General features: G+C 65.4%; 95 protein-coding genes and 6 tRNA genes (1 of these 101 cut by a window edge). 62 read left to right on the top strand and 39 right to left on the bottom strand.

Annotated elements, in window-relative coordinates; translation table 11 throughout:
• The 4 genes from ISP20_RS08330 to ISP20_RS08345 form a co-directional block, all read left to right on the top strand.
• On the top strand, window positions 1-349 hold the 3' end of the coding sequence (locus tag ISP20_RS08330; protein WP_204635579.1) for an SPOR domain-containing protein. Its footprint begins 707 nt before the window's first position; the window shows 349 of its 1,056 coding nt (coding positions 708-1,056); its start codon lies off the left edge, out of view; it ends in the stop codon at window positions 347-349.
• A 41-nt stretch (window positions 350-390) separates the two neighbouring features.
• Window positions 391-996, top strand: coding sequence for a CvpA family protein (locus ISP20_RS08335; protein ID WP_204635580.1), 606 nt, complete (start codon window positions 391-393; stop codon window positions 994-996).
• Window positions 997-1,012: 16 nt separating this feature from the next.
• Window positions 1,013-2,488, top strand: a complete 1,476-nt coding sequence (gene purF / locus ISP20_RS08340) for an amidophosphoribosyltransferase (RefSeq protein ID WP_204635581.1) — start codon at window positions 1,013-1,015, stop codon at window positions 2,486-2,488.
• 94 nt (window positions 2,489-2,582) lie between these two features.
• Complete coding sequence (locus tag ISP20_RS08345) at window positions 2,583-3,395, top strand: ferritin-like domain-containing protein (RefSeq protein ID WP_204635582.1); 813 nt, start codon at window positions 2,583-2,585, stop codon at window positions 3,393-3,395.
• 84 nt (window positions 3,396-3,479) lie between these two features.
• Here ISP20_RS08345 and ISP20_RS08350 read toward each other — a convergent pair.
• A tRNA-Pro gene (locus ISP20_RS08350) sits at window positions 3,480-3,556 on the bottom strand.
• A gap of 199 nt (window positions 3,557-3,755) precedes the next feature.
• Between ISP20_RS08350 and hisS the strand changes: the two genes are divergently transcribed.
• Both hisS and ISP20_RS08360 read left to right on the top strand, forming a co-directional pair.
• Window positions 3,756-5,141, top strand: coding sequence for a histidine--tRNA ligase (hisS, locus tag ISP20_RS08355; protein WP_204635583.1), 1,386 nt, complete (start codon window positions 3,756-3,758; stop codon window positions 5,139-5,141).
• Between the two features lie 87 nt (window positions 5,142-5,228).
• Window positions 5,229-7,121, top strand: coding sequence for an HAL/PAL/TAL family ammonia-lyase (locus tag ISP20_RS08360; RefSeq protein ID WP_204635584.1), 1,893 nt, complete (start codon window positions 5,229-5,231; stop codon window positions 7,119-7,121).
• A gap of 96 nt (window positions 7,122-7,217) precedes the next feature.
• On the opposite strand, the gene ISP20_RS08365 is transcribed toward ISP20_RS08360, so the two are convergent.
• From ISP20_RS08365 to ISP20_RS08380, 4 genes are all read right to left on the bottom strand, one after another.
• Entirely contained in the window at window positions 7,218-7,835 is a 618-nt protein-coding gene (locus ISP20_RS08365; RefSeq protein ID WP_204635585.1) for a DUF998 domain-containing protein, read from the bottom strand.
• Between the two features lie 9 nt (window positions 7,836-7,844).
• Complete coding sequence (locus ISP20_RS08370; RefSeq protein WP_204635586.1) at window positions 7,845-9,392, bottom strand: MDR family MFS transporter; 1,548 nt, start codon at window positions 9,390-9,392, stop codon at window positions 7,845-7,847.
• Window positions 9,389-9,841, bottom strand: a complete 453-nt coding sequence (locus tag ISP20_RS08375; protein WP_204635587.1) for a MarR family winged helix-turn-helix transcriptional regulator — start codon at window positions 9,839-9,841, stop codon at window positions 9,389-9,391. Before ISP20_RS08375 ends, ISP20_RS08370 begins: the two co-directional genes overlap by 4 nt.
• A 77-nt stretch (window positions 9,842-9,918) precedes the next feature.
• The gene (locus tag ISP20_RS08380) at window positions 9,919-10,353 is read right to left on the bottom strand and encodes a hypothetical protein (RefSeq protein ID WP_204635588.1); all 435 of its coding nucleotides are present in this window, start codon (window positions 10,351-10,353) and stop codon (window positions 9,919-9,921) included.
• 173 nt (window positions 10,354-10,526) lie between these two features.
• On the opposite strand from ISP20_RS08380, the gene ISP20_RS08385 reads away from it, so the two are divergent.
• From ISP20_RS08385 to ISP20_RS08450, 14 genes are all read left to right on the top strand, one after another.
• Window positions 10,527-10,865: a YerC/YecD family TrpR-related protein gene (locus ISP20_RS08385; RefSeq protein WP_204635589.1), complete on the top strand. Its 339-nt coding sequence runs from the start codon at window positions 10,527-10,529 to the stop codon at window positions 10,863-10,865.
• Window positions 10,862-11,755, top strand: coding sequence for an ATP phosphoribosyltransferase (hisG, locus tag ISP20_RS08390; RefSeq protein WP_204635590.1), 894 nt, complete (start codon window positions 10,862-10,864; stop codon window positions 11,753-11,755). The genes ISP20_RS08385 and hisG overlap by 4 nt, the downstream gene beginning before the upstream one ends.
• Before the next feature lie 27 nt (window positions 11,756-11,782).
• Window positions 11,783-13,090 (top strand): histidinol dehydrogenase, encoded by a 1,308-nt coding sequence (gene hisD / locus ISP20_RS08395; protein WP_204635591.1) that lies wholly within the window; start codon window positions 11,783-11,785, stop codon window positions 13,088-13,090.
• Window positions 13,087-14,181: a histidinol-phosphate transaminase gene (hisC, locus tag ISP20_RS08400; protein ID WP_204635592.1), complete on the top strand. Its 1,095-nt coding sequence runs from the start codon at window positions 13,087-13,089 to the stop codon at window positions 14,179-14,181. Before hisD ends, hisC begins: the two co-directional genes overlap by 4 nt.
• A complete protein-coding gene (hisB, locus tag ISP20_RS08405; RefSeq protein ID WP_204635593.1) occupies window positions 14,178-15,242 on the top strand; it encodes a bifunctional histidinol-phosphatase/imidazoleglycerol-phosphate dehydratase HisB in 1,065 nt (354 codons plus the stop codon). Before hisC ends, hisB begins: the two co-directional genes overlap by 4 nt.
• Window positions 15,242-15,832, top strand: a complete 591-nt coding sequence (gene hisH / locus ISP20_RS08410; RefSeq protein ID WP_204635594.1) for an imidazole glycerol phosphate synthase subunit HisH — start codon at window positions 15,242-15,244, stop codon at window positions 15,830-15,832. The genes hisB and hisH overlap by 1 nt, the downstream gene beginning before the upstream one ends.
• A complete protein-coding gene (hisA, locus tag ISP20_RS08415; RefSeq protein WP_204635595.1) occupies window positions 15,829-16,557 on the top strand; it encodes a 1-(5-phosphoribosyl)-5-[(5-phosphoribosylamino)methylideneamino]imidazole-4-carboxamide isomerase in 729 nt (242 codons plus the stop codon). Before hisH ends, hisA begins: the two co-directional genes overlap by 4 nt.
• The gene (gene hisF / locus ISP20_RS08420; protein ID WP_204635596.1) at window positions 16,551-17,321 is read left to right on the top strand and encodes an imidazole glycerol phosphate synthase subunit HisF; all 771 of its coding nucleotides are present in this window, start codon (window positions 16,551-16,553) and stop codon (window positions 17,319-17,321) included. The genes hisA and hisF overlap by 7 nt, the downstream gene beginning before the upstream one ends.
• Window positions 17,322-17,347: 26 nt before the next feature.
• A complete protein-coding gene (gene hisIE / locus ISP20_RS08425) occupies window positions 17,348-17,977 on the top strand; it encodes a bifunctional phosphoribosyl-AMP cyclohydrolase/phosphoribosyl-ATP diphosphatase HisIE (RefSeq protein ID WP_204635597.1) in 630 nt (209 codons plus the stop codon).
• A 209-nt stretch (window positions 17,978-18,186) separates the two neighbouring features.
• Window positions 18,187-19,581: an FAD/NAD(P)-binding protein gene (locus ISP20_RS08430; protein ID WP_204635598.1), complete on the top strand. Its 1,395-nt coding sequence runs from the start codon at window positions 18,187-18,189 to the stop codon at window positions 19,579-19,581.
• A 126-nt stretch (window positions 19,582-19,707) separates the two neighbouring features.
• Window positions 19,708-20,709: a sulfate ABC transporter substrate-binding protein gene (locus ISP20_RS08435; protein WP_204635599.1), complete on the top strand. Its 1,002-nt coding sequence runs from the start codon at window positions 19,708-19,710 to the stop codon at window positions 20,707-20,709.
• Between the two features lie 4 nt (window positions 20,710-20,713).
• Entirely contained in the window at window positions 20,714-21,538 is an 825-nt protein-coding gene (gene cysT / locus ISP20_RS08440) for a sulfate ABC transporter permease subunit CysT (RefSeq protein WP_204635600.1), read from the top strand.
• Window positions 21,535-22,398 carry a sulfate ABC transporter permease subunit CysW gene (gene cysW, locus ISP20_RS08445; RefSeq protein WP_204635601.1) on the top strand — a complete coding sequence of 288 codons (864 nt, stop codon included), beginning with the start codon at window positions 21,535-21,537 and terminating at the stop codon, window positions 22,396-22,398. Before cysT ends, cysW begins: the two co-directional genes overlap by 4 nt.
• Window positions 22,399-22,407: 9 nt before the next feature.
• Complete coding sequence (locus ISP20_RS08450; RefSeq protein ID WP_204635602.1) at window positions 22,408-23,526, top strand: sulfate/molybdate ABC transporter ATP-binding protein; 1,119 nt, start codon at window positions 22,408-22,410, stop codon at window positions 23,524-23,526.
• A gap of 8 nt (window positions 23,527-23,534) precedes the next feature.
• On the opposite strand, the gene ISP20_RS08455 is transcribed toward ISP20_RS08450, so the two are convergent.
• The 4 genes from ISP20_RS08455 to ISP20_RS08470 form a co-directional block, all read right to left on the bottom strand.
• Window positions 23,535-24,572: a C13 family peptidase gene (locus tag ISP20_RS08455; RefSeq protein ID WP_204635603.1), complete on the bottom strand. Its 1,038-nt coding sequence runs from the start codon at window positions 24,570-24,572 to the stop codon at window positions 23,535-23,537.
• A 16-nt stretch (window positions 24,573-24,588) separates the two neighbouring features.
• Window positions 24,589-25,275 (bottom strand): acireductone synthase, encoded by a 687-nt coding sequence (gene mtnC / locus ISP20_RS08460; RefSeq protein WP_204635604.1) that lies wholly within the window; start codon window positions 25,273-25,275, stop codon window positions 24,589-24,591.
• Between the two features lie 121 nt (window positions 25,276-25,396).
• Window positions 25,397-25,963 carry a 1,2-dihydroxy-3-keto-5-methylthiopentene dioxygenase gene (locus tag ISP20_RS08465; RefSeq protein ID WP_204635605.1) on the bottom strand — a complete coding sequence of 189 codons (567 nt, stop codon included), beginning with the start codon at window positions 25,961-25,963 and terminating at the stop codon, window positions 25,397-25,399.
• Window positions 25,960-26,607, bottom strand: coding sequence for a methylthioribulose 1-phosphate dehydratase (locus tag ISP20_RS08470; protein WP_204635606.1), 648 nt, complete (start codon window positions 26,605-26,607; stop codon window positions 25,960-25,962). Before ISP20_RS08470 ends, ISP20_RS08465 begins: the two co-directional genes overlap by 4 nt.
• A gap of 162 nt (window positions 26,608-26,769) precedes the next feature.
• On the opposite strand from ISP20_RS08470, the gene ISP20_RS08475 reads away from it, so the two are divergent.
• The gene (locus tag ISP20_RS08475) at window positions 26,770-27,102 is read left to right on the top strand and encodes a high-potential iron-sulfur protein (RefSeq protein ID WP_204635607.1); all 333 of its coding nucleotides are present in this window, start codon (window positions 26,770-26,772) and stop codon (window positions 27,100-27,102) included.
• Window positions 27,103-27,570: 468 nt separating this feature from the next.
• On the opposite strand, the gene ISP20_RS08480 is transcribed toward ISP20_RS08475, so the two are convergent.
• Together ISP20_RS08480 and ISP20_RS08485 are read right to left on the bottom strand one after the other, a co-directional pair.
• Window positions 27,571-29,013: an amino acid permease gene (locus ISP20_RS08480; protein ID WP_204635608.1), complete on the bottom strand. Its 1,443-nt coding sequence runs from the start codon at window positions 29,011-29,013 to the stop codon at window positions 27,571-27,573.
• A gap of 74 nt (window positions 29,014-29,087) precedes the next feature.
• Entirely contained in the window at window positions 29,088-30,581 is a 1,494-nt protein-coding gene (locus ISP20_RS08485) for an APC family permease (RefSeq protein ID WP_204635609.1), read from the bottom strand.
• 250 nt (window positions 30,582-30,831) lie between these two features.
• On the opposite strand from ISP20_RS08485, the gene ISP20_RS08490 reads away from it, so the two are divergent.
• Window positions 30,832-31,371, top strand: a complete 540-nt coding sequence (locus ISP20_RS08490; RefSeq protein WP_204635610.1) for an NUDIX hydrolase — start codon at window positions 30,832-30,834, stop codon at window positions 31,369-31,371.
• A 6-nt stretch (window positions 31,372-31,377) separates the two neighbouring features.
• Here the strand turns inward: ISP20_RS08490 and ISP20_RS08495 are convergent, their stop codons facing one another.
• The 3 genes from ISP20_RS08495 to ISP20_RS08505 form a co-directional block, all read right to left on the bottom strand.
• The gene (locus ISP20_RS08495) at window positions 31,378-31,899 is read right to left on the bottom strand and encodes a 3-hydroxyanthranilate 3,4-dioxygenase (protein WP_204635611.1); all 522 of its coding nucleotides are present in this window, start codon (window positions 31,897-31,899) and stop codon (window positions 31,378-31,380) included.
• 253 nt (window positions 31,900-32,152) lie between these two features.
• Entirely contained in the window at window positions 32,153-34,042 is a 1,890-nt protein-coding gene (gene parE / locus ISP20_RS08500; RefSeq protein ID WP_204635612.1) for a DNA topoisomerase IV subunit B, read from the bottom strand.
• Between the two features lie 229 nt (window positions 34,043-34,271).
• A complete protein-coding gene (locus ISP20_RS08505; RefSeq protein ID WP_204635613.1) occupies window positions 34,272-36,071 on the bottom strand; it encodes an aminopeptidase P family protein in 1,800 nt (599 codons plus the stop codon).
• A 226-nt stretch (window positions 36,072-36,297) separates the two neighbouring features.
• Here ISP20_RS08505 and cyoA point away from each other — a divergent pair, with 226 nt between their 5' ends.
• The 12 genes from cyoA (at window position 36,298) to truD (ending at window position 48,531) form a co-directional block, all read left to right on the top strand.
• Complete coding sequence (gene cyoA, locus ISP20_RS08510; RefSeq protein ID WP_204635614.1) at window positions 36,298-37,281, top strand: ubiquinol oxidase subunit II; 984 nt, start codon at window positions 36,298-36,300, stop codon at window positions 37,279-37,281.
• Between the two features lie 3 nt (window positions 37,282-37,284).
• Window positions 37,285-39,309 carry a cytochrome o ubiquinol oxidase subunit I gene (gene cyoB, locus ISP20_RS08515; protein WP_204635615.1) on the top strand — a complete coding sequence of 675 codons (2,025 nt, stop codon included), beginning with the start codon at window positions 37,285-37,287 and terminating at the stop codon, window positions 39,307-39,309.
• A 3-nt stretch (window positions 39,310-39,312) separates the two neighbouring features.
• On the top strand, window positions 39,313-39,945 hold the full coding sequence (gene cyoC, locus ISP20_RS08520; RefSeq protein ID WP_204635616.1) for a cytochrome o ubiquinol oxidase subunit III: 633 nt from the start codon (window positions 39,313-39,315) through the stop codon (window positions 39,943-39,945).
• Window positions 39,945-40,313, top strand: a complete 369-nt coding sequence (cyoD, locus tag ISP20_RS08525; RefSeq protein WP_204635617.1) for a cytochrome o ubiquinol oxidase subunit IV — start codon at window positions 39,945-39,947, stop codon at window positions 40,311-40,313. Before cyoC ends, cyoD begins: the two co-directional genes overlap by 1 nt.
• 287 nt (window positions 40,314-40,600) lie before the next feature.
• Entirely contained in the window at window positions 40,601-42,271 is a 1,671-nt protein-coding gene (gene pyrG / locus ISP20_RS08530; protein ID WP_204635618.1) for a CTP synthase, read from the top strand.
• Window positions 42,268-43,101 (top strand): 3-deoxy-8-phosphooctulonate synthase, encoded by an 834-nt coding sequence (kdsA, locus tag ISP20_RS08535; RefSeq protein WP_204635619.1) that lies wholly within the window; start codon window positions 42,268-42,270, stop codon window positions 43,099-43,101. The genes pyrG and kdsA overlap by 4 nt, the downstream gene beginning before the upstream one ends.
• Before the next feature lie 94 nt (window positions 43,102-43,195).
• Entirely contained in the window at window positions 43,196-44,509 is a 1,314-nt protein-coding gene (gene eno, locus ISP20_RS08540) for a phosphopyruvate hydratase (RefSeq protein WP_204635620.1), read from the top strand.
• Between the two features lie 18 nt (window positions 44,510-44,527).
• Window positions 44,528-44,854: a cell division protein FtsB gene (ftsB, locus tag ISP20_RS08545; protein ID WP_204635621.1), complete on the top strand. Its 327-nt coding sequence runs from the start codon at window positions 44,528-44,530 to the stop codon at window positions 44,852-44,854.
• Window positions 44,851-45,543 (top strand): 2-C-methyl-D-erythritol 4-phosphate cytidylyltransferase, encoded by a 693-nt coding sequence (gene ispD / locus ISP20_RS08550; RefSeq protein ID WP_204635622.1) that lies wholly within the window; start codon window positions 44,851-44,853, stop codon window positions 45,541-45,543. The genes ftsB and ispD overlap by 4 nt, the downstream gene beginning before the upstream one ends.
• A 30-nt stretch (window positions 45,544-45,573) precedes the next feature.
• A complete protein-coding gene (gene ispF / locus ISP20_RS08555) occupies window positions 45,574-46,047 on the top strand; it encodes a 2-C-methyl-D-erythritol 2,4-cyclodiphosphate synthase (protein ID WP_275586789.1) in 474 nt (157 codons plus the stop codon).
• Window positions 46,044-47,462: a magnesium transporter gene (mgtE, locus tag ISP20_RS08560; RefSeq protein ID WP_204635624.1), complete on the top strand. Its 1,419-nt coding sequence runs from the start codon at window positions 46,044-46,046 to the stop codon at window positions 47,460-47,462. The genes ispF and mgtE overlap by 4 nt, the downstream gene beginning before the upstream one ends.
• A 52-nt stretch (window positions 47,463-47,514) precedes the next feature.
• On the top strand, window positions 47,515-48,531 hold the full coding sequence (truD, locus tag ISP20_RS08565) for a tRNA pseudouridine(13) synthase TruD (RefSeq protein WP_204635625.1): 1,017 nt from the start codon (window positions 47,515-47,517) through the stop codon (window positions 48,529-48,531).
• 288 nt (window positions 48,532-48,819) lie between these two features.
• Here truD and ISP20_RS08570 read toward each other — a convergent pair whose 3' ends face one another.
• The gene (locus ISP20_RS08570) at window positions 48,820-49,371 is read right to left on the bottom strand and encodes a Smr/MutS family protein (protein WP_204635626.1); all 552 of its coding nucleotides are present in this window, start codon (window positions 49,369-49,371) and stop codon (window positions 48,820-48,822) included.
• Window positions 49,372-49,570: 199 nt separating this feature from the next.
• Here ISP20_RS08570 and surE point away from each other — a divergent pair, with 199 nt between their 5' ends.
• From surE to ISP20_RS08590, 4 genes are all read left to right on the top strand, one after another.
• On the top strand, window positions 49,571-50,365 hold the full coding sequence (gene surE / locus ISP20_RS08575; protein ID WP_204635627.1) for a 5'/3'-nucleotidase SurE: 795 nt from the start codon (window positions 49,571-49,573) through the stop codon (window positions 50,363-50,365).
• Between the two features lie 4 nt (window positions 50,366-50,369).
• The gene (locus ISP20_RS08580; protein ID WP_082121017.1) at window positions 50,370-51,065 is read left to right on the top strand and encodes a protein-L-isoaspartate(D-aspartate) O-methyltransferase; all 696 of its coding nucleotides are present in this window, start codon (window positions 50,370-50,372) and stop codon (window positions 51,063-51,065) included.
• Between the two features lie 25 nt (window positions 51,066-51,090).
• Complete coding sequence (locus tag ISP20_RS08585; RefSeq protein ID WP_046971491.1) at window positions 51,091-51,699, top strand: YqaA family protein; 609 nt, start codon at window positions 51,091-51,093, stop codon at window positions 51,697-51,699.
• A 76-nt stretch (window positions 51,700-51,775) separates the two neighbouring features.
• Window positions 51,776-52,756, top strand: coding sequence for a peptidoglycan DD-metalloendopeptidase family protein (locus ISP20_RS08590; protein ID WP_204635628.1), 981 nt, complete (start codon window positions 51,776-51,778; stop codon window positions 52,754-52,756).
• Window positions 52,757-52,842: 86 nt separating this feature from the next.
• Here the strand turns inward: ISP20_RS08590 and ISP20_RS08595 are convergent, their stop codons facing one another.
• Both ISP20_RS08595 and yhbY read right to left on the bottom strand, forming a co-directional pair.
• On the bottom strand, window positions 52,843-53,217 hold the full coding sequence (locus tag ISP20_RS08595; protein WP_204635629.1) for an Mth938-like domain-containing protein: 375 nt from the start codon (window positions 53,215-53,217) through the stop codon (window positions 52,843-52,845).
• Between the two features lie 11 nt (window positions 53,218-53,228).
• Window positions 53,229-53,525 carry a ribosome assembly RNA-binding protein YhbY gene (yhbY, locus tag ISP20_RS08600; protein ID WP_204635630.1) on the bottom strand — a complete coding sequence of 99 codons (297 nt, stop codon included), beginning with the start codon at window positions 53,523-53,525 and terminating at the stop codon, window positions 53,229-53,231.
• Window positions 53,526-53,604: 79 nt separating this feature from the next.
• Here yhbY and rlmE point away from each other — a divergent pair, with 79 nt between their 5' ends.
• The 7 genes from rlmE (at window position 53,605) to ISP20_RS08635 (ending at window position 57,274) form a co-directional block, all read left to right on the top strand.
• Window positions 53,605-54,255 (top strand): 23S rRNA (uridine(2552)-2'-O)-methyltransferase RlmE, encoded by a 651-nt coding sequence (rlmE, locus tag ISP20_RS08605; protein WP_204635631.1) that lies wholly within the window; start codon window positions 53,605-53,607, stop codon window positions 54,253-54,255.
• A complete protein-coding gene (gene ftsH, locus ISP20_RS08610) occupies window positions 54,252-56,201 on the top strand; it encodes an ATP-dependent zinc metalloprotease FtsH (protein ID WP_204635632.1) in 1,950 nt (649 codons plus the stop codon). Before rlmE ends, ftsH begins: the two co-directional genes overlap by 4 nt.
• A gap of 448 nt (window positions 56,202-56,649) precedes the next feature.
• A tRNA-Arg gene (locus ISP20_RS08615) sits at window positions 56,650-56,726 on the top strand.
• Between the two features lie 172 nt (window positions 56,727-56,898).
• Window positions 56,899-56,975 (top strand) — tRNA-Pro (locus ISP20_RS08620).
• 28 nt (window positions 56,976-57,003) lie between these two features.
• Window positions 57,004-57,080 (top strand) — tRNA-Arg (locus tag ISP20_RS08625).
• 14 nt (window positions 57,081-57,094) lie between these two features.
• A tRNA-His gene (locus ISP20_RS08630) sits at window positions 57,095-57,171 on the top strand.
• A gap of 27 nt (window positions 57,172-57,198) precedes the next feature.
• Window positions 57,199-57,274 (top strand) — tRNA-Lys (locus ISP20_RS08635).
• 69 nt (window positions 57,275-57,343) lie between these two features.
• Here ISP20_RS08635 and ISP20_RS08640 read toward each other — a convergent pair.
• Complete coding sequence (locus ISP20_RS08640) at window positions 57,344-58,144, bottom strand: glucose 1-dehydrogenase (RefSeq protein WP_204635633.1); 801 nt, start codon at window positions 58,142-58,144, stop codon at window positions 57,344-57,346.
• A 356-nt stretch (window positions 58,145-58,500) separates the two neighbouring features.
• Here ISP20_RS08640 and ISP20_RS08645 point away from each other — a divergent pair, with 356 nt between their 5' ends.
• From ISP20_RS08645 to ISP20_RS08685, 9 genes are all read left to right on the top strand, one after another.
• A complete protein-coding gene (locus ISP20_RS08645) occupies window positions 58,501-59,124 on the top strand; it encodes an XrtA/PEP-CTERM system exopolysaccharide export protein (protein ID WP_239535439.1) in 624 nt (207 codons plus the stop codon).
• A 31-nt stretch (window positions 59,125-59,155) separates the two neighbouring features.
• A complete protein-coding gene (locus tag ISP20_RS08650) occupies window positions 59,156-60,688 on the top strand; it encodes an XrtA system polysaccharide chain length determinant (protein ID WP_239535441.1) in 1,533 nt (510 codons plus the stop codon).
• A 2-nt stretch (window positions 60,689-60,690) separates the two neighbouring features.
• On the top strand, window positions 60,691-61,470 hold the full coding sequence (locus tag ISP20_RS08655) for a P-loop NTPase family protein (protein ID WP_239535443.1): 780 nt from the start codon (window positions 60,691-60,693) through the stop codon (window positions 61,468-61,470).
• Window positions 61,471-61,539: 69 nt separating this feature from the next.
• Complete coding sequence (locus ISP20_RS08660) at window positions 61,540-62,886, top strand: outer membrane beta-barrel protein (RefSeq protein WP_204635635.1); 1,347 nt, start codon at window positions 61,540-61,542, stop codon at window positions 62,884-62,886.
• Window positions 62,883-63,659, top strand: a complete 777-nt coding sequence (locus ISP20_RS08665; protein WP_204635636.1) for a serine aminopeptidase domain-containing protein — start codon at window positions 62,883-62,885, stop codon at window positions 63,657-63,659. Before ISP20_RS08660 ends, ISP20_RS08665 begins: the two co-directional genes overlap by 4 nt.
• Window positions 63,659-64,486 (top strand): alpha/beta hydrolase family protein, encoded by an 828-nt coding sequence (locus tag ISP20_RS08670; RefSeq protein WP_204635637.1) that lies wholly within the window; start codon window positions 63,659-63,661, stop codon window positions 64,484-64,486. The genes ISP20_RS08665 and ISP20_RS08670 overlap by 1 nt, the downstream gene beginning before the upstream one ends.
• Window positions 64,483-65,487, top strand: coding sequence for a UDP-glucose 4-epimerase GalE (galE, locus tag ISP20_RS08675; RefSeq protein ID WP_204635638.1), 1,005 nt, complete (start codon window positions 64,483-64,485; stop codon window positions 65,485-65,487). Before ISP20_RS08670 ends, galE begins: the two co-directional genes overlap by 4 nt.
• Window positions 65,487-67,232: an AGE family epimerase/isomerase gene (locus ISP20_RS08680; protein ID WP_239535445.1), complete on the top strand. Its 1,746-nt coding sequence runs from the start codon at window positions 65,487-65,489 to the stop codon at window positions 67,230-67,232. Before galE ends, ISP20_RS08680 begins: the two co-directional genes overlap by 1 nt.
• Window positions 67,233-67,286: 54 nt before the next feature.
• Window positions 67,287-68,819 (top strand): oligosaccharide flippase family protein, encoded by a 1,533-nt coding sequence (locus ISP20_RS08685; protein ID WP_204635639.1) that lies wholly within the window; start codon window positions 67,287-67,289, stop codon window positions 68,817-68,819.
• 937 nt (window positions 68,820-69,756) lie between these two features.
• Here ISP20_RS08685 and ISP20_RS08690 read toward each other — a convergent pair.
• The 4 genes from ISP20_RS08690 to ISP20_RS08705 form a co-directional block, all read right to left on the bottom strand.
• Complete coding sequence (locus tag ISP20_RS08690) at window positions 69,757-70,509, bottom strand: glycosyltransferase family 2 protein (protein WP_204635640.1); 753 nt, start codon at window positions 70,507-70,509, stop codon at window positions 69,757-69,759.
• Window positions 70,506-71,450, bottom strand: coding sequence for a class I SAM-dependent methyltransferase (locus ISP20_RS08695; RefSeq protein WP_204635641.1), 945 nt, complete (start codon window positions 71,448-71,450; stop codon window positions 70,506-70,508). Before ISP20_RS08695 ends, ISP20_RS08690 begins: the two co-directional genes overlap by 4 nt.
• A gap of 5 nt (window positions 71,451-71,455) precedes the next feature.
• Complete coding sequence (locus ISP20_RS08700) at window positions 71,456-72,697, bottom strand: hypothetical protein (RefSeq protein ID WP_204635642.1); 1,242 nt, start codon at window positions 72,695-72,697, stop codon at window positions 71,456-71,458.
• Between the two features lie 63 nt (window positions 72,698-72,760).
• The gene (locus tag ISP20_RS08705) at window positions 72,761-73,372 is read right to left on the bottom strand and encodes a polysaccharide deacetylase family protein (RefSeq protein ID WP_239535447.1); all 612 of its coding nucleotides are present in this window, start codon (window positions 73,370-73,372) and stop codon (window positions 72,761-72,763) included.
• A 455-nt stretch (window positions 73,373-73,827) separates the two neighbouring features.
• On the opposite strand from ISP20_RS08705, the gene ISP20_RS08710 reads away from it, so the two are divergent.
• On the top strand, window positions 73,828-75,018 hold the full coding sequence (locus ISP20_RS08710) for a glycosyltransferase (RefSeq protein ID WP_204635643.1): 1,191 nt from the start codon (window positions 73,828-73,830) through the stop codon (window positions 75,016-75,018).
• On the top strand, window positions 75,015-77,123 hold the full coding sequence (locus ISP20_RS08715; RefSeq protein ID WP_204635644.1) for an NAD-dependent epimerase/dehydratase family protein: 2,109 nt from the start codon (window positions 75,015-75,017) through the stop codon (window positions 77,121-77,123). The genes ISP20_RS08710 and ISP20_RS08715 overlap by 4 nt, the downstream gene beginning before the upstream one ends.
• A gap of 1,364 nt (window positions 77,124-78,487) precedes the next feature.
• On the opposite strand, the gene ISP20_RS08720 is transcribed toward ISP20_RS08715, so the two are convergent.
• From ISP20_RS08720 to ISP20_RS08765, 10 genes are all read right to left on the bottom strand, one after another.
• Complete coding sequence (locus ISP20_RS08720) at window positions 78,488-79,669, bottom strand: glycosyltransferase (RefSeq protein ID WP_204635645.1); 1,182 nt, start codon at window positions 79,667-79,669, stop codon at window positions 78,488-78,490.
• Window positions 79,660-80,781, bottom strand: a complete 1,122-nt coding sequence (locus ISP20_RS08725; protein WP_204635646.1) for a glycosyltransferase — start codon at window positions 80,779-80,781, stop codon at window positions 79,660-79,662. The genes ISP20_RS08720 and ISP20_RS08725 overlap by 10 nt, the downstream gene beginning before the upstream one ends.
• Entirely contained in the window at window positions 80,778-82,136 is a 1,359-nt protein-coding gene (locus tag ISP20_RS08730; protein ID WP_204635647.1) for a phenylacetate--CoA ligase family protein, read from the bottom strand. Before ISP20_RS08730 ends, ISP20_RS08725 begins: the two co-directional genes overlap by 4 nt.
• A 46-nt stretch (window positions 82,137-82,182) precedes the next feature.
• Window positions 82,183-83,448 carry an O-antigen ligase family protein gene (locus tag ISP20_RS08735; RefSeq protein ID WP_204635648.1) on the bottom strand — a complete coding sequence of 422 codons (1,266 nt, stop codon included), beginning with the start codon at window positions 83,446-83,448 and terminating at the stop codon, window positions 82,183-82,185.
• On the bottom strand, window positions 83,436-84,542 hold the full coding sequence (locus tag ISP20_RS08740) for a polysaccharide deacetylase family protein (RefSeq protein ID WP_204635649.1): 1,107 nt from the start codon (window positions 84,540-84,542) through the stop codon (window positions 83,436-83,438). Before ISP20_RS08740 ends, ISP20_RS08735 begins: the two co-directional genes overlap by 13 nt.
• Entirely contained in the window at window positions 84,536-85,666 is a 1,131-nt protein-coding gene (locus ISP20_RS08745) for a glycosyltransferase family 2 protein (RefSeq protein ID WP_204635650.1), read from the bottom strand. The genes ISP20_RS08740 and ISP20_RS08745 overlap by 7 nt, the downstream gene beginning before the upstream one ends.
• Before the next feature lie 30 nt (window positions 85,667-85,696).
• A complete protein-coding gene (locus ISP20_RS08750) occupies window positions 85,697-92,143 on the bottom strand; it encodes a non-ribosomal peptide synthetase (RefSeq protein ID WP_204635651.1) in 6,447 nt (2,148 codons plus the stop codon).
• Window positions 92,140-99,396, bottom strand: coding sequence for a hybrid non-ribosomal peptide synthetase/type I polyketide synthase (locus ISP20_RS08755; protein ID WP_204635652.1), 7,257 nt, complete (start codon window positions 99,394-99,396; stop codon window positions 92,140-92,142). Before ISP20_RS08755 ends, ISP20_RS08750 begins: the two co-directional genes overlap by 4 nt.
• A 39-nt stretch (window positions 99,397-99,435) precedes the next feature.
• Window positions 99,436-100,353 (bottom strand): cupin-like domain-containing protein, encoded by a 918-nt coding sequence (locus ISP20_RS08760; protein WP_204635653.1) that lies wholly within the window; start codon window positions 100,351-100,353, stop codon window positions 99,436-99,438.
• Window positions 100,354-100,732: 379 nt separating this feature from the next.
• On the bottom strand, window positions 100,733-101,590 hold the full coding sequence (locus ISP20_RS08765; protein WP_204635654.1) for a hypothetical protein: 858 nt from the start codon (window positions 101,588-101,590) through the stop codon (window positions 100,733-100,735).
• A gap of 167 nt (window positions 101,591-101,757) precedes the next feature.
• On the opposite strand from ISP20_RS08765, the gene ISP20_RS08770 reads away from it, so the two are divergent.
• On the top strand, window positions 101,758-102,492 hold the full coding sequence (locus ISP20_RS08770; RefSeq protein WP_204635655.1) for a DnaJ domain-containing protein: 735 nt from the start codon (window positions 101,758-101,760) through the stop codon (window positions 102,490-102,492).
• Between the two features lie 104 nt (window positions 102,493-102,596).
• On the opposite strand, the gene ISP20_RS08775 is transcribed toward ISP20_RS08770, so the two are convergent.
• From ISP20_RS08775 to tviB, 5 genes are all read right to left on the bottom strand, one after another.
• Window positions 102,597-103,997 (bottom strand): TIGR03013 family XrtA/PEP-CTERM system glycosyltransferase, encoded by a 1,401-nt coding sequence (locus ISP20_RS08775; RefSeq protein WP_239535449.1) that lies wholly within the window; start codon window positions 103,995-103,997, stop codon window positions 102,597-102,599.
• A gap of 186 nt (window positions 103,998-104,183) precedes the next feature.
• Complete coding sequence (locus ISP20_RS08780; RefSeq protein ID WP_204635656.1) at window positions 104,184-104,927, bottom strand: 4'-phosphopantetheinyl transferase family protein; 744 nt, start codon at window positions 104,925-104,927, stop codon at window positions 104,184-104,186.
• 32 nt (window positions 104,928-104,959) lie between these two features.
• On the bottom strand, window positions 104,960-106,621 hold the full coding sequence (locus ISP20_RS08785; RefSeq protein WP_204635657.1) for a GMC oxidoreductase: 1,662 nt from the start codon (window positions 106,619-106,621) through the stop codon (window positions 104,960-104,962).
• Between the two features lie 101 nt (window positions 106,622-106,722).
• Window positions 106,723-107,733, bottom strand: coding sequence for an NAD-dependent epimerase (locus tag ISP20_RS08790; RefSeq protein ID WP_204635658.1), 1,011 nt, complete (start codon window positions 107,731-107,733; stop codon window positions 106,723-106,725).
• Window positions 107,734-107,745: 12 nt separating this feature from the next.
• Window positions 107,746-109,023: a Vi polysaccharide biosynthesis UDP-N-acetylglucosamine C-6 dehydrogenase TviB gene (gene tviB, locus ISP20_RS08795; RefSeq protein ID WP_204635659.1), complete on the bottom strand. Its 1,278-nt coding sequence runs from the start codon at window positions 109,021-109,023 to the stop codon at window positions 107,746-107,748.
• An 816-nt stretch (window positions 109,024-109,839) separates the two neighbouring features.
• Between tviB and ISP20_RS08800 the strand changes: the two genes are divergently transcribed.
• Window positions 109,840-110,553 carry a tetratricopeptide repeat protein gene (locus ISP20_RS08800; protein WP_204635660.1) on the top strand — a complete coding sequence of 238 codons (714 nt, stop codon included), beginning with the start codon at window positions 109,840-109,842 and terminating at the stop codon, window positions 110,551-110,553.
• Between the two features lie 64 nt (window positions 110,554-110,617).
• On the opposite strand, the gene ISP20_RS08805 is transcribed toward ISP20_RS08800, so the two are convergent.
• Window positions 110,618-111,301: a DUF2076 family protein gene (locus ISP20_RS08805; RefSeq protein ID WP_204635661.1), complete on the bottom strand. Its 684-nt coding sequence runs from the start codon at window positions 111,299-111,301 to the stop codon at window positions 110,618-110,620.
• Between the two features lie 286 nt (window positions 111,302-111,587).
• Here ISP20_RS08805 and ISP20_RS08810 point away from each other — a divergent pair, with 286 nt between their 5' ends.
• The 4 genes from ISP20_RS08810 to ISP20_RS21720 all read left to right on the top strand — a co-directional run bounded on the left by ISP20_RS08810 (window position 111,588) and on the right by ISP20_RS21720 (window position 113,917).
• The gene (locus tag ISP20_RS08810; protein ID WP_204635662.1) at window positions 111,588-112,475 is read left to right on the top strand and encodes an EamA family transporter; all 888 of its coding nucleotides are present in this window, start codon (window positions 111,588-111,590) and stop codon (window positions 112,473-112,475) included.
• A gap of 226 nt (window positions 112,476-112,701) precedes the next feature.
• Window positions 112,702-113,373 carry a class I SAM-dependent methyltransferase gene (locus ISP20_RS08815; protein ID WP_204635926.1) on the top strand — a complete coding sequence of 224 codons (672 nt, stop codon included), beginning with the start codon at window positions 112,702-112,704 and terminating at the stop codon, window positions 113,371-113,373.
• Window positions 113,370-113,684, top strand: a complete 315-nt coding sequence (locus ISP20_RS08820; RefSeq protein ID WP_204635663.1) for a YkgJ family cysteine cluster protein — start codon at window positions 113,370-113,372, stop codon at window positions 113,682-113,684. Before ISP20_RS08815 ends, ISP20_RS08820 begins: the two co-directional genes overlap by 4 nt.
• Before the next feature lie 101 nt (window positions 113,685-113,785).
• Complete coding sequence (locus ISP20_RS21720) at window positions 113,786-113,917, top strand: hypothetical protein (protein ID WP_275586778.1); 132 nt, start codon at window positions 113,786-113,788, stop codon at window positions 113,915-113,917.
• Between the two features lie 114 nt (window positions 113,918-114,031).
• On the opposite strand, the gene ISP20_RS08825 is transcribed toward ISP20_RS21720, so the two are convergent.
• Window positions 114,032-114,241 (bottom strand): cold-shock protein, encoded by a 210-nt coding sequence (locus ISP20_RS08825; RefSeq protein WP_204635664.1) that lies wholly within the window; start codon window positions 114,239-114,241, stop codon window positions 114,032-114,034.
• Window positions 114,242-114,388: the final 147 nt, after the last annotated feature.

The raw sequence follows: 114,388 nt of genomic DNA on the forward strand, positions 1-114,388 counted from the left end.
GGGTGCGCCGGCACGCCTGGAAGGCAGTGCTTCCACGCCCGCGCAGGACGATGTACCGGCGGCCAAGCCGGCCACGCCCGCGGCCAATACCGCCGCGGCGCCCGCATCGCGTCCCGGTGGCTGGGCCGTGCAGGTGGCCGCCATGGGCAGCCAGAACGATGCCAACGCGCTGCGCGACAAACTGCGCGCGAACGGCTTCGATGGCTACGTGGATACGGTCAATGCGAACGGCAAGCAGCTGTGGCGCGTGCGTGCGGGTCCGCAGACCCAGCGTGCCGACGCCGTGCGCGTCCGCGACCAGATCAAGAGCAAGCTGGGCGTGGACGGCAACGTCGTCACCGCTCCGTGAACTTCGACTTCAACCTGAACCAGCGACGGTAAGGTGACCCGGTGAATTGGGCCGACTACATCATTCTTGCCGTACTGGGCGTCTCGGTCTTGATTGGCCTGTGGCGCGGCCTCATTTCCGAGGTGTTGGCACTGGCCATCTGGGTGGTGGCGTTCTGGGTGGCCTGGACCTATGGGCCCAGCGTGGCGGCGTATTTCGAACACAGTATCCAGCTGCCCTCGGCGCGGATCCTGGTGGGTTACGGCCTTTGCTTCATCGTCGTGTTGATTCTGGGAGCGCTGCTGCGCTTCGTGGTGAGCAAGCTGGTGGAGAGTACCGGGCTGTCCGGCACCGACCGCCTGCTTGGCATGGTGTTCGGTTTCGTGCGCGGCGTGCTGCTGGTGACGCTGGCGGTGTTCCTGCTCGGGTTTACCGCGTTCACGCGCGATCCCTGGTGGCACGATTCGGTGTTATTGCCGCAGTTCAAGGGAATGGCTGCGTGGCTGGGTGAGCGCGTGCCGGACAACGTCCGGCACTACCTCAATCCGCAGCCCCTGCTGGACCATTTACCCGCCTTGCCAGCGGGCATGCCAGGCGCTTCGCCAGCGACTGGACATGAAACCCATCCCGCGACCGCAACCACGGCCGCTCCGGCAGCGACTTTCTAATACAGGCTTTCAAACCATGTGCGGAATCATCGGCATCGTCGGCACCAGTGAGGTCGCCGCGTCACTCTATGACGGTTTGACCGTGTTGCAGCACCGTGGCCAGGACGCCGCCGGCATCGCCACGGTGGACGGCGCGCGCCTGCGCCTGCACAAGGGCAACGGCCTGGTGCGCGACGTGTTCAACCAGACCTCGATGAGCGGCCTGCGCGGCCGCATTGGCATCGGCCATTGCCGCTATCCCACGGCCGGTTCCGAAGGCTCGGCCGAGGCGCAGCCGTTCTATGTGAACTCGCCTTACGGCATCGCGTTCGCGCACAACGGCAACCTGGTCAACACCGAACAGCTGCGTCGCGAGATGTTCGAAGACGACCGCCGCCACATCAACACCGATTCCGATTCCGAAGTGCTGCTCAACGTGCTCGCGCACGAGCTGCAGATCCAGGATCGCATGGCGCTCACGCCCGACCACATCTTCAAGGCCGTGGCCGGCGTGCATCAGCGCGCGGCCGGCGGTTATGCGTGCATCGCGCTGGTGCTGGGCTACGGCTTGCTGGCCTTCCGCGACCCCAACGGCATCCGTCCGCTGGTGCTGGGCGAGCGCGTGACGGCCGAGGGCCGCGAATACGCCGTGGCGTCCGAGTCGGTGGCGCTGGATATCCTGGGCTTCAAGCGTCTGCGCGACCTGGATCCGGGTGAAGCCGTGATCATCACCGACGATGGCCAGCTGCATGCGCGTCATTGCTCCGAGGGCGCCACGCATGCGCCGTGCATCTTCGAATACGTCTATCTCGCCCGTCCGGACTCGATGATCGAGAACGTGTCGGTGTACAAGGCTCGCCTGCGCATGGGCCAGAAGCTCGCCGAGAAGATCCTGCGTGAGCGTCCGGACCACGGCATCGAAGCAGTGATCCCGATCCCCGACACCGCGCGCACCGCAGCTTCCGCGCTGGCCGAGGCGCTGGGCGTGCCGTTCCGCGAGGGCTTCGTCAAGAATCGCTACATCGGCCGCACCTTCATCATGCCGGGGCAGGGCGAGCGGGTGAAATCCGTGCGCCGCAAGCTCAATCCGGTCGAGCTGGAATTCCGCAAGAAGAACGTGCTGCTGGTGGACGACTCCATCGTGCGCGGCACCACCTCGCGCCAGATCATCCAGATGGCCCGCGAGGCCGGCGCGCGCAACGTGTACTTCGCTTCCGCCGCGCCGCCGGTGCGCTACCCGAACGTGTACGGCATCGACATGCCGGCCGCATCCGAGCTGGTGGCGTCCGGTCATTCGGAGAAGGAAGTGGAGAAGGTGCTCGGTGCCGACTGGCTGATCTACCAGGACCTGAAGGACCTGGTGTGGGCGGTGCAGGACGGCAACGAAGCGCTGAAGCACTTCGACACCTCGTGCTTCTCCGGCGAGTACGTGACCGGCCTGGACAAGCAGTACCTGCAGCAGATCGAGATGCTGCGTTCGGATGATGCCAAGGCGGCGCGCCGCAGCGCCTAACTTGTAGGAGCGCACCCTGTGCGCGACGCGGGGCATGGATGCTCCGCTCCGTCAGGTTGTCGCGCACAGGGTGCGCTCCTACAGTGTTTCCTCTATGACCGACGACCTCCACGCTGCGGCCAAACGCTGCCTCGACGCCACCGATCCCGCGGAGAAGCTGCGTCTCACGCATGCGACCTGGGCAGCGTTTCTCGCTGGCGAACTGCTTCCGCACGACCCGTCGCCCACACCCGAACCCATCGCCGCGCCAGGCCGCCCCGCGCTGCCGCGCCTGGTGCCGCAACGCCAGGTCCCACACCGTGGCCTGGGCTCCGCCGAAGGCCGGGCCGCACTCGTGCACGCCGTGGCGCACATCGAGTTCAACGCGATCAACCTCGCCTGGGATGCGGTCTACCGTTTTCGCGGGAAGCCGCTCGATTACTACCGCGACTGGGCCAGCTGCGCGCACGACGAGGCTCGCCACTTCGCCATGCTGTCGGAACGGCTTGCCGAGCTGGGGCACGTCTATGGCGATTTCGACGCGCACAATGGGCTGTGGGAAATGGCCGAGAAGACGGCGCACCACGACACCGCGCGGATGGCGCTGGTGCCGCGCGTGCTGGAGGCACGCGGCCTGGACGTGACGCCGGGGATGATCGAACGCCTGTTGTCGGTCGGCGACGAGCGCACCGTGGCCATTCTCGAAGTGATCCTGCGCGAGGAAGTGGCGCACGTGGCAGCGGGCACGCGCTGGTTCCATCACTGCTGCGAGCGCGATGGCCTCGATCCCCGCGAAACCTTCCTCGATCTGCTGCGCGAATACATGGGGCGCCAGCTGCGCGGCCCGTTCAACCGGCCGGCGCGACTGCAGGCGGGTTTCGACAGCGAGGAACTGGATCGCGTGGCCGAGCTTGCCTTGCTGTCCTGATCGCTGCGCGCACGCTGTCTGCGCGCAACCTGGCCATCGGGCAATAAAAAAGCCGGCACTGGGCCGGCTTTTTCATCGAATTTTTGGTCGGGGAGACAGGATTCGAACCTGCGACTTCTACGTCCCGAACGTAGCGCTCTACCAGGCTGAGCTACACCCCGTGGGAGCCGCGTATCTTAATGACACCTCCAAAGCTTGGCAACACTTGCGTGAAAAATTTTCGTCACACGCGTGCCAGGCGCTGTCGCAGCGCGTGTGAGGAGGGTCGGGGGCGGCCTTCTGCTAACCTATAGGGCTATGTCGGACCGGCCGCCAAGCCGTGCTGGCCGACGCTTTTCACCCCGCTAAGCAGAGGACTTCATGGCGCTTACCCAGGCCCGCACCATGCCCGGCGTGCTCGAGCTGTTGCCGCTCGACCAGATCGCGTTCCAGCGCATGCTCGACGTGATCCGCCGCAACTATGAGCGCTTCGGCTTTCTGCCGGTGGAAACGCCGGTGATGGAATTCTCCGACGTGCTGCTCACCAAGACGGGCGGTGAAACCGAGCGCCAGGTGTATTTCGTGCAGTCCACCGGCGCACTGGCGAATGCCGAGAAGAACGACGGCGTGCCCGAACTGGCGCTGCGCTTCGACCTCACCGTACCGCTGGCCCGCTACGTGGCCGAACACGAGCACGATCTCTCGTTTCCGTTCCGTCGCTACCAGATGCAGCGCGTGTATCGCGGTGAGCGCGCCCAGCGCGGCCGCTTCCGCGAGTTCTACCAGTGCGACATCGACGTGATCGGCAAAGACAGCCTGTCGGTGCGCTACGACGCCGAGCTGCCCGCAGTGATCTACAGCGTGTTCCGCGAACTGAACATCGGCGCGTTCACCATCCAGCTCAACAACCGCAAGCTGATGCGCGGCTTCTTCGAAAGCCTGGGCGTCACCGACGGCGAGCAGCAGACGCTGGTGCTGCGCGAAGTGGACAAGCTGGACAAGCGCGGCGCCGACTATGTGCGCGACACGCTGACCGGCGAATCGTTTGGCCTGAGTGCGGACACGGCGCAGAAGATCCTCGACTTCGTGCAAGTGCGTTCCAGCTCGCTGCAGGATGCGCTGGACAAGCTCGACGCGCTCGGCCCCGGCCCGGAAACAATGGAGCAGGGCCGCGCGGAGCTGAAGGAAGTGCTGCAGCTGATCCACGCGTTCGGCGTGCCCGAAACGCATTACGCGCTAAACCTGTCGATCGCGCGCGGGTTGGATTACTACACCGGCACCGTCTACGAGACCACGCTCAACGACCATCTGCAGATCGGCTCGATCTGCTCCGGTGGCCGCTACGAGAATCTTGCCGGCCAGTACACCAAGTCGCACCTGCCGGGCGTGGGCATTTCCATCGGTCTGACCCGCCTTTACTGGCAACTCCGCGATGCCGGCCTGATCGGTACCGCACGCAGCACGGTCGATGTGCTGGTGACGCAGATGGATGCGGCGCAGTTGCCGGCGTATCTCGCCGTGGCCAGCGAATTGCGTGGCGCGGGCATCGCTACGGAAGTGGTGCTCGATGGAGGCAAGCTCGGCAAGCAGTTCAAGTACGCCGATCGCGCGGGCATCCGCTTCGTGATCGTGCTGGGCGAGGACGAGCTGGCCAAGGGTGTGGTGACGGTGAAGGATCTGCGCCGCGAGGATCAGTTCGAAGTGTCGCGCGCCGACCTCATCAAGACCTTGCGCGTGGAACTGGCGCAGGCCGAAATCAGCGCCTGAGCGCGGTTCGCTTACATCACCTGCCGCCGCAGCCGTGAGGCGCGGCGGCTGACATCGACAGACGGCCCGTCCGGGCTGGAGCCAAGCATGACCGCAAAGACCATACTCCTGGACGGCAACAGTCTCACGCGCGATCAACTGGTGGCTGTGGCTCGCCAGGGTCTGCATGTGGAGCTCGACGACACGCAGCTGAAGCGCGTGCAGCGCGCGGCCGATTTCCTCGCCGACAAGGTGAGTTGCGGCGAACCTACCTATGGCGTCACCACCGGCTTCGGCAGCAATGCCGACAAGCTGCTGGGCGCGCACCGTCTGCGCGATGAACTGCCGGGCGGCAATCCCGACAAGCCCGAAGGCACGCTGCTGGAAGAACTTCAGCACAACCTGATCACCACGCACGCCGTGTGCGTGGGCAAGCCGTTTGCGCCGGAAGTGGTGCGCGCGATGCTGGTGATCCGCATCAACACGTTGATGCGCGGCCACTCGGGCATTCGTGTGGAAACCTTGAAGGCGCTGACCGCGATGCTCAACGCCGGCATCGTGCCGGTGGTGCCGGAGAAGGGCTCGGTGGGCGCCAGTGGCGACCTTGCGCCGCTCTCGCATCTGGCCATCGTGCTGCTGGGTGGCGGCGAAGCGTTCTACCAGGGCGAGCGTTTGCCGGGTGCGGAAGCGCTCAAGCGGGCCGGTCTCACGCCGATCCGCCTGTCCTTCAAGGAAGGTCTTGCGCTCAACAATGGCACGGCGCAGATGCTCGCCACGGCTGCGCTGGCGCTGGACGAACTCGAACATCTGCTGGAGCTGGCCGATCTCGCCGCAGCGATGACGCTCGACGCCTTCGCCGGACGTAGCGGCGCGTTGCGCCCCGAAGTGCACGCGCTGCGTCCGCATCCGGGGCAGGTCGAGGCGGCCGCGCACGTGCGCGAACTGCTGGCGGGCAGCACGCTGGTCGATATTCCGTATCACCTGGTGCCGCGCTTCAAGTCGTGGTCGGCCGAAGCGTGGACCGATCCGTCCGATCAGGCCCTGACCTTCGACATCGGCTGGGATTGGGTGCCGGCCAACCAGCGTCACGGTCGCGAAGCGTTCTACGCACGCTTCCTGCCGTTCAAGGGCGGCAAGAAGCACCAGCCGCAGGATGCCTATTGCCTGCGCTGCATGCCGCAGGTGCATGGCGCCGTGCGCGATGCCTGGGCCCAGGCCTGCCGCGTGATCGACGTGGAACTCAATGCGGTCACCGACAATCCGCTGATCTTCCCGGATGCGGAAGATGCGCAGTTCATCGAGGAGCAGGTGATCTCGGCGGGCCACTTCCACGGCATGCCGCTGGCGCTGGCCATGAGCTACGTCAAGGCAGCGATTCCCGTGCTGGCTTCGATCTCCGAGCGCCGCCTCAACAAGCTGGTGGACCCGGCCACCAACGACGGCCTGCCGGCGTTCCTCACCGGCAACGAGGACGGCACCGACTCCGGTTTCATGATCGTGCAGTACACCGCCGCCGCGCTGGTGAACGATCTGGCCACGCGCGCGCATCCGGCCAGCGTCTACTCCGTGCCCACCAGCGCGAACGCCGAAGACCACGTGTCGATGGGCGCCAACGAGGCGCGTCACGTGCTGGAGATGATGGAAGACCTCAGCTACGTGCTGGCGCTGGAGCTGTACACCGCGGCGCAGGCGCTGGATTTCCGCCAGGCCATGCTCAACGCCGCCTGCCGCCTGGCCGCCAAGGGCGACTGGCAGGCCTTGGCCGGCAAGGTGTCCAACGCGCCGCGCGAAGGACACGCGCAGCACGCGCAGTTCGTCGAGGAAGTGCAGCAGCTGACCGCGGCGCTGGCCAACGTGGGCGATTTCCATGCGGGCGCGGCGGTGCGCAAGGCGCACGATGCGTTGCGCAAGCGGATCGGTTTCATGGCGCGCGATCGCGCCATGGATGGCGATGTGCGCACGGTGTGCGAGCTGGTGCGGCAGCGGGTCTTTGCTCCGTAAAACCAGAGGCTCTCGCGAGCCGAGTTGCGCACAGGGTGCGCTCCCACAGGGGTCTCGAGATTCCCTTGTGGGAGCGCACCCTGTGCGCGACTCAATCTAGCGACTCGCTCGCCACAGCTGCCGCGCGATCCACCCAAGCCACAGCAGAATCAACACGATCAACGCCTTCTGCGTCAGTCCAGGCGGCAGGCCCTTCCACAACACCAGCACCCACATCTGCACGAAGGCCAGTGACGCCAGCACGACTCCGGCATTGCGGCCAACCCGCATCCGCGCATCGCGCAGCCATCGCGACGAGAGCAGCAGCATGCCCATCACGAGGCACAGGAAGGTCGTCTGCGCGGCCAGGCCGTGGATCAGGCGGGCGAGTTCTTCCTGCGGCGTGCGCTCGTACAACACGGTGACGGCCACCACCGGCAGCGCGAGCGCGGCGACGAGAAACAAGGCGCTCGCCAGTCCGCTGCGACCGGCGGGTTGCATGCCTCGGAAACCTGCCCATGCAAGACACGCCAGCGCGCTGGCCATCAGGTAGTACGCAGCGCGCAACCAGCCTCCGCCGGGACCGCGCAGATACGCGCTGAGCGGCATGGCGATCGGGTCCAGGTCCGGGCGTGTCCACTGCAGCACGCCGGCCGTGAGCGCGAACACCAGGGCGACGAAAGCGATCCAGCATGCAGCGAATGCAAGTGGCCTGCTTCGATGGGGCGCGCTCATCCGATGCCCTTAGTCGGCAGCGGGTGCCGGGGCGGCGTGGTGATGATCGCTCAGCGGCACTTCGGGCAGCAGCAGGATCAGCACGAATGCGCAGGCCACGATGCAGGCGCCGACGGTGAACGTCGAGGCGATGGCGTGGCGATAGACCATCACCGCCGCATTCGTCACCTGGTGCAGCAGCGGATGGTTGGCCATGCCGCCACCCTCGGGCGTCATGGCGGCGGTAGGCATCGTGGCGGCGACATGGCCGCGCAGCTGCCACGCGAGGATGGCGCCGGAACCCGCCACGCCGACCAGTCCGCCCAGCGAACGGAAGAACGTCAACGTAGCCGTGCCGACGCCGCGATGAATCGGCGCAAGCGCACTCTGCACGGCAATCGTCACGTTTGGCATCACCAGACCGAGGCCAAGGCCGAGCACGAAGATCGAGGGTTCGATGATATAGAGGCTTTGCGCAGTCGCCGCACTCCACGCCAGCACGCCGAAGGACATCGTGGCCACGGCCAGCCCCGCCACCACGGTGGGCTTGTAGCGTCCGGCGCGCATCAGCACGCGTCCGTTGAACAGCGCGGACAGCGCGATGCCCATCATCATCGGGCCGGTGAGTACGCCGGAGCGGGCAGGGCTCACGCCCATCACCAGCTGGAAGAACAGCGGGAAGAACAGGCTTGCGCCCATCAGGCCCATGAAGGTCAGCGCCATCACGATGCTGGCGATCACGAACAGGCGATTGTGGAACAGGTCCAATGGCAGCACGGGTTCGGGTTCGTGCTTGACGTGCCGCACGAACATCACGCCGGTGACCAATGCGAATGCGCTGAGTGCGATGATCGGCATCGACAGCCACGGCCATTCGCCGCCGCCGAGCGTCAGCACCAGCAGCAACGCAATCGTGCAGGTGGTCATCAGCAGCGAGCCGAGATAGTCGATGCGCCGCGCGTGCAGCGGCGTGTATTGCCGGAGCGTGCGGCTGATGATCACGAAGGCCACCGCGCCCACCGGCAGGTTGACGAAGAAGATCCAATGCCACGACAGCACGTCGGTGATGACGCCGCCGATCACCGGACCCACCACGCTGCACAGCGCGAAGATGCCGGCCACCACGCCTTGCCGCTTCCCGCGCTGGGTCGGCGGCACCATGTCGCCGATGATGATCTGCGCCAGCGGCAGCAGGCCGCCCGCACCGATGCCCTGGATCGCGCGGAACACGATCAGCTCGACCAGGTTGCGCGCCGCGCCGCACAGCACGGAGCCGAGCAGGAACATGAAGATGGCGAAGTACAGCACCGGCTTGCGGCCGTACTGATCGCTCAGCTTGCCGTACAGCGGCATGGTGGCCGTGGACGCCAGCACGTACGAGGTCACCACCCACGACAAATGGCTGATGCCGCCCAGGTCGCTGACGATGCGGGGAAGCGCGGTGGCGACGATGCTCTGGTCGATGGCGCCGAGCGCAAGCACGATCACCAGCCCGGCAAAGACCCGGCGGATTTCCAGCTCAGTGGGTGGATGGGTCGCCTGCGTGGTGGCAGTGACGGTGGCGCTGGGAGTGCTCATGCGTCGATGTCGTTGAGTTCGAGGTCGTTCAAGGCAGGGACCGCGGCCCACAGGGCGGCGCGCGAAGAAGGCGGGAGTTGCATCAGCGCTTTCACCAACTGGTCGGTGCGCCGCTTGCGTTTGGAGTCGATGAGCGCGAGCCCGTGCGTCGTGGCCATCAGGCCGACACGACGCCGGTCGCCCGCGGCGGGCTCCGTGCGCTTCACCAGGCCGGCGGCCACCATGCTGTTGATGTGACCGGTCACGGTGGGGCTGCGCAGGTTCTCCAGCCGGGCCAGTTCGCCCACGCCGATGCCCGGGTTCTCCACGATCTGCACCAGCAGCGGCAGGTGCAGCGGCGACATGTCCTGGTCGACCGCGTGCCGGCGCAGCTGGCGATACAGCCGCCGCAACGCCGACCGTAGCTGTTCGGCCAGTGCTCGCGCGTCGCTGTCGGCGGATGGGCTCATGCGGGGCTTGGGTCGTTAAATAGGTAGGCTACCTATCTAATTTAACCCGGATGGCCCGGCTTGGCGAGTGCCGACGGTCAGGTGGGCTGGCGCAGCGGATCGAGTCGGTCGCCGTGCAGGCGGCCCAGCCGGACCGCTTGCGCGGCATCGATCAGCCGTTCGTCGATCTCGTGCAGCGGGAGCGTCTCGCGTTCGAGGGCGATGTCGTCCAGCAGCGCGGACAGGGCCAGCGTGTAGATGCCCTGGAGCGGGGCATCGCCGCGCAGCGATTCCAGCCGCACCGCCTCGGCCAGCGCGATGGCCGCCACGGCGAGAGGATGGGGTTTGCGCCCTTCGCGACCATCGAACAGCGCGGGCCGAATCGCCCACGCATGGTTCACCAGCTCGGCGGCGAGTGTGCCTGGCGCCCCTTCCAGGAAGCCCTGGTCGATCAGCCGCTGCAGCTTGCGCGTGACCAGCGAAAGCGCGGGCAGGCGGTCTGCGTTGTCGAACGTGGCTTCGGATTCGTCCATCGGGATTCCTGGGCTTTCGCTGGCGGCACGCGGCCATGGTCGCAAGAAATTGCTGCGCGACGAATCCCCCATTGGGCAGGGGGTGGGCGATGAATCGTGGGCTAGCAGCCCGGTTGCCGCCGGCGCCTCCGCCACGTATGATGCGATCCACTGTATTAACGCATTAGTACATTATGAAGCGCCGATCGATCGATCCCGAGACGCCCGCCGAGTCCGCCGAGCTGAGCCTGTGCGAGGCGTTGCTGTCCTTGAAGAACGCCGAGGAGATGTCGGCGTTCCTGCACGACCTGTGCACGCCCGCGGAACTGGAAGTGATGGTGGACCGCTGGCGCGTGGTGCCGTACTTGCTCGACGGGGTGTCCTACCGCGAGATCCACGAACGCACCGCCGTGAGCATCACCACCATCGGGCGTGTGGCGCGCTATCTCAACCAGGGCAGCGGCGGCTATCTCGCTGCGGCAGCCCGCGCGGCGCGTCGTCGGGCGGCAAGCAAGAAGGCAAAGGCATCATGAAACCGCGCGACCGACTGCGTATCGCGATGCAAAAATCCGGCCGGCTTACCGAGCCCGCGCTGGAGTTGCTCAACCGTTGTGGCCTCACGTTCCGGCAGAGCCGCGACAAGCTGTTCTGTTTCGGCGAAGGCGAGCCGGTCGACCTGCTGCTGGTGCGCGACGACGACATCCCCGGCCTGATCGCGCAGGGCGTATGCGACCTGGGCATCGTGGGTCGCAACGTACTCAACGAATATCGCCTTACCGGCGGCCTGGCTGGCCCCGCGCTGGCCGAGTGGCGGCCGCTGGGTTTTGGGCGTTGCCGGCTGTCGGTGGCGGTGCCGCAGGAACTCGATTATCGCGACGCCTCGCAGCTGCAGGGCCAGCGCATCGCCACCTCGTATCCGGGCCTGCTCGGCGAATGGCTGCGCGAACGCGGCGTCGATGCCAGCGTGGTCACGCTGGCCGGTTCGGTCGAGATCGCGCCGCGACTGGGCACGGCCGATGCCATCTGCGATCTGGTGCAGAGCGGCGGCACGCTGGTCGCCAACCAGTTGCGCGAAGCGGATGTGTTGCTGGAAAGCGAAGCGGTGCTGGCCGGTCCGCAGGCGCTGCCTTCGGACGAGCGCGGCGACATGATCGAGCTGCTGCTCAAGCGCCTGGACGGCGTCATCCAGGTGCGCGAGTCGCGACTGCTGTTGCTGCAGACCTCGCGCGGCGCGCTGGACGCGGTCATCCGACTGCTGCCGGGCGGTCCGCAACCCACGCTGCTGCCGGTGGCCGGGCAGCCCGACCAGTTGATGCTGCAGGCGTTGTGTGCCGGCGAAGTCAGCTGGCGGCAGCTGGAAGAGATCAAGAAGGCCGGGGCGCGCGAGATGTTCGTGTTGCCGGTCGAGAAGATGCTTGCGTGATGCAGGCTGCATGAACGAGCTCACCGTATGAACCGCCTAGACTGGAATGCATTGGATAAGCAGGGGCAGCGCGCCGCGCTGTCGCGTCCCGCGCAGTCGCGCGCCGAGAGCCTGCGCAGCGGCGTCGAGCAGATCGTGGCCCGCGTGCGTGCCGATGGCGACGTGGCCCTGCGCGAACTCACCGCCACGCTGGACCGCTGCGTGCTGCACGCGATCGAAGTCACCGAGAAGGAGTGGCGAGAGGCCGAGCAGCGTCTGGCGCCGGAACTGAAGGCCGCCATCGAGGAGGCCGCCTCGCGCATCGACGCGTTCCATCGCGCCGCGGCGCCGCAGCCGGTGTCGCTGGATACCGCCCCGGGCGTGCGGGTGCAGCGCATGCTGCGCCCTGTCCATCGCGTGGGCCTGTATGTGCCCGCCGGTAGCGCACCGTTGCCGTCCACCGCCCTGATGCTCGGCGTGCCCGCGCGCATTGCCGGTTGCGCGGAAGTGGTGCTGTGTTCGCCGGCCCGCGCCGATGGCCGTTGCGACGATGCCGTGCTGTATGCCGCGCGCGTCACCGGCGTGCATCGTGTATTCAAGCTTGGTGGCGCGCAGGCGATTGCCGCCATGGCCTATGGCACCGATTCGGTACCCAAGTGCGACAAGTTGTTCGGTCCCGGCAACGCGTGGGTGACCGAGGCGAAGCTGCAGGTGTCGTCCGATCCGGAAGGTGCCGCGATCGACATGCCGGCGGGTCCGTCCGAGGTGCTGGTGATCGCCGATGCCAACGCGAACGCCGCCTTCGTGGCAGCCGATCTGCTGTCGCAGGCGGAGCACGGCCCGGATTCGCAGGTGATCCTGCTCAGCCCCTCGTCGTCCATGCTCGACGCCGTCGAGGCCGAAGTGAACGCACAGTGCGCCGCGTTGCCGCGCGCTGGAATCGCGGAACAGGCGTTGTCGCAGAGCCGCCTCATCGCCGTCTCGTCGCTGGCGCAGGCAGTGGAGGTCAGCAACCGCTATGCGCCGGAACACCTGATCCTGCAGGTCGACGAGCCGCGTGCGCTGCTCGATGCGATCCAGAGTGCCGGTTCCGTGTTCCTGGGCGCATGGACGCCCGAATCCGTGGGCGACTACTGCAGCGGCAGCAACCATGTCTTGCCGACGTACGGTTATGCGCGCAGCTACAGCGGCGTCTCTGTGGCTAGTTTCCAGAAGCAGATCACCGTGCAGGAGCTGTCGCCGGAAGGACTGCGCGCGATTGGTCCTTGCACGGCGACACTCGCGGCGGCCGAGCAGTTGGAAGCGCACCGCCGGGCCGTGACGCTGCGTCTGGCGGCTTTGGAGGATGCAGCATGAGCGTGCTCGATCTTGCACGCCCCGAGATTCGCGCGCTGCAGCCGTACTCGTCGGCGCGGATGGAGGCCAGCGGTGGCCAGGTACTGCTCAACGCCAACGAATCGGCCTGGGCGCCGCCGGGCGATCACGAGTTGGGCTGCCATCGCTATCCCGATCCGCAGCCGGCGCCACTCATCGATGCCCTGGCGCGCCTGTATGGCGTGCGTACGTCGCAGGTGTTGGTGGGGCGCGGCAGCGACGAGGCGATCGACCTGCTGGTGCGCGCGTTCTGCCGCGCCGGCCAGGATGCCATTGCGATCCAGCCGCCCACGTTCGGCATGTATGCCGTGAGTGCGCATATCCAGGGCGCGGGCGTCATCACGGTACCGCTGGCAGCGGATTTCAGCCTGGATGTGGACGCCGTACTCGCGGCCCTCACGCCCGCGGTGAAGCTGGTGTTCGTGTGCACGCCGAACAATCCCACCGGGCAGCTGGTGCGGTTGCAAGACGTGGCGCGTCTCGCGCAGGCGCTGGTGGGCCGGGCGTTGCTGGTTGTCGACGAGGCCTATATCGAGTTTTCCGATGCGCCCAGCGCGGCGCCGCTGATCGACCAGTTCGACCATCTCGCCGTGCTTCGCACGTTGTCCAAGGCTTGGGCCCTGGCCGGTGCGCGCATCGGAACCCTGCTGGCGAACGAACAAGTCGTCGCCTTGCTACGCCGCGTGATGGCGCCGTATCCATTGCCGCGTCCTTGCGTGGCCTTGGCGCTGGAAGCATTGACGGAAGGCGGGCAAGACGCAGCTCGCGCGCATATCGCCCTGGTGCGAGAGCAACGTGCGCGGATGGCTCGTGCCCTCGCGGAGGTACCTGGTGTGCGCCAAGTGCTGCCATCGCAGGCCAACTTCCTTGCCGTGCGTTTCGACGATGCGAGCGCCGTCTATCAGCGCTTGTTGGCTGCCGGCATCGTGGTCCGCGATATCCAGCGCTATCCGCAGCTCGGCGACGCGCTGCGCATCACCGTAGGCCTGCCCGAGGAGAACGACCGCGTGCTCGACGTATTGCAGAACCGGCTCCAGGACGCGCGAGCGCTGGCCGCGGGACAACGCCCATGAGCCGCAAGATCCTCTTCATCGACCGCGACGGCTGCTTGATCGAGGAGCCGGAAGACTTCCAGATCGACAGCTACGAGAAGTTCGCGCTGCTGCCGGGCGTCATCGCGGCGTTGCAGCGTTGTGTGGCCGCAGGCTACGAACTGGTGATGGTGACCAACCAGGATGGCCTGGGCACCGACAGTTTTCCGGAGACGGATTTCGCCGGCCCGCACGACCTGCTGCTGCGCATTCTCTCTTCGCAGGGCATCCCGGTCAGCGAGGTGCTGATCGACCGCAGCTTCCTGCATGAGCGCAAGGACACCCGCAAGCCGGGCATCGGCTTGATGCGCCACTACCTGGCGGACGACGGCTGGAGTCGCGCGGCATCGGCCATGGTGGGCGACCGCGAGACGGACCTGCAGTTCGCCGCCAACATGGGCGTGCGCGGCTTCCAGGTGGGCCCGCAGGGGCTGGGCTGGGCCGAAATTGCCCATCAGTTGCTCGATGCGCCGCGCATGGCCACGGTGGAACGCAACACGCGCGAAACACGCATCACGGTGAGCGTGAACCTCGATAAGACGGCCGAGCCGCAGGTGCACACCGGCCTGGGTTTCTTCGATCACATGCTGGAGCAGATCGGCAAGCACGGCGGTTTTGCACTGGCTTTGCGTTGCGACGGCGATACGCAGATCGACGAGCACCACACCATCGAGGATTGCGCGCTGGCGTTGGGTCAGGCCTTGCGCCAGGCGCTGGGCGACAAGCGCGGCATCGGCCGTTACGGCTTCGTGCTGCCGATGGACGAAGCGCAGGCGAGCGCGGCGCTGGATCTTTCCGGTCGCCCGTACTTCGTCTTCGAAGGCCAGTTTCCCCGCGAACGGGTGGGCGATGTGCCCACCGAACTGGTTCCGCATTTCTTCCGCTCGCTGTGCGAAACGCTGGGCGCCAACCTGCACCTGAGCGTGCAGGGCGAGAACGCGCACCACATGGTGGAAGCGTGCTTCAAGGTGGTGGCGCGCACGCTGCGCCAGGCGATCCGGCGCGAGGGCAGCGAGCTGCCGAGCACCAAGGGAGCGCTCTGATGAGCGTGGTGCTGGTGGACGCCGGTGGCACCAATATCGGTTCGGTGCGCTACGCCTTGCAGCGCCTCGGCGTCGATGCGTCGCTCACTTCGGACGCCGAGGCGATCCGTACGGCGGACAAGGTGATCCTGCCCGGCGTGGGCGCGGCCGGTCCGGGCATGGCGCGCCTGCACGAACTTGGCCTGGTTGACCTGATGCGTTCGCTGACCCAGCCGGTGCTTGGCGTATGCCTGGGCATGCAGCTGTTGTGCGAGCGCTCGGAAGAGGGCGATACGGCGTGTCTCGGCGTGATTCCCGCCACGGTGCATCGCTTTGCCGAGCAGCCGGGTCTGCGCGTGCCGCATATGGGCTGGAACCGGCTGCAACGCCAGCGCGAGCACCGTTTGCTGGAGGGTCTGGCGGACGGCGACTGGGCCTACTTCGTGCACAGCTACGCGGTGCCGGCGGGCGATCACGCGCTGGCCACCACGGAGTTTGGCGGCCCGTTCGCCGCCGTCATCGCGCGCGGCAACTTTCATGGCATGCAGTTTCACCCCGAACGCTCGGCCAAGGTCGGCGCTCGCCTGCTGAAGAATTTCCTCGAACTATGAGCTTCACCGTCATTCCCGCCATCGACTTGCGCGCTGGCCGCGTCGTCCGCCTCAAGCAGGGCGACTACGCGCAACAGACCACCTACGATTTCGATCCCCGTTCGCTCGCCCGCGACTACGCACAGGCTGGCGCCCAGTGGCTGCACCTGGTCGATCTCGACGGCGCCCGCGGCGGCAGCCTGGAGAATCTCGTGGTGATCGAGGCAATCGCCCGCGATGGCATGCACATCCAGGCTGGCGGTGGCGTGCGTTCCGAGGCGGATGTGCAGCGCCTGCTCGATGCCGGCGTGTCGCGCGTGGTGCTGGGCAGCCTGGCGATACGCGAGCCGGCGATGGTGGAAGGCTGGCTGGCCTCGCGCGGCGCGCAGCGCTTCACCCTGGCCCTGGACACCTTGTATCGCGATGGAACGTGGACGCTGCCGAGCGCCGGCTGGACGGAGATGGAGTCCAATACGTTGGACGAGCTGGCGCCCTGGTATGCCGAGCGGGGCGCCAGGCATCTGCTGTGCACCGACATCGATCGCGACGGCATGTTGGCGGGCTTCAATCTCGACCTCTACCGCTATCTCGCCACGCTGGTGCCGTCGATGGCCGTGCAGGCGTCGGGCGGCGTGCGTTCGCTCGAAGACATCCGCGCGGCACGCGAGGCGGGTGCGCAAGGCGTGATCCTCGGTCGCGCCTTGCTCGAAGGCCGTTTCACGCTGAAGGAAGCGCTCGCATGCTGAGCCGTCGACTGATTCCCTGTCTGGACGTGCGCGACGGCAAGGTGGTGAAGGGCGTGCGTTTCCGCGATCACGTGGTGATGGGCGAGATCGTCGATCTCGCGCTTCGCTATCGCGACGAAGGCGCGGACGAACTGGTGTTCTACGACATCACGGCCAGTCCGGAAGGGCGCAGCGTGGACCGTGGATGGGTGGAGCGCGTGGCGAGCGTGATCGACATTCCTTTTTGCGTCGCGGGCGGCATCCGCAGCGTGGACGACGCACGCGCCGTGCTGCACGCCGGTGCGGACAAGATCTCGGTGAACTCGCCCGCGCTCGAACGTCCCCCGCTGATCGACGAACTGGCCGCGGCCTTCGGCGTGCAGTGCGTGGTGGTGGGCGTGGACAGCTTGCGCGATGCCGATGGCGAATGGCGCGTGCGCCAATACACCGGCGATCCTTCGCGCACGCAGGCGCTGCCCCGGCGCACGCTGGACTGGATCGTGGAAGCGCAACAGCGCGGTGCCGGCGAGATCGTGCTCAATTGCATGGGCAGCGACGGCGTGCGGCAGGGCTACGATCTGGAACAACTGGGGGCAGCGCGCAGCCTTTGCCAAGTGCCGCTGATTGCTTCCGGCGGTGCCGGTACAGCGGAGCATTTCCGCGATGCGTTCGTGCAGGCCGATGTCGATGGCGCGCTCGCGGCCAGCGTCTTCCACTCCGGCGCCATCGCCATTCCCGCGCTCAAGCAATCGTTGCGTGCGTGGGGTGTGGCGGTGCGAATCTGACTACTCATAACCGATCGGTAGCCACCATGAATTCCACGCTCGATCCCGCACGACTCGACTGGCCCAAGGGCGATGGCCTGCTGCCGGTGATCGTGCAGCACTGGCTCACCGGCGAGGTATTGATGCTGGGCTACATGAATGCCGAGGCGCTGGCCGCCACCCAAAGCAGCGGCCACGTGACCTTCTTCAGCCGCAGCAAGCAGCGCTTGTGGATGAAGGGCGAGACGTCCGGACATGTGCTGGTGCTGAAGTCCGCGCGCATGGATTGCGACGCGGACACCTTGCTGGTGCAGGCCGAACCGCACGGGCCGACCTGCCACACCGGCACGCGCAGCTGCTTCGGCGATGCGGTGCAACCGCCGCTCGGTTTCCTTGCGGAACTGGACGCGCTGATTGCACAGCGACACGAACAGCGCCCGGCCGGCAGCTATACCACCCAGCTGTTCGAAGGCGGCATCCGGCGCATGGCGCAGAAGGTGGGCGAAGAAGGTGTCGAGACGGCGCTGGCGGCCGTGGCGCAAGACGACGAAGCGTTGCTGGGCGAAGCCGCCGATCTGGTCTACCACCTCACGGTGGCATTGCGCGCTCGCGGTCTGGGGCTCGCCGACGTTGCGGCGGTTCTTGCGAAACGCCATGGCGCGAGCCGCTCGTCATAACCCTTCGGGAATGAGCCGCGCCACAACGGCACGGACGGCTAGCGCGCCCTTAACGGCGCCTGTGATTTCTTGTTTCCAGCGCAGGCCGACTGCACGCCTTGGGATGTGAAGGCGATTTTCACCCGGGGTTTCTTTCCAAGGGACGCAACGCGTAGTGACCTGTCATCGGCAGATCGCAAGGGTTCCGTGTCCCGTTCGAGGATCGCGTTATGGCTGATGTGGCAGTGATCGGTGGTGGCGCAGCGGGTGCGGCGGCGTTCGGCGAACTGCTGGCGCGGTTCGACGGCGGCACGGTGCATTGGATCGTGGGCCAGCATGCGCCGGGGCGCGGCGTGGCCTATGCCACCAGCGACAACCAGCACTTGTTGAACGTGCGTGCGGCGGCGATGGGCGTGTTCCAGGAACATGCCGAGGATTTCCTGCAGCACGCGTCGCGCCAACTGGGCCAGGTGAAGGGCACGGATTTCCTGCCGCGCCGCCTGTTCGGCGATTTCATCCAGGCCCAGGTGGGCGCGCGCATCGATGCGGCGCGCCGCGCCGGGCGCAGCTTCCGCATTCATCCGGAAAGCGCGCGCGAAATCGTTTCGCGCGGCGAGGGCGGCCATGCGATTCGCGTGGGCGCGGACCGCTGGCTGGAAGTCGGGCACGTGGTATTGGCGGTGGGCGCGTTGGCGCAACGGCCGCTGCGCACGGTATCCACCACCGCGCTGGCGAGCGGCGCGTACGAACTCGATCCGTGGCGGCTGGATCGGCACCCGCAGGCGCCGCGCCGTGTGATGGTGATCGGTACCGGCCTGACCGCCGTGGACACGCTGCTGTCGGCGGCGGTGAAATGGCCGCATGCGGAACTGGTGGCGGTGTCGCGCCACGGACTGCTGCCGTTCCATCATTCGGCCTTGCCGTTGGCGCCGTATGCGCGGCAGGACGCGCTCAATCGGGCGTTGCTGGCCAGCAATGGCCCGGCGGCGATGTTCCGCCTGGTCCGCCGTGCCCTGGATGACGCCGGCGACACCGATTGGCGCAGCGTCATCGACGGCATGCGACCGATCAATGCGACGCTCTGGCAACAACTCAGCCATGCGCGTCGCCGGCAGTTCCTGCGGCATGCGCGATGGGTGTGGGAGGCGGCGCGTCATCGGATGGCGCCGGCCACCGGCGAGGCGATCTACCAGCTGCACGAGGAAGGGCGCCTGCAAATACTTGCGGCGCGCGTGCTCGATGTCGACGGCTCGGCACCGCTGCAGGTGACGCTGCGCGAGCGCGCCACCCAGCTGGTCAGCGCACTGGAAGCCGATCTGGTGATCCAGGCGACGGGACTGGATACGGCCGTGGCCTACGGCGCACACGACCTGCTATCCCAGTTGCTGCGCGATGGCCTGGCCACCGCCGACCCGCTGCAACTGGGCGTGCTGGCGCGGGCCGATGGACAGCTCACGCAGGCCGATGGCCGGCCGCAGCAGGGGCTCTATGCGATCGGTTCGCTGTTGCGCGGCAACCTGTGGGAGTGCACCGCGATGCCGGAAATCCGCGCCGCGGCCCATCGTCTGGCCATTCATTTGTCAGAGCAATCCGTGGCCCGCGAAAGCGCAAGCGAGTTGCCCTAGAGCGCAAAGTGGCATGCCCTGCGCTGATATTGCGCAAGGCCGCGCCATGAAGATATGCCATATTGCGATTTCGCCTGTCCGCGGGTCACCGCTAGTCTGCCGTCTCAACGTTCCGCAGGAGGCCTCATGAAGAAGTTCATCCTCGTACTGCTCGCCGCCGCCGGCGTCGTGCTGACGGCCGCCGTCGCCGCCAAGGATGTCTCGCTGCTCAACGTCTCCTACGACCCCACGCGCGAGCTGTACCGGCAGATCAACACGGCGTTCGCGGCGCAATGGAAGGCCCAGCACAGCGACACCGTCACCATCCAGATGTCGCATGGCGGTTCGGGCAAGCAGGCGCGTTCGGTGGTGGACGGACTGTCCGCCGACGTGGTGACCCTGGCACTGGCCTACGATATCGACGCGATCGCCGATCATGGCCTGCTGGCCAAGGACTGGCAGACGAAGTTGCCGAACAACGCCACGCCGTACACCTCGACCATCGTGTTCCTGGTGCGCAAGGGCAATCCCAAGGGCATCAAGGACTGGGCCGATCTGGTGCGTCCGGGCGTGCAGGTGGTGACACCCAATCCCAAGTCCTCGGGCGGCGCGCGCTGGAATTTTCTGGCGGCCTGGGGCTATGCGCTGAAGCAGCCCGGCGGCAGTGACGCCACCGCCAAGGCGTACGTGAGCGAGCTGTTCAAGCACGTGCCCGTGCTCGATACCGGCGCGCGCGGCGCCACCAACACCTTCGTGCAGCGCGGCATCGGCGACGTGCTGATCGCCTGGGAGAACGAAGCCTTGTTGGCGCAGCGCCAACTGGGCAACAACGCGTTCGAGATCGTGGTGCCGTCCGTCACCATCGTGGCCGAGCCGCCGGTGGCGGTGGTGGACAGCAATGTCGACAAGCACGGCACCCGTGCCGTGGCGCAGGCGTATGTGGAATTCCTCTACTCGCCGCAGGGGCAGGACATCGCCGCGAAGAATTTCTACCGTCCGCGCGCATCGGATGTAGCGGCGCGTTATGCCAGCCAGTTCCCGGTCGTGCATACGTTCACGCTCGCTGAATTGTTCGGCGACTGGCGCAAGGCCCAGGCGAAATTCTTCAACGACGGCGCCGTGTTCGACCAGCTAGGCGTAGGCAGCTGACGCGATGAGCAAGCGCGTACTACCGGGATTCGGCATCAGCCTTGGTGTCGCGCTGGCGTATCTCGGCCTGATCGTGTTGCTGCCTCTGGCAGCGCTCGCCTGGAAGGCCACCGGGATCGGTTTCGAAGGCTTGATCCGGCTGCTGTCGGCGCCGCGCACCCTGGCCGCGTTGCGCCTGAGTGTGGGCGGTGCGGTAGTGGCGGCGCTGATCAACGTGGTGATCGGCCTGTTGGTGGGTTGGGTGTTGGTGCGCTACCGCTTTCCGGGGCGTCGCCTGTTCGATGCGCTGGTGGATCTTCCGTTCGCCTTGCCCACCGCGGTGGCCGGCATTGCGCTTACCACGTTGTACGCACCCAACGGCTGGCTCGGGCAGTGGCTGGAACCCCTGGGCATCAAGGTCGCCTATACGCCGCTGGGCGTGTTCGTGGCGATGGTGTTCGTGGGTTTCCCCTTCGTGGTGCGCACCCTGCAGCCGGTGCTTTCCTCGCTGGAACTGGATGTGGAAGAGGCCGCCGAAAGCCTGGGCGCACAGCGCTGGCAGACGTTCTTCCGGGTGATCCTGCCGATGCTGGCGCCGACCCTCCTGACCGGTTTCGCGCTGGCGCTGGCGCGTGCGGTGGGCGAGTACGGCTCGGTGATCTTCATTGCCGGCAACATTCCCATGCACTCGGAAATTGCGCCTCTGCTGATCGTGCAGAAGCTGGAACAATTCGACTACGCCGGTGCGGCAGCGTTGGGCGTGGCGATGTTGTCGATATCGTTCGTGTTGCTGGTGCTGGTGGCGTTCCTGCAACGCTGGAGCCATCGCTGGCAGGAGCGTGCGACATGACCGTGCCGCTGCGTTCCCGCCCTGTGGCCTGGCCGCGCCGCGTGCTGCATGCCGTGCTGATCGCACTGGCGCTGGTTTTCCTGTTGCTGTTCCTGGTCATGCCGCTGGCCACGGTATTCGTCGAAGCGTTTCGCCAGGGCGTGGCGCCTTATCTCGATTCCATCAGGCAGCCCGAAGCGCTGTCCGCGATCAAGCTCACGCTGCTGGTCGCGGTGCTGGCGGTGCCGTTGAATGTGCTGTTCGGCATCGCCGCCGCGTGGGCGATGACGCGGTTCCAGTTTCGCGGCAAGGCGCTGCTCGGCGCCCTCATCGACCTGCCGTTCTCGGTCTCGCCGGTGGTTTCTGGCCTGGTCTATGTGTTGCTGTTCGGCGCACAGGGCTGGTTTGGTCCCTGGCTGGACAGCCATGGCATCAAGATCATCTTCGCGGTGCCCGCGCTGGTGCTGGCCACCATCTTCGTCACGCTGCCGTTCGTCGCCCGCGAACTGATTCCGCTGATGCAGGCGCAGGGCAGCGAGGAAGAAGAAGCCGCGCGCGTGCTTGGTGCCAGTGCCTGGCAGATGTTTTTCCGCGTCACCCTGCCCAATATCCGCTGGGCGCTGCTGTATGGCGTGCTGTTGTGCAATGCGCGCGCGATGGGCGAGTTTGGCGCGGTCTCGGTGGTGTCCGGCCATATCCGTGGATTGACCACCACCATGCCGCTGGAAGTGGAAATGCGTTACAACGAATACGAATACGTGGGCGCCTTCGCGGTCGCGTCGCTGCTGGCGCTGTTGGCGCTGGTGACGCTGGCGGTGAAATCCCTGCTGGAATGGCGCTACGGCGACGAGATCGCCGCGCATGCGCCCGGTGGCCATTGAGGGTGCGGCATGACGCTTGAACTATCCCGCCTCCATCGTCGTTTCGCCGGCTTCCAGGCCTTGGACGATGTGAGCCTGAGCATCGCGCCGGGCGAATTTCTCGCCTTGCTCGGGCCGTCCGGCTCGGGCAAGACCACGCTGCTGCGCATCCTCGCGGGACTGGACTATCCCGACAGCGGCAGCGTGCTCAACGACGGCGAGAACTTTCTGGCCCAGCCAGCCCGCGAGCGGCGGATCGGCATGGTGTTCCAGCACTACGCGCTGTTCCGTCACCTCACGGTGATCGAGAACATCGCCTTTGGCCTGCGGGTGCGGCCGTGGCGGTCGCGTCCGTCGCGTGGCGAGATTCGCGCGCGGGTGGATCGCCTGCTGCGGCGCGTGCAACTGGAAGGGTTGGGCAAGCGGTTTCCGGCCCAGCTCTCGGGCGGCCAGCGGCAACGCGTGGCGCTGGCCCGCGCGCTGGCGGTGGAGCCGGACATGCTGCTGCTGGACGAACCGTTCGGTGCGCTCGACGCACAAGTGCGGGTGACCTTGCGCCGCTGGTTGCGCCAGCTGCACGAGGAACTCGAACTCACCACCGTGTTCGTCACGCATGACCAGGAAGAAGCGCTGGAACTGGCCGACCGCGTGGCCGTGATGAACCAGGGGCGCATCGAACAGGTCGGCACGCCCGAGGTCATCTATCAGCAGCCGGCGACGCCGTTCGTCTGCGAGTTCATCGGCAAGGTGAACCGGTTCAACGTGAAGCGCGGCAGCCAGGGTTTTGCGGCGGGTGCATGGACGCCGGAGTTCGATCCCTGGCAGGGACGTTTCAGCGAAGCGATCGTGTATGTGCGGCCGGAGCAGTTGCGCCTGGCGGCGCCGGCTTCGCAGCCCGCCTGGGAGGCACGCCTGCGCCATATCTACCTGGCCGGCAGCGTGGCGCATCTGGACCTTCACGTCGCCTCGCTCGATCTCTCGCTGGAAGCGGATATCGCCAGCGAAGACCTTTCGCGGCTCGGCCTGCAGGCGGGCATGGAATTACGCGTGGCACCGCGTGGCGCGATCCTGTTCCCGCTGGATCGCGACGGCCGGCCGCTCAGCGCGGAACGCTGGATCTGGCAGGCACGCAGTCCGGTTCCCGCGTGACGCCTTGCTCAGTGTGAGCCGGACGGACGATCCAGCACGGCGGTCGGCGACGCGGGTTTGAACGCTACCGCAGGGCCCGGCGTGACGTGCTTGCGCCACTGGGCGAGCTGCGCGGCGATGCCTGCACCCACGTTCATCTGCGGCTCCGATGGGGTCAGCTTGTCCTTTGCTTCCCACTGGGCGATTTCAGCGGAAGCCTGGCGGAAGGCTTCCATGAAGTCCGGCGTGTGGTTGAGTCCATCGACCAGCCAGGCGCGTCCGAAGTAGGTGATATCGGAATCCGAGCCACAGCCGAACGAGCTGCGATCCGCCCGTGCCGCCGTGATGACCAGCGTGCCCGCGCCTTGCAGCGGCGGTACGAAGCCGCCGGAATAGCAGGCATTGACCACCACCACCTTCCACTTGAACGGGCGCTTGTTGAGGATGTCGGACAGATCCGTGGCGCCGATCTGGTCCAGCGGCAACGGGTCCATGTCCACCAGCAGGTTGTGGTCCTCGTCGCCGTGCGTGGTGAGGTAGAGCAGCAGGATGTCTTCGTCCGGCTTCATCAGGTTGGCGAGGCCGTCGAGGGTGGCTTCCAGGTTGCTCCACGAGGCCAGCGGATGTTTGTCCAGCGAGCCGGGATTGTTCTCCAGCACCATCACGTGCGTGTCGGCACCGAAGCGCTGCGGGAACATTTTCGCGGCGTACTCGGCTTCGTTGCGGAACACGTCTTCGCCGCCGTCGCCACCAAACGCCACGACATAGAGGTTGGGGCGCCCGGACGTGCGCGGGCCGAGTTCGGCCAGCGCCTTCTGCACCATCGTGCGCTGCGAATACATCACCTGCTCGGGCGAGGGCGCCTGCTGCGGCCAGTTGTCGCTCGCCGAGTTGTCGTCGTCAGTGCCGGCGACGCTTGCGCTGCTGGCCGGTGCCGGCGCGATAGCCGTTGCCGCGACCTGGTGGCCCGTCTCCGCAGCTGGCGGGCTGGTCGCATGGCGCGATAGCCCGAGCATGAGCAGTACGCCGGCTGCGAAGGCGAGCAGGGCGATCAAGGCAGTACGCATGGCGGGAGCCCGGGGGTCAGAGAACGATGTCGTCGAACGAGCGATACGCGGGATGGCGCGGAGCGTCGGGCATCTCCAGCGGCTCGCGCAACAGCCAGCCCGTGCGCAAGCCGGCGTCGCGGGCGGCGTCGAGTTCTTCCACGATGTCGGAGAGGAACAGGATGTGCGCCGGCTGCTCGCCGATGGCTTCGGCAATCAGCTCGTAGGAGCGGCGCTCGCGCTTGGGACCGGTCTCGGTGTCGAAGTAGCCCGAGAACATCGGGGTCAGGTCGCCCGCGTCGCTGTAACGGAAGAACAGCTTCTGCGCCGGCACCGAGCCGGAGGAATACACGTACAGGTGCAGGCCATCGGCGCGCCAGGCGTGCAGCGCGGCCGACACTTCCGGATAAACGTGCGCCTGGTAGTCGCCGCCCTCGTAGCCTTCCTGCCAGATCATGCCCTGCAGCGCCTTGAGCGCGGTGGACTTGCGGTCTTCGCGGATCCAGTGCAGCAGCAGCTCGATCACTTCCTGGCGCGGGGCCTCGACGATGCCTTCCTCTTTGGCCGCCTCGTGCAGCCAGTGCTGCACCTCGGGCTTGTCGCCATGCGTCTCGATGAAGGCGGGCAGCCGCTTATAGGCGTACGGAAAAAGTACGTCCTTGACGAAGCTGATCGAGCTGGTGGTGCCTTCGATATCGGTGACGATGGTGCGGATGACGGTCATGCGGGAAAGCCGGAATACAGGGGCTACCAGCTTACCGGGCGCCGGCTCCCCCGGCGAGCGCCGGCCTTTCGCGGCATGACGCCGTTCACCCGTGCGGCCGGGACCGGCCGCTACGGCGCCGTCAGGCGACGGTCGCCGATTCGTGCGGCGTCATGCGGGGGAACTGCTGGGCGATATCCTCGCCGGTGAACTGTGCCACCCAGCCTTCCTTGTTGGTGAACAGGCGAATGGCCACGAAGTAGGGCGATTCGCTCATGTCGAACCAGTGGCGGGTGCCGTCCGGCACGCCGATCAGGTCGCCTTGCTCGCACAATATGTCGTACACCTTGCCGTTCACGTGCAGGGTGAACTGGCCGGCACCGGCGACGAAGAAACGCACCTCGTCCTCGCTGTGGGTGTGCTCGCTGAGGAACTTCTGCCGCAGCGTGGCGCGGTCCGGATGGTCCGGCTTGAGGCTGATCACGTCGACCGCCTGGTAGCCCTGTTCGGCCATCAGGCGATCGATGTCGCTGCGATAGGCGGCGATCACTTCGTCCTGGCTGGCGCCGGGCGCGATCGGCTGGTTCGCTTCCCACTGCTCGAAGCGCACGCCGATCTTCGACAGCTCGTGCGAGATGTCCGCGTGCTCGTTGTGCACCGAGAGCGGCGTCTGGGGTTGGGTATCGCTGAAAATGCGCAGGCGGCTCATGCGGATAGGCTCCTCAGGTCGAGTTCGCAGGCGAGCAGGAATTCCAGCGCCTCCAGGTGGCGGCGCGTCTCGGCCATGTCGCGGCCCCAGGTGTAGATGCCGTGGCCGTTGATCAGATAGGCGTGCAGCGGGCGCCCGCTGTCCAGCCATGCCTCGACCTGGGCGACCAGTTCCGGCATGTGCTGGGTATTGGGAAACACCGGGATCGACAGTTCGGCGTCGTGCGTGGTCTGGCCGGCGATGGCCTTCTGCAGCTCCCAGCCTTCCAGCTTCACCACGCCTTCGCGGGCGAACAGGCGCGAGGCCACGCTCTGCGTGCGCGAATGCGTGTGCAGCACCACGTTGATCTCGGGGAAGCGGCGGTAGACCTGCGTGTGCAGGTCGGTTTCGGCGCTGGGGCGCGCGCTGGTGCCCACCGCCTTGCCCTGCATGTCGATCAGCATGATGTCGTCGCGACCGAGCTTGCCCTTGTCGCGCCCCGAGATGGTGATCGCGGCGTGCTCGCCATCGACGCGCATCGAGAAATTGCTGCTGGTGGCGGGCGTCCAGCCGGCGGCCGCAAGTTCGCGCGCGGCATCGGCGATGGCGTCGGAACGCTCGGCGAACAGCGCGGGCGAAATGCTTTCGGGAAGAACCTGGCTCATGATGTATGGACGTCCAAATGAGTTGACACTATACCACGCGGATTTCTCTCACATGCCGAAAATGCGATCCATTCTCACGACTTATCGCGGGCGCTAGTAGCATGGCCGGAGGTTCGTCGCGGGTGTGGCGAATATGAATGTTTCAAGACGGAGGTTGGACCCATGTCGCATGAGAAAGATATCGAATCGCGTCGCCGTTTTCTCAAGGCAGCAGCCGGGACGGCGGTGGCCGCTGCCATGATCGGCAGTTTGCCGCGCGTATCGCGTGCTGCCGATTTGCCGCACCTGGCTGATTCCGATCCGACCGCCAAGGCGCTCGGTTACGTCGAAGACGCCAACAAGTCGACCGATGCGAAGCGCAAGGCCGGCGACGTGTGTTCCAACTGCCAATTCTATTCCGGTGCGCCGACGGGTTACGGTCCGTGCCAGCTGTTCCCCGGCAAGGCCGTGAACGCGAAGGGCTGGTGCGTGTCGCACGCGCCCAAGAAAGCCTGATCGTTGCACGCATCGCGTGATGGAAAGCCGGCCTCGATGCCGGCTTTTCTTTTGCCCATGACGCCATCGTCACGCACGCGATCACGCGCGATGCGTCGGTGTTTGCGTGCACATGGAGAGAAACTCGAACCGAAGAACTCGGTGAGAGAGAAGATGCTGCCCAGACGCGTCAGGCCGAGGAGCTGACCCGCCTGACGCGCCGGGCGGCAATCCGGGGCCCACTGCCAAGTGATCAACCCACGGAGGACAAATGATACTCCTGGCGGGGCATTTTGGGACCGGCGAGCCCGAAAATTTTCTTGAAAAAGTCTCGTTAAAACGTTTAAAAACAAGTACTTGCTGAATTATTAAAGACCAGGCCTCACGAATGATCGCCCGGGAAGGAGGATTCCTTCCCCAGGCGTGTGGTGTGGCTTTTTGCATTTTCGGCGACGTTGGCGGCAGATCGCCGCCAAGTCCCCAAAGCCTTCAGGATTGGCTGCGAAGGCGGCTGTGGCGGATGCCGTAACCGAAGTAGATGGCCAGGCCGATCACGGTCCATATGATCATCAACAGCCAATTGAACCAGGCCATGGCGCCCAGCAGTGCCAGGCAGCTGAGCACGCCGGCCGGGCAGATCACCCAGGCCCACGGCACGCGGAAGCCGCGATGCAGCTCCGGCGCCGTATAGCGCAGGATCAACACGCCCGCGCAGACCGCCACGAAGGCGATCAGCGTGCCCATCGAGGTGAGGTCGGCGAGCAGGTCCAACGGGAACACCGCGGCGAGAATGGCAATGCCGATGCCGGTGATCACCGTGTTGATGTGCGGCGTGCGGTGCTTGGGATGGATGCGGTTGAACACCGGCGGCAGCAGGCCGTCGCGCGACATGATCATGAAGATGCGCGGCTGCGCGATGATCATCACCAGGATCACCGACGACAGGCCGATCATCGCGCCGATTTCCACCACCCAGCGCAACCAGATCAGCTGCGGGTGGTTCTTGATGGCGGTGACCACCGGTTCGCTGGTGCCCAGCTCGGTATAGGGAATCAGGCCGGTCAGCACGGCCGCCATGGCCAGATACAGGATCGTGCAGATCACCAGCGAGACCAGCGTGCCGAACGGCAGGTCGCGCTGCGGGTTCTTGCATTCCTGCGCCGCCGTGGAGGTGGCCTCGAAACCGATATAGGCGAAGAACACCATCGCCGCGCCGCGCATGATGCCGGACCAGCCGTATTTGCCCGGCGCCTCGTTGGCGGGAATGAACGGATGCCAGTTGGCCGGATCGACGTAGCGGTAACCGGCCACCACCACCACGATGATCAGGCCGACCTTGAGCGCCACCATCAACACGTTGAGGCCCGCCGACTCGCGGATGCCGACGTAGCACAGCCAGGTCAGCGCCAGCACGATCGCCACGGCGGGCAGGTTCATCATGTGCCCGGTGGTGACCAGGTGCCCATCGGTGAAGGCCAGCGGCGCTTCAGTCAGCGAGACGGGCAGATGGATGCCGACCTGATCGAGCATGCTGGTGAAATAGCCGGTCCAACTGGCGGCGACGGCGGACGCGGAGATGCCGTATTCCAGCACCATGTTCCAGCCGATGAACCAGGCCAGCAGTTCGCCCAGCGTGGCGTACGCATAGGAATAGGAACTGCCCGAGACCGGGATCAGCGTGGCGAATTCGGCGTAGCACAACGCAGTGAAGCCACTGCACAGCGCCGCGATCATGAAGGAGAGCAGGACCGCCGGACCGGCATGTTCGGCGGCGGCCTGGCCGGTAACCACGAAGATGCCGGTGCCGATGACCGCGCCGATACCCAGCGCGGTGATGCCCCAGGGGCCGAGCGTACGGCGCAGGGTAGGGCCGTGGGACGCGTCGTCCGCGTCGGAGAAATCGGTTTTACGTGCGAATAGCTGTTTGAGCATGCGACGGCCTGGTGCAACGGGAGGCGCGGAAATCAAAACGAAGGGCCGGCGCTCGGCCGGCCCTTCGTGTCGGATCAGGAGTTGTGCTTGCGCAGTTTGCTATGGGAATACCCATAGAGGAAATAGATCAGCATGCCGATGGCGGTCCAGCCCAGCATGAGCGGCCAGTTGGCGCGGAACGACTGCCAGAACAGATACAGGCAGATCACCGCGCCAAGAATGCTCACCACCCAGATGCCCGGCACGCGGAACGAGCGCGGCAGGTCGGGGCGGGTATAGCGCAGGATCAGCACGCCGATGCACACGGTGGTGAAGGCCAGCAAGGTGCCCATCGACACCAGCTCGCCCAGGATGCTCACCGGGAACAGGCCGGCAAGCACCAGCGCGGCGACGCCGGCGATGATCGTGGCCACGTGCGGCGTGCGGTGCTTGGCGTGCACACCGGACATGCCCTTGGGCAGCAGGCCATCCTTCGCCATGCTGAAGAAGATGCGCGAGGTGCCCAACAACATCACCAGGATCACCGACGACAGGCCTGCCAGCGCACCGAAGGAAACGATGGCCTTCAGCCAGGTCAGCTGCGGATAGAGATTCAGTGCCGTGGCCATCGGCTCGGGCGTGCCCAGCAGGTGGTACGGCGCGATGCCGGTGAGCGTCAGCGCCATCGCGATGTACAGCACGGTGCAGATCGCCAGCGAGCCGAGAATGCCGATCGGCATGTCGCGCTGCGGGTTCTTCGCTTCGCCCGCGGCAGTGGACACGGCGTCGAAGCCCACGTAGGAGAAGAACACCAGCACGGCGGCGCGGAAGATGCCGCTGGTACCGAAACGGCCCGGCGCCTCTTCCTTCGGGATGAACGGATGCCAGTTGGCTGGATCGATGTAGCGGAACGCGAAGATCAGGAACAGCGCAATCACCAGCACCTTGATCGCCACGATCACCGAGTTGACGAAGGTCGACTGGGTGATGCCCACGTAGCACAACCAGGTGAGCCCGGCGACGATCAGTACCGCCGGCAGATTGATCAGCGCGCCGGTCGTCACGATCTGGTGCGTGTCGGTGTACTTCAGCGGCGCCGTCGACAGATAGTCGGGCAGGGTCAGCGCCATCCCGGTCCAATGGCCGAGGATGGAAAGACACTCGTTGAAATAACCCGACCAGCTGGCGGCCACCGTGGCAACCGCGAACAGGTATTCGAGCACCAGGTTCCAACCGATGAACCAGGCGACGATCTCGCCCAGCGTGGCGTAGGAATAGGCGTAGGCGCTGCCCGAGACCGGGATCATCGCGGCGAATTCGGCGTAGCACAGGCCGGCAAACGCGCAGGCGATGCCGGCGACGATGAAGCTGATGACCAGGGCAGGGCCGGCGTGCTCGGCGGCGGCCTGGCCGGTGATGACGAAGATGCCGGCGCCGATCACTGCGCCGATGCCGAGCATCACCAGGTGGCGCGCGGTCAGCACGCGCTTGAGGCTGGTTTCGCCTTGCAGGCCGTCGTGGGGCAGTTCGCCCGCGTCAACGTGTGGCGACGCTTCGATCGGATGCGTCGCGAACAGGTTTTTCAGCATGTTTCTCCCCTACCGCCGGATTTTTCGTTTCTTATGAAAAAAGTGCGACACCGTGACTTTCGCCATGGCCTTCTACGCCGCTTCCCCTGCGACGACACGGAACCATAGCCCAGCGGGGCTTGGGGGGACAAGCTGCACTGCGGGCGGCCCGGAAACCACGGCCGGGCCGCGCCAGTCTCGGCCGCGTCTGAAATAATGCGGCCCCTCGCGCCGCAGCGCGCGAGCTGTTTTCGACTGTCAGGGATCGCCGATGAGCGAATTGCTTGCCCAGTTTCAGCATTACCGCCAGCAGTGGCCCGATGAGCACGACACCACGCATTTCGAGGCATTCCTGGAAGAGGGCCCGCGGGTGTTCCTGCGCGCGGCGCTGGAAGGGCATTTCACCGGATCGGCCTGGCTGGTCAGCGCGGACGGCGAGCGCGTGTTGTTGACCCATCACCGCAAACTGCAGCGCTGGCTGCAGCTGGGCGGTCATGCGGACGGCGACATGGAGCTGTCGCGCGTCGCCTTGCGCGAGGCGGAAGAAGAGTCCGGCCTCACCGGCCTGAGCGTGGACGCCGAACCGTTCGATCTGGATCGCCATCGCATTCCTGCGCGCGGTCATGAGCCCGAGCACTGGCACTACGATGTGCGTTACGTGGTGCGCGCGGGATCGAACGAGGCGTTCGAGATCAACGAGGAATCGCTGGCGCTCGCGTGGCGTTCCATTCGGGAGATCGCCGACGATCCGGGCAGCGACGCATCGCTGCGGCGCATGGCAGTCAAGTGGCTGCGGCGCAGCCCCCGCTGAAATGATTCAGGCGTACTTGGCGGGCGCTGGGTTCAAGTGCCCGCACTCGACGCAGGTACGCGCGTCGATCGAGCGGTAGAACCGTTCGAATACCGGCGGAAAGTCGCGCTCGATGCTGTCGAGGGTGAAGTACTCCTCGTACAGCTTGTGATTGCAGCGCTCGCAATACCACATCAAGCCGTCTTTCTCGCCGGCCAGGCGGCGGCGCTCGATCACCAGCCCGATGGAGTCGGGCATCCGTTGCGGCGAATGCGGCACGCAGGGCGGCAGATAGAACATCTGGCCGGCACGGATGGGAATGTCGCGCGCCGCGCCTTCATCCTGCACCTTCAGCACCATCTCGCCTTCGAGCTGGTAGAAGAATTCCGGGCCTTCGTCGTAATGGAAATCGGTGCGCGAATTCGGGCCGCCCACGATCATCACGATGAAGTCGCCATCGACGATGCACTTGTTGCCCACCGGCGGCTTCAGCAAATGCCGATGCTCGTCGATCCAGCGCTGCAGGTCGATGGGAGGCGTGAGGGCCATGGGGACTCCGGCTCAAGAGAGGTTGAAGATAGCGCCGGTGGCATGGGTTGGGAAAGGGTGTCTCTTGGTGTAGCTGCGCGGGCGACGCGCACCAAAGTAAAACACCCTTGTGGGAGCGCACTTGTGCGCGACAAACCGACTGAGCGATACACCCAGGCGTGGCTGTCGCGCACAAGTGCGCTCCAACAGAAAAGCGCAGACGTTCCCGCGAGCACCCGCCCCTCACCCCGGCGGGGAGAGGGAGCAAGAAGACTCAAACCTCGAGCGTCGCCAGATCGCCCTTTTCCTCGAGCCACGCCTTGCGGTCGCTGGCGCGCTTCTTGGCCAGCAACATATCCATCAGCTTGGTCGTGCCATCGTCGCCGTCCACGGTGAGCTGCACCAGGCGGCGTGTATCCGGATGGATGGTGGACTCGCGCAACTGCGGCGGATTCATCTCGCCCAGGCCCTTGAAGCGGGTAGTGTTCACCTGGCCCTTCATCTTCTCGCGCTGCACGCGTTCGAGCATCGCGTTCTTCTCGTTCTCGTCCAGGCAATAGAACACCTGCTTGCCCACGTCGACGCGGAACAGCGGCGGCATGGCGACGAACACATGGCCCTCGCGCACCAGCGACGGGAAGTGGCGCAGGAACAGTGCGCTCAGCAGGGTCGCGATATGCAGGCCGTCGGAGTCCGCGTCGGCGAGGATGATCACCTTGCCGTAGCGCAGACCGGAGAGATCGTCCTTGCCCGGATCGCAACCGATCGCCACGGCGAGGTTGTGCACTTCTTCCGAAGCCAGCACAGAGCCCGATTCCACTTCCCAGGTATTCAGGATCTTGCCGCGCAGCGGAAGGATCGCCTGGAATTCCTTGTCGCGCGCCTGCTTGGCACTGCCGCCGGCCGAATCACCCTCGACCAGGAACAGCTCGGTGCGGGTGAGGTCGGTGGCGGTGCAGTCAGCAAGTTTGCCGGGCAGGGCGGGACCCTGGGTGATCTTCTTGCGGACGACTTGCTTGGCGGCCTTCAGGCGGGCGCTGGCGCGCTCGATGGCAAGCTGCGCGATGCGTTCGCCCAGATCCACATGCTGGTTGAGCCACAGGCTGAAAGCATCGTGGATGACGTTCTCGACCATGCCCGCGGCGTTGCGCGAGGACAGGCGCTCCTTGGTCTGGCCGGCGAACTGCGGATCCTGCAGCTTGGTCGACAGCACGAAGGCGAGGCGTTCCCACACGTCTTCCGGCGCCAGCTTCACGCCGCGCGGGAGCAGGTTGCGGATGTCGCAGAATTCGCGGATCGCATTGGTGAGGCCCGAGCGCAGGCCGTTCACGTGCGTGCCGCCTTGCGCGGTGGGAATCAGGTTGACGTAGCTTTCCTGCACCAGCTCGCCTTCCGGCAGCCAGGCGAGGGCGACGTCGAGGCCGTCCGCCTCGCGCTGGATGTGGTGCACGAACAATTCGGCGGGAATCGCTTCGGCGCCGTCCAGCTCGTCGCGCAGGTAATCGCGCAGGCCGTCCTCGTAGTACCACTCATTGACTTCGCCGGTGGCCTCGTCGGTGAGCTTCACGCTCAGGCCTGCGCACAGCACCGCCTTGGCGCGCAGCAGGTGGCGCAACTTCGACAGCGAGATCTTCGGCGAGTCGAAGTATTTCGGGTCGGCCCAGAAGCGCACGGTGGTGCCGGTCTTCTTCTTCGGCACCGAGCCGATGATGTCGAGATCGCTGGCGCGGTCGCCGTTCTCGAACGCCATGCGGTATTCGTTGCCGTCGCGGCGGATGGTGACTTCCACGCGGTTGGAAAGTGCATTCACCACCGACACGCCCACGCCGTGCAGGCCACCGGAGAAGTTGTAGTTCTTGCCGGAGAATTTGCCGCCCGCGTGCAGGCGGGTGAGGATCAGCTCGACACCCGGCACGCCTTCTTCCGGATGGATATCCACCGGCATGCCGCGGCCGTCGTCGCTCACTTCCACCGAGCCGTCGGTATGGACGATCACGTCCAGCGTCTTGGCGTGGCCGGAGATGGCCTCGTCCACCGAGTTGTCGATGACTTCCTGCGCCAGGTGGTTCGGGCGCGAGGTGTCGGTATACATGCCCGGGCGGCGCTTGACGGGGTCAAGGCCAGAGAGGACTTCAATGTCGGCGGCGTTGTAGCGACTGCTCATGGGGTGCGGGGTCGATGCTCGGGTAAGCGGAGGAGGATGGCTGGGGCGGCGGGAAGGGTCAAGATCGGGCTGCGAAAGCGCCTCCTGCTTAGCTCGTCATCCCGGCGCAGGCCGGGATCCAGTAGCGATCCCGCAGAGTTTTCGTCCAAAGCCAGCCTGTGTATGGTTTCGCCGAAACCATGTACTGACGCCACTGGATCCCGGCCTGCGCCGGGATGACGGGCAAGACCTAAAGCGGGGCGCAGTGCCGTTCCAGCCAGGCCAGGTCCGCATCCTCCAGCAGGGGCGCCAGGGCAGCGCGTACGGTGGCGTGGTAGTCGTCCAGCCAGGCCCGTTCCTCGGGATTGAGCAGGCCCGGCTCGAGGGCGCGGCGATCGAACGGGCACAGGGTGAGCGTCTCGAACGCGTAGAACTCGCCGAATTCGGTCTTGTCCGCCTCGATCACCACCGCCAGGTTCTCGTGGCGGATGCCGTGCCGGCCGGGCTTGTACAGGCCGGGCTCGATCGAGGTGATCATGCCCGGGTCCAGCGGCACCAGTGTGGCGCCCGACGCGGGCGGGCGGATGCCGTGCGGGCCTTCGTGCACATTGAGGAAATAACCCACGCCATGGCCGGTGCCGTGGCCATAGTCCATGCCGCTCGCCCACAGCGGAGCGCGCGCCAGTGCATCCAGCTGAGGACCGCTGGCGCCCTTGGGGAAACGGGCGCGGCTGAGTGCGATCAGGCCCTTCATCACCAGGGTGGCGTCGCGGCGTTGCTCGGCGGTGGTTTCGCCCAGCGCGAGCACGCGGGTGATGTCGGTGGTGCCGCCCAGGTACTGGCCGCCGGAATCGACCAGCAGCAGACCCTGCGCCTTCAGCGTGCTGTGCGCTTCGGGCGTGGCGCGGTAATGCGGCAGCGCGCCGTTGGCCATGTAGCCGGCGATGGTCGAGAAACTCTCGCCCACGAAGTTCGGTTGCGCGGCACGCGCTTCGCGCAGCAGGGCATCCACATCGAGTTCGGTTTGCGCCATGCCGGCGGTGACGCGTTCCTCCAGCCGGCGGAACGCGCGCACCAGCGCGGCGCCGTCGCAGCGCATGACGTCGCGGACGTGTTCCAGCTCCGCTTCTGTCTTGCGCGCCTTGAACAGGGTCGTGGGGTTGGCCGCCTCGATCACCGTCGTGCTGGCAGGAACGGCGGCTGCCACGGCGACCACCACGCGGTTGCCATCCAGCAGCAGCCGGTCCTGCGCGCCCAGTTCGGAAAGCGCATCGGTCACGGTGGCGTAGTCGGCAATGCGGATCTGATCGGCGGCCAGCGCCTGCACCAGCGCATCGCTGAGCTTGCCCCGGTCCACGAACAGGGTGGCGTGTCCCTCCGCCTGCACCAGCAGATGCGCGAGGAACACCGGATTGCATTCCACATCGCTGCCGCGCAGGTTGGTCAGCCACGCAATATCGTCGAGGCTGGACAGCAGATGATGCGTCGCGCCCTGTTTGCGCATGGCAGTACGCAGGCGAGCGAATTTGTCGCCGCGCGGCTGGGTCGCGTAGCGGGCGGGATGCTCGACGATGGGCGCGCCGGGCAGGGCGGGGCGGTCCGGCCAGATCAGCGCGGGCAGGTCCAGATCGGTGCGCAGGCGTGCGCCGATACGCTCCAGGCGCCGTCCCAGTTGCCGCGAGGCGGCGAGCGGAAAGCTGTCGCCGGCCACCGCCAGCGTCTGGCCTTCGCCCAGTTGGTCCAGTATCCAGTCGATATGTTCCGGCGCGTGGGCCACGCGCTGTTTCATCAGCTCGACGCCGCTACCCGCCAGCTCATGCGCGGCCTGGGCGAAATAGCGGCTGTCGGTCCATAGGCCGGCGTGCTTGGCCGTGACGACCAGCGTGCCGGCCGATCCGGTAAAGCCGGACATCCATTGGCGAGCCTGCCAATGCGCGGGCAGGTACTCGGACAGGTGCGGGTCGGCGCTGGGAATCAGGCAGGCGGCGATGCCGTTTTGCTGCATTGCTTGCCGAAGGGCAGTCAGTTTCGCGGGCGTGGTCTGGTCCATCGGCGCATGGTAGCAGGGGGCGCCGCAAGCCCGGTTTTTCCCCGCTTTTCGACCAAGGTCGACGCACGAATGCGGGTGCGCGCGCTTGCTTTTTCAAGTCAAGTGGTCGCGACCGCATGCGCAAAATGTTGCATGTGCGGCATTGTGTCTCTAGGAGGCGAAAACGCTCGGACAAATCGCTAACATGCCGCCCGTCCCCACGCTGTACCCCAGGTAGTCAGTGAACATGCAAGCCCTCTTTTCGCGCCTGCGCTATGCAGGCGTTGGCGCCGCTGTGTTGCTCAGCGGTTGCAATCTGGAAGTCCTCACGCCCAAGGGCGACATCGGTGCCCACGAGAAATCCCTGATCCTGATCGCGCTGGGCCTGATGGCCATCGTGGCGATTCCGGTGATCGCGATGACGCTGTGGTTCCCCTGGCGCTACCGCAAGGCCAACAAGAAGGCTACCTACGCGCCGACCTGGTCGCACTCGAGCAAGATCGAAGTGGTGGTGTGGACCATCCCCGCGATCATCGTGGCCATCCTCGCCGTGATCACCTGGACGAGCTCGCATGCGCTCGATCCGTACAAGCCGCTGGAGTCCGAAGCCAAGCCGGTGACGGTGCAGGTCGTGTCGATGGACTGGAAGTGGCTGTTCGTCTATCCGGAATACGGCGTGGCCTCGGTCAACGAGCTGGCCTTCCCGGTCGATCGCCCGGTCAATTTCCAGATCACCTCCGATTCGGTGATGAACGCCTTCTTCATCCCGCAGCTGGGCAGCCAGGTCTATGCGATGGCGGGCATGGAAACCAAGCTGCACCTGATCGCCCGCGAGCCGGGTGCGTACGACGGCCTGTCGACCAACTTCAGTGGCGAAGGCTTCTCGGACATGCACTTCAAGGCCATCGCCACCTCGGAAGACGGCTTCAAGGACTGGATCGCCAAGGCCAAGGCCACTCAGGCCACGCTCGACGCCGACAGCTACAAGACGCTGGCCAAGCCCAGCGAGAAGACGCCGGTTGCCTACTACGGCAACGTCAGCAACGGCTTGTTCTCCAGCGTGCTCAACCAGCACATGGACGGCATGTCGCATGACGCGGGCACGCACGAAGCGATGTCGATGGACATGCATCACGACGCGCCGGAAGAAAGCATGCAGATGGACATGCGCGAACACCAGGACGGGGGCGCAGTGTCCTCGAACATCACCCCGGCCAAGGCAGAGAAGTAAGCCATGTTTGGAAAGCTCACCCTTGACGCGATTCCCTATCACGAACCGATCGTGATGGTGACGCTCGCCGCCGTCCTCCTTGGCGGCCTGGCGATGCTCGCGGCTCTTACCAAGTTCCGTCTGTGGGGTTACCTGTGGAAGGAGTGGTTCACCTCGGTGGACCACAAGAAGATCGGCATCATGTACATCATCGTGGCGCTGGTCATGCTGCTGCGCGGTTTTGCCGATGCGCTGATGATGCGTTTGCAGCAGGCGACGGCCGCGGCCGATTCGGCCGGCTACCTGCCGCCACACCACTTCGATCAGGTGTTCACCGCCCACGGCGTGATCATGATCTTCTTCGTGGCGATGCCGCTGATCACCGGCCTGATGAACATGGTCGTGCCGCTGCAGATCGGCGCGCGCGACGTGGCGTATCCGTTCCTGAACTCGCTCAGCTTCTGGCTGTTCCTGTCGGGCGTGTTCCTGGTGATGGTGTCGCTGTTCGTCGGCGACTTCGCCGCGACCGGCTGGCTGGCGTATCCGCCGTTGTCGGGGCTTGATTACAGTCCAACGGTCGGCGTGGATTACTACATCTGGGCGCTGCAGCTATCGGGCCTGGGCACGACGCTGAGCGGCATCAACTTCATCGTGACCATCATGAAGATGCGCACGCCCGGCATGACGCTGATGAAGATGCCGGTGTTCACCTGGACGGCGCTGGTCACCAATATCCTGATCGTCGCGGCGTTCCCGATCCTCACGGTGACGCTGGCGCTGCTCACGGCCGACCGTTACCTGGGCATGCACTTCTTCACCAACGATCTTGGCGGCAACGCCATGATGTACGTGAACCTGATCTGGATCTGGGGCCACCCCGAGGTCTACATCCTGGTGCTGCCGTGCTTTGGCGCGTACTCGGAAATCGTCGCCACGTTCTCCAAGAAGCCGCTGTTCGGTTACAAGTCGATGGTCTATGCGACTTCGGCGATCGGTGTGCTGTCGTTCCTGGTGTGGCTGCACCACTTCTTCACCATGGGTTCGGGCGCGAACGTCAATGCTTTCTTCGGCATCATGACGATGATCATCTCGGTGCCTACCGGCGCGAAGCTGTTCAACTGGTTGTTCACCATGTACCGCGGCCGCGTCGAAATGACCGTGCCGATGCTGTGGACGATCGGCTTCATGGTCACCTTCGTGGTGGGCGGCGTCACCGGCGTGCTGATGGCGGTGCCGGGTGCGGACTTCGTCCTGCACAACAGCGTGTTCCTGATCGCGCACTTCCATAACGTGATCATCGGCGGCGTGGTGTTCGGCTGCCTGGCGGCGATCAACTACTGGTTCCCCAAGGCGTTCGGCTTCCGCTTGAACGAGGCCTGGGGCAAGGCGTCGTTCTGGTGCTGGCTGGTGGGTTTCTACGTGGCCTTCGTGCCGCTGTACATCCTCGGCCTGAAGGGCATGACCCGTCGCATGAACCACTATGCGAACCCCGATTGGCAGCCTTACCTGATCGTGGCCGCCATCGGCGCGGCGATCATCGCGGCCGGCATCTTCTGCATCCTGATGCAGTTCTACGTCAGCGTGCGCGACCGCAAGAAGCTCACCGATCCCAGCGGCGACCCATGGGGTGGCCGCACCCTGGAATGGTCGATCAGCTCGCCCGCACCGTTCTACAACTTTGCAACGCTGCCCCAGGTCCGTGAACTGGACCAGTTCTGGGAAGACAAACAAAACGGAGTCGCCTACGTGCAACCTGCCAAGTACGAAGACATTCACATGCCCCGCAACACCGGCGTCGGTGTGGTCATGGGCGCGTTCGGTACGGTCCTGGGTTTTGCCCTGGTGTGGCACATCTGGTGGATGGCGGCGGTCGGCCTGCTCGGCATGATTGCGTCCTTCATCGTGCGCGCCTACGACCGCGACGTCGATTACTGGGTGCCGGCGGCCGAAGTGGAGCGCATCGAGCGTTCGCGTCACGCCCAGCTCAAGCAGTTCCAGACCACGCAGGTGGCTCCGGTGGCGGCGCCGCAGCGTCAGAAGGTGGCGTAAGTCATGAGCAGTCCCGCAGTAAGCGCCACCCACGGCGCGCTCGACGGCATCTCCCACGGGGGAGATGCCCATCACCACGACGATGGATCCAAGACCCTGCTGGGGTTCTGGATCTATCTGATGAGCGACTGCCTGATCTTCTCGGGCCTGTTCGCCACCTTCGCCGTGCTGGGCAACGCCACCGCCGGCGGTCCCAGCGGCAAGGAGCTGTTCGAGCTGCCGTACGTGCTCGGCGAGACCATGCTGCTGCTGATCTCGTCGGTCACCTTCGGCATGGCCATGCTCGCCATGCATGCCGGCAAGAAGAATGCGCTGCTGGCCTGGCTGGCGGTGACCTTCGTGTTCGGCGCCGGCTTCATCGGCATGGAAGTGCATGAGTTCGCCAAGCTGATCGCGGACGGCGCCGGCCCGAGCCGCAGCGCGTTCCTGTCCAGCTACTTCACCCTGGTCGGCACCCACGGTCTGCACGTGACCTGCGGCCTGATCTGGCTGGTGGTGATGATGGACCAGATGCGCCGCTACGGCCTGACCGACGCGACCCGTCGCCGTCTGTCCTGCCTGAGCCTGTTCTGGCACTTCCTGGACATCGTCTGGATCTGCGTGTTCACCTTCGTCTACCTGCGGGGGGCCATCTGATGTCCGACTATCATTCGTCCCACGATGCGGCCCATCACGACGCCGCCCATGGCAGCACCAAGTCCTACCTGGTCGGCTTCGTGCTGTCGGTGGTGCTGACCCTGGCCTCGTTTGGCGTGGTCATGAGCGGCAAGGTCCCGCACGACTTGATGATGCCCGGCATCATCGTGTTCGGCGTGGCCCAGCTGATCGTGCAGCTGGTCTACTTCCTGCACATGGGCACCTCGCCCTCGCAGCGCGGCAACCTCGCCATCATGCTGTTCACCCTGCTGATCCTGGCCATCGTGGTGGTCGGCTCGCTGTGGGTGCTGCACAACATGAATGTGAACATGATGCATCCGACGTCGCAGATGGTGCCGGTGGAGTAGGGCTGGCTCGTTTCTGCGTGATGACGAAGGCGCCCTCGGGCGCCTTTGTTGTTTTTAGGCCGTCATTCCGGCGCAGGCCGGAATCCAGTAGCGGCAAGGCCCGGTCTTAGCCTGCCGCCGCCACTGCTGTCGCTAAAACCGCGCCGTCCCGCTACTGGATTCCGGCCTGCGCCGGAATGACGGGCAAAAGCCCCCAACTTGAACGCCCCAGTCATTTAGCCAGCGCAAACCCTCGCGGTAAGACCGTTCTTCCTCTAAAATGCCGATTTCCAGCACGGCTGCATCCCATGACCCCCCTGATTTTCGTCACCGGCGGTGTGGTGTCCTCTCTTGGCAAGGGCATCGCCGCGGCGTCGCTGGCTTCCATCCTGGAAGCGCGTGGCCTCTCGGTCACCATGATGAAGCTGGATCCCTATATCAATGTGGATCCCGGCACCATGAGTCCCTTCCAGCACGGCGAGGTCTACGTGACCGACGATGGCGCCGAGACCGACCTGGACCTGGGTCACTACGAGCGCTTCGTCAACACCCGCCTGACTGGCAAGAACTCCATCACCACCGGCAAGATCTACGAATCGGTGATCCGCAAGGAGCGCCGGGGCGATTACCTGGGCGCCACCGTGCAGGTGATTCCGCATATCACCGACGAGATCAAGCACTGCATCCATGAGGCCACCCGCGGCTACGACGTGGCGATGGTCGAGATCGGCGGCACCGTGGGCGATATCGAGTCGCTGCCGTTCCTGGAGGCGATCCGCCAGCTGCGCATCGAGCACGGCCCGGAAAAGGTGATGTTCATGCACCTGACCCTGGTGCCGTACATCAAGGCCGCCGGCGAGATCAAAACCAAGCCGACCCAGCATTCGGTGAAGGAGCTGCGCTCCATCGGTATCCAGCCGGACGTGCTGCTGTGCCGTTGCGAGCAGCCGCTGCCCGATGGCGAGCGCCGCAAGATCGCCTTGTTCACCAACGTGCCCGAGAACGCCGTGATCAGCGCGGCCGACGTGGACGTCATCTACAAGCAGCCCTTGTGGCTGCACAAGCAGGGTCTCGACGAGATCGTGGTCAAGCGCCTGGGCCTGCAGGTCGGCCCGGCGGATCTTTCCTCGTGGGTGCGCACCGTCGAGGCGGTGGAGCATCCCAAGGACGAGGTCACCGTGGCCATCGTCGGCAAGTACGTCGAGCACAAGGACGCCTATAAGTCCCTGGGCGAGGCCTTGCGCCATGGCGGCATCAAGCAGCTCACCCGCGTCAATCTCAACTGGGTTGATTCGGAGCAGGTCGAAGCCGAAGGCGCCGCCAAGGCGCTGGGCAGTGCCGATGCCATCCTGGTGCCGGGCGGCTTCGGCAAGCGCGGTTTCGAAGGCAAGGTACTGGCCGCCAAGTACGCCCGCGAGAAGGGCGTGCCGTATTTCGGCATCTGCTACGGCATGCATGCGGCGGTGGTGGACTTCGCCCGCAACGTGGCCGGCCTGACCGAAGCCGACTCCAGCGAAAACGACCGCAACAGCCCCGATCCGGTGATCGGCCTGATCACCGAGTGGACCACCGCCACGGGTGAAGTCGAGCAGCGCAGCGAGCGTTCGGACCTGGGCGGCACCATGCGCCTGGGCGCGCAGGAATGCCGCCTCAAGGCCGGCACGCTGGCGCGCGAGCTGTACGGCCAGGACGTGGTGCGCGAGCGCCATCGTCATCGTTATGAATTCAACAACCGCTACCGTCAGACCTTCGAAGACCTCGGCCTGGTGATCTCGGGCAAGTCGATGGACGATCTGCTGGTGGAAATCGTCGAGTTGCCGCAGCAGAAGCACCCGTGGTTCCTCGGCTGCCAGGCGCATCCGGAATTCACCTCGACCCCGCGCGATGGCCATCCGTTGTTCATCGGCTTCGTGCAGGCCGCCCGCGAGTTCAAGGCGGTGCGCGAAGGCGAGCGTCTCGCGAAGGAGTCTGTCGCATGAAGTTGTGTGGCTTCGAGGTCGGCCTGGACCAGCCGCTGTTCCTGATCGCCGGCCCCTGTGTGGTCGAGTCCGAGCAGTTGCAGATGGATACCGCCGGCAAGCTAAAGGAAATCACCGGCAAGCTCGGCATCAACTTCATCTTCAAGTCCAGCTTCGACAAGGCCAATCGTTCGTCGGGCAACAGCTTCCGCGGCCCCGGCCTGGAAGCGGGCCTGAAGATCCTCGGCGAAGTGAAGCGCCAGCTCGGCGTGCCCGTGCTCACCGACGTGCACGAATACACGCCGATGAACGAAGTGGCCGCCGTGGTCGACGTGCTGCAGACGCCGGCCTTCCTGTGCCGCCAGACCGACTTCATCCAGAACGTGGCGCGCGCCGGCAAGCCGGTGAACATCAAGAAGGGCCAGTTCCTCTCGCCGTGGGAGATGAAGAACGTGGCCGACAAGGCCAAGGCCGTCGGCAACAACGACATCATGGTGTGCGAGCGCGGCGCCAGCTTCGGCTACAACAACCTAGTGTCGGATATGCGCTCGCTCAGCGTGATGCGCGATACCGGCTGCCCGGTGGTGTTCGATGCCACCCACTCGGTGCAGTTGCCGGGCGGGCAGGGCACCAGTTCGGGCGGTCAGCGCGAATTCGTGCCGGTGCTGGCGCGTGCCGCGGTGGCGGTGGGCGTGGCCGGCCTGTTTGCCGAAACGCATCCCGATCCTTCCAAGGCGCTCAGCGACGGCCCCAATGCCTGGCCGCTGGACAAGATGGAAGCGCTGCTGGAAACCCTGCTCGAACTCGATCAGGTCACCAAGCGGCACACGTTCCTCGAACACACGCTCTGATTCGCTCTCGGGGGAGGCGATTGAAGCGCATCCCCCGCAAATCAGGCAGGATGTTTCCCCCTCGCTTCATTCACCTCGACAAGCTACGGACCCCATGAGCACCGAAATCACCCGCATCCACGCACGTGAAATCCTCGATTCCCGCGGCAACCCCACGCTTGAAGCGGAAGTGACCCTGGCCGGCGGCGGCTTTGGCCGCGCTGCCGTGCCGAGTGGTGCATCGACGGGTTCGCGCGAAGCGGTGGAGCTGCGCGACGGTGACAAGGCCCGCTACCTGGGCAAGGGCGTCAAGAACGCGGTCGGCAACGTCAACGGCGCCATCGCCAGCGCGCTGAAGGGCTTCGATGCCGCCAACCAGGGCGGTCTCGACGCCAAGTTGATCAACCTCGACGGCTCGCCGAACAAGGGCAAGCTGGGCGCCAACGCGATCCTGGGTGTTTCGATGGCTGCCGCGCATGCGGTCGCCGCGCAGAACCGCCAGCCGCTGTGGCAGTACCTCGCCAGCATCAACGGCACCACTGGCAAGCCGGGTGCGCTGCCGGTGCCGATGATGAACATCATCAACGGCGGCGCGCATGCCGACAACAACGTCGACGTGCAGGAATTCATGGTGCTGCCGGTGGGCCTGCCGACGTTTGCCGAAGCGCTGCGCGCTGGCACCGAAATCTTCCACGCGCTCAAGAGCGTGCTCAAGGGCAAGGGCCTGAACACGGCGGTGGGTGACGAAGGCGGCTTCGCGCCGGACCTGCGTTCGAACATCGAAGCGCTCGACACCATCCTCGAAGCGATCGGCAAGACCGGCTACAAGGTGGGCAGCGAGATCCTGCTCGGCCTCGACGTGGCGAGCTCGGAATTCTTCAAGGACGGCAAGTACGACCTGGAAGGCGAAGGCAAGGTCTACACGCCGGAACAGTGGGTCGACGTGCTGGCCAGCTGGGCCAAGCAGTACCCCATCGTCACCATCGAAGACGGCATGGGCGAGGGCGACTGGGACGGCTGGAAGCACCTGACCGACAAGCTCGGCCAGAACATCCAGCTGGTCGGCGACGATCTGTTCGTCACCAACCCGACCATCTTCCAGGAAGGCATCGACAAGAAGATCGCCAACGCCATCCTGATCAAGGTCAACCAGATCGGCACGCTGTCCGAAACGCTGGAAGCCATCGCCATGGCCGATAAGGCCAAGTACGCGGCGATCGTCTCGCATCGCTCGGGCGAGACGGAAGACACCACCATTTCCGATATCGCCGTGGCCACCACCGCGACCCAGATCAAGACCGGTTCGCTGTGCCGCACCGACCGCGTGGCCAAGTACAACCAGCTGCTGCGCATCGAAGAGGCGCTGGGCTCGGCCGCGCGTTATGCCGGTCGCGACGCGTTCCCGAACCTGGCCAAGCTGCCGGGCTGATAGGAGCGCACTCCGCCTATGCTGCGTTGGGTTGCCCTGATCCTGGTCCTCGTCCTGATCGCTCTGCAGGTAAAACTGTGGAGCGGCACGGGCGGCGTGCACGGCGTGGAAACGCTGCGCGCGGCGGTGAAGAAGCAGGGCGAGGACAACGACAAGCTGACCCAGCGCAACCAGGCGCTGGGCGCGGACGTGAGCGACCTCAAGCACGGCGAGCAAGCCGTGGAAGCACGCGCCCGCGCCGAGCTCGGCCTGATCAAGCCAGGCGAGACGTTCTACCAGGTGGTTGAAAAGCCGGGCGCCACGCAGGCGCCCGCGTCCGCCACCTCCACCAACGGCAACCCATGAACGCGCCGCTCTGGTGCGTGGTGCCGGCGGCGGGGCGCGGCACGCGTGTTGGTGGCAGCATCCCCAAGCAATACCTGCCGCTGGCCGGCCGGCCGCTGATCCTGCACACGCTGGAGCGGCTGGCGTCGCATCCCCGCATCGCGGGTCTGATGGTGGTGCTTGGCGACAATGATGCTCACTGGCCGGGTGCCGATCTTCTATACGGCAAGCCTGTGCTTACAACACTGGGCGGTGCAGAACGTTGCGACTCGGTACTGGCAGGCGTGCGCGCCTTGCCACCCGAGGTAAGCGACGACGGCTTCGTACTGGTGCATGACGCGGCGCGTCCCTGCGTGCGCGAAGGTGACATCACGCGTCTGCTCGATCTGGGCATGCCCGCGGGCGGCGGCCTGCTTGGCGCGCCACTGCGCGACACGCTCAAGCGCGCGGACGACGCGGGGCGCAGCGAAGTCACTGAACCACGCGATCATCGCTGGCGCGCATTCACGCCGCAGATGTTCCGTCGCGGCGAGCTCTCGGCCGCGCTGCAGGTGGCTTACGCTGCCGGCGTAACGGTGAGCGACGAGGCCATGGCGATGGAGCGCGCCGGTTTCGCGCCGCTGCTGGTCGAGGGCGCCGAAGACAATATCAAGGTCACCACGGCAACGGATTTCGCACTCGCGGAGTTCCTGTTGTCGCGTATGAAATAAGAGCCCACGAGGCTCCAAGGAGTACCCATGATGCGCATCGGACAGGGCTTCGACGTCCACACTTTCGGCGAAGGCGACCACGTGATGCTGGGCGGCGTGCGCGTGCCGCACACGCACGGCGTGGTGGCGCACTCCGATGGCGACGTGGTGATCCATGCGCTGTGCGATGCCATTTTCGGCGCGCTGGCGCTGGGCGACATCGGCCGGCATTTTCCGCCGAGCCAGGAACAATGGCGCAATGCCGACAGCCGCCTTTTTCTTCGCCATGCGGCCAAGCTGATGCGCGAGCAGGGTTATGCGCTCGGCAACGCGGACGTCACCGTGATCTGCGAAGCGCCCAAGGTCGGGCCCCATTCGCTGGCCATGCGCGAAGCGGTGGCCGACGAGCTGGGTTGCGAACTCGGCCGCATCAGCATCAAGGCCACCACCACCGAAAAGCTCGGCTTCACCGGCCGCGGCGAGGGCATTGCGGCGCAAGCCTGCGTGCTGCTGGTCCTGGCATGAGCGAGGTAGGAGGCCGCAGTTCGGCCTCGCGTCTCCACGATCAGCTGGAGAACATCGCCGAACTGTTGCGGCGGCTGCGCGGCCTTGGCCAGCTGCCGGAACCCGACAGCGACCAGGGTTTTCGCGAAGCGCAGGTCGAGCTGCAGCGACTGCTCGATGCGCTGCATCCGGCCGATATCGCTTATGTGCTCGAGGCGTTGCCCCTGGTCGATCGCCTGGCCGTCTGGCAGCGCGTGAAGGCCGATCGCGATGGCGAGATCCTGCTGGAAGTCTCCGATGCGGTGCGCGAGTCGCTGATCGCGGACATGGACGACCACGAGATCCTCGCGGCCGTCGAACCGCTGGATGCGGATGAACTGGCCGACCTGGTCGAGGACCTGCCCAGCGAAGTGCTGCCCGAACTCATGGCCAGCCTCGATGCGCAGCAACGCGAGCGCGTGCAGGCGGCGTTGTCGTATCCGGACGATCAGGTCGGCGCGCTGATGGATTTCGAGATGGTCACCATCCGCGACGACATCAGCCTGGAAACCGTGCTGCGCTACCTGCGCCGTTTCGACGAGCTGCCCGCGCAAACCGACAAGCTGTTCGTGATCAACCAGGACAACCTGCTCACCGGCGTGCTGCCGCTGAACTGGCTGCTGGTCACCTCGCCCGAGAAGCGCGTGAGCGAGGTGATGGCACCGGACGTCAACACGTTTCATCCCACCGACGACGCCTATGAAGTCGCCCAGGCCTTCGAACGCTACGATCTGGTCAGCGCGCCGGTGGTCGATGGCAACGGCCATCTGATCGGTCGCATCACCATCGATGCGATGGTCGACGTGCTGCGCGAAGAGAGCGAAAGCGAGGCCTTGAACCGCGGCGGTTTGCGCGAAGAGGAAGACGTGTTCGCCTCGGTGTGGAAGTCCATCCGCAACCGCTGGGCGTGGCTGGCGGTGAACCTGGTGACGGCGTTTATCGCCTCGCGCGTGATCGGCTTGTTCGAAGGTTCGATCCAGCACCTTGTGGCGCTTGCCACGCTGATGCCCATCGTTGCCGGCATTGGCGGCAATTCGGGCAATCAGACCATCACCATGATCGTGCGCGCACTCGCACTGGACCAGATCACGCCGGCCAGCGCGCGGCGTCTGTGGGGCAAGGAAATCGCGGTTGCCCTGATCAACGGCCTGGTGTGGGGCAGCGTGATTGGCGTGGTCGCCTGGCTGCTCTATGGCAATTTCCCGCTGGGCGTGGTGATGACCACCGCGATGACGCTCAACCTCGTGCTTGCCGCTTTCTGCGGCGTCGGCATCCCGCTGCTGATGATGCGCATGGGGCGCGATCCGGCACTGGGTTCGAGCGTGATGATCACCGCCATGACCGATTCCGGTGGCTTCTTCATCTTTCTCGGTCTCGCCACGCTGTTCCTGATGTAATGCGCGCCCGCGCTTTTCTTCTTTTTGTTGCCGGCCTCGCCGGTGGAGTCCCATGTCCGATCTCGAACTGCCCTACGCCTATGGCAACCCGCCGCTGACCGCCGTGCTGCGCAGCACGCCCGAAGATTTCCAGGTGGAGGAAATCCTCGGTTACGACGCCGACGGCAATGGCGAGCACGCGTTGCTGTGGGTGGAAAAGCGTGGCGCGAATACCGATTGGGTGGCACGCGAGCTGGCGAAATTCGCCGGCATTCCGCCGCTCAACGTAGGTTATGCAGGGCTCAAGGACCGCCACGCGGTGACGCGCCAGACGTTTTCCGTGCAGCTCGCGGGCAAGCCCGATCCCGACTGGTCGGCGTTTCCCGCCGAGGGCGTGAAGGTGCTGGCGGCGACGCGTCATACGCGCAAGCTCAAACGCGGCGCACTGCGCGGCAATCGTTTCGTGCTGGTGCTGCGGCAGGTCGATGGGGATCGCGCGGTGGCCGATCAGATCCTCAAGCAGATCGCGCAGCGCGGCGTGCCGAACTATTTCGGCGAGCAGCGGTTTGGTCGCGAAGGCGGCAACGTGGCGCAGGCGCGCGCGATGTTTGCGGGTCGACGGGTGGATCGCGACAAGCGTCATTTTTTGTTGTCGGCTGCGCGATCGCACATCTTCAACGCGGTACTGGCGGCACGCGTCGAACGCGACGCCTGGGATTCGCCGATGGACGGTGAGATCTGGTCGCTGGCCGGGTCGCGCTCGTGGTTTGGGCCGGAGCCGTTCGACGCTACGTTGTCGCAGCGGTTGGCCACGGGGGATATTCATCCTTCGGGTCCGCTGTGGGGGCGTGGCGAAACGCCTGCTCAGGCAGAGGTGGCATCGCTTGAAAACGCCGTGGCCGCCGACAATGCCGATCTGGCCGATGGGCTGGTGGCGGCGAAGATGGATCAGGAGCGTCGCGCTCTGCGCATGATTCCGCAGAACCTTTCCTGGCGTTGGCTGGAGGAGGGGACGCTGGAGTTGAGTTTTGAGTTGGCGGCGGGGGCGTATGCGACGACGGTGGTGAGGGAGTTGGCGGTTACGGGGTGATTTTCAGCTCGTCATCCCGGCGCAGGCTGGCAGCATTTCAGCTCGTCATTCCGGCGCAGGCCGGAATCCAGTAGCGGTATAACTCGGTTGTCGCGCTGCCACCGCTTTTGACCTGCCATGGGCTCGCAGGATCCAGAAACTAGTGCTTGTCTGTGGGAGTGCACCCTAGTGCGCGACAAGCCTGCGGAGCGGTAAACCCTGGCGTGGCCGTCGCGTACAGGGTGCGCTCCCACAGTTTCCAGTCGTATCCGGATCGCTGTCGACCGGCACACCAAAGCAGTCACAACCTTACCGCCCCTTCAACAGCACCACCACCGCCCCCGTCCCGCCCTGCATCGGCCTCGCCGACGCAAACGCAACCACATCATCGCGACGCCGCAGCATGCGATCGGTCAGCACCTTCAGCACCGGCCCGGCGGCGCGGGAGCGCAGGCCTTTGCCGTGCACGATGCGGACGCAGCGGATGCCGTTGTGTTTGGCTTCGGCGAGGAAATCGGAGATGCAGGCCTGCGCGGTGGCGGCATTCATCTGGTGCAGGTCGATTTCGTCCTGGATGCTGTACTGGCCGCGTTTCAGTTGGCGCAGCAGCTTGGGTGGATAGCCGTCGCGCAGATAGCTCAGTTCCTCGCCCACTTCGAGCATGGACGGATCGAAGGCCATGTCGAGCAGCTCGCCCGGCACGGCGGCCTCGTCCGCTTCCAGCATGTGCGCCTGGGGCTCGGGTTTGGGCGCGGACGGGGTGGGTTCGACCGGATCGAAGGCACGCACCTGGTCGCCCAAGGCCTCCCGGAAGAGGCGGGCGTCATCGTCGGAGACCGGCGCGGGCGGGCGATGTTTCATGCCTCGAATCCTAATGCACGGGCGTCGCGTCCGTGTCGCGTCCCGGTTGAGCCGTCGACAACGAAACGGCCTGTGAAACGGGGCGCCGGCGGCAGCCCTTTCTGATGTGAAACCGCCGCCCCGGTCCGGTAGACTTCAGGCTTCACACGGCGTGCGCAGTTCCGTCCGCGCCGCCGCGACTGGCCTTGAACGGATCAACATGCGAGTTCTTGTTTCCAACGACGATGGCGTGGATGCACCGGGCATCCGCGTGCTCGCCGAACGCCTTGGCGCGGTCGGTCAGGTCACCGTAGTGGCGCCCGACCGCGATCGCTCCGGCGCCAGCAATTCCCTGACCCTGGATGCCCCCATCCGCGCCCTGCGGATGGACAACGGTTACTACCGCGTTGCTGGCACGCCCACCGACTGCGTCCATCTGGCGCTGGCCGGCATGCTCGACTACGAGCCGGACATGGTGGTGTCGGGCATCAACAACTCCGCCAACCTGGGCGACGACGTGATCTACTCCGGCACCGTTTCGGCGGCGATGGAAGGTCGTTTCCTGGGCTTGCCGGCGATTGCCGTGTCGCTGGTCACCAAGGATCACAAGGGCGAGCACTACGACTCCGCCGCCAATGCCGTGGTGTCGTTGATGCAGCAGCTGCTGGTCGATCCGCTGCCGGCGGACACCATCCTCAACGTCAACGTGCCCGACCTGCCGTGGGATCAGATCCGCGGCTTCGAAGTCACCCGTCTGGGCAAGCGTCACCGTTCCGAACCGTGCATCAAGCAGACCGATCCGCGCGGCAAGGAAATCTGGTGGATCGGCCCTTCAGGCGCCGTCGACGACGCCGGCCCGGGCACGGACTTCAACGCGGTGCATCGCGGCTATATTTCGGTCACGCCCATCCATGTCGACCTGACCCGCTTCCAGGCGCTGGAAAAGGTCAGCAGCTGGATCGGCGGCTTGAACAAGAGTGTGGCCGGCGGCAAGCCGGCTGATGAGGCAGCGTGAGGGCATGAACGTGCATCCTTTGCCGCCATCGGCACTGAAAGGCGAGGGCATGACCTCGCAGCGTGCGCGCGATCGCCTCGCCGTAAAGCTCAAGGAAGAAGGCATCCGCGATCAGCGTGTGATCGACGTGATCCGCAATACGCCACGCCACCATTTCATCGATCAGGCGCTGCATTCGCGCGCTTACGAAAACACCGCGTTGCCGATCGGCCACGGGCAGACCATCTCCCAGCCCTGGGTGGTGGCGCGTATGACCGAAGCGCTGCTGGAGCGTCCCGACGGCAAGCAGGGCGTGCCGCAGAAAGTGCTGGAGATCGGCACCGGCTCCGGCTATCAGGCCGTGGTGTTGGCGCAGATCGTGCCGCAGGTGTTCACCGTCGAGCGCATCGAGGAGTTGCTGCGCCAGGCGCGCCGCCGCTTCCGCCAGCTCGGCCTCAACAACATCCGCTCGCGGCATGACGATGGCAAGCTCGGTTGGCCCGACGAGGCGCCGTTCGACGCGATCATCCTTACCGCGGCCGGCGATGCGATTCCGCATGCCGTGCTCGATCAGCTCAGCCCCACCGGCGTGCTGGTCGCCCCGGTCGGTTCGCCCAGCAACCAAACCCTGATCCGCATGCGCGGCGACGGCCAGGGCGATTTCATCCAGGAAGAACTGGCCGCCGTCAGTTTCGTGCCGCTGCTGGGCGGCATCGGCTGATGCGCTCACAAGGAAACGTTTAAGCATGCGTCTGTTCGGACCGCTTTACGCGCGTGCACTCACGTGGGCGCGCCACCCCAGGGCTGTGTATTACTTGTGCGGCCTGAGTTTCGTCGAGGCTTTCATCTTCCCGATCATGCCGGAAGTGATGCTGGCGCCGATGATGCTCGGCAAGCGCCACAAGGCGTTTTTCTACGCCAACATCAGCCTGCTGTTTTCGCTGCTGGGTTCGCTGGTCGGCTATGCGCTGGGCCATTGGGCCTTCCATGCGCTGTCGCCGCTGCTCGACAGCCTGCATCTGCTGGCGCCGATCGAAAAGGGCGTGGACAACCTGCGCCTGCAGATGAACCAACATTGGCTGGGCCTGTTGCTGGTGCTTGCGCTGGCCGCGTTGCAGCCGGTGGTGCCGATGAAGTTCGTCACCTGGGCGTCGGGCATCGTGGGCGTGCCGGTGATTCCGTTCCTGGTCTGCATGGCGGTGGGCCGTGGCAAGCGCGTGTGGCTGCTGGCCTTGCTCATCCGCATTTTTGGCGAGCGTGCCGAGCGCATCCTGCACAAGCACATCGAGCGCATTGGCTGGGCAGCGCTGGTGATTCTGGCCGGCCTTTTGGCCTGGTGGCTGCTGTCGCGCTGAACGCGGGCCGGCAACGGCATGCGTCCCTCGGAGTCGTACGCATGAAAATGACGCGGCGCCTCGTTATGCTGCTCCCATGAATGGATACCTCCGGTCACTGACCCTGACCACCGTCGTCCTGCTGGCCGCCTGCGGCACCCAGCGCACCGTTGTCGTCGAACCCGCGTCCAGCGGGTCGACGTCGCGCGTCGTCGCGCCAGCCACGCGACCCATGCCGGGCGGCATCTACAAGGTTGCCAAGGGCGACACGCTCTACTCGATTGCCTTCCGCAACGGCGTGGATTTCCGCGACCTGGCGAGCTGGAACCATATCGATTCGCCTTACACGATCTGGCCCGGACAGGAATTGAAACTGTCCTCTCCTGACGGCAGGCCTCCGGCGGCAGCGGCCGTGCATCCCGCACCGGTGGTGGCGACGATCAAACCCGCTCCGCCCACTGCCCATGTCGTGACCCCTGCGCCGGAACCTCAGCAGGGCTTTCAACCGGCATCTGCCTCCACCGCCAATGCCGCCGTAGTAGCGGCTGCACCGGCCGCAACGGCACCTGCCCATGCGCCGACGCTCGCACCGGCTGCCAGCACCACTCCCGTGGTTCCTGTCGCTGGCGCACCCGCTGCCACGGCGGCCAACACGCCGCCGCCCGCGCCGCCGGTACCGGCAGCGCCGGGGGCCACGCGCAGCAATGGTGGCGTGAACTGGCGCTGGCCGGCCGATGGCCAGCTCATCAAGCGCTTCCAGTCGGGCGATGCCATCCCGGGCATCGAGATCGCCGGCAAGTCAGGCGACGCGGTGCGCGCGGCAGCCGATGGCGTGGTCGTGTACAGCGGCAACGGGCTGGTGGGCTACGGCGAGCTGGTCATCGTCAAGCACAACGACAGCTACCTGTCGGCCTATGGGCACAACAGCAAGCGCCTGGTGAAGGAAGGCCAGCGCGTCACGGCGGGCCAGCAGATCGCGGAAATGGGTTCGACCGGCGCATCGCGCGACGAGTTGCAGTTCCAGATCCGCAAGGACGGCAATCCGGTGGATCCGCTGGGCTATCTGCCGTCCAAGTAGCGTGTGGGAGCGCACCCTGTGCGCGACGGCCTCAGGCCTTGAGGCTGGAGCAGTCGCGCACAGGGTGCGCTCCCACAGTTTTCCAGCTAGGCGGGCAGGATGAACGCCGCCACCACGCGCCGGCTTTCGCCTGCCAGCAGGTCATAGGTACGGGCGGCGGCCGCGTTGTCCATCACTTCCACGCCGACACCCTTGCGCAGCAGGCCGGCCATGAAGGCCTGGGCCGGGAAGACCTGGCGTTCGCCGGTACCCAGCAGCACCACTTCGGGCTTCAAGGCGAGGATGGCCTCGATATGGCCGGCGTCGAGTTCGACGGCGGCGGTCACCGGCCAGTTTTCCACCAGCTGGCCGGGCGACAGCAGGAAGCTGCTGCTGAATTCGCGATCGACCACGGTAATGCTGCGAGCGCCGACCCGGCGGATGAACAGGTAACCCTCGGGGCGGTCGAGCGACAGATCCATCGCGGTGGCCCTTAGCGGGGCAGGGCGAGCTTGGGCTCGTCCTCGTTGCGACGGAACAGCACCACGATATGGCCGATCTGCTGCACGTTCTCGGACTGCGTGCCTTCGGTCAGGAAGTCGATCTGCTGCTGGCGCTCTTCCTTGTCGCCGCCCGACAGCTTCACCTTGACCAGCTCGTGTTGGCTCAACGCGAGGTCCAGTTCCTTGCGCACGGCCTCGGTCGCGCCCTTGGCACCCAGCAGGATGACGGCGCTCAGGTCATGCGCAAGGCTGCGCAGGTAGCGGCGCTGCGAAGGGGAAAGTGCCATGCGTTCAGTCTCGGATTCACTGCGATAGGACCGGTAAGGGTATCATGCGGCCATCTCCCCCGTATCTTGGCAACTGTCGATGGCGCGCAGCAAAAGTAGTTCCCGCTGGCTGCGGGAGCACTTCGATGATCCTTATGTGAAGAAAGCCCAGGCCGAAGGCCTGCGCTCGCGCGCCGTCTTCAAGCTGGAAGAGCTGATCGACAAGGATCGCCTGCTCAAGCCCAATATGCGGGTGGTCGACCTGGGAGCCGCCCCGGGCGGATGGTCGCAGCTGGTGCGCCAGCGCCTGGGCGATACCGGCCACGTGGTGGCCATGGACATCCTGCCCATGCAGGGCATCGGCGGCGTGGACTTCCTCCAGGGCGATTTCCGCGAGGAATCGGTGCTGCGCGAGCTGGAAAGCCGCCTGCAAGGCCAGCAGGTCGATCTTGTGCTGTCTGATATGGCCCCCAATATGAGTGGTGTGGCCCTGTCGGATCAGATCCGGGCAATGGACCTGGCCGAGCTGGCGCTGGATTTCAGCCGCCAGTGGCTCAAGCCCGGCGGCTCGTTTCTGATCAAATTGTTCCAGGGCACAGGTTTTGACGACTACATCCGCAGCTTGCGCGCAGACTTCACCCGCGTAACGATGCGTAAACCCAAGGCCTCCCGCGCACGTTCGCGGGAGGTGTATGCATTGGCCGTGGGGCGAAAGATCCACGGCGGGCAATCCGGCGAGAACCGTGCATGAATGAAATGGCGAAAAACCTGCTGCTCTGGCTGATCATCGCGGTGGTCCTGCTCACCGTGTTCCAGAGCTTCAACCCGCATGGCGCCTCCTCGTCGGACCTGCCTTACAGCAGCTTCGTGCAGAGCGTCGACAACGGGAACGTGGCCTCGGCCAACATCAGTGCCGACCAGCCGGCCGCCATCAGCGGCAAGCTGAAGGACGGCAGCTCGTTCCGCACCGTCGCGCCGGTCCTGGGCTGGTCCACCAACGGGGTGGTCAAGCAGATGCAGGACAAGGGCGTGGAGGTCCGCCAGGAGCCGTCCAACAACGGCTTCTCGCTGCTCGGCCTGCTGCTCAACTGGCTGCCCATCATCCTGATCGTCGGCGTGTTCATCTGGTTCATGCGCCAGATGCAGGCCGGTGCCGGTGGTCGCGGCGCCATGAGCTTCGGCCGCTCGCGCGCCAAGCTGCAGGGCGAGGATCAGATCAAGGTCAATTTCAGCGACGTCGCCGGTTGCGATGAAGCGAAGGAAGAAGTCGGCGAGCTGGTCGAGTTCCTGCGCGATCCGGGCAAGTTCCAGAAGCTGGGCGGCAAGATTCCGCGCGGCGTGCTGATGGTCGGCCCTCCGGGTACCGGCAAGACGCTGCTGGCCAAGGCCATTGCCGGCGAAGCGAAGGTGCCGTTCTTCTCGATCTCCGGCTCGGACTTCGTTGAAATGTTCGTAGGCGTTGGCGCCAGCCGCGTGCGCGACATGTTCGAGCAGGCCAAGAAGCACGCGCCGTGCATCATCTTCATCGACGAAATCGACGCCGTCGGCCGCCATCGCGGCGCCGGTCTCGGCGGCGGCCATGACGAGCGCGAGCAAACGCTCAACCAGCTGCTGGTGGAAATGGACGGTTTCGAGGGCACCGAAGGTGTCATCGTGATCGCCGCCACCAACCGTCCCGACGTGCTCGATCCGGCGCTGCTGCGCCCGGGTCGCTTCGACCGCCAGGTCGTGGTGGGCCTGCCGGACGTGAAGGGCCGTGAGCAGATCCTCAAGGTCCACATGCGTCGCGTGCCGACCGCGGCGGACGTCGATGCGATGACGATTGCCCGCGGCACGCCCGGCTTCTCCGGCGCCGATCTGGCCAACCTGGTGAACGAGGCTGCGTTGTTCGCCGCCCGCGAGAACGCCCGCGACGTGCGCATGAGCCACCTGGACAAGGCGCGCGACAAGATCCTGATGGGTGCCGAGCGCCGCTCGATGGCGATGAGCGAAGACGAGAAGAAGTTGACCGCGTATCACGAAGCCGGTCATGCCATCGTCGGTCGCCTGGTGCCCGAGCACGATCCGGTCTACAAGGTCACCATCATCCCGCGCGGTCGCGCGCTGGGCGTGACGATGTACCTGCCGGAAGGCGACAAGTACAGCATGAACCGGGTGGCGATCGAATCGCAGCTGTGCTCGCTGTACGGCGGTCGCGTGGCCGAGGCGTTGATCTTCGGCGAAGACAAGGTGACCACCGGCGCATCCAACGATATCGAGCGCGCCACCAAGATGGCTCGCAACATGGCCACCAAGTGGGGCCTGTCCGATGTGCTCGGTCCGGTGACCTACGGCGAGGACGAGGACGAAGTGTTCCTGGGCCGCGCGGTGACGCAGCACAAGAACGTCTCCAATGAAACCGCGAGCAAGATCGACGAGGAAGTGCGTGCCATCCTCGACCGCAACTACGCCCGCACCAAACAGCTGCTGACCGACAACATCGACAAGCTGCACGTGATGGCCGATGCGCTGCTGCAGTACGAGACCATCGATGCGCGTCAGATCGACGACATCATGGCCGGCCGCGTGCCGGGTCCGCCGGCGGACTGGTCGAAGAACTCCAGCACCGGTTCCACGCCGCCGCCTCCGCCGCCGCGTGGCGACACGGGCGCCAAGGTGGGCGATCCGGCCACGCAGAGCCGTATCGCGGATCGCTGATCGCGGTTTGCATGCTTCGAAGAAAGGCGGCCCTGGGGCCGCCTTTTTTTGTGGGCTAACCGGGCATGTAGACGAGCGCAGCAGGTACGCGTCATTCAGCGCGATGGGTGTCTCAACGAGGCGGGTTCAGCGCGTTCCTTTGTGGGAGCGCACTCGTGCGCGACGCAGCGTTGGGATGTATCGCTCCGTCGGCTTGTCGCGCACAAGTGCGCTCCCACAAAGTTATGTGTGTTTTTTGCCTGCAAGGTGTAGCCGAAAGAGCGGCAGAAGGCTAAAATAAGCGGCTCGAGTGAAGTGCACTCATCGCCGAACGTGAAGATTTCCACACGGCAATGAAAAAAATCTGAAAAAAAGAGTTGACGCACCGCCCTCGAATCTGAATAATTCCGCTTCTCGCTTCGGCGCTTTCCACTTCGGTGGTTAAGCGACAAGGCAAAAGTTTTAAAACGCGCCCGTAGCTCAGTTGGATAGAGTACCAGGCTACGAACTTGGTGGTCGGGAGTTCGAATCTCTCCGGGCGCGCCATACAACCGCAAGTCGTGATGCTCGCATCACGGTTTGCACCGCAAGGCAGTCGATCGCCAGGCGGACCGAGCGTAACGTTGGAAGTTCGGTTGCTTTGATACGGATTGACTAGGCTAGGCGTCACCCGTAGCATTTCAAAGCTTCAGCCCGTATCGGTTGAAGGTTTCGAAATCGGGGTATAGCTCAGCCTGGTAGAGCGCCAGCTTTGGGAGCTGGATGTCGGGGGTTCGAATCCCTCTGCCCCGACCATGCAGATGCTATTGCACCATGTGCACAAGCGCCTGTAGCTCAACCGGATAGAGCATCGGCCTTCTAAGCCGACGGTTGCAGGTTCGATTCCTGTCGGGCGCGCCAGTTCAAGTTTTGCGGTGGATGTAGCTCAGCTGGTTAGAGCATCGGATTGTGATTCCGAGGGTCGTGGGTTCGAGTCCCATCTTCCACCCCAGTTGACCAGTAAGTACAAACAGTTTCAGGGCCGTTAGCTCAGTTGGTAGAGCAGTTGACTCTTAATCAATTGGTCGAAAGTTCGAATCTTTCACGGCCCACCAATTCGAAAGGCACCTAGAGAAATCTAGGTGCCTTTTGTTTTGCGCGCCTGGTGGCGGCGGGCCATGTCCTTACACGTACTGCATCTTCACTGTCATGCCGCCGTCGACGACGAAGTGCTGGCCGGTCACGAACGACGATTGCGTCGATAGCAAATAGACGGCCAAAGCGCCGATGTCTTCCGGCGTGCCGACGCGGCCGGCGGGGTGTTGCGCGTGGTCGCGGCGGCTGAGTTTCGGGGCGGATCGTTCGGCGGGTTCGCGCCAGGCATCGGTAGCGATCCAGCCGGGGAGGATCGCGTTGGTGCGCACGTCGGGCCCTGCGCTGATCGCCAGGGCATGGGTGAATGCAAGCAGGCCGCCCTTGGTGGCGGCGTAGGCTTCCGAATCCGCTTCGGACTGCAACGCGCGGGTGGACGCGATGTTCACGATGGCGCCACGATGCCGGCTCAGTTCCGCCAGTGCGTGCTTGGCGCAGAGGAATGCGCCGGTGAGGTTGGTGGAAAGGTAGCGATTCCACTGGTCGAGCGACAGTTCGGTGAGTGGTCCCGTGTGCGGGCTCGCGATGCCGGCGTTGTTTACCAACCCGTCGATGCGGCCGAATTGCCTGAGCGCCGAAGCGGTCCATCGTTTCACGATGGGTTCGCGAGAGACATCGAGTGTGGCGAAGCCGGCGCGTTTGCCGACCTTCCACTCGTCGAGGCAAGCCTTGCCTGCGGCGGCATTCAAGTCGCCGATGAAAACGTTGCCGCCCGCGCCAAGCACGGCCTGCGCGATGCCGCGGCCGATGCCTTGCGCGCCTCCGGTGACGAGGATGGTCTTGCCTTTGAGTGGCTGGGCGTCGAACGGCGTGATGTCGGGCGTTTGCGTCATGGGGGGGCGTCCCGGCGGGAAGGGGAACAGCTTGGCGAAGCTCGTGCAAAGACGAGGTCGACGACGTTCCGCGCGTGTTTTGACGGGCGCTGCGTGCATGCCCTCGTTTCCACCCCATCGGCCAAACGGCCTAAATCCGCGGGATCTGATTTGCGCGAGCCGCTGTCCGGATTCGCAGTTCCTTTGGCTGGACTGGGGTTGCCGTCTTCACGCCGTTCGCGGCGGCTGAAGTGCGGACGCATTTCTGCGGAATCCATGTGCGTCAAGACATAGAACGAATGGCTTTGTCAAGTTCTCTTGGGCCGTGGATATACTCGTAAGTGACGCAGTTCACACTTTGTCGCAGGGGGCCCGCCATGAAAGTTCTCTCACTGTTCTTTGCTATTTGCGTTGCAGCAGTACTGTCGGGCTGTGCCACGGGGCGTGGCTCGACCGAGGCGCCAAGGATCGATCCGGCCGCGCAGGCGGTATCCACCTACAAGATCGGTGTGGACGACCAACTGCAGGTCACGGTCTGGCAGAACCCCGATCTCAGCGTCAGCGTACCGGTGCGGCCGGACGGCAAGATCACCGTGCCGCTGATCGGCGACGTGATGGCCGGCGGCAAGACGCCCGAGGAAGTGGCTGCGGAGATCAAGGAAAAGCTGCAGTCCTATGTGCGCGACCCGCAGGTCGCCGTGATCCTCACCGCTTTGCGCAGTCATGAGTATCTGTCGCGCGTCCGCGTGACCGGTGCCGTGCGCACGCCGGTATCCATTCCGTATCGCCAGGGCATGACCGTGCTCGACGCGGTGCTGGCCGCCGGCGGCACCACCGAGTTTGCCGCACCCGATCGAACCGAGCTGTATCGCGAAGGCAAGAACGGCGTGACCACGCCTTATGCGGTGCGTCTGGACAACGTGCTGCAGAAGGGCGATCTCGCCACCAATTACCCCGTGCAACCCGGGGATGTTGTCACCGTACCGATGCGCGCGTTTTAACGCCGCTCTCAGGGGAAGGGAGGACGTCGCCATGAGTGGAGAACTCAGGCCGATGGCAAGCCTTGTGCCGGCACTGATCAACGAGGCGCGCCGACGCCGCCTCATGCTGGGTATCGCGTTTGCCTTGATCGCACTGGCCGCACTGACGGCCGGCATGCTCTGGCCACGCAAGTACGTCGCTTCGACGACGATTCTTGCGCAGGAAAGCAGCATCATCACGCCGTTGATGGAAGGCGCCGCCGCGCCGACGGCGAACAAGAATCGCGCCAACATGGCACGCGACGTGATCTTCAGCCGCAAGGTGATGGCAAAGATCCTCGAAGCGGGCGGTTGGATGGCCACCAATCCTTCGCCGGTGGAACAGGACCGTCTGGCCGAGGCGATCAAGTCGCGCACGCAGGTACAGATCACACGCGACAACCTGATCACTATCGCCTACAGCGACAACAACGCCAAGCGCACGTTCGAAGTGGCGCGTGCGTTCGCCCAGCTGTTCATCAGCGAAAGCCTGACCTCGAAGCAGCGCGAGAGCCGCGAGGCCTACGAGTTCATCAACAGCCAGGTCGAGGCCTATCGCGCCAAGCTGACCGATGCCGAGGACAAGCTGAAGGCGTATCGCGACGCCAACGCGGATGCACGTCCCGGCAGCGAGGCCGATACCGCGGCGCGCATCAGCCAGTTGCGCACGCAGATCGAATCGGCGCGGATGGACATGATGGAGCGCCGTTCGATGGAGGGCTCGCTGGCCTCGCAACTCAACGGCGAATCGGAAGTGAACACGGTGCAGACCGCCAATGGCGTGCTGCAGGCGCAACTGGGGGAACTGCAGGCGCAGCTCAACAAGTTGCAGTTGACCTATACCGACTCCTATCCGGACGTGGTGCGCATCCGTCATCAGATCGACGATCTGAAAAAACAGCTCGCTGTCGCCGACCAACGCCAGCAGGCCGGCACGCCTACCGCGCTGGATAGCAACGTGATGTTCAACCCGGCCTACCAGCAGATCAAGACGCAGCTGGCCACGGCCCGTGCAGCGAGTGCTTCGGCGGCGGCCCGCATGGGCGCGAGCGAATCGATGTTGCAGGCGGAGTTGCAGCGTAGTGCACGCATCGCCAATTCGGAGAACGTCACTGCCGAGCTGACCCGCGATTACAACGTCAACCGCGACGTCTACCAGGATCTGCTCAAGCGCCGCGAGAACGCACGCGTGTCGATGAATCTCGACGCCGAGCAGCGTGGCCTGAACTTCCTGGTGCAGAACCCGGCGGTGATGCCGCTTTCGCCCACGGGCTTGCGCTTCCTGCATTTCGGTCTGGCCGGCATGGGCCTTTCCCTGGCGCTGCCGCTGGGCCTGCTGGTTGCGCTGGTGTGGTTCGACCCGCGCGTGCGTTCGGTATGGCAGCTGGAGCAGGCCATCGGCACGCCGGTACTCGCCTCGATTCCGTTCTACCCGACGCCGGGCGATCGCCGTCGCGATCGCATGCGCAACACGATCGTGGGCTTGATCGTGATCGGGGTGGGCGCTGTCTATCTCATTGCCGTCTGGATTCGGCTGAAGGGATGACCATGAAAAACCTGGAAGACGACAACATGTCCGAACGCATCAGCGAAGTGCTGGAAGCCGCCGCGCACAATCTGGAACTGCGCAAGACCTCGAGCCAGTCGATCGCGCGCATGCATGAAGCCGGTGGGGCGCTTGCGCCGATCCAGCTCGAGCAGCGGCGGATGATCCATCGCGAGGAATCGGTGCGGCAACAATCCGATGCCTTCCGCGAGATCCGCACGCGCCTGCTGGCGATGGGTGGCAACCACAATTTCGTGACCCTGGTGGTGGCCGTGAGCCCCGGCTCGGGCAGCAGCTTCGTGGCGCGCAACCTGGCCGCGGCATTCGCCTTCGACGAAGCCAAGACCAGCCTGCTGATCGACTGCAACGTGCGCTACCCGAACCAGCACAAGGTGATGGGCATCGAACCGGCGCGAGGCGGGCTGATCGACCTGATGGACCATCCGGCCATCGGCATCGAATCGATCATCTACCACACCGGCGTGCCGCACCTGCGCTTGATTCCCGCCGGCAAGTCGCGCGAGAGCAGCAGCGAGTACTTCACCTCGCATCGCATGCGCGCGGTGATCGACTCGCTGCGGTCGCGCTACGCCGATCGTTACATCTTCCTCGACGGTCCTTCGATCAAGGGGGCGCCGGATGCGCGCATCCTGGCCGACCTGGCCGATTTCGTGGTGGTGGTGGCTGGCTACGGAAAGGACACGCCGGGCGCTATCAGCCAGGCACTGAGTCATTTCGAGCCGAGCAAGCTCGCAGGAGTGGTGTTCAACCAAGCGCCCTAGACAGTTAGGGGAGGAGGTGCCGTCACAGGGTGGGGCGGTACCTCGAGGGAAACGGTCAGAGGAAAGGATATGCCGGCTTACAACAGGCTCGCTCGCGCCACCATGATCGCGCTCGTCGTCGTGCCTGGCAGTGCCTGGGCAGGTGACTTCGCGTATTCGGTGTTCGGCAGCGTGGAGCACAGCGACAACATTGCGTTGTCCACGGACGATCCGCAAAGCACCAATGTGTATGTGCCCGGTGTCAACTTCGCCTATCGGCAACTGGGTTCCACGTTCCAGGCAAACGTGCTCGGCACGGTGGAATACCTCGACTACAGCAACAAGAACTTCGACAGCCAGGTGCTGGGCACGCTGGGCGCGCAGGCGAACTGGACGGTGATCCCGCAGCGGCTGGACTTCACCATCGAGGACGACGCGGGCGTGCAGCCGGTGGATTCGCTGGCCAGCAACTCGCCCGAGAACCAGCAGCAGACCAACGTGATTGCGCTGGGGCCCGTGCTGCACTTCCAGTTCAACGAAGCCACGCGCGGACAGGCGGAGCTGAAGTACCTCAACAGCTACGCATCGAAGGTGGACGATTTCGATTCCTCTCGCGGGCTGGGGGCTTTCCGGGTAATCCGCGATGTGAGCCCGACCACCCAGGTATCGTTGAACGTGGAGTCTCAGCGCGTCGACCTGAAGAACAACGATGCGGGTCCGGATTACACCCGCAACGAGTTCTACGTGCACTACGTGCATACGCTGCGCGATTTCGACGTGGATGCTTCGCTGGGTTGGGCCTACATCGACTTCACCCATGCGCCGAGTGCGTCCAAGCCGATGGCGAACGTCACCTTGGGCTGGCGTGCCAGTGTCGACAACAGCTTCAGCCTGACCGGGCGTTACGAGTTCTCGGACGCGGCGCAGGACATGCTGTTGCAGCCCGGCCAGACCATCGTCGACAGCATGACCAACGTGTCGGCCAACCCGCTGGACCTGATCAACGATCCGACCCGGGGCGGCATCAACACCGGCACCATGGTGGTCGATTCGGACGTCTACCTGGATCAGAGCCTGGAAGCGACCTACAGCTATCGCGGCGATCGCTTGTCGGTCACGGTGCAGCCGCTGTACCGAAAGTTGTCCTATCTGAACGACACCACGTTCAACCAGAAGGAAAAGAGCGGCGCGGTCAGTATCGAATACCGGTTGCGGCCGACCTACTATCTCACCGCCTTCGGCAACTACCAGCATCTCGATTACACCAACATCGATCGCACGGACAAGACGACGCGCTTCGGTTTGGCGCTCAGCCACGAGTTCACCAAGCACTGGAGCTGGCGCGCCGCCTATACCCGGCAGATACGCAACAGTACCGCGATCCAGCAGAGCTACCACGAGAACGAGATCCTGTTCTCCATGGTGTATCAGCGATGAAAGCGCGCATCGAAGCCGAGCTGCCGTTCTACTTCGGTCCGGGAAAGGAGCTGTTCGGCTTCTATCATCCGGCTGCCGCGGTCACGGGTACGGCGGTGTTGCTGTGTCCTCCGTTCGGCGTCGAGCAGATCCGCTGCCATCGGCTGTATCGCCAGTTGGCGCACAGCCTGGCGGAGAGCGGTCTGCCCGTGTTGCGCTTCGACTATTTCGGTACCGGCGATTCGGCCGGGGACAGCCATGCGTTCGAGTGGCCGCGTTGCCTGGCCGACGTGGCGACGGCGGCGGCCGAACTGCGTCTTCGCCATGGCGGCGGTCGCTTGCTCGCGTTTGGTGCGCGACTGGGTGCCAACGCGGCGCTGGCCGCCGCACAGACGGCGCGGCTCGATGGCGTGGTGGCGTGGGATGCGATCACCGATGGCGCAGCGCTGGTACGGCAGTACGACAGCATGGAGGCATCGCTCAAGGTCGACTTGAACCGCTTCGAGGTGGCCCGGCCGGATCTCGACGTGAGTACGCAGTGGCCCGGCTTCGAGACCAGCGAACGCCTGCGTTCGCAGTTGCTGGAGTTGCGCCTGCTCGATCCGGGCATCGCCTCGGCATGGCTCACGTCCTCGTCGCCCGATGAGGCCTCGCGCCTGGGCGAGCCCTACGCGAGCAGGCAGGTTGGCGTCGATGTGGCGCCGCGCTGGGACGACGTCAATGGCCTGGAGCTGGCGATCCTTTCGCATCCGCTGCTCGAGGCGGCCCGCCGCCACCTGAAGGAGATGGCGTGATGCATGAGCAGGCTTTCCGCTTTGGCGCCGCGCGGCATCTGGTCGGCGTGGTGGGTTTGCCTCCCGTCATCGAGCACGGCGTGGGCATGATTCTGTTGAATGCCGGCATGGTGTATCGGGTGGGGCCGTTCCGCCTGCACGTGGAGCTGGCGCGGCGGCTCAACAGCCTGGGTTACCCCACGCTGCGCTTCGATCAATCCACCATCGGCGACAGCGGCGCCAGCGGGCAGCGGCTGTCGCGGCCCGAGCAGGTACTCGCCGATGTGCGCGATGCGATGGAGCTGTTGAAGCAGCAATCGGGCTGCACGCGCTTTGTGCTGTTCGGCTTGTGCTCCGGTGCGCAGAACGCGCATTCCACGGCTTATGTCGATCAACGCGTGGCGGGTGCGTTCTTTCTCGATGGCTATGGCCATCGCACGCTCGGTCAGCGGGTGCGCCATTACCTGCCGCGCCTGTTGAGCCTTTCGGTGTGGCGCCAGCGTTTCGCCCGCCGCCGCACGCCCGTGGCGGCACGTCCCGCCGAGCCCGCGTTCGAGGTGGAACCGTTGCCGCCGAAGATCGTGCGCGCGCAACTGGCCGAGATGCTCCATCGCGGACTCAAGCTCGACTTCATCTACAGCGGGGGCGTGGCGCGCTATTTCAACCACGTGCGCCAGTTCCGCGAGTGCTTCGGGCGTCTTGCCGATCACCCCTGCGTGAGCGTCAGTTACTTCAAGGAAGCGGACCACACCTACGTCCTCAGCGGTGACCGCCAGCGCCTGCTCGACCATGTGGCGCAGTGGATGGGTCACCACTTTCCCATCACCCGAACAGGGTCGTCAGCATGAACAAGGTACTCGTCACCGGCGGCGCCGGTTATATCGGAAGCCATGTCGTACAGCAGCTGACCTCGCGTGGCGAGTATGTGGTGGTCATCGACAACCTCAGCTCGGGCTATCGCGAAGCGGTGCAGGGCGCCGAGCTGGTGGTGGGTAACGTTGGCGATACCGCACTGGTGGCGTCGGTGCTTCAGCACCATGGCATCGACGCGGTGATGCATTTTGCCGCGCACACGGTGGTGCCCGAGTCGGTGAGCGATCCGCTCAAGTACTACGGCAACAACACCTGCAATACGCGCAACCTGCTCGCTGCCTGCGCGGAAGCGGGCGTGAGCAAGTTCATCTTCTCGTCCACCGCCGCAGTGTATGGCCTGACCGCGCACGGCGTGGCGGATGAGGACACGCCCACCCAGCCCGCCAACCCGTATGGCCGCTCCAAGCTGATGTCGGAGATGATGCTGTGCGACCACTGTGCGACCGGCGCGATGCGTCATGTGATCCTGCGCTATTTCAATGTGGCCGGTTGCGATCCGAAGGGACGCATCGGCCATTCGGCGCCCTCGGCTACGCTGTTGATCAAGGCGGCGTGCGAGCACGCGGTGGGCAAACGCGAGTCCCTGGCCATCTACGGCACGGACTACAACACGCCCGACGGCACCGGCATCCGCGACTACATCCATGTGGAAGACCTGGCCACGGCGCACCTGCGCGCACTCGATCATCTGCGCGAGGGTGGCACCTCGCTCAAGCTCAATTGCGGCTACGGCCACGGCTACAGCGTGCGCGAGGTGCTCGATTCGGTGGCCCGCGTGGGCGGGCATCCGCTGAATATCGTGGAGCTGCCACGGCGCGAGGGCGACCTGGGCATGCTTATCGCCTGCAGCGATCGCCTCAAACAGGTGCTGGACTGGCAGCCGCAGTACGACGATCTGGATTTCATCGTGCGCACGGCCTTGCTGTGGGAACGCAAGATGGTGAGCAAGCGCGTGCCGCTATCGTCGGTGGCGTGATGAAGTGGATGGTTCCAGCGGCAGGTCCGGGCTCCGTGCGGGCATGCCGAGGCGATGTCTTCGTGGTGCTGTGGTTGATGCTGCTGTTGCTGCCGGTGGCGTGCTGGTCGGCCACGCCGTCGGGCCGGTCGGCGTCATCGAAGGTTCCCGGCGCAACCGCGGTGCGGGCGCCGGCGGATAGCGCCGCCGAGCAGCGGATCGTGGTGCATCAGAACGTCGGCGACGCGACCGATGTGCGCGTGTCGGTGGGTATCCCGTTTCCGCCGTCCGCCCTGCATGACGTCCATCAGCTGCGCATCCTGGATGCGGCCGGCAACGAGGTGCCGTCGCATGCCGACGTTACGCTGCTCTGGTATGCGCGCGATCGCAGCATCCGGGCGGTGCGCATGCAGTTTCATGCGCAGCTGGTGAAGGGCGAGGGCACCTATTACTTCTCGATCGGCAAGCCGCGCACGCGCGACGCGCCGGGCTGGCCGTATGTGCAGGAACTGGTGGCCGACGCCCATGGCGTGCGCGTCGCCGCGGCCTTGGCCACGCTGGAGCCCACCTGGTTGTGCGCATCGCTGATCGCCGGCCCGCAGACGCCTGCCGTCAAGGGCGAAGCCTATGCGAACTACGTATCGACCCAGTTCGAATGGGCCAGGAAGTTGCCGGTGGAAGATCACACGGCATGGCTGTTCGATCGTCCGACCGCCTTGTTCAAGGCTTATGTGCGCACCGGCCGTTTCGATTACCTGCAGGCCGCCGATCAGAGCTATCACTTCTACATGAAGTACATCAAACGGGATGGACTGCCGTTCAGTCCGTTCTGTGGCGGTGGCTGGACGTATGGCAAGGAACCGTGCGACGTGAAGTACGTCTACGTCGAACCCATCCTGCTGGCGCTGGCGCTCACGGGTGACGACAGCGAGCACGACGCCGAGACCGTCGACAAGATGGTCACGCTCTGGCAGCACGGCGGCTGGAGCGGTACGCCCGGCCCGTACACCGGCCCGGGCGAACGTTTCACCGAGCGGCTGGCCGGCCTCGGCTTGCTGGCCACCATCAATGCGTACGAACTGACCGGAGACGCCCGCTATCTGGGCTATGCCCGCGAGCGGGTGGGCTGGCTGTACGACCACCAGCGCAGCAATCCCGACAAGCTCGGCGACGACGGCTCGTGGCGCAACAGCTGGAACCTCCATGAGGACGATGCCTGGCATCCCGATCACGACGTGCGCGGATCCTCGCCATGGATGAGCGAGAACATCATCGACGGCCTGTGGCATACCTGGCTGGTGACGGGCGACCGTCGCATTCCGGAGATGATCACGGCGTTCGGGCGCTACATGGAGCGCTACGGCTGGATCGACGTGAACACCATCGTGCAGGGACATGAGTGGCGCAACCCCTGCTCAGGCGACAACGGACAGATCGCCTGGTACTGGGCCTCGTCCAAGGTCCCGCGCAGCAAGCTGGCCGATATCGAGGATTCGGACGGCTGGTACAGCGATGCACACAACGTGGAACTGGTGATGCCGGTGGCGGCAGCCTACTACTTCGAACGCGATGCCAAGCAAAGCGATGCGTTGAAGCGGCGCCTGGAAGCGCTGTCATCGTCGTACAACACCGAATGCGCGCAGATCGGCGAAACATTGCGCCGCTTCAACTGGAACAACCGTGGCAGCGGCGTGGCGATGTGGCTGCTGCAGCAACCGCCGGGAAGCGGATCGATGTCGCCGTTGGCGGCGCATCCTTCACCGTAGCGTTGATGTGACATGCAAGGGTATGAACAGGGGCAGGTGTAGATGAATCGTCGGATGGCAGCACTTCGGAGCATGGCGCTGGTGTCGGTTTCCACCTATGTGGAATACGCGCTGGGCCTGTTCATCAGCGTGTGGATTGCCCGCGCGCTGGGTCCGGCTGACTTTGGTCGTTACGCTTTCACGGTGTGGTTGTGCGGCTGGCTGATGGTGTGCAGCAACCACGCCCTGACCACCTCGTCGACCAAGTTCATCGCCGAAGCCTACGGCGCGGATCAGCCCGAGGTTGCCTCGCATATTTCCCAGCGCTTGATGCGCATCCAGTTGTGGAGCTGTGCGGTCGTCATCGCGCTGTTCTTCGCTGGCGTGGCCATCGTCCAGCCGCAGGAATGGGCGGGCTTCATCGTGCCCATTTCGGTGCTGGTGGCCATCGGCGTGGTCGCCAAGGCGAACTACAGCCTGTTGGTGGCGATATCGAAAGGGCAGGAACGTTTCGAGCCGGTGTCGATCGCCACGGTGATCTCGGGCGTGATCATGCTCGCGCTGGTGGGGCTGGCTACCTGGTTTCGCGGGGGACTGCTCACCTTCGTCGGCATCTTCGCCATCTCCTGCCTCACGCTGAACCTGATCAATCGCCTGGCTTATCGGCACTACTGCCTGCCGTTCGAAGTCGGTGCAGTGCCAGCGGAGATGTCCATGCGCATGACGCGCCACCTGCGCCTCACGGCGGTGCTGGTCCTGCTGATTGCGCTGAAGACGAACACCATCGAAGTGTTCCTGCTCAACACCTACGCCAACTCCACGGCGGTGGGCTTCTTCGCCATCGCGGGGACGCTCACACGCGGCGCGGTGGAGCTGTTTTCTGTGGGCCTGACCACCACGCTGCTGCCCTATATGGCGCGGGCTTTCGGGCAGCGCGGACATTCGCAGGCGACACGGGTGCTGTCGGAGGCGACGCGCTTCTACTGGGCCACGGGCCTGATGATCGCCGGCCTGGGTTTCGTCACCACGCCAGGCCTGGTCACGCTGATGTATGGCAACAAGTATGTGGATGCGATCCCGGCGATCGAGGTGACGCTGGTGCTGGCGGGGTTGTTGCTGATCACCAACAGCATCGCGGCGTTCCAGGTGGTGACGGATCGCCAGGGCGATCGCCTGCGCATTTCTGCGGCGGCGTTGATCATCAACGTGGTGCTGGGTTTCAGCCTGATCCCGCATTTTGGCTTGCTGGGCGCGGTGCTCTGTTATGCCGGCACGCGGTTGGCGGAGCTGGCGATCTGCACGTTCTATATCCGTCGCGTGGCGAGTGCGGGGTTGCCGGTGGGGATGATGATGCGGCTGCTGGTGGTGGGCCTGGTGGCGACGGGTGCGGGTTGGCTGGTGGCGGAAGTCACGCCAGGGCATTTCGCTTTCATCACGGGGGCGGTGGCGTTTGTTGCGGTGTTCTTGCCGGCGAGTTTCCTGGTTCGCTATTGGAGTGAAGAAGACTTCCGGTTGATGGGGATGATTACGGATAAGTTGGGGCCGGTGGGGCGCGTGGCGAAGAGGGTGTTGGCGGTGTTGCAGGGGCCGGTGGCGCGGGCGCCTTGATTTTGGCTCCTCATCCTGGCGAATGCCGGGATCCCGAGCCTCGTGTTTGGTGCCGCGGTACCGCGATCGGGCCGCTTACGCAGCGGGCGTTTCGACTGCCTGCCGGCAGCCGAGTCACTTTTCTCTTGCTGGCCCAAGAGAAAAGTAACCCAAAGAGAATGGCCTCAAGAGCTGGCAGCATCGTGTTGAATCCAAGCGCGAACGCTCGCGGCGCGTCCCACCGGATCTCCATGGGAGGCTACCCCAGGGGTGCTTCAATGCGCTGCGCAACGCGCCCGAATCGCTGAGGACTTAAAGCGGAGGCTCGCTTCGCATCGCCCTTGGCTTGTCTTCGCGATGCATCCCACTTCTCCCTCCCCCGCCGGGGAGAGGGCCGGGGTGAGGGGCGGGTGCTCGCGAAAGCATCGCCAAGCCGAGCTTGGCTATTTGCTCTTGGCTTTTGGGGGTCCCCGTATGACGCGGCGGGTGGGTGAAGGATCAGCCCGCAGGGTGGCCGGCATGGATGCCGGCCAGTTTTTCGCCAGGGCAGGATGCCCTGTCGAAAAACCCCGTAGCCCACCCGCGCACCTGGAGGGCCAAAGGCCCGGAAGGCGCGTCATCCGGGGGCCCTTCTCTTTGGTTACTTTCTCTTGGGCAAGCAAGAGAAAGTGACCCGGCCTCCGGCAGGAGGACGGAAGCCCGCGGCAGGCGAGCCAGGTCGCGGCAGGGCGACAACCGAAGCGCAAAGTCACTGGATGACCAGCCATTCGGCTGTTGAAAAGCGCCTCCTGCCTTCGCAGGAATGACGAGCAAAAAGTGGCACGCCCACACGATGAGGCTAGGTTGGCCCCTCACCCCAACCCTGTCACATCCGGGAGAGGGTTGGGGTGAGGGGCGGGTGCTCGCGACAGACTTTAATTGTGCTTCTGCTCTTTTCTGCTGTGCAGAACTGTGGACCCTACGCCATCCTCTTCCTCATCGCTTCCCACGCGTAATGACACATGTGCTGCGAGGAAGAGAGCCAGCTGAGTTGGGCGATGTCGCGGTAGATGCGCCATTGCCAGCAGGCGGCGCGCCATTTGTCGGCGGAGACGGAGCCTTCGCGGACGCAGTAGTACGCCAGCGGCTGGTCGCCGGGGACGCAGGAGGCGGAGCCGGCGCGGCGGACCATTTCCAGCCAGAACACGTAGTCTTCGTGGCCGACAGCGCGGAAAGCGGCATCGCCCAGGCTGCGGTCGTAGAGGCCGGTGAGGTTGCCGATGTGGTTGCTGCGGAGCATCTGGGCGTAGCTGACGGTGGCCGGCGGGCGCACGGACGAAAGCAGGTGGCCGCGCTCGTTGACGCGGTCGTACGAGGTGTAGGAAACGCGGGCGCGCGTCTCTTCCATGTGTTCCATCTGCCATTCGAGCTTGCGCGGATGCCAGCCATCGTCGCTGTCGAGAAACGCGATGTGGCTGCCACGGGCCGCGGCGATGGCCGCATTGCGTGCGGCCGCCACGCCGCCGTTTTCCCTGGCGTGAATCACGCGTACGCGGTCGTCGACATCGGCCAGCGAGTCGAGCAGCACCGGCGTCTCGTCGGTGGAGCAGTCGTCCACGATCACCAGTTCCCACGACGCATAGGTCTGGGACAGCACCGAGGCCACCGCGCCCCGGATGTACTTCTCCGCGTTGTAGGCAGGCATCACCACGCTGACCAGGGCGGATGTCATGGCGATACCTCGGCGGGGCGCTTGCGGCCGATGAAATCGATCGAGGTCACGCACAGCCGCTCGGGCGGAATATGCGCGAACTGCGGATGCACCGGCATCGCGGCCAGCTCGGCCAGTCGTTTCTCACGGGCGCACTCGGTGTTGAGCACGATGTCGAAACCCACGGCCGTCGCGCGATCCACGAACTCATAGGCGCGCATCCGGTTCTGATACAGGAAGGCGTTGTCCCAGCGTCGCCACTCGCGATCGGAATACCTCAGGTAGTTGAGCTGGTTGATCTTGCTGTCGACATAGGCGTAGTGATCGCCGCAGTTCACCGAGTGGAACATGATGCCGCCTGGCGCCAGGATGCGCATGGCCTCGCGGAAGATCTCGTCCACTGCCTCGGGATTCACATGCTCGAGCACGCTGTTGGAAAAGACGCAATCGAGCTCGTGCGCGGGAATGCTGGTGCGCGAGGCATCGGCCGGGGCGTCGTAGACCACCACGCCATCGGTGGCAGCGGCGACATCGTCGTTCCGCTGCAGGCGCTCGACCAATTGCTGCTGCCGTTGGCGAACCTCATCTTCGGGAATGCCGCAAGCCTCGGCAATCAGCGCCGTATGGCGTCCGAGATTGCCCGCACATTCCCTCACCAGGTCAGGTTTGATATGTCGATTCAGGTCGACCGTGATGACCTGCCTGGCGCCACCCAGGTAGCAGGCAAACGGGAAGGTGGGATACCAGCCGCTGCCGATCTCGAACAGGCGGGCTCCCGCGATGGGAACACCGGCCTTGTGCAGATGCCCAGCCATCAGGCGCCAGTCGTCCATCTTGATGTCGAATTCGCGGGTGAAACCGCGCAAGCCGCCGAATCGACGCTGAAGCACGTAGTGCGCTTCCTCGCCGCCGGGCACGTGGCCCAGCACTTTCTGCAACACGCCTTTGGCTCGCCAATGCATCGCATTTACTCCATGCCGGGGATATCCGCGACGGCTTCGGTAGCGCGGTCGGGCGACAACGCCGGCGACGTCCATCGGGCGACGCCGGGCGGAGGGGGAAGTTCGAAGTCGCGGTAGCGCGCGGGATTGCCCTGCATCCCGGCTTCCGCGGCCTTGATGATGTTGTACATCTCGCGTGAGGTGACGTAGTGCAGCACGTGGCGCTGCCCGTCGTTGTAGGTCGTTTCGAGATGGTCGTGCATGGCGTGCATCGGGTCGCCGAGCAGCGTGTCCATGTCGCGCTCCTGCGTGCCGTGCGTGTGGATCTTGATGAAGATCCAGTCCGGCCGGCCTTCCACGTGGATGCCCGTGCGCACCCAGGCGTCGACGCGTTCCGGCGTGGGCGGGCAGCTGTGGCGGACATCCGAGTTCTCGATGCGCGGCATGATCAGCTTGCGACGGCGCTTCCAGTCCAGCCCCAGCGGGCCCTGCACGATCATCAGGTCGCCGCTGGCCGTACCGCCGACTTTCACCGGCGTGCCGGTGTTGTGCGACTTGGGACAGCAGGGATCGTCGGTGGCGTAGTAGATCGCATTGATCGTACGCGTCTGCGTTTCGCTGGGGGCGGAGGGCAGGGTGAAGTCGGCGTAGCAGCCGAGTTCGCGCAACAGGATCAGCTCGTTGTTGAGACCGCACCAGCGGCCATCCGCGCGCGAGTTGTCCAGCGACCAGTTGCCGTGGATGAAGCCGAAGCGCAGCTGGCCGGTTTGCGGGTCGCGCGACAGCGCGCCGTGGCGCGCGTGCAGCAGTTCGTTGAAGCGCGAGATGGTGGCGCAGAAATTCTCGGGCGTGTCGTTGTCGTGGTGCAGGTGGATTTCGATCTCGCCATAGCCCTGCGCGCAAAGCCCGGCGATCTTGTCCAGGTGCTCGGGCAGGTATTCCTCTTCGGGATAGAAGAAGGTGTGCTGCGGCGGCCTGCCGTCGGCGTCGCGGTGGCGCGAGGCCATGGCCGGGTAACCTGTGTGCCAGCGATCGACGCGGCGGCGCTGGGTCTCGAGATCCACACGACCCCATGCCGGCTCGTAGTGATCGACGAAGCAGAACATGATGTGCGTCGGCCCCTTGACCGCGGCACGCGGGCGCCGCCGCAGATAGCTGCCCAGCCACACCTGCATGTTGCGCGAGCGGATGGCCAGCCATGCCACGACGCAGAACGCCGCCACGAGGATGATCAGTGCCAGCCCTGCCACGCCCAAGAATTGGTTCATTGCAGATCCCCTGTCAGCGGCCGCGCTGCCCTGGCTGAGGGCTGCGTGCTGCGTTGTCTTGCGTCATGCAGGCAGCGCGCGAAAAGTGAAACCGCGCTGCTTCCACTCGGGCAGCAGCTTTTCGAGCATGCGGCGTGAGCAGTCGCTGTCGTCGTGCATCAACATCACGTCCCCAGCGCGAGGCGGTGCCGCGCGCAGGCGTTCGGTCAGTTCGTCGGGCTCGCGTTTCTGGTAATCGAGCGTGTCGTATGACCAGTAGGCCAGCTTGCGGCGGCTGAAGGCGAAACGCAGCGTCAGCAGCAGCGAGAACACGCCGCGCGGCGGCCGAAACCCGTGGTGGCTGCGTCCGTCGAAATGGGAGAGCACCTGGTCGGTGCGTTCCACTTCCACCCATTGCTCGGTGTGCGTGAGCGCATCGAACATCGGGTGGCTATAGGAGTGGTTGCCGAGCGAGTGGCCCTCTTCGACGATCCGTTCCACCAGTTGCGGATAGCGCTCCGCCTCGCGACCGATCAGGAAGAAGGTGGCCTTGGCCCCGTGCCTGCCCAGCAGCTCGAGCAACGCGGGCGTGTGGTCCGGGTTGGGCCCGTCGTCGAAGGTGAGGTACAGCGCCTGGTCCAGATTGGGCGCACGCGTGAACACCACGGCATGTGGCATCCATTGCAGCAATTGCATCTTTTTCGGTCGGAGAGTCATCACGACAGTTCGCACGGAAAGGATGTGAAAGGGCCGGCCTTCGAGAGTTTTCCCGGAGGCAGGTCGATGGCGGAGGCAGGCCTCCGCTGGTGACCACTGTGTCGCCAAGTGGCCTCGATATCCATTGGGCACATAGTCAATGGGGCATGCGACCGAAAGGCTATGGCGAACGGCCGATGGACCCTTCGCCGCCGTTGCGGCACTGCGTGAAAACAGCGCAAATCAGCGCTTTTTCGGCATCGGCCTTGGCAATTCGACTTATGGGAGCACCTGGGGCATTGCGCTAGGCTCGTGTTGTCGACATCGGGCCGAACCCATGTCCGAAAGACCCGGCGGCGCCGCATGGTTCGCGCGCCGTCTCTGCTTCTGCTGATCAACGTGTACAGGGGACAGGTCATGCTGGTTACACGCCCACCCCTCGCGCGGGAGGGGGCATGCTAGAGCGTTACGGCGTCGTCTATTTCGGCAACGACTGGTTTGCCGAGAACCGCACCAGCAGCCATCACGTGGCCACCCGGTTGGCCGCGCATATGCCGGTGCTCTACGTGGATTCGCCGGGCATGCGGGCGCCGCAGGCCAGCGGCCGCGACCTGCGCCGGGCGTTCCGCAAGTTGCGCGAGGCACTGCGCGCGCCGCAGCGCGTGGATACCAATTTCTGGCATTGCACCGTGCCGCAGCTGCCGTTCCGGCGCATACCGGGCGTGCCGCTGTTCAACCGCCTGTTCAGCCAGTGGGCGCTGCGCCGGGCCATGCGCGTGCTGGGCACGCGCCAACGCATTTCATGGTTCGTCACTCCGCACCCGGGGTTCCTCGCGCGCCGGCTGGGTGAAAGCTTCTGTGTCTACTACTGCATCGACGACTACGCCGCACATCCCGGTGTGGATGCGGAAGTCATCGCGGCCAGCGATCTTGCCCTGACGCAGCGCGCGGATATCGTGTTCGTGGCGCCCCCGGCGCTGCTGGCGACCAAGCAGGCGCAGAATCCGCAGACCCGTTTCTCACCGCACGGCGTGGATGCCCAGCTGTTCGCGCGCGCCTCCGATCCGGCGACGAAAGTCCCCGAGCTCGCGCGGAATCTGCCCGGTCCGGTGATTGGTTACTTCGGTTCCATCCATGAGTGGATCGACGTGGAACTGATCGCCTGGCTGGCCCGCTCTCGCCCCGAGTGGACGTTCCTGCTGGTGGGCTATGCCGCCATCAAGGTGCCCGAACTCGAGGCGTTGCCGAACGTGGTACTGGCGGGCGCACAACCCTATGGCAGCCTGCCGGCGTGGGCCAAGTCGTTCGATGCGGCGATCATTCCGTATCGCCGCAACCGGCAAGTGGAAAACGCCAATCCGCTGAAGCTGCGCGAATACCTCGCCACGGGAAAACCCGTGGTGGCCGTGGGCAATCCGGAAATAGCCCGCTTCGCCAGCGTGGTGCGCATTGCCGATGGCCGCGAGGATTTCCTGGCCGGCCTGGAACAAGTGCTGGCCGATGGACCGCACAAGGGTGCCGCCGAGCGCATGGCTGCGGTGGCCGATCAAACCTGGGATCGCCGTGTGGAGGAGGTGTTGCGCGAAGTCGCCACCTCGCTCGCCACGGTGGACATGACGCTTGCTGACCAACGGATACCTGGATGAATGCTTCTGTCGATCAACGCCTGCGCATCGGCATCGTGGGTGCCGGCTACGTCGCGCGTTACCACATCGAGGCGCTGAAGCGGCTCGACTACGTGCAGGTCGTTGGCATCTGCGATCTCGATCGCGAGGCCGCCGGCAAACTGGCGCAGACCTTCGGCATCGAGTGCGTGGTATCGGACCTGGCCGAACTGGCCGACTGCCGCCCGCATGCCATCTACGTGCTCACGCCGCCGTCCAGTCACTGCGCGCTGACCTTGCGCGCGCTCGATATGGGTTGCCACGTGTTCGTGGAAAAGCCGATGGCCGATTCGGTGGCCGAGTGCGACGCGATGATCGCGAAGGCGCACGAGAAGGGATTGGTGCTGTCGGTCGATCATTCGGACCTGTTCGATCCGATGGTGATGCGCGCGAGGGAGCTGGTGGCTTCGGGCGCCTGCGGCGACCTGGTCGCCGTCGACGTGTGGCGAAGCTCCGACTATCCGGCCTACGGCGGCGGCCCGCTGCCGGGTATGGTGGCGCAGGGGTCTTACCCGTTCCGGGACCTGGGCGTGCATGGTTTGTATACGTTGGAAGCGTTTCTCGGGAACATCGGACAGCTCGATATCCGTTATCGCTCGACGGGAAAATCCAGCACGCTGAAGTTCGACGAGTGGCACGCCACGGCGGAGTGCGCGAGCGGCACCGGTCGGGTGATGCTTTCGTGGAATATCCGGCCGATGCTCAACCGCATCGTGGTGCAGGGCACGCGCGGGGTGATCGAGATCGATCGCTTCCTGCAGGTATGCCATGTACGCCGCGTGCTGCCCGGTCCCAAGTTCATCGGCATCGTGCTGGGCGCGTTCTTCGATGCCGTGCGCGATGTGTTCCGGATTCCCTGGAACGTGCTGCGTTTTGCCACGGGACGGTTGAAATCCTCGCCTGGCATCCAGGCCGGCGCACAAGCGTTTGCGCAGGCCCTGCGCGATGGCAAGGCGCCGCCGGTGAGCGCCGAAGATGGGCGGCGTCCCATCGCCCTGATGGAAGCTGCCTGCCGTCGCGCCGATGAAGAGCGAAAGCAGGAACTGGAAGCGCGCTACGAGACGCTGGCGCCGGTCGACGCGTTGGTAACGGGTGCATCGGGTTTTCTCGGCCGGGCGTTGCTGGGCGCGTTGAGGCGCAATGGTCAGCGTGTGCGCGTGCTGGTGCGTCGGCCCGATCCGCGGCTGGCTGCGTTGGCCGATCAGGTCGTCGTGGGCGATCTTGGCGATCCGCGCATCGTGGAGCATGCGGTACAGGGCGCCGGGACAGTCTTTCATGTCGGTGCGGCGATGGGTGGCGGTCCGCGCGATTTCGAGGCGGGCACCGTTTGGGGTACCCGCAATATCGTCAATGCCTGCCTGCGGCACGCGACGCAGAAGCTGGTGTATGTCAGCTCGATGAGCGTGCTCGATCATGCGGGACGCGATCCGGCCATCGCCATCCACGAAGGTTCGGCGCTGGAGCCGCATCCGGATTGGCGCGGCAGTTATACGCAGACCAAGCTGACCGCCGAGATGCTGGTCCGCGATGCGGTTCGTGAGCATGGCCTTCCGGCCGTGATCCTTCGGCCGGGCCAGATCATCGGGCCGGGATCGGAGAACACCACGCCGAATGGCACGCTGGCCATTGCCGGTCGCTGGATCGCGGTGGGCTCGCCGTCGCAAACACTGCCGTTGGTTTACGTGGACGACGTGGTCGACGCCCTGTTGCTCGCCGCGCATGCACCGGCGGCGCAGGGGCAGCTGGTGCACGTGGTCGATCCGGCTATCGTGACGCAGGGCGAATATCTCGAGCGCGTGCGTCGCAAGCGGGGCAAGGGATTGCGGCTGATGCGCTGGCCGACCTGGTTGTTGCTCACGCTGGCGGTGGGTGTGGAGGGGCTTGGCAAGGTGTTGCACTGTGCGGTGCCGTTGACGCGTTATCGCGTGAGGTCGTTGCGGCCGTTGGCGAATTTCGATCAGCGGGTGGCGAGGGAAGTGTTGGGGTGGGAACCGCGTGTGGGGTTGAGGCGGGGGATGGATGTGATGTTTGGGGATGAGGTGGTGGGGGCTGAGGGTGGGGTAGTGGTGCCGGTGTCGGATAAGTAGGGGGCGTTTATTTCGCCCATTGGTTCTGCGATTTTTTTGCTCGTCATCCCGGCGCAGGCCGGAGGCGCTTCTCAACAGCCGAATGGCTGGTCATCCAGAGCCTCGGTGATTGGTTGTCGCGTTGACGCCAGCTTGATCGCCTGCCGCGGGCTTCCGTCCTCCTGCCGGAGGCCGGGTCACTTTCTCTTGCTTGCCCAAGAGAAAGTAACCAAAGAGAAGGGCCCCCCGGATGACGCGCCTTCCGGGCTTCGCCCTCCAGGTGCGCGGGTGGGTTGCGGGGTTTTTCGACAGGGCATCCTGCCCTGGCGAAAAACTGGCCGGCATCCATGCCGGCCACCCTGCGGGCTGATCCTCCACCCACCCGCCGCGTCATACGGGGACCCCTGAGAGCCAAGAGCCAAGAGCCAAGAGCCAAGAGCCAAGAGCCAAGAGCCAAGAGCCAAGAGCCAAGAGCCAAGAGCCAAGAGCCGGAGCTAAGAGCGAGAGCTGCGGGGCTACTGTGGGAGCGCACTTGTGCGCGACAAGCCGACGGAGCGGTACATCCATGCGTGGCTGTCGCGCACAAGTGCGCTCCCACAGAAAGCACACAGGTTCCCGCGAGCACCCGCCCCTCACCCCGGCCCTCTCCCCGGNGCCAAGAGCAAAGAGCCAAGAGCCAAGAGCCAAGAGCCAAGAGCCAAGAGCCAAGAGCCAAGAGCCAAGAGCCAAGAGCCAAGAGCCAAGAGCCAAGAGCCAAGAGCCAAGAGCCAAGAGCCAAGAGCCAAGAGCCAAGAGCCGGAGCTAAGAGCGAGAGCTGCAGGGCTACTGTGGGAGCGCACTTGTGCGCGACAAGCCGACGGAGCGGTACATCCATGCGTGACTATCGCGCACAGGGTGCGCTCCCACAGAAAAAACCAGACGTTTCCGCGAGCACCCGCCCCTCACCCCGGCCCTCTCCCCGGCGGGGAGAAGTGGGGTGCATCGCGAAGACAAGCCAAGGGCGATGCGAAGCGGGCCTCCGCTTTAAGTCCTCAGCGATTCGGGCGCGTTGCGCAGCGCATTGAAGTACCCCTGGGGTACCCTCCCATGGAGATCCGGTGGGACGCGCCTCAACCGTTCGTGCTTGGATTCAACACGATGCTGCCAGCTTTAAAGGCCATTTCTTTGGGTTACTTTTCTTTACTCCGGGCATCCTGCCCTCTGCCCTTCGGGCCGGCTTCGCCGTTCGCATGCGCTCCTGCGCATGCGTGGGCCAGCAAAGAAAAGTGACTCGGCTGCCGGCAGGCAGTCGAAACGCCCGCTGCGTAAGCGGCCCGGTCGCGGGAACGCCCGGTCGACGCCAGGATAACGAACCCAAAAAGAGCAAAGTGCGAACGCTCCCCCACTCACGACGCCGAATAATTCACCCGCCCCATCCGACTCATCGCCGCCGCCTGCAAAATATCGCCCAGCTGCTGGATGTTCTCGTCCCAGCGAAAACGGCTGGCATGCGCCGCAATACGGCCAGAATCCCAAGGTTTGCCGAGCGCGTCGACGAGAGCGCCCTCGAGGCCGATGCGGTCGTGAGCGTCCACCAGGATGCCCGCATGTTCGGGCAGCACTTCGGGGATGCCGCCCACGCGTGTCGCGACTACGGGTGTGCCGCAGGCCATCGCTTCGAGTACCACGTTGGGTACGCCCTCGTTGTGGCTGGGCAGGCAGAGCAGATCCGCGGCGCGGAACCAGTCGCCGAGGGCGAAGTGTTCGACGGCGCCCACCAATCGCACGCGCGCCGCGCAGCCCAGCGCGGCGGCGCGTTGAAGGAGTGCTTCACGCGCTGGGCCCGAGCCGACGAACAGCAGGTTTGCGTCGGGATGCGTGGCCAGCACGCGCGGGAAGGCTTCGAGCAGGTCGAGGCAGCCCTTGGTGTCCTTGAGGTTGCCTACGTAGAGCAGGATGCGTTCGTCCTGCGGCAGCGCGAGTTTGGTGCGTGCATCGCTGAGCGGGCCGGGTGTGAACAGGTTCGGTTCGACGCCGTTGTAGAGCACGTGCACGCGCGCCGGATCGACGCCCATCGCTACCGCCTTGTCGGCGAGTGCCTGGCTCACCGCCACCACGCCCTGTGCACCGCGCAATGCATGTCGAATCTGCGGGCGAATCAGGGCTTGTTCGGCCTTCACGTTGAGATCGCTGCCGTGCACCTTGACCACATAGGGAATGCCCAGGTGACGTGCCAGCCAGCTCGCGGCGGCGGCATCGGGATAACCCCAGCTCAGCAGCAGGCAGTCGTAGTGCGCGCGGCGCAGGCGGCGCAGTTTCTGGCTCAGCAGGGAGACCAGCCAGCAGGCGGCGTGCAGCGAACGGCCGAGCAGCGGCGGGTAGAAGAACACGAACTGCTCGGCGTTCACGTTTTTCACCGAGAACGGAGCGCGCTTGCGACCGAAACGTTCGCGGAAATCCACGGCGGTGATCACATCCACGTCGTGGTGTTTGCCCAGTCGCTCGAACTGCTGGCGATTGAACGGACTGCGCAGCGGGTCCCACGGCGACGGGAACAGGTTGGTCAGCACGAGCACCTTCAGTCGCACGATGCATACTCCATGGCCTGATAAAGGCGTTCGTAACGATCGGCCATGGCTTCCAGCGAGCCATGCTTTTCCACCCAGTCGCGCGCGGCCCGGCCATAGGCGGAAGCGCGCAGCGGTTCGCGCAACAGCAACAGCATGGCTTCGGCCAACGCGTCGGGGTCGCCGGCCGGCACGAGTTGTCCCGTGCGTCCGCTCTGCACGATTTCGCCGTTGCCGCCCACGTCGGTGGCGATGATCGGCAGCGCCACCGCGCAGGCTTCCAGCAATGCCATCGAGTAACCCTCGCTGGCCGAGGATAGTACGAACAGGTCCAGTCCCTGCAGCAGCTCGCGCACGTCGTTGCGATCGCCCAGGAAACGCACGGCCCCGAGCACGCCTTCCTGTTCGGCGCAGCGTTCCAGATCGGCGCGCAGTTCGCCGTCGCCGATCAAGAGCAGCACGGCGTGCGGATGCTGCCGGTGCAGCTGGCCGAACGCGCGGATCAAGCCGGCCTGATCCTTGGTCCAGTTCAAGCGGCCCACGTTGCCGACGAGGAAGGCGCGTTCATCCAGCCCCAGCATCTGCAGCAGGCGCTGGCGCATTGGGGCGGAGGCGGGGGCGAAGCGGTCCACTGCAATGCCGTTGGGCACCACCCGCGTCGTCGCCTGTGGAAGCAGCCCGCGCGACAGGCCATTGCGCTTCGCTGCCTCGCATACCGTGACCACGAGGTCCGTGCGCGACAGCGCGCGACGGTAGAGCCATTCCTTGCGGCCGGTATGCTGGCCTGCGCCCATGCCATGGCGGGTATTGAGGATGCGCAGCACATCCAGGCCGCATGAGGCGAGCACGGCTTGATAGTGGGCCATCGCGTTGTGTGTGTGGAGCACATCGGTGTCGTGGCGGTCGATGGCCCAGCGCGCGCGGGCGAGTGCGCGAAGATCGATGCCGCGTCCCTTATGACAAGCCACTACCGGTATGCCGACGACATCCAGCTCGTGCGCCAGCGAACCGGTCTCGTACAGGCACACGACCTGGCATTGATGGCCTTGCCGCTGTTGCAGCTGCACCAGGTCGAGCACCATGCGTTCCAGGCCGCCGCGGTTGAGATTTTCCACCACGTGCGTGATGTTCATGCCAGCTCCGACAGCGTGACGCGCCGCTTGCCGCTGCGCGTGAGCGGGATCTCGTCGACGAAGCGGTAGTCCAGCGCCACGCTGTCGCCAAGCACCTTGGCGGTTTCGCACTGGATGTATGCGATGGAGGCGTCGTCGAAGGCGTCGCCACGCACGATGGACAGTTCCAGCCGGTCGAGCTGCCGTTGCACCAGCTGGAAGCGCAGCAGCCCCGGCACGTCCTTGAGCATGTGCGGAAAGAATTCGCCAGGCAGGATGCGGCCATCCGGCGTGCGGATGGCATCGAGCACGCGTCCGTCGATGCGTTCGAGCAAGGGCAGGCCGCGACCGCAGGGACAGTCGTGCGAGCTCGAGGCGGAGGCGAGGTCGCCGTTGACGTAGCGGATGAACGGCATGCCGTAGTTGGAGAGATCGGTGACGGCGACTTCGCCGGGACCGTCCGCGACCGGCTTGCGCTCGGCGCCCAGCAGCTCGACCACCAGGTGATCGGCATTCACGTGCAGGCCGTGGTGATGCCCGCACTCGGAGGCAATCAGCATGAATTCGCGGCAGCCGTAGGTATTGAAGACGGGGCTGCCGAACGCCTGATGGATGATCTCGCGCTGGTGCGGATGCAGCGCCTCGGCGGCACCAATCACGCTGTCCGGGCGATGCACCTTGCGGCCGGTTTCCACCATCCACTTGGCCAGCTGGGCCAGCGGGTTCACGTAGCCCACGATGATGGACGGACGGTATTGGTCGATGGCGTCGGCGTAGGCGGCCAGGTTCGACTCGGTCATCTCGAAGCTGTTGAGCACGCGGCGCGCGAACAGCGCGTTGTAGAGATTGTCCTTGAGCTGGTGCGCACGTCCCGGTGTGCCGACCGTGCCGGCCCACAGATACAGCGTGCGCCGCCCCGGGCGTGCGCCGGCCCAGCCGTAGCCGCGCCACATCACGGCGATGCGGCGATCGTAGCTTTCGCGCGTGTAGCCCAGTTCCAGCGGCTCGCCGGTGGAACCGCCGGTGCGCTTGAACAACAGGCGGCCCTGCCACGACGAGGCCTGCAGGTCGGCGAAGTTCTCGCGGATGTCGGCCTTGGTCAACACGGGCAGCCGCGCGTAGTCGTCCAGGTTGCGGATGTCTTCGGGCTGGATGCCCAGTTCGCGCCAGCGGCGACGGTAATAAGGCACCTCGCGATAGCTGTGCTCGATCAGCGCCTTCAGGCGCTGGAATTGCAGCGCGGCAATGGCCTCGGGCGAATACCACTGGTCGCGCTCGTAGGACGCCAGCCAGGATAGCGTGCTGCGGCGTCGAAGGCCGCTCTCGTAAGCAGGATAGAGCACGCGGCGAAAAGCCTGCTCGTACCATCCACTCATGGCGAATACTCCGTCAGGCGCTGCAAGAGCGTGGGTCGAGGTGTGGTCATCCGGTGGTCCTCAACAGGATCGTCACCAGCACGAACAAGCCGGCGATGCTGCCGATGGCCGCGGGAATCCAGCGCCCGCCGCTCTCGCTCATGCTGAAGGCGGGCAGGCCGTCCACGCGCTGGCGTGCGCCCAGATAGAAGCCGGTGACGATCGCCAGCACCACGTAGAGCACGATCATGTAGCTGCGGCTGAGGAAGAACGCGCAGACAAACATGCCGCACAGCGACAGCAGCAGGGTCAGCGCCAGCGGTCGTTCGGCGCTCCACGCCGCGAAGCGCTCGGGTTCCGCGGCGGCATCCGGCTTCAGGCGCAGCACGGCCGCCGTCATCCAGAAGCTGTAGCCGATCAGCGCAAGCCACAGCACGTAACCCACGAAGCCCGTTTCGGCCAGCACCAGTACGAACGAGTTGTGCGCAGTGAGCTGGTTGTAGTCGGTGAAATTGCCAGGACCGACGCCGAACAGCGGATGCGACTTGAACATCTGCAGGCCTTCGTACCAGGCATCCACGCGGCCGCTTGCCGATTCCTCGCCGGCATCGAGTTCCTGCATGCGCGAGGAGACCAGCTTCATCGCCGCCAGGCCCACCACCCCGAGGATGCCGGCCACCACCATGCCGCGCCGGTACCAGATGTACGCGCCGATGACGACCAGCACGCCCAGCATGGCGCCGCGCGAGTTGGTCAGATACACGCCATAGAGCAGGGTGAGGATGCAGGCCAGCCAGAACAGCCGGCCGATCAAGCCCGCGCGTTTGTACAACAGACTGGCCATGGGGAACACGGACACGAACAACATGCCGAGATCGTTCGGATCGTTGAAGATGCCCACGTACTGGATGCGTCCGTCCTCGCCAACGGGAATGCCGGTCCAGCCGATGCCGCCATGCCGCTGGTCGATACCGTGCAGGGCGAGCACGGTGGCGCACATCACCATCACCGCCATCAGGGTGAGGATGCGCCGCTGGGTGGTGCACGCGGTGGCGATCATGAAGAACATCAGCACGATGGGGCCGAACTTGCCCATTTCTTCCTTGACGCCGCCGAGCCAGCCGTTGGCCACTTCCGACAACATCAGCACGATGAAGAAGGCGGGCAGGATCAGGAATTGCGGTGCGCGCGGCACCCGCGTGCCGGACGCCAGCCACGCGGCGAACGCCAGCACCAGCACCACCGGCAGGATCGGCAGGCCGATCAGCGCGGTGATGTATTCCTGCGGCCTGACGATGGTCAGGACGACGTAGAGGAGGATCAGTGGGAACATGAGGTATCGGTATAAGCGAGATGGGCGGGCGTCGGATAACCGATCAGGCCGGGCAGGGCCAGCAATGCGGCGAACCAGGCCTTGCCGTAATAGCGCTCCACCGCAATGCGATAGAGCGAGTAGCGGTTGCTGGCCGGCTGCAGGTTGGTGCCGCTGATGTAGCTGCAGGCCAGGTCGAAGCCCGCATCGCGGGTCACTTCGATCACTTCCCGGTCGAACGCGCGGTTGCTGCCCACCGGGTAGGACATCAGCAAGGCCATCGGCCCGAGTTCGCGCAGCAGCGCGTTGCGCGAATCGTACACCTCGCGTTCGAGTTCCTCGCGCGGCAGCTTGGACAGCATCCAGTGATTCACGCCATGCGAACCGATTTCCAGGCCGGCGGCGCGCATCTCGCGCAACTGGTCCCAGTTCATCGGGCGGCAGTCGGCTGGGTAGGCGTGATCGGAGGGCATGTTCCATGCCGTTTCCAGGCGGCGGATCATCGCCGCCTGGGTCAGCGCGCTGATCTCCTTCATGTTGCCCAGCACGCGGATGGCCAGCGCGCGGCGCTCGGCGCGCGTGGCCGGCATGGGCTCGTCCATGTTCAATTCGGGCAGTTCCAGCCGATTCGCGTTGGTCAGCAGGATCATGTGCACCAGCCAGTCGTAGGCGTAGGGGCGCCCGCTGTCGATGTGGCCGGTGGAAATGAAGAAGGTTGCCGGTACGCCCAGCTCCTTCAGGATCGGATAGACGATGCGGTAGTTGTCGTCGTAGCCGTCGTCGAAGGTGATCACCACGGCATCCGGCGGCAGCGCTTGTCCCGCATTGATGGCGGCGGCCACGTCGGTGAGGCGCATCGGACGATAGCGTTCCTTCACCAGCAGCATCTGCTCGCGGAATTCCTCCGGCGAGGTGCTGATCAGCTCCATGTCGAACGGGTAGCGCTCCGGGTCCGGCACCGGCATCACGCGGTGATAGGCCAGGATGCGCAAATCCTTCTGCCACCACGCGCGCATTTTCTGCAGCGGGTTCAACAGGCCGGTGTTGTAGCAAAGCTCACCCAGCCGTTCGCGTATGCCGGTGCTCTTCGCTTCGTGCGATGTCGGGCTTACCATAGATGTTCACCTCGGCTGCGGGCGTAGGCGATGGACGCCTGCGCGGCATAAAGATTGAGATAGAAAAACGTCACCACCAGCTGCACCGGAAGCCATCGACCCGCCCGCGGACGCAGGCGTTCGAACGGCACCAGTCCGATGCACAACAGCAGCAGTACGAGCAGCGCGCCATAGGCCATGTGGTAGCGGGCGAGATAGGCCGTCGACAGCAGCATGGCCAGCAGCAGCCATGGCGCCAGCAGGCGCAACAGCTTGTGGCTGATGAACTGGAGCCACAGCCGGTTGCGCGAAGGCGAAAGCAGCCACGGCGCCACGTCCATCAGCTGCAGGCAGCCCACCATCGCGCGCATGCGGCGCGGTTGCTCGTCCAGCGGGGCCTGTGCGGTTTCGCCCCACACCACCGCGCGCGGTTCGAACACCACGCGGCGTCCGCTGGCGGCGACGTCCATCGGTATCAGCACGTCGTCCAGCAGGGTGTCCGGCGGCAGCGGCTTGAACAATTCGCTGCGTACGGCATACAGCGCGGCACAGGCGCCGATGGTGGAGCCGCAGCGGCTTTCCTGATGCCGGATGAACTTGTCGTAGCGCCAGTACGCGTTCACGCCATGCGCGAAGGTGCTGCCCACGTTCTCCAGTTCCAGGCTGCCGCTGACCGCGCCCACGCGCGGATCGCCGAGATTGCCCACCAGCTCGCGCAGCGCGAGTGGCGAAAGCTTGTGCTGCACGTCGGTCATCAACAGCACTTCGCCGCGTGCGGTGGCGACCGCATCGTTGAGGCACAGCGCCTTGCCCCGCGAGACGGGGAACTCCAGCAACCGCACGCGAGCGTCGTGCGCATGGCGTACCAGGGCGGCGGTGCGATCCGTGCAGCCGTCGCAGGCCACGATGATCTCGATGTATTCGGCCGGATAGTCCAGCGCGCGCAGGTTCTTCAGCTTGGCGCGGATGTGGCGCACGCCGTCGCGCACCACGATGATGATCGATACCGTGGGCAGGATCGGCTGCTTGCGCACCGGCCGATGCATCAACTTGCCCCACAGCCACATGATCAGCGGGTAGCCGACGAAGATGTACAGCAGCAGCCAGAAGCTGGCCCTGCATACCAGGATCGCGAGCGTCGTCATGTCGGTTCCCCCGTCACCGATATGCTCCTGTCAGCGCCTGCCAAACAATTGCCGTAGCCTTCCACCCAGTGAAGCGGCCTTGTCCGGCTCGGTCAGATCGCCTTCGGGCAGCGCCGTGGCCAACGAGGCGAGCGGGGTGGTGGCGACGTCGAGCAGGTTGAGCTTCACGCCGGTCTCCTTGCGCACCTGGGTGACCATTTCGATCGCCAGCAGCGAATGGCCGCCAATGTCGAAGAAGTTGTCGCTGGCCCGCACATCGTCCGCACCGACCAGCCGGCACCAGAGCTGGCCGAGATAGCGTTCGCGGGGATCGTCGCTGGCACTCACGCCGGGCTCGGCATCCGTCGTCGCGGCCACCTGAAGTACCGGTGGCGGCAGCGCCTTGCGATCGGTTTTGCCGTTGGGCGTGCGCGGCAGTTCGGCCAATCGCACCAGGTGCTGCGGCTGCATGTAGCTCGGCAGGCGCGCGGCGAGCTGCGCGCGCAGCTTGGGCCACACCTGTTGCTCGTCGTCACTGCAGACGGCGTACAGCACCAGGCGCTCGTCGTTCGGCGCTATTTCGCGCACCACCACCACGCAGTCGAGCAGGCTGGGCAGGGTGCGCGCCACGGCCTCGATCTCGCCGGGCTCGATGCGGAAGCCGCGAAGCTTGACCTGGAAATCGATGCGTCCCAGGTGCTCCAGCGTGCCGTCGGCGCGCCAGCGCGCACGGTCGCCGGTGCGGTAGAAGCGCGCACCTGGTGCGAACGGATCGGCCGGGAAACGTTCCGCCGTGAGTTCGTCGCGATGCAGATAACCCAGCGCCACGCCCTCGCCACCGATGCACAGTTCGCCCGGCACGCCGATGGGGCAGTGCTGGCTGTGCTCGTCCAGGATATGGATGGTGGTGTTGGCAATCGGCGTGCCGATGGAAATGCCGCGCTCGGGATGTTCCACGCGCCAGCAGGTGGACCACACGGTGGTCTCCGTGGGGCCGTACATGTTCCACAGTTCGCAACCGCGCGCGAGCAACTGTTCGGCCAGATCCGCCGACAGCGGTTCGCCACCGCAGAGCGCACGGAAACCGTACGGCGGCAGCCAGGACGTCTGCAGCAACAGACGCCAGGTGACCGGCGTGGCCTGCATCGTCGTGGCCACTTGGGTGGTGAGCAATTGCGACAGTGCAAGACCGTCGGTGGCTTCTTCGCGCGTGGCGAGCAGGATTTCCGCACCGACGCTGAGCGGGCCGAACAGCTCGAGCACGGCGATGTCGAACGACAAGGTGGTGACGGCGAGCAGGCGATCGTCCGCCTGCAGCCCCGGACGCTGCGCCATGCTGGCGAGGAAATTCACCACGGCGCGATGCGGAATGGCCACGCCCTTTGGGCGGCCGGTGGAGCCGGAGGTGTAGATCACATAGGCGACCGACGAGCCATCGAAGGCAGCGTCGCTGGCGAGTCGTGAGGTGGGCAGCGCATCGAGTTCGTCCGCGGACTCGTCCAGCAACAGGCGCGCGGTGCCCTCGCTGTCGATGCGCGTCGTCAACGCCGCTTCCGTCACCAGCACGCCGAGATTCGCATCCTGGGCCATGTACGAGAGCCGATCGGCCGGGAACTCCGGATCGAGCGGCACGTAGCCGGCGCCGGTCTTGAGCACGCCCAGCATGCTGGCCACCATGTCGATGCCGCGCGTGAGCGCGATACCTACCAGGGTGCCGCGCGCAGCGCCGCGCGCGCGCAGGGCATGGGCGATGCGGTTGGCGCGCTCGTCCAGTTGGCGATAGTTGAGCGTCACATCGCGACAGCGGATGGCCTGACGCTCGGGCGCGCGATCGCACTGCTGCTCGAACAAGCCATGCAGCGACAACGGAGGCACATCCAGCTGGGTCTGGTTCCATTCGGCCAGCAGGGCGTTTTCGCGCGCCGGCAGCAGATCGAGCGTTGCCACGCTGCGGGCCGGGTCGGCCAGGGCCGAGGCGAGCAGGCTTTCGTAGCAGTCGCGGAAGCGTGCGGCCGTCTGCGCATCGAAGATGTCGGTGTTGTAGGTGATGCCGCCCAACAGGCCGTGTTCCTGCTCAAGGAACCACAGGCCGATGTCGTCGGCCGCGCCGCGCTGGAACACCGGCAGATGCTCGTGCGCCAGCTCACCCCACGAGACGATGCGGCGGCGCGCATCCTGGAAGGAAAACATCGCCTGCGAGATCGGCGGACGGCTTTCGTCACGCGCCACACCCAGCGAGAACACCAGCTGCTCGAACGGTATGTCCGGATGGGCAAACGCATCCAGCACCACCTGTCGCACCTGGCGCAGCACCTCGCGGAACGGCGCCTCGGGATCGACCTGCACGCGCAACGGCAACGCGTTCACGAACAGGCCCATGATGCTTTCGGTTTCGACCCGATCGCGTCCACGCACTGGTGTGCCCACGATCAGGTCGCGTTGTCCGCTCAGGCGGTGCAGCAGCACGTAGTACGCGGCCAGCAACACCATGAACGAGGTGGCCTGTTCGCGTTGCGCCAGGGCATGCACGGCAGCGGCGCGGTCGGCGGGAATGCGCACCCACTCGGTGGCGCCCTCGCCGGACATGCGTGCCGGCCGCGGCCGGTCGGCGGGCAGCTCCAGCGGTTCCAGCGCGCCGCCCAGCGTCTTTACCCAATGGGCGAGCTGCTGCTGCACGTTGTCGCTGGCCATCCAGTCGCGATGCCAGGCGGAGAAGTCGGTGTACTCAACGGCCAGCGGCGGCAGGCCTTCGGCGCTGCCCGCGCAGCGCGATACATACGCCCGCGAAAGATCTTCGTACAGCAAGTCGAACGACCAGCCGTCCCACACGATATGGTGGGCCATGAAATAGAACACGTGATCGTGCTCGTCGATGCGGAACAGGCGCGCGCGATACAGCGGCGGCCGGGTCAGATCGAAGGGCTGGGCAATATCCGCTTCCAGCGTCCGGCGGATGGCCTCCATGCGCGCGTCGGCGGGCAGGCCGGACAGATCCTCCAGCGGAAGCTCCGGCAGCAAGCCCGCATGAATGCGTTGCACGCCGCCCAGTTCGCCGGTTTCGATCGACGTGCGCAGCACCGGCTGGCGCAGCACCACGTCGCGCAGCGCCTGGCGGAACGCATCCACGTTCATCGGACCGCGCAGGCGATGCGCCGACGGCGTGTTGTAGACCACGCGGCCCGGATGCAGCTGCTCCAGATACCAAAGCCGCTGCTGCATCGACGATAACGGCGCCACCGTGCGCTCGGTCAGGCGAGGAATTTCGATGGATGCGGCAGCCGCATGCTCGGGCACGCGCTGGCTGTCGATGGCCTGGGCCAGGCCTTCGATGGTGGGCGCGTCGAACAGGGTGCGGAACGACAGCGCGATGCCGAATTCGCGATTCAGTCGCGCCGTGAGTTGCGCAGCGAGCAGCGAATGGCCGCCGAGTGCGAAGAAGTTGTCGCGCACGTCCAGCTCGGGCAGCGCCAGCACGGTTTCCATCGCCGTCGCTACGCGACGCTCGGTGTCGGTTTGCGGAGCGCGGCGGTCGCCCCGAGCCTCGACGGCGGGCTGCGCCGGCGCGGGCAGCGACTTGCGGTCGATCTTGCCGTTCGGCAGCAACGGGATGGCGGTCATCGCCACGAAGTGCTGCGGAATCATGTAGTCGGGCAGGCGCTGGCGCAGCGGCGGGCACAGATCCACCGTCGCCAGGTCCACGCCTTCGGCGGGCACCACATAGGCCGCCAGGCGCACGTCGCCAGGCCGGTCCTCGCGCGCCATCACCACGGCACGCGCCACCTGCGGCAAATCCGTCAGTGCGGTTTCGATCTCGCCCAGCTCAATGCGATAGCCGCGAATCTTCACCTGGAAATCGAGCCGGCCCAGATGTTCCAGCTCGCCCTTGGCCAGCCAGCGTCCGCGATCGCCGGTGCGATACAGCTTCGCGTGCGCTTCGCCGCTGAACGGATCGGGCAGGAAACGTTCGGCGTTGAGTTCGGGACGATTGAGGTAGCCCAGCGTGACGCCATCGCCGCCGATATGGATTTCGCCGGGCACGCCCAACGGGCATGGCGCGCCGTGTTCGTCGAGCACGTGTACGGTGGTATTGGCGATCGGCTTGCCGATGGTGATGCCGGCGCGCGGATGCTGCGCCCGCCACAGCGTCGACCACACCGTGGTTTCGGTGGGACCATAGGCGTTCCACAGTTCGCCGCAACGGGCGAGCAGCGATTCGGCCAGATCCAGCGGCAGCGGTTCGCCGCCGGCAATCGCCTTGAAGCCGCGGGAACCTTCCCAGCCCGATTCCAACAACACGCGCCAGCCGGCGGGCGTGGCCTGCATCATGCTGGCCTTGCTGTGTTCCACCAGCTGACGCAACGCGGTGCCGTCGCGCACGTCGTCGGCGTTCGCCAACACGATGGCTGCGCCCACGCTGAGCGGAAGCATCAGCTCGAGGAAGGCGATGTCGAACGACAAGGTGGTGACCGCGACCAGACGATCATCCTCATGGATGCCCGGTTCGTGTTGCATGCTGCTGATGAAGTTGGAGGTGGCGCGATGCGGCACGCGCACGCCCTTGGGCTTGCCGGTGGAGCCCGAGGTGTAGATCAGATAGGCGATCGATTCGGGCGTGGCGGCACGCTCATCATGCGGCAGACGCGCGGCACTGGCACCGTCGATGAGGGCGGCATCGCGCTGCAACGACAACACCTGCGACGCGGGGAACTCGAAAATGCCCGCCGCTTCGTCGTCCACGATAAGCGCGGCAAGCGCGGCGTCCTTCGCCATGAAGGCGAGGCGCTCGGCGGGAAAGCCCGGGTCCAGCGGCACGTAGCCGGCGCCGGATTTCAGCACGCCGAGCAGTGCGGCGATCATGTCGCTGCTGCGCGCCACGGACAGGCCCACCAGCCGGCCCTGGCCCACGCCACGCTGCCGCAACACACGTGCGATGCGATTGGCGCGGGCTTCAAGCTGCGCATAGCTCAGCGCTGCGTCGCCGGCAATGGCGACGCGTGCCGGTGCGCGGTCTACCTGTTGTTCGAAGTATTGGTGCGCGAGCTGCTGCGCAGGATAGGCCGTGCGCATCGGCTGCAAAGCCATCAGGGCTGCCTGCGCCGACGGGGACACCAGGCTGAGCGCATTGCCCGCGGCGTCCGGGGTGCTCACGGCCTGGCGCAGCAGCGTGGCATACGCATCCAGCCAGGACTGGATGGTGGCCGGCTCGAACAGATCGCGGTTGTACTGGCATTCCAGGCGGATGCCGGCCGGCAGCTGCACGGCATTGACGAACAGCTCGAAATTCTCGAACACGCGCGGGTTGCCGGCGAACTCGAACGACAAGCCGGGGAAGCTGACGCTGCGCTCGTCCAGCGCCTGGTCCAGATTGAACAGCACGCTGGCCAGCGGCAGGCGGCCGGGATCGCGCGGCAAGGCCAGGCGAGCCAGCAGGCTGCCCAGCGTGTATTGCGAGTGATCGAAGGCGTCGAGCAGATCGCCGCGCACCTGCTTGAGGCTGTCGGCGAACGGTGCGGCCGTATCGATCATCATGCGCAGGGGCAGCACGTTGACGCAGTGGCCGACCAGATCGTGGTGACCGCCGGCGGCCTGGCCGGCCGACGGGATGCCGATCACCACGTCGTCCTGTCCGGTCAGCCGTTGCAGCAGCAGGCCGAACGAGGCCAGCAGCGTGGCGTACAGGCTGGCGCCGCGCTGCGCGCCCATGCGCTTGACGTCGGCGACCAGCGAGGCGTCCAGCAGCAGGTCTTCGCGCAGCGAATGAAAGCTGCGCTGGCGCGGGCGAGGGTGGTCGGTGGGCAGATCCAGCGAGGGCGTGGCGTTGGCGAAACGCGCCAGCCAATAGGCTTCCGAAGCCTTGCCTTCGGCACTCTGCGCGTGACCGGCTTCGGCCAGCGCGTATTCCGCGAACGCGTCGGCAGGCGGCAGATCCTGGCCCTGGCCGACCTGCTGTGCATACAACGCGGCCAGGTCGCGCACGATCACGCCGAACGACCAGCCGTCGCATACGATGTGATGCGCGGTGAACACCAGCAGATGTTCCTGCGAGGACAGACGCAGCAGTTCGGCGCGCACCAGCGGGCCGGTATCGAGGTTGAACGGTTCGCTCACCACGCGGACCAGCGTGGCATCGATCTCGGCCTGCTGTTCGTCGGGGCCGAGCCAGGAGAGTTCGCGCAACGGGCAGGGCAGATCCTGCTGGGCGGCGATGCACAGCTCGCTGCCATCGTTGGCGAAGGTCGCGCGCAACGCTTCGTGGCGTTCCATCAACTGTTGCAGCGCGGTCTGCAGCGCATCGACGTTGAGTTCGCCATGCAGCCGCAGCGAGACCGACTCGTTGTAGGCGAGCGAGGCTTCCGGCTCCAGCGTGGAAGCCAGCCACACCTCGCGCTGCGGCGCGGTGGACGGTGCCACGCGTTCCAACATGGCACCGGCAAACGGGTCGTAATCGACCGCAATCGCGTCGGCATCGGGCAGTTGGCCCGGCTCGTTCGGGTTCATGCGTTGACCCTCATGAACTTGCCCGGCGCATCCGGGTTGGGCACGAACCACGCCGGGTTGCCGTGCTGGTCCTTGCCCAGCCGTGCGCCCACCACCGGCGGACGGTTGGCATCGAAAGCCAGCGCTTCCACGTTCCTGTTGCGCGGCAGGAATTCGGCTTCCTGCATCTCCAGCACGGATTCCTTGTACGCCTTGGCGATCGCCTGGAAATCCTGCTCGCTGTGCGCGGTGGTGAAGAAGCAGGGGAAGTTGTCCAGCATGTGGATGCCGCGGCTGCGGATCATGGCGAACAGCAGATCCTGCAGCGGGTGGTCTTCGGTGAAATTGGTCTTCCACACCGAGGCGAAGTGCACCAGCTGGATCGGTGCGCCCACGCTGGCGCAGAACGCGTTGAGTTCGTCCATCAGCAGACTGGTGCGGGCGTTGAGGCGCTCTTGCAGCGCGGCGCCGTTCTGCTTCAGGTGATTGAGCACGGCATGGGCCGCTGCGAGCGCCAGCGGGTGGCGCACGAAGGTGCCGGCGAAATAGGTGACGCCCACGGTCGGGATGGAGGCATCGCCGTACTGCCAGCCACCGCCGTCGAGCGCATCCATGTACTGGCGCTTGCCGGCGATCACGCCGATCGGGAAGCCGCCGCCCACCACCTTGCCGTACGAAGCGAGGTCGGCATCGATGCCGAGCACGTGCTGCGCGCCGCGCGGATGCGAGCGGAAGCCGGTGACCACTTCGTCGAAGATCAGCAGCGCGCCTGCATCGGCGGTGATCGCGCGCAGTTCCTTGAGGAACTCGCGCGGCTGGAAATCCGGACGGCGGCTCTGCACCGGTTCCACCAGCACGGCAGCGATGGTCGACGCGCGCTCGCGGATGATCTGCAGCGTTTCGGGGGTGCCGTATTCCAGCACCAGCACGTGTTCCGAGGTATTGCGCAGGATGCCCGGCGCTGCCGGTACCGAGCGCAGCTTCTTGGTGCCGCGCACGATCACCTCGTCGAAGATGCCGTGATAGGAACCGGTGAAGATCACCAGCGTGTCGCGGCCGGTGACGGTGCGCGCGATGCGCACGGTGCCCATCACCGCCTCGGAGCCGGTGTTGCACAGCGCGGCGCGGTCGAAGCCGGTGAGCTCGCAGACCTGTTCGGCCACTTCGCCGGCCAGCGGATGCTGCGGGCCGATCTCGTAGCCCGAATCCAGCTGGCGCCGCACGGCATCGAGCACGAAGTCCGGCTGCCAGCCGAACAGGTTCATGCCGAAGCCGTTGAGGATGTCGATGTATTCGTTGCCATCCAGGTCCCACACCTTGGAACCCTTGGAGCGGTTCACCACGACCTGGTAGATCATCTCCTTCAGCAACGGACGGAAGCCGTTCACCACGCGCGGATCGGCCAGGTGCTTGCGATGGCGCTGGGTGTACTCCTTGGAAGCGCGCGTGCGGTCGATATAGCGGCGCATGAAGGCTTCGAGGCGGGCCTGCTGGCGATCGCTCAGCTCGGTCTGGTTCGAATGGATGCGTGCGATGGCACCGAACGCCTTCTTGACGTCGTAGGTGGTGTGGGCGAGCGCGGCTTCTTCGTCCTGCGGCTGCGGCTGGCTCGGCGTCGCCTGTGCAGTGACGGCTGCAGGAGCTGACGGTGCGACAGCGGGTTGCACGGGTGCAGCAGCCACGGCCTGCACGGGTGCAGCAACGGCCGGTGCGGTCATGCATGCGCCAGCGAGCAGTGCCAGTTGCTGCTGCATGATCTGCATCTGCTGTTGGATCAGGTCCTGCACCACGTTGCCGCTGGCGGCCATCGGCATGACCGGCGCGACGATGGCGGCGGGAGCCACGGTCGCGCCGGTAGCCGCGGGAAGGACGGGGGCGGCCGGAGCGGAGGCATCCGGCGGCAGCATCTGGTCGATATGCATGGCGAGGCGCTCGAAGGAGGAAAACGACTCCATCAGTTCGCGGAACGTGATCTTCAGCGCGAAGGTCTTCTGCAGCTGCAGCGCAACCTGGGTGAGCGAGAGCGAATCCAGGCCCAGCTCGACGAAACCGGCGCCGGGATCGACGTCCTGCAGTTCCGCGCCCGAAACGTCCTCGAACAGCTCGGTGAGCTGGGAAAGCAGGCGGGTTTGACGGGCGGAACCGGCATTGGCGCCGGCAGCGTTGACATCCATGGTGTGCTCCACAACGGGTGCAGGCGAAGAGGTGAACAACGGAACGACGTTGTCAGGGGTGAGGGTGGGCGCGATGGCAGCCGGTGCGGCAGCCTCGACCCAATAGCGTTTGCGTTCGAACGGGTAGGTCGGCAGCTGCACGCGGCGACGATTGGCGCGGCGATCCAGCGCGCACACGGCCACCGGCGCACCGGCGCACCACAGCTCGCCCATCGCGGCAATCCACGCGGCGCGTTCCAGCAGCTCGCCGTCGGCGACGCTGGACACCATCCGATGCTTTCGGCTTGGCGCGTGCTGGCGGGCCAGCGTGGTCAACGCGTTGCGCGGGCCCACTTCGAGGAAGACGCGCGGTTGCTCGCCCAGCTGGCTCAGCAAGGCGGGCGAGAAACGCACGGTGCCGCGCAGGTGGCTGGTCCAGTAGTCGGGCGAAGTGGCTTCGGCCACGCTGAGCGGCTCACCGGTGAGCGTGGAAATGATCGCGATGCTCGGTGCCGACAGCGTCACGCGCAGCACTTCGGCGCGGAACGGTTCGAGCACCGGATCCATCATGGCGGAGTGGAACGCGTGCGAGGTCTGCAGCACGCGGCAGGCCACGCCCTCGGCTTCCAGTTGCAGGCGGAACGCTTCAATATGCGCGGATTCGCCGCTGACCACGCTCGCATTCGGGCTGTTCTCCGCCGCGAGCTGCAAGCCGGCTGGGAGGCGCGCACGCACCGCATCGGCGGCCAGTCGCACCGACAGCATCGAACCGGATGGCATGGACTGCATCAGGCGGCCGCGACGGGCAATCAGCCGCGCACCGTCATCGAGGCTCATCACGCCGGCAATCACCGCGGCGACAAATTCGCCCACGCTATGGCCGATCATCGCCGCCGGTACGATATCCATGGACAGCCACAGCTTGGCCAGCGCGTATTCCATCGCGAAGGTGGCCGGCTGGGTCAGCGAGGTTTCGCGCAGGGCGGCGGCATCGCTGTCGAACATGCGTTCGCGCAGATCGAAGCCCAGTTCGCCGCGCAGCGCTTCGGCGCAATCGTCGAGCGCGGCGCGGAAGGCCGGCTCGCTTTCGTACAAAGCCTTGCCCATGCCGGAGTATTGCGAGCCCTGGCCCGGGAACAGGAACACTACTTCCGGCGCTGGCTTGATCGACTCGCGCACGTTGGAGGCGGAGAAATCGCGCAAACGGGCCACCGCTTCGTCGGTGCTCGCTGCGACCACGCAGGCGCGATGGTTGAACGCCTTGCGTCCGTGCAACAGCGTGCTGCCGACGTCGCCCAGGTTGGCGCCGGGATTCGCCGCCAGATGATCGGCGAGCCGTGCCGCGGAGATCGCGACGGCTGCCGGTGTGCGAGCGGAAAGGAACAACAGCTGCGGGCCTTCGGGGGCATCGGAAGCCGGCATGGCCGGTGCCTGTTCGAGGATCACATGCGCATTGGTGCCGCCCACGCCGAACGAACTCACGCCGGCACGCAGCGGCTGTTCGCCTTGCGGCCACGGGCGCAACGTGTCGTTGACGACGAAGGGCGAGTGGGCGAAATCGATCTTCGGATTGGTCGCCTGCACGTGCAGCGACGGCGGCAGCACCCGCTCATGCAGGGACAGTGCGGTCTTGATCACGCCGGTGGCGCCCGCGGCGATCACCGTGTGGCCGATGTTGCTCTTCACCGAGCCGATGGCGCAGTAGCCGCAATCGTCGGTGTGCTGGCGATAGGCGGTGGTGAGGCCTTCGATCTCGATGGGGTCGCCCAGCGGCGTGGCGGTGCCGTGGGCTTCCACGTAGGAAATGGAACGCGCGTCGACACCGGCATCGGCCAGTGCCATGGCGATCACGGCCGCCTGGCCTTCGCTGCTGGGCGCGGTGAAGCTGGCCTTGCCGCCGCCGTCGTTGTTGATGCCGATGCCACGAATCAGCGCAAGTACGTTGTCGCCATCGCGTTGCGCATCCGACCAGCGCTTGAGCAGCACCACCGCGGCGCCGTCGCTGAACACCGTGCCCTGCGCGGTGGCATCGAAGGTGCGCGTCTGGCCGTCCGGCGACAGCATCGAGCCTTCCTGCGTGACGTATCCGCTGCGCGGCGGGCAGGTGACCGATACGCCACCCGCGATCGCCATCTCGCATTGCCCGGCGCGCAGCGCGGCCACGGCCTGGCAGATCGCCACCAGCGAGGTGGAGCAGGCCGTGCTCACGTTGACGGCCGGGCCGGTGAGGTTGAGCTTGTGCGCCACGCGCGTGGCGAAGAAATCCTTCTCGTTGGCCAGCGAGACGAGGAACGCACCCAGTTTCTCGATGAGATCGGGGCGATGGGTCAGGTGATGCTGGAAGTAGGTGGCGTGGTACATGCCGCCGAATACGCCCACCGGTGCATCGTGGCGATCCGGCGTGTAGCCGCCGCGCTCCAGGCATTCCCAGCACAGTTCCAGGAAGATGCGCTGCTGCGGGTCCATCAGCTCCGCTTCGCGCGGCGAGATGCCGAAGAAGGCCGCGTCGAAGTCCTCGACGCCATCGATGATGCCGCGTGCCGCCACATAGGCCGGATCGCTGCGCAACGATGCCGGGATGGATGCGTCCAGTTCGTCGGCACTGAAGTGGGTGATCGAATCGCGCCCGGCGCAAAGGTTCGCCCAGAACGCTTCCAGGTCGGCGGCGCCGGGGAAGCGGCCCGCTGCCGCGATGATCGCTACCGGCTCGCCCGCGTCGCCCTGACGGCCGCGCGAGAGGCGCGAAGCCAGCGCCGACTTCGCCGCGCGCCCCTCGATCAAGGAGGCCAATGCGGCAGGCGTCGGCTCGGCGAAGAACGCCGGAATGGTGGGCGTACTCGAAATCGCGCCGTGCACGCGCTCCATCAAACGCACGGCGAGCAGCGAATTGCCGCCGAGGTCGAAGAAGTGGTCGACGCGGCCGACCTGATCGATCTCCAGCACCTCGGAGAACAGCGCGCACAGCTGCTGTTCCAGCTGACCGACCGGCGGCACGTAGGTGTCCGCCAGTTCCGGTCGGCCGCGCCCCGGTGCAGGCAAGGCGCGACGATCGAGCTTGCCGTTGCCGGTGACCGGCAGGCTGTCCATGCGCACATAGGCCACCGGCACCATGTACTCGGGCAGCGTCTGCGCCAGTTGGGCGCGCAGGGCGCGAGCCGTCACGGCGGCGTCCTCGGCCACGAAATAGGCGACCAGCCGCTTCTGGCCGGGCTGGTCTTCGCGAGCCAGCACGGCGCTGGCGCGAACACCGGGAAGATCCTGCAGCGCGGCTTCGATCTCGCCGATCTCGATGCGATAGCCGCGGATCTTCACCTGGCCGTCGATGCGGCCGATGAAGTCGATCACGCCTTCCGGCAGCCAGCGTACGAGATCGCCGGTGCGATAGAGACGCTGCTCGCCGCCGGCAAACGGATCGGGCACGAAGCGCGTTGCAGTGAGTTCGTCGCGGCCCATGTAGCCGCGCGCGACGCCTTCGCCGCCGATGTACAGCTCGCCGATCACGCCCGGCGGCACCGGCTCGCCGCGCGCATTGACCACATAGAGCGTGGTATCGGCGATGGGGCGGCCGATCGGAATGGCGCGCAGCGCTGCATCCAGCGCAGGCGGAATGCGGAAAGTGGTTGCGAACGTGGTGCATTCGGTGGGGCCGTAGCCGTTGATCAGCGTCGTGTCCGGCAGCGACGTTTGCGCCTTGCGCACATGCGCGACGGACAGCGCTTCGCCACCGGTAAGCAATTGCTCGAGACCGCGCAGATGATTGCCGTCCTCGTCGATGACGGCGTTGAACAGCGCCGCGGTGAGCCAGGCAATGCGCGCATCGTGGTTGCGGATGGTGGCGGCAAGACCCGCGCCGCTGGGCACGCGCTCGCCATGCACGATGCAGGTGCCGCCGTTGAGCAGCGCACCCCAGATCTCGAAGGTGGCGGCATCGAACCCCAGCGGTGCGGCGTGCAGCACGCGCGGGCTGTCGCCGAACTGCACGTAGCGTACGTTGCGAACCAGCCGGATGATGGAGCGGTGACGAATCTCCACGCCCTTGGGCGTGCCGGTCGAACCGGAGGTGTACATCACGTAGGCCAGCGCATCGCCGTCGACCACGGGAAGGTCGGCCGTGCCCGCCGTGCTCATCAGTGATTCGATGCCCAGTACGGGAGCGGCCACGTCCGCAGGCGCCGCCATGCCCTCGCCGACGATGATGGCCGCAGCCCGTGCATCGTTCAGTACGAACGCCAGGCGTTCTGCGGGGTTGGTACGGTCGAGCGGCAGATAGGCGGCGCCGGCCTTGAGGATGCCGAGGATGGCGATCAGGGCCTCGGGCGAGCGATCCAGCAGCAGGCCGACGGTCGCGCCCGGCGTCACGCCGGCGCGCAGCAGCCCGGCCGCAACGTCATCGCTGCGTTCACCGAGTTCGGCATAGCTGAACTTGCCGAGCGGGCCATCCAGTGCGATCGCTCCGGCATGCGTTGCCGCGACCTGGGCGAACAGGCCATGCACCGTGTCGCCCAGCTGGCGAGGCATGCGCGTATCGTTCCAGGTTTGCAGCAGGCGTTGGCGCGTTTCCTCATCCAGCACGCTGATCGATTCCAGCGCGTCGTGGTGCGCCAGCGAGTGCAGCACGTGCGACAAACCGTGCGCGAGCGTGAGCAGCATCGACTCGTCGAACACGGCCGTGTCGTAGTTGAGTTCGAGATGCGAACCCGTGGGCGAGAGTGACCAGCGCAACGGCAACGCGGCCCCAGCGTCATCGGCCCAGGTGCCGATGGCGCTGGGCGCGTCGTCCTGCGCCGCGGCCGGAGTCACATGCATGAGCAGCCATGCATCGACCGCGCCTTCCATGGGCACTTTGTGGAAGATGTTGCCCGACGCGGTGGCGAGCACGATTTCCGCCTGGCCGGTGAAACGCGACTCCAGCAGGGCCAGGGCCGCGCGACGCAACAGCGTGGAGCTGATACCCAGCCGTTCCGCGCGTGCCTCGATGGCGTGCACGACGCCGGCATCGATGGCCATCTGCAGCCGCTGCATCGAGACCGTCACCGGCGCCGGCGTCTGCCGGACCAGCACGTCGAGCAACGACAACTCCGTGCCGGTCGATGCTGTTTGCGCGATGTTGTGCTGAGTCATGGGTATTCACCTGCACGCGCGTGCTGGGCGCGCGATCAGTCAACCGGCGATGGCGTAGGCCGCGCCATCCGTATAGGGCTGTTTGCCGAGCGAGCGACGCAGCCATTCGCGCGAATCGATGGCGGTGCGAAAGCCGGCATGCAACAGGAAGTCGAGCAGGGCGTTCTGTCCCACGGCCGGTGGATGCATGCCCCATTCGCGCATGCGTTCGTGCGCGGTGTGCAGCAAGCTGTCGCGGCGGGTGGCGTGGGTGTAGTAGGTGAAGCTGATGGTGATCGAGGCGTTGTCGCCGTTCTCGACCATGTGCGGGCTGGTCGACGGCATGTACGCGCCCTGGCCCGGTTCGAGATGGAACACGGTGGCGCGTTCGCGCAGGCTGTCGTCCCAGTGCAGGCGATCGCGTTCGTGGCAGGCGTGGAAACGGTCGCGCGCTTCCTCACTGGCGGCCACCGTGTCGCGGTGATCCCATACGTAGATGGTCTTGCGGCCGCTGACCTGCAGGATGAAGTTGTGTTCCTTGTCGAAATGGAACGGGGTGACCGTGTTCGGCGAGGTGATGAAGATCCAGCCGCCGCGATAGCACATGCCCGGGTCGAGGCGGTCGACACCCGGCTTCACGTCGTCGAGCACTTCGTCCACCAGGCTGCGATAGGTGTCGTCGGTCTGCACGTTCAACAGCGACATCCAGGCCTTGGCCTGCTCGATCTGCTGCAGCGTGCTCGCCGCCGTCATGGGATTGGGGTGCAGCTTGGGTGCGGTGTTGAACGGCGTACCGGGGGTGGCGTCGCTGCTGTGCGTACGCACGCGGCCGCGCGATTCGAGGCGCTTGCTCAACTCCACCAGCGACGGCGTCTGCAGCAGCGGGTGATCCATCAAGCGATGACGCACCGCCTGGATACGCCATGGATCAAAGGTGTTCCAGTCCACCTCAATCAGCCGGTCGGCATCGGCGCTCATGGTTTCTTCCCCCTGAACAAGCGTGGTTCGCGTGGCAGCGACGTCTTATTCCATCCGGTGGTCGACGATCGCTGGTTCGGCTGCGCGGACCGCCAGCCGGTCCATCACGTCTCGATAGCAGTCCCCCGGAGCCTGTTCCGATGCGTTGTCATGCAACCGCGGTGATACATCGGGACAGGGTTAGTCTCCGTCCCGGGCGTTTTTGTGTGAATACGCCCTAAGCAGCAGTGAAGGCGCGACGAATAACGCGGTACAGCCCCGACGAAATAGGCTGTTAGGGGTAGCCATCAGGCGATCGCGCGACGGCAAAAATGGACGCGGCGATGGTTACGAGGAAAAGTGATACACAGCTGTTACAGGTTCGACTCTTGCGGCGGTTTCAAGGCGCCTGGAAGGCGAACAGCCAGAGGATGGCGCCTTGTGCCGGCGAATCGTTCCAGGTCACCGAATAGGTGCCGGCCTTGTCCACCTGTTTGATGGCCACCGCGCACTGCACACCGCTGTTCGGCGGCAGGTGCAGGTAGCTGTCGATCACCTTGAAGCCGTCGCCAGGCACGGCGCTCATGTTGTAGATGTAGGCCTCGCCCAGCCACACCGCCACCAGCGTGGCCGGGCCGGTGGTGGTGACGGTGCCGCTGCTCAGCAGCGTGCTGGTGGTGTCGGAGCCACCGACCATGCCTTGCCAGGCACGGGTGAGTTTGTTGGCTGCCCGTGCCGTCACGCCCGGCGTGGGGTAGTTCTGCGCCACGTCCTGCAGTTTTCCGGCATGCGCGATTTCGATGAACGGAATGGTGATTTCGCCGTTCGGAGAGCCGGCTTTGAGCACCTGCACGGTATGGCGCTTGCCGCCGTGGGCGCCAATGGCAATAAATGCGCGGGCGTTGAAGCGGCCGTCGTAACCGTTGTACGTGACCGGTTCGCCCACGCGTTTCCAGGTGTTGTCATAGCTGTCGGTGGGGTCGGCGCTGTTGTCCGCATGGCCGGCCACCAGCACCAGCAGCGAACTGCCGCTGTCCTGGGTGTGGATGGCGGAAGTGACCGCCGGGGAGCTGCCTTCGCCCTCCGACTGGTTGAGCATGGTGTGTGCGCCGAGCGTGGGCGGGGTCTGCATGGGTGGCACCCCATCGTCGATGGCGGCGGTGGCACAGACGGGCAGGGCCATCGCAAGAAACGTGGCGAGCAGGACCCGGTGTGCGCTGGGCGAACGAACGGGTAACGAGGAGAGACGAGCGTGCATGTGTGCATTCTCCTGTCGCAATAAGTCGATATTGTGATTCGGCATATGTCGTGTCAAGCTCGCGGCATCCGTCGAATGGACGGCCAAACGGTGCGACAAGGTGAAAGGTGCGAAGCGTGCGCCGACCTTGTTTTGAAGTGGTTCGACGCCATGGTTGAGGGACGGTGGTGACTCACGAAACCGATTTTCTCGATCTGTACCGGCGTCTCGGCCTCAATCCCGGCTGCGGCATGGCCGAGCTGAAGCAGGCCTATCGGCGCCACGTCGCAGCGCTGCATCCCGATCGCCAGCAAGGGCGTCCCACGGACGCACGCACCGCCTCGCGTCTGCAGCGGCTCAATGCGCAGTATGGCGCCGCCATGGAATTCCACCGCCGTTACGGGCGCTTGCCCGGCGCGCCGCAGGCCGCTTCGCCGGGCGCTCATTCGGGCACCCGGGAAGTATCCAGCACGGTGCGCGAGATGCCCGATCCTTTTGCCGCAAGCCGCGACGCAACGTTTTCCCGCTCGGCGGAGCAGGCGGAGCCGTCGCATGCCGCCCATCGTTCTCACGGCCGGGTCGCGCTGCTGCTGGTCATCCTGGCACTGGGTGTGCTCGGTTGGACCATGCATACGGCTTCGTTGACGGCCTCGTCCGCCAATACGGATGAGGACACCACCTCGCAACCGGGCGCCGGCAGCGTGTCGCACGAGACGGCTGGCGAAGGCGTGATGCTGCATATGGGCATGTCCGGCGACGAGGTGCGCGCGCTCGAGGGTAATCCGCTCGCCATGCATGGCGATCTTTGGGAATACGGTCCGTCGTGGATTCGCTTCGAGCATGACGAAGTAGTCGAATGGCACAGTTCGCCGTTGCATCCCTTGCATACCGAAGCGCACGCCGCCAGCGATCCCACGCCCTAACGCCGGACCGCACTGGTCGCCAGGCGGCTGCCGCAAGGCATCTGTGGTAGGCCAGATCGCCTCACGCGCTTCCACCACCCGGCGGCCAGTGCGGTCAATGACGTTCAGCGCGCCCCGCGGCCGAACAGCACCACTTCCACGGTCTGGATGAGGATGAGCAGGTCCAGCAGCAGGTTGTGGTTCTTCACGTAGAACAGGTCGTACTTCAGTTTCTCAGCGGCTTCCTCCACGGTGGCGCCGTACGGATAGCTCAGCTGCGCCCAACCGGCGAGACCGGGCTTGAGGCAGTGACGCAGGCTGTAATAGCGGATCTGCGTCGCCAGGTCCGCCACGAACTGCGGGCGTTCCGGGCGCGGACCGACGATGCTCATGTCGCCCTTGAACACATTCCATATTTGCGGCAGTTCGTCGATGCGCAGCTTGCGGCTGATGCGTCCGACACGAGTGACGCGGTCGTCGTTCTTGGAAGCCCAGCGGGCCACGCCGTCGCGCTCGGCATCGGTGCGCATGCTGCGAAATTTCAGCAGCAGGAAGGTGCGGCCATGGGCGCCGACGCGCTCCTGGCGATAGAGGATCGGCTGGCCCGGACCCGATTCGATCATGATCGCCAGCGCTTCGAGCAGCATCAGCGGCCAGGCCAGCAGCAACAGCAGGGCGGCGGCGCTCAGGTCGAAGCAGCGCTTGCTCAGCTGGCGCAGCGGGGTGGCATTGAAGCCGCCGGAGAACACCAGCCACGACGGGTCCAGGATGGTCAGCTGCAGGCGGCCGGATTCGCGCTCGAAGAACGAGGTGAGATCGGTGATGGTGATGCCCATCTGGCGGCATTCGAGCAGATCGTCCATCGGCATGTGGCCGCGACGGTCGTCCACGCCGACCACCACTTCATCGATCTGCTGGCGCTGCACCAGCACCTGCAAGGGCAGGTTGGTGCGAATGAGGTGATCTTCCGGCACCGCCACCACCTCGTCGATGCGCGGCACATAGCCGACCACGCAGAATCCGCGGCGATCGGTACGGCGGCGCATCTGGTTGTGGATCTGCGCGGCGCGATGGCCGGCGCCCAGGATCAGCACGCGGCGCTTCAGCGCTTCGACTTCCACCAGGTGCAGGAACAACATGCGCACGCCCAGCACCAGCACGAAACCCAGCAGCAGGGCGATCGCCAGCACGCCACGGCCGACATAGGCCTGCGGCACCACGTAGTAGCCGACCACCAGCAGGATGCCGCCCAGCGCGAACGCCACGAACTGGCGGGCGAGCAGCCCGAAACGGGTCATGCGGATGTGCGCCTGGTACTGGCCCAGCGCAACCATGCCGATCACGATGATGGTGGCAAACACCATCGAGCGTTCGGGCATATGCACGGTGAACTCGGCGAGTTCATCGGCGTTGTGCCCGTAGCGGATGTAGGTGGCAAGCGTCAGCGATATAGCCAGCAGCATCAGTTCGCAGATGCCGAGCAGGACTAGCCAACGCATCGATTGCCGGCGCAGAAAACGTAGCATCCAATCCCCCTTACTTCCCCGATAGGGCCACACTCCTGTGGCGCGATTGAGGCTATCGCGGCGTGTTCGTGTGTGTCGATGCAACTTACGGCGGACCGACGGCACAGTCTGTTCGGCTGTCTCAGGGGTGTTACATCCCGACTGACGGACACGACGACTCGCGCGACAGCGCAGGGGCGTGCCAGATCAGACGTGGTGCAGCGAATGACCCTTGATGTCGTGCGCCAACGCCAATGCACCCAGCCAACCGACCGGCATGGCCAGCGTGGAGAGGCGGCACGCGGTTGCACCTGCCGTGTTGGCGGGTGGCTCGATCGCAACGTCGATGCTGGCCTCGATGGTGGAAGGCGCGACCCGCAGGCCGACGCCAAAGGCCTTGAGCAACGCTTCCTTGCGCGTCCACAGTTCCAGCAATGCGCGGGCCCTTGCGTCGCCTTCCAGCGACGCCATGGCGGCGGCTTCCGTTGCGCTGCACAGCACGCCGGCGATCTCGTGCAGGTTGCTGCGTGGTGGATAGCCTTCGATATCCACGCCCACCGCCGCGCCCCGGGCGATCGCCACGGCCACCATGGTGCCGCTGTGGCTGAGGCTGGTGGCGAAGCCGGTGCCGGGAAGCAGCGGTTGTCCGTCGGGAGCGCGCGACAGCACCACCTGCGCGGGGTCGACGTCCAGCGCGACGCCCAGCGCCACCCGCCAGAACGCATGCGCAATGGTGTAGGTGTGATGGTCGAGCGCGTGGCGAAAGCGCGATGCGCGCTGCGCTTCCTGGCAAGACAGCAAGTCCGCCGCGTCGCCGCGCAACGACCACCAGGGCGCGCTGTCGAACACGATGACGCGCGCTTCTTCCGCGCTGGGCGGCGCAAAGCCGCAAGCGCGCAGCGCCGCAGCTACGCGGTGCGTGAAGCGGGAAAAAGTTGCCTGTTGGAGCATGGCCGAGTGCATTCCGTTGTCTCGTCTGCTGGTCAGATGAATCCGGCGATCAGCAGGGCGCGCAGCTCATCGGCGAGCCGGAGGCTGAGGGCCACGATGGTGAAGGTCGGAAACGCCCAGCCCCCGGTGGGGAAGACCGAGCTTCCGGCAATGTGCAGGTTGTCCATGCCGTGCACCCGGCAGTCGCGATCCACCACGCCCATGGAGGGATCGTCGGACATGCGGGTCGTACCGATGTGGTGGGCGGTGCCGTGGATCTCGGGCTTGCTGCCGTCTTCATCGGCCAGCCAATCGGCCAGCTCGAAGCGGCCGTTGCACGATCGCGCCAGTTCGCTGCCGAACAGCGTGGCGGTGGTGCGGTAAGTGTGGTGGTCGAGCGGCGTGAGCCTCCAATCCACCTGCACTTTGCGCTGGCCGAGCGCGTCGGTGTCGTCGCTTAGCGTGATGCGGCTTTCCGGATTGGGCGCCTGTTCGAAATAGCCGACCAGTTCGACATGGCTGTTGCTGACGGTCGGACGATCGGTGAGTTTGTAGACCAGCGCCTTGGCGATATCGCCGACGCCCAGGCCGAGCTTCAAGGCCGTCAATCCGAGGCTGTTGGGTGCGGCGATCAATTCACCGGCAGGTGCATTGCGCAAAGCCTCCGAAAGCCGGGCCTCCAGCAAGGCGTTCTCGTCCTGCACGGTCTTGCGCATGATCGTGCGCAGTTCACGCAGGGCCCGGATGCCGCGGGGAAGCGGCCCCTCCACGCCGAAGGGATGCACACGGCCGTTCAACACGCGTTGCGAACGCTGGTAGTCGGGCGACAGTGCGATCTCCGGGAACGACTGCGGGGCGTTCTTGCCGCGCAGGCGTTCATAGGGCCGCGTGACGCGTTCGGGATCGTCGGTGCTCAAGGTGCCGATGATGCCGCTCGGATGGTCCATGAAGTAGCGGCCGACCACGTCGTGCTGGTTGCCCAGTCCTTCGGGCACCACCGAATTGGAGAGCAACAGCAGGCGCGCGTTCTCGATGCCGCCGGAAGCGAGCACGTACTGGCGGGCCCGCACCGCGCTGCGCTGCCCGCCCAGCGAACCGATCAGCGCTTCCTGCACGTGCGCACCGTCCGGCGACGGCATCAGTTCCAGCAGGTTCGCGTGCAACAGCACCGTGATGTTCGGCGCGCGGTCGAGGATGTCGCGGTACGCCTCGCCGAACAGGATGCCGCAACGCGCGAACAGCTGGTTCACCAGCTTGTCGTCGTCGAAGGAGAGCAGCGGTCGCGCCGTGGGCGCGGTGAACGTGCCTTCGGTGAAGCCGATGTCGCCCAGCTGGCAGAACGAGCGGGCGCGGGCGTAGTACGGCTCCAGTTCCTCGTAGTTGATCGGCCAGCCGCTGTGCGGCACCCAATCGCGCTGCTTGAGGTCGTCGCTGCTCAGCGGGATGCAACCGCCGCCCCACAGATTGCAACTGCCGCCGAACACGCGCATGCGCGAGTTGCCTGGATCGAACTCCACCGGACCGGTCGAGCTGCCTTCGTACAAGGCCTGGCTGCGCTGCTCGCCGCTGAGGCCGCCGCTCTCGAGCAGGCAGACCCGCACCGACGTGCCGATGAAACTGTGAGCGATGGCAATACCCGCGGCGCCTGCACCGACGATACACAGATCGGCTTCCACATCCGCGGGATGCGCTTCACTCAAGTAGTCGATGATCACACCAACCCCCTAGGGATCCACGTTCTTCACAACAGTGTTATTCCGTGGATCAGATCCGGCGCAACGCGCAGTCGCTCCGGACTGGGGGTGGCCTTAGTCGATCACACGCGGTAGTACTCCCGGTACCAGCGTACAAAGTTGGCCACCCCAGTTTCTACCGACACCTGCGGCCTATAGCCAACGGTCTGTATCAGGTCGGTTACATCGGCCTCGGTGTCGGGAACGTCGCCCGGCTGCAGCGGCAGCATCTCCATGATGGCCTTGCGGCCCAGGTTCGATTCGAGTACTTCGATGTACTGCAGCAGTTCCACCGGACGTTCATTGCCGATGTTGAAAAGACGATAGGGCGCCACGCCGCTGCTGGCCGGATCGGGTTGGTTGCTGTCCCAGCGTTCGTCGATCGGCGGCACTTTGTCGAGCGTGCGGATCACGCCTTCGACGATGTCGTCCACATAGGTGAAGCTGCGCTTGTGCTTGCCATGGTTGAACACGCGGATCGGCTCGCCGGCGAGGATGGCGCGGGTGAACAGGAACAGCGCCATGTCCGGCCGGCCCCACGGCCCGTACACGGTGAAGAAGCGCAGGCCCGTGCTGGGAATGCCGTACAGATGCGCATAGCTGTGCGCCATCTGCTCGTTCGCCTTCTTGGTGGCGGCGTAGAGCGTCAGCGGGTGCTCGGCGGACTTGTGCTCGGAGAACGGCATGGCCGTGTTGGCGCCGTACACCGAACTGGTGGAAGCGAACACCAGATGTTCCACGCCGTGATGGCGGCATCCTTCCAGCACGTGCAGGAAGCCGATCACGTTGCTGCTCGTATAAACGTGCGGATTTTCCGCCGCGTAACGCACGCCGGCCTGGGCGGCGAGATGGATCACCCGCTGCGGCTTGTGCTCGGCAAACGCCTTCTCCATCGCCGCACGATCGGCAAGATCGGCGTGGATGTGGGTGTAGCCCGGCATGTCCGCGAAGCGGGCCAGGCGCGCCTTCTTCAGCGTGACGTCGTAGTAGTCGTTGAGGTTGTCCAGGCCCACCACCTCGTCGCCGCGCTCCAGCAAGCGCTGGGCGACGTGAGAGCCGATAAAACCTGCCGTACCGGTAACCAACACTTTCATGATGCTTGTTCCTTAGAGCCGACCGTCGACCGCTTCGCGCGGCAGCACGTATTTTACGTCGTAGACCACCGATGACGGCTTGCCGAACGCACGGATGCCGGTCGCGCCCAGCGCCGTGAACTGACGATGGCCCACGGCAATGATGACCGCGTCGTAGTCGCCGTTATTCGGCGCTTCGATGGGTTTGAGCGCGTATTCGTGTTCGGCCTCGTCACCGTTGACCCACGGATCGTGCACATCGACCTCGGCGTTGTAGCCGCGCAGCGCGTGCACGATGTCGACCACGCGCGTATTGCGCAGGTCGGGGCAGTTCTCCTTGAAGGCCAGGCCCAGCACCAGGATGCGCGCGCGCACCGGGTTGATGCCCTTGCGAACCATCAGCCGGATCACTTCGCTGGCCACGTAGGGGCCCATGCTGTCGTTGGTGCGGCGGCCGGCCAGGATCACGTCCGGATGATGTCCCACTTCCTGCGCCTTGTGCGTCAGGTAGTAGGGATCGACGCTGATGCAGTGCCCGCCGACCAGGCCGGGACGGAACGGCAGGAAGTTCCATTTGGTTCCCGCCGCCTGCAGCACTTCGAGCGTGTCGATGCCGAGCTTGTTGAACAGGATCGAAAGATCGTTGACCAGGGCGATGTTGAGGTCGCGCTGGGTGTTCTCGATCACCTTGGCGGCCTCGGCCACCTTCAGCGAGCTGGCCTTGTGCGTTCCGGCGGTGATGATCGAGCCGTACAGGCGATCCACCGTGTCGGCGGTGTCGGGCGTGGAGCCGGAGGTGACCTTGAGAATGGTGGTGACGCGGTGCTGCTTGTCGCCCGGATTGATGCGTTCGGGGCTGTAGCCCGCAAAGAAGTCGCGGTTGAACACCAGGCCCGAACCCTTCTCCAGCAGCGGCACGCACACTTCCTCGGTGCAGCCCGGATACACGGTCGATTCGTAGACCACGATGTCGCCGCGCTTGAGCACCTTGGCCAGCGTTTCGCTGGCGCGGATCAGCGGCGTCAGGTCGGGGCGCTTGGCCGAATCGATCGGCGTGGGCACGGTGACGATGTAGATGTTGCGGTCGGCCAGGTCGGCCAGTTGCGAGCTGAAGCGCAGTCGATGCGCTTCGGCCAGCTCCTCGCCGTTCACTTCCAGCGTGTGGTCCACGCCGTTGCCCAATTCGTCGATGCGGCGCTGGTTGATGTCGAAGCCTACGGTGTCGTAGTGCTTGCCGAATTCCACGGCCAGGGGCAGGCCGACGTAGCCGAGTCCAATGATGGCGAGCTTGGTGTCTTGCAGATTTTGCATGCCGTTCTTCCGCTGTCCGTTGGCGAGGGCGTGGATTCCACCCGCAGGGTATCCGATGGATCACCTGTTGGAGAACGACCGAGCTGCCCCTGTTGATGCATGCGCGCAACGCGTCACGCAAGAGCGCGGACCGTTGCAACGGGCAAAAGGCTAGCAGGGTCGTGCTGGTTTTCCGCTAGGCCAGAGGATGCTTGTCGGATGGCGTATGTGGCGATGCGACGCCGTGCACCGGTGGCGCTTTCGATCGCGGTGATGGACGAAAGCAGGCGAGGGCGCGATGCTCGGCGCGCCGGTGTCAGGTGGCCGGCGCCGCGGTCCGCAGCACGGGCATCGGCCGGGGAAGACGGTCAGACAAGACGGCCGGTCCAGCAAGATATTGCGAAGCGCCCCCGCGATTGTCAAATCCATCGACCCGGCACCTCTCCCTCAAAGCAAGGGCGGCGGCCCGGGTTTTTACGGGGTGGCGCGTGTATCCCTGCCTGAAAGGCTGAACATATCCGGCTCGACGCGGTCCGTTGGGTTGGCCGGTCCGCCCATCCGCCGAATGGCCAGTGTGTCGCGCCCGAGCCGGCCGTCTAACCGTCCAAGATCGGTTTCTGATACGGTCGTGGCGCTGTCGATCGAGGGCGTACTGGCACCGGGCGCTGCCGATAGGTAAAGGTCAGGGAAAACGATGCTGCTGCAGGTTCCACACGTGTTGAATGTTGGCGCGAGCGCCCAGCCGTCACGGGGCGCCGGCCTGTCGTTCGATGGCGATGGCTTCCCGCCGGAACCGACCGGCGTGCGCTGCCGCCAGCCATGCCGGAGGTCGGACCCATGACAGCCGCACGGGGCCAGCACAACGACGACTTTCCGCAGTTGTTGCGGCGCGACCCCTCGCGTGCGTTCGCCATGGTGCAGGTGCAGGCGCTCGCTGGCGACTGCGCCTCGCGGCTGGCGTTGGGCCAGATGTTGCTGGAAGGCATCGGTTGCGAGCGCAACGCCGCCGAGGCGCGCTACTGGTTCCAGCAGGCGGCGCACCAAGGCGAAGCGGTGGCCATGAACATGCTGGGACGCTGCCTGGAAAACGGCTGGGGCGGCCACGTCGACCATGCCCTGGCCGCTGTGTGGTATCGGGAATCGGCCGAGCACGGCTCGGAAGGGGGCATGTACAACTACGCCCACCTGCTCGCCAGCGGCCGCGGCGTGAGCGCGGATCGTGCCGCGGCATTCCACTGGTTCACGCGGGCGGCGGAGGCCGGGCATGGCCGTGCCATGCATTCGCTGGGGCAGTACCACGAACACGGTTGGGAAACCGAGCCCGACCTCGAACGCGCCCGCGAGCTGTATCGCCGTTCCGCGGAGAAGGGCGACTACCGTGGCCAGTGCTGCTGGGCGGCCGTGCTTACCGAGCAGGGGCACATCGACGAGGCCTGCGAGCTGCTGCGTTGCGTGCTGGCCACCGCACCGGCGTCGTTCGTCGAATCGCTGCGGGAAGAATTGCGCCAATCGCAGCATGCGCAGCTGCGCACCCTGGCGGCCTCGACATAAAAAAACGCACCCCGCCAACGACGGGGTGCGCTCGATATGCGAGGCAGGCTTTCAATACGCCGGGTCAGGCCCAGCCGTTGTCGTCGAAGCCGCCGTCGTTGCCATCGTCGAAGTCGCTGGACGACGAGAAGTCGTTGTTGGAAGCGAAATCGTCGCGATCGCGGTTGTCGTCGAGGCGATCATGGCGGTCGTCGTTGTTGTAGGTGTTGTTCTCGGTGATGTTCTCGATCACGGTCGGCTGGCCACCGCCGCCGCCGAAGAAACCGCCGCCACCACCATGATGGCCGCCGAGCAGGCTTTCGATGCCGTCGAACAGGAACATGCCGCCCGCCACACCGGCGGCCGTCGTTGCGGCCTGCGACAGGAAACTCGGTGCAGCAGCGGCCGGTTGTGCCGGCGCGCCACCGAACAGACGGTCACGCCAGCTCGGTGCGGCCGGCGGAGGCATGGCTTGCTGCGGCGACACCGGCGGCGGCACCGCGCCCCAGGCCGGCGGCTGGCCGCCGAGGAAGCTGCCACCGCCTTGCTGCGAAGCAAGCTGGGCCTGCAGCTGCGAGATCTGCGCCTTGGCAGCGTCGAGCGCCTGCTGCTGCAACAGGCTGCGCTGCACCAGCAGATAGAGCGCGTCCGGCTGGTTAGACAGCCGCTGGTAGATCAGCGCATCGGCCTGCGGGTCCTTCGACACGCTGCCGGCGGCGGCGAGGCGCTGGAGAAAATCATCGAGTAGCTGTTGTTCCTGCGGGGTCATGACAAACAAATCTCCAAGGGACGGCGGATGACGATCACTGTGGCGCTCGTTTTCTTCGGCGTGCAGTGCCGAAAGTGTGCCCGCCACGCCCAACATCAAGGGCCATGTCGCTGTCGTTTTCCTTGCAGTCAGCGAATGCGCAAGCTCTTTCGACGGGAGATTCGCGCGCCGCTCGCATGATTGCTGACGCGTGCTGTCAGCAATCATGCGCCTAGGTCGGTTTGCATGGTGGGCTTCGCAAGGGCCTGCAGGCATCATGACATCACTGTTCCTTTGCGATGGCCCCATGTCCCCACGTTCAACGATTGGTCCGGTCGCGCTGGCGATCGGCGTGCTGTTGATCAGCATGGTCTCGTACCAATGCGGCGCCTCGCTGGCCAAGCACCTGTTTCCGTCCGTCGGCGCGCAGGGCGCGACCGCGTATCGACTGGGACTCAGTGCGCTGATCCTGCTGTTGTGGCGTCGTCCGTGGCGCCGCCTGGGAGACCGGCCCAACTGGGGCGCGCTGTGGGCCTATGGACTGTCCATGGGCGCGATGAACCTGGTGTTCTACATGTCGCTGCGCACGATTCCGTTGGGCATCGCGGTGGCGCTCGAGTTCACCGGCCCGCTGGCGTTGGCGGTGTTCAGTTCGCGGCGCCTGCTCGACTTCGTGTGGATTGCGCTGGTGATCGTCGGCCTTGCCTTGTTGCTGCCGCTGGGTGCATCGACCAAGTCGCTCGATCCGGTGGGCGTGATGTACGCGCTGGCCGCCGGTCTGGGTTGGGCGCTGTATATCGTGTTCGGCCGGCGGGCAGGGGATGCGCATGGTGCCGATGCGGTGACCTGGGGCACCTCGATCGGCGCCTTGCTGGCGATTCCGTTCGGTGTCGCGCACGCTGGCAGCGCGCTTCTGTCGCCCGCGTTGCTGCCGTATGCGCTGGGCGTGGCGCTGCTGAGTTCGGCGCTGCCCTATTCGCTGGAGATGATGGCGTTGACGCGACTGCCTACCCGCACCTTCAGCACCTTGCTGAGCCTGGAGCCTGCCGTGGCTGCCGTGGCGGGCGTGGCGTTGCTGAGTGAGCGGCTGAGCGTGCTGCAATGGCTGGCCATCGTCGCCATCATCGTTGCTGCCGCGGGCACGGCCTTGAGCGCACGCCGGCCCGCCATCGCCGAGCCGCCCTTGGCCAACTGATGCTGCGCGAACGCCGCGCCACACATCCGATGACTGCGGGAAGCAGCAGCTAGCGCGATCTCATCAGCGTTGATCGGAACGTTGCCATCACATTTGCGCCAACCCTATGGTGTAGCATGCAATGGCAAGTACTTTCTCGCCTCGCGCGTGAGGTGTGGTGAAGCCACACGCTTCGCTCCCCTATCACATGTGCCCCGGAGTTTCGGGGACGCCCCTGGGAGCATCCATGCCAGGTTATGCCACCCGTCACGAACGTGTTCCCGTTGGGGGGCACGTCTATCGTTTGCGCGTGCTCAGCGACAAGCAGCAGTTTTCCGATCACGACGGCCACAGTTCGCGTCTGGGTATTTCCTCCGCCCAATGGAGCCTGTTCGGCCAGATTTGGCCGTCCGGACGTCTGCTTGCACAAGCGATGCACCGCTTCGACATTGACGGCAAGCGCATCCTTGAACTGGGTTGCGGGATTGGACTGGCCAGCCTGGTGCTGCAGCGGCGCGGCGCGGATGTGGTGGCCTCGGACATGCATCCGCTTTCCGAGCCGTTTCTCGCCTACAACTCGGCGCTCAACGAGCTGCCCTCGGTGCATTATCGCCAGCTTCGCTGGGACGTTCCGCTACCGACGCTGGGCCATTTCGAATTGATCATCGCCAGCGATGTGCTTTACGAGCCCGCCCATTCGCAGTTGCTGGCTTCCGTCATCGAGCGTCATGCCGCTCCCAATGCCGAGATTCTGGTGACCGATCCCGGGCGTGGCCACAGCGCACGCTTTAGTCGACTGCTGGAAGCGCAAGGATTTGAATTGACCGAAACACGTTGTCCCATGGACGATCAGGACGCGCCGCCGTACCGCGGCAATCTCCTCTACTATTCCCGCAACGGCGCAAGGGTGGTGGTATGACGGAGCCGCGACCTGCCTCGAAGAAGGCCAGCTGCGCCAGCTGCGATGCGGTGTGTTGCCGCCTTACCGTGGTGCTGCAACCGGAAGACAGGATTCCCTCGCATCTCACCACGCAATTGCCCAGCGGGCTGCACGTGATGAAGCACGACGAGGACGGCTGGTGCGTCGCCATCAACAGCACGCGCATGAACTGCGGAATCTACGAAAGCCGTCCGGCCATCTGCCGCCGCTTCGTCATGAACGGTCCCTACTGCAAGGCAGTACGCTCCGACTATTTCGAAGAGCGCGCCGCCGCGGCTCAGCAGGCATAGCAACAAGCCTGGGCATCGCGCAGGCTCGATCTTTCCACCCACGAAGCTGTCGATAGTGCCCGGTGCATCCATCGCCAGCGATTGAAACCACGAGGACTCCCTTGGCAAAGCCGAACTATTCCTTCGAAAAGCGTCAGCGCGAGATCGCGAAGAAAAAGCAGCAAGATGAAAAGCAGGCCAAGAAGAAGGCCGCGCGCGATGTGCCGGTGTCGGAAGAACCGATCAAGCGGTGACGTCCATCCAGCGCCTGGCGCTTGCCGTTGCCGGCGGGCGCTGACCTGGTGGCGCGCGACAGGCCAAAAAAAACCCGGCTCAAGGCCGGGTTTTTCAGCAAACCGGAACGGAGGTCAGATGACCTGCACGTTCTCGGCCTGCAGGCCGCGCTGGCCCTGGGTCACGATGAAGGACACGTTCTGGCCTTCCTGCAGGCTCTTGAAGCCCTGCGACTGGATCGCGCGGAAATGGACGAACACGTCCTCACCGCTGGAACGGCTGATGAAGCCAAAGCCCTTGGCGTCATTGAACCACTTCACGGTACCGGTTTCGACTTGAGACATGATTTGCTCCTTGGAACGAATAAAGCCGCTTAGCGGCGGAAAAGCTGGTCACAAGGAGGAAACGGGTGCAACGGTGTAGGTAACTTCAATCTACAGCATCGGGCCACAATTCGTGGTGACCCTTGAAACTCAGCCCGTGCACAGTAG

The sequence above is a fragment of the Dyella kyungheensis genome, from assembly GCF_016905005.1.
GTDB classification, from domain to species: domain Bacteria; phylum Pseudomonadota; class Gammaproteobacteria; order Xanthomonadales; family Rhodanobacteraceae; genus Dyella; species Dyella kyungheensis.

Excerpts from the sequence above, each read along its gene's own strand:
- purF (WP_204635581.1), top strand. The coding sequence starts at position 1,013 with ATGTGCGGAATCATCGGCATCGTCGGCACCAGTGAGGTCGCCGCGTCA.
- ISP20_RS08345 (WP_204635582.1), top strand. The coding sequence starts at position 2,583 with ATGACCGACGACCTCCACGCTGCGGCCAAACGCTGCCTCGACGCCACC.
- hisS (WP_204635583.1), top strand. The coding sequence starts at position 3,756 with ATGGCGCTTACCCAGGCCCGCACCATGCCCGGCGTGCTCGAGCTGTTG.
- ISP20_RS08360 (WP_204635584.1), top strand. The coding sequence starts at position 5,229 with ATGACCGCAAAGACCATACTCCTGGACGGCAACAGTCTCACGCGCGAT.
- ISP20_RS08365 (WP_204635585.1), bottom strand. The coding sequence starts at position 7,835 with ATGAGCGCGCCCCATCGAAGCAGGCCACTTGCATTCGCTGCATGCTGG.
- ISP20_RS08370 (WP_204635586.1), bottom strand. The coding sequence starts at position 9,392 with ATGAGCACTCCCAGCGCCACCGTCACTGCCACCACGCAGGCGACCCAT.
- ISP20_RS08375 (WP_204635587.1), bottom strand. The coding sequence starts at position 9,841 with ATGAGCCCATCCGCCGACAGCGACGCGCGAGCACTGGCCGAACAGCTA.
- ISP20_RS08380 (WP_204635588.1), bottom strand. The coding sequence starts at position 10,353 with ATGGACGAATCCGAAGCCACGTTCGACAACGCAGACCGCCTGCCCGCG.
- ISP20_RS08385 (WP_204635589.1), top strand. The coding sequence starts at position 10,527 with ATGAAGCGCCGATCGATCGATCCCGAGACGCCCGCCGAGTCCGCCGAG.
- hisG (WP_204635590.1), top strand. The coding sequence starts at position 10,862 with ATGAAACCGCGCGACCGACTGCGTATCGCGATGCAAAAATCCGGCCGG.
- hisD (WP_204635591.1), top strand. The coding sequence starts at position 11,783 with ATGAACCGCCTAGACTGGAATGCATTGGATAAGCAGGGGCAGCGCGCC.
- hisC (WP_204635592.1), top strand. The coding sequence starts at position 13,087 with ATGAGCGTGCTCGATCTTGCACGCCCCGAGATTCGCGCGCTGCAGCCG.
- hisB (WP_204635593.1), top strand. The coding sequence starts at position 14,178 with ATGAGCCGCAAGATCCTCTTCATCGACCGCGACGGCTGCTTGATCGAG.
- hisH (WP_204635594.1), top strand. The coding sequence starts at position 15,242 with ATGAGCGTGGTGCTGGTGGACGCCGGTGGCACCAATATCGGTTCGGTG.
- hisA (WP_204635595.1), top strand. The coding sequence starts at position 15,829 with ATGAGCTTCACCGTCATTCCCGCCATCGACTTGCGCGCTGGCCGCGTC.
- hisF (WP_204635596.1), top strand. The coding sequence starts at position 16,551 with ATGCTGAGCCGTCGACTGATTCCCTGTCTGGACGTGCGCGACGGCAAG.
- hisIE (WP_204635597.1), top strand. The coding sequence starts at position 17,348 with ATGAATTCCACGCTCGATCCCGCACGACTCGACTGGCCCAAGGGCGAT.
- ISP20_RS08430 (WP_204635598.1), top strand. The coding sequence starts at position 18,187 with ATGGCTGATGTGGCAGTGATCGGTGGTGGCGCAGCGGGTGCGGCGGCG.
- ISP20_RS08435 (WP_204635599.1), top strand. The coding sequence starts at position 19,708 with ATGAAGAAGTTCATCCTCGTACTGCTCGCCGCCGCCGGCGTCGTGCTG.
- cysT (WP_204635600.1), top strand. The coding sequence starts at position 20,714 with ATGAGCAAGCGCGTACTACCGGGATTCGGCATCAGCCTTGGTGTCGCG.
- cysW (WP_204635601.1), top strand. The coding sequence starts at position 21,535 with ATGACCGTGCCGCTGCGTTCCCGCCCTGTGGCCTGGCCGCGCCGCGTG.
- ISP20_RS08450 (WP_204635602.1), top strand. The coding sequence starts at position 22,408 with ATGACGCTTGAACTATCCCGCCTCCATCGTCGTTTCGCCGGCTTCCAG.
- ISP20_RS08455 (WP_204635603.1), bottom strand. The coding sequence starts at position 24,572 with ATGCGTACTGCCTTGATCGCCCTGCTCGCCTTCGCAGCCGGCGTACTG.
- mtnC (WP_204635604.1), bottom strand. The coding sequence starts at position 25,275 with ATGACCGTCATCCGCACCATCGTCACCGATATCGAAGGCACCACCAGC.
- ISP20_RS08465 (WP_204635605.1), bottom strand. The coding sequence starts at position 25,963 with ATGAGCCGCCTGCGCATTTTCAGCGATACCCAACCCCAGACGCCGCTC.
- ISP20_RS08470 (WP_204635606.1), bottom strand. The coding sequence starts at position 26,607 with ATGAGCCAGGTTCTTCCCGAAAGCATTTCGCCCGCGCTGTTCGCCGAG.
- ISP20_RS08475 (WP_204635607.1), top strand. The coding sequence starts at position 26,770 with ATGTCGCATGAGAAAGATATCGAATCGCGTCGCCGTTTTCTCAAGGCA.
- ISP20_RS08480 (WP_204635608.1), bottom strand. The coding sequence starts at position 29,013 with ATGCTCAAACAGCTATTCGCACGTAAAACCGATTTCTCCGACGCGGAC.
- ISP20_RS08485 (WP_204635609.1), bottom strand. The coding sequence starts at position 30,581 with ATGCTGAAAAACCTGTTCGCGACGCATCCGATCGAAGCGTCGCCACAC.
- ISP20_RS08490 (WP_204635610.1), top strand. The coding sequence starts at position 30,832 with ATGAGCGAATTGCTTGCCCAGTTTCAGCATTACCGCCAGCAGTGGCCC.
- ISP20_RS08495 (WP_204635611.1), bottom strand. The coding sequence starts at position 31,899 with ATGGCCCTCACGCCTCCCATCGACCTGCAGCGCTGGATCGACGAGCAT.
- parE (WP_204635612.1), bottom strand. The coding sequence starts at position 34,042 with ATGAGCAGTCGCTACAACGCCGCCGACATTGAAGTCCTCTCTGGCCTT.
- ISP20_RS08505 (WP_204635613.1), bottom strand. The coding sequence starts at position 36,071 with ATGGACCAGACCACGCCCGCGAAACTGACTGCCCTTCGGCAAGCAATG.
- cyoA (WP_204635614.1), top strand. The coding sequence starts at position 36,298 with ATGCAAGCCCTCTTTTCGCGCCTGCGCTATGCAGGCGTTGGCGCCGCT.
- cyoB (WP_204635615.1), top strand. The coding sequence starts at position 37,285 with ATGTTTGGAAAGCTCACCCTTGACGCGATTCCCTATCACGAACCGATC.
- cyoC (WP_204635616.1), top strand. The coding sequence starts at position 39,313 with ATGAGCAGTCCCGCAGTAAGCGCCACCCACGGCGCGCTCGACGGCATC.
- cyoD (WP_204635617.1), top strand. The coding sequence starts at position 39,945 with ATGTCCGACTATCATTCGTCCCACGATGCGGCCCATCACGACGCCGCC.
- pyrG (WP_204635618.1), top strand. The coding sequence starts at position 40,601 with ATGACCCCCCTGATTTTCGTCACCGGCGGTGTGGTGTCCTCTCTTGGC.
- kdsA (WP_204635619.1), top strand. The coding sequence starts at position 42,268 with ATGAAGTTGTGTGGCTTCGAGGTCGGCCTGGACCAGCCGCTGTTCCTG.
- eno (WP_204635620.1), top strand. The coding sequence starts at position 43,196 with ATGAGCACCGAAATCACCCGCATCCACGCACGTGAAATCCTCGATTCC.
- ftsB (WP_204635621.1), top strand. The coding sequence starts at position 44,528 with ATGCTGCGTTGGGTTGCCCTGATCCTGGTCCTCGTCCTGATCGCTCTG.
- ispD (WP_204635622.1), top strand. The coding sequence starts at position 44,851 with ATGAACGCGCCGCTCTGGTGCGTGGTGCCGGCGGCGGGGCGCGGCACG.
- ispF (WP_275586789.1), top strand. The coding sequence starts at position 45,574 with ATGCGCATCGGACAGGGCTTCGACGTCCACACTTTCGGCGAAGGCGAC.
- mgtE (WP_204635624.1), top strand. The coding sequence starts at position 46,044 with ATGAGCGAGGTAGGAGGCCGCAGTTCGGCCTCGCGTCTCCACGATCAG.
- truD (WP_204635625.1), top strand. The coding sequence starts at position 47,515 with ATGTCCGATCTCGAACTGCCCTACGCCTATGGCAACCCGCCGCTGACC.
- ISP20_RS08570 (WP_204635626.1), bottom strand. The coding sequence starts at position 49,371 with ATGAAACATCGCCCGCCCGCGCCGGTCTCCGACGATGACGCCCGCCTC.
- surE (WP_204635627.1), top strand. The coding sequence starts at position 49,571 with ATGCGAGTTCTTGTTTCCAACGACGATGGCGTGGATGCACCGGGCATC.
- ISP20_RS08580 (WP_082121017.1), top strand. The coding sequence starts at position 50,370 with ATGAACGTGCATCCTTTGCCGCCATCGGCACTGAAAGGCGAGGGCATG.
- ISP20_RS08585 (WP_046971491.1), top strand. The coding sequence starts at position 51,091 with ATGCGTCTGTTCGGACCGCTTTACGCGCGTGCACTCACGTGGGCGCGC.
- ISP20_RS08590 (WP_204635628.1), top strand. The coding sequence starts at position 51,776 with ATGAATGGATACCTCCGGTCACTGACCCTGACCACCGTCGTCCTGCTG.
- ISP20_RS08595 (WP_204635629.1), bottom strand. The coding sequence starts at position 53,217 with ATGGATCTGTCGCTCGACCGCCCCGAGGGTTACCTGTTCATCCGCCGG.
- yhbY (WP_204635630.1), bottom strand. The coding sequence starts at position 53,525 with ATGGCACTTTCCCCTTCGCAGCGCCGCTACCTGCGCAGCCTTGCGCAT.
- rlmE (WP_204635631.1), top strand. The coding sequence starts at position 53,605 with ATGGCGCGCAGCAAAAGTAGTTCCCGCTGGCTGCGGGAGCACTTCGAT.
- ftsH (WP_204635632.1), top strand. The coding sequence starts at position 54,252 with ATGAATGAAATGGCGAAAAACCTGCTGCTCTGGCTGATCATCGCGGTG.
- ISP20_RS08640 (WP_204635633.1), bottom strand. The coding sequence starts at position 58,144 with ATGACGCAAACGCCCGACATCACGCCGTTCGACGCCCAGCCACTCAAA.
- ISP20_RS08645 (WP_239535439.1), top strand. The coding sequence starts at position 58,501 with ATGAAAGTTCTCTCACTGTTCTTTGCTATTTGCGTTGCAGCAGTACTG.
- ISP20_RS08650 (WP_239535441.1), top strand. The coding sequence starts at position 59,156 with ATGAGTGGAGAACTCAGGCCGATGGCAAGCCTTGTGCCGGCACTGATC.
- ISP20_RS08655 (WP_239535443.1), top strand. The coding sequence starts at position 60,691 with ATGAAAAACCTGGAAGACGACAACATGTCCGAACGCATCAGCGAAGTG.
- ISP20_RS08660 (WP_204635635.1), top strand. The coding sequence starts at position 61,540 with ATGCCGGCTTACAACAGGCTCGCTCGCGCCACCATGATCGCGCTCGTC.
- ISP20_RS08665 (WP_204635636.1), top strand. The coding sequence starts at position 62,883 with ATGAAAGCGCGCATCGAAGCCGAGCTGCCGTTCTACTTCGGTCCGGGA.
- ISP20_RS08670 (WP_204635637.1), top strand. The coding sequence starts at position 63,659 with ATGCATGAGCAGGCTTTCCGCTTTGGCGCCGCGCGGCATCTGGTCGGC.
- galE (WP_204635638.1), top strand. The coding sequence starts at position 64,483 with ATGAACAAGGTACTCGTCACCGGCGGCGCCGGTTATATCGGAAGCCAT.
- ISP20_RS08680 (WP_239535445.1), top strand. The coding sequence starts at position 65,487 with ATGAAGTGGATGGTTCCAGCGGCAGGTCCGGGCTCCGTGCGGGCATGC.
- ISP20_RS08685 (WP_204635639.1), top strand. The coding sequence starts at position 67,287 with ATGGCAGCACTTCGGAGCATGGCGCTGGTGTCGGTTTCCACCTATGTG.
- ISP20_RS08690 (WP_204635640.1), bottom strand. The coding sequence starts at position 70,509 with ATGACATCCGCCCTGGTCAGCGTGGTGATGCCTGCCTACAACGCGGAG.
- ISP20_RS08695 (WP_204635641.1), bottom strand. The coding sequence starts at position 71,450 with ATGCATTGGCGAGCCAAAGGCGTGTTGCAGAAAGTGCTGGGCCACGTG.
- ISP20_RS08700 (WP_204635642.1), bottom strand. The coding sequence starts at position 72,697 with ATGAACCAATTCTTGGGCGTGGCAGGGCTGGCACTGATCATCCTCGTG.
- ISP20_RS08705 (WP_239535447.1), bottom strand. The coding sequence starts at position 73,372 with ATGCAATTGCTGCAATGGATGCCACATGCCGTGGTGTTCACGCGTGCG.
- ISP20_RS08710 (WP_204635643.1), top strand. The coding sequence starts at position 73,828 with ATGCTAGAGCGTTACGGCGTCGTCTATTTCGGCAACGACTGGTTTGCC.
- ISP20_RS08715 (WP_204635644.1), top strand. The coding sequence starts at position 75,015 with ATGAATGCTTCTGTCGATCAACGCCTGCGCATCGGCATCGTGGGTGCC.
- ISP20_RS08725 (WP_204635646.1), bottom strand. The coding sequence starts at position 80,781 with ATGAACATCACGCACGTGGTGGAAAATCTCAACCGCGGCGGCCTGGAA.
- ISP20_RS08730 (WP_204635647.1), bottom strand. The coding sequence starts at position 82,136 with ATGAGTGGATGGTACGAGCAGGCTTTTCGCCGCGTGCTCTATCCTGCT.
- ISP20_RS08735 (WP_204635648.1), bottom strand. The coding sequence starts at position 83,448 with ATGTTCCCACTGATCCTCCTCTACGTCGTCCTGACCATCGTCAGGCCG.
- ISP20_RS08740 (WP_204635649.1), bottom strand. The coding sequence starts at position 84,542 with ATGGTAAGCCCGACATCGCACGAAGCGAAGAGCACCGGCATACGCGAA.
- ISP20_RS08745 (WP_204635650.1), bottom strand. The coding sequence starts at position 85,666 with ATGACGACGCTCGCGATCCTGGTATGCAGGGCCAGCTTCTGGCTGCTG.
- ISP20_RS08750 (WP_204635651.1), bottom strand. The coding sequence starts at position 92,143 with ATGAACCCGAACGAGCCGGGCCAACTGCCCGATGCCGACGCGATTGCG.
- ISP20_RS08755 (WP_204635652.1), bottom strand. The coding sequence starts at position 99,396 with ATGACTCAGCACAACATCGCGCAAACAGCATCGACCGGCACGGAGTTG.
- ISP20_RS08760 (WP_204635653.1), bottom strand. The coding sequence starts at position 100,353 with ATGAGCGCCGATGCCGACCGGCTGATTGAGGTGGACTGGAACACCTTT.
- ISP20_RS08765 (WP_204635654.1), bottom strand. The coding sequence starts at position 101,590 with ATGCACGCTCGTCTCTCCTCGTTACCCGTTCGTTCGCCCAGCGCACAC.
- ISP20_RS08775 (WP_239535449.1), bottom strand. The coding sequence starts at position 103,997 with ATGCTACGTTTTCTGCGCCGGCAATCGATGCGTTGGCTAGTCCTGCTC.
- ISP20_RS08780 (WP_204635656.1), bottom strand. The coding sequence starts at position 104,927 with ATGCTCCAACAGGCAACTTTTTCCCGCTTCACGCACCGCGTAGCTGCG.
- ISP20_RS08790 (WP_204635658.1), bottom strand. The coding sequence starts at position 107,733 with ATGAAAGTGTTGGTTACCGGTACGGCAGGTTTTATCGGCTCTCACGTC.
- tviB (WP_204635659.1), bottom strand. The coding sequence starts at position 109,023 with ATGCAAAATCTGCAAGACACCAAGCTCGCCATCATTGGACTCGGCTAC.
- ISP20_RS08800 (WP_204635660.1), top strand. The coding sequence starts at position 109,840 with ATGACAGCCGCACGGGGCCAGCACAACGACGACTTTCCGCAGTTGTTG.
- ISP20_RS08805 (WP_204635661.1), bottom strand. The coding sequence starts at position 111,301 with ATGACCCCGCAGGAACAACAGCTACTCGATGATTTTCTCCAGCGCCTC.
- ISP20_RS08810 (WP_204635662.1), top strand. The coding sequence starts at position 111,588 with ATGTCCCCACGTTCAACGATTGGTCCGGTCGCGCTGGCGATCGGCGTG.
- ISP20_RS08815 (WP_204635926.1), top strand. The coding sequence starts at position 112,702 with ATGCCAGGTTATGCCACCCGTCACGAACGTGTTCCCGTTGGGGGGCAC.
- ISP20_RS08820 (WP_204635663.1), top strand. The coding sequence starts at position 113,370 with ATGACGGAGCCGCGACCTGCCTCGAAGAAGGCCAGCTGCGCCAGCTGC.
- ISP20_RS08825 (WP_204635664.1), bottom strand. The coding sequence starts at position 114,241 with ATGTCTCAAGTCGAAACCGGTACCGTGAAGTGGTTCAATGACGCCAAG.